Here is a 115343-nt window from a genome sequence, read left to right on the forward strand (position 1 = left end):
CATAAAGGATCCTTTTGAACCTATGGTGAAACGGGACTTTTTAACAAAGACAGCACTAAATTCTCCAACCTCTGTGGAAACGGTTCGATTGACTGCGTATACTTCATAGGACTCTTTGAATCTGTCTTTTAGCCATTCTAGCATGGGAATGGTTGCTTCCTGCGTGCCGATAACATCAGGCGTGTAAGCATTAATTGTTTCTGCAATCCAGTGTTTACGGTCATCCCAGTTAAATGGATCAGAAGGTACGATAACACGCAAATTAAAGGACATGACGGTATATGTAGGACCCATATCTAACTCCTCCTCAAAAGTATTCGGTAACAACTATTTCGATAAAACAATTAGAGTTCCTGCCATAGGATGGTTCTTTTACATATAGCAGACAAAACAAAAAAGCGCCAATTTCCATTGGCGCTTTTAATAGTATCTATTAACGGGAAGCCTTTGGTGGCTGGCACACGTCACATTTGCGTTGGTTATTATTCTTAAATTTTGTAAAAGTCTTTTCGAAGTTGCTGCCACACTCACATTTAAACAGTAACTTCTGAGAGAATCCGTGGTATTCAGTCGATAGCAATTTACTATCTGAATTCTTCTCAACAAATTCATTTATCTTTCCAATAGTCCATCGTTTATTCATTTCTTAACACCTCACATCCGTTCCTATTATAACATGGTCGAGGGTAGAAGGGACAGGCACTTCAACCCGATAAGTGTCAAGATACTTGTCCTTGAAATAAGCTAAAACTTCTGTGCATATAGTTAAGATGGAATAGTTTAAACTGAAAAGGTGGGACAACGATGGCTAAAGAATCGCGGACAATTAAGAGACCCAATTTTCTCATCCTGATGGTGGATCAGCAACGTTACCCAAGCATATATGAAAACGAAGAACTTAGAAAATGGCAAAGGGAAAACTTGCAAACTCAAGAGCTTTTAAAAAAGAACGGATTCGAATTTACTAACCACTATGTTGGGAGCACTGCCTGCTCTCCAAGCAGAACCACTCTATACACCGGACAATACCCATCCCTTCATGGGGTGACTCAAACAAGTGGCGCAGCGAAAACCTCTTTTGACCCAGACATGTTTTGGCTTGATCCTAACACCGTGCCGACTATGGGTGAATATTTTCGGGCAGCAGGCTACAAAACTTTCTGGAAAGGCAAATGGCATGCGTCAGAAGAGGATATTCTCATTCCTGGAACCAAAAATTCTCTGCCAAGCTATACCTCTACAGGCAGGCCGGACAAGAGAAATGTAGATAAATACCTCGCATCCAACCGCCTTAATAGTTACGGATTTGATGGCTGGGTTGGACCGGAACCGCACGGCTCATCCCCACGGAATTCAGCTAGCTCAGCAGCCATTGGATTAAGCGGAAGGGATGTCATCTATGCCCAAGAAACAGTAGAGCTCCTTCAGTTATTGGAAAATGAATGTCATAGGGATTCTTCCCCGTGGTTTGTGATGTGCTCACTTGTCAACCCGCATGACATTGCAATTTATGGCATTTACACAGAGCTAAGTCCATTGTTTAACTTTGAAGTTGATCCATCTGTACCTTTCATCCCGCCACCGCCGACTGCCAATGAATCACTAAGTACCAAGCCTTCCGCCCAAGAAAGCTATCGCGAAATTTACCCCAAGGCACTTCAACCAATCCGAGACAACGTATCATACAGACAGCTCTATTATTCCTTGCAAAAGAAAGCAGACCAAGAAATGGGGAAGGTTTTTAGGACCTTACAAGATTCCACCTTTTATGAAAATACAATTGTCATTTTTCTGTCTGACCACGGAGAGCTTCTTGGTGCACATGGCGGCCTTTATCAAAAATGGTATAACACCTACGAGGAATCCATCCATGTGCCATTGATTATCCATAGCCCAAAATTATTTTCCGGAAAAGAAACTACAGATATGTTAACAAGCCATGTCGATGTGCTACCGACCATGTTAGGACTCGCAGACATCGACGCAGAAGAGATTCAACAGCAACTTAAACGCGATCACACAGAAGTTCATCCACTAGTAGGGCGAGACCTGACGCCGCTACTCATGGGGCAAGACAAATTCTACCGTGCCAACGAACCGCTTTATTTTATGAGTGATGACGATGTTACCCAAGGTCTCAATCAAGTATCTGCAACCGGCGAACCCTATCATTCTGTCATTCAACCAAACCACACTGAAGCTATTATCACTAAGCTCTCTACAGGCGAAAATGGCACAAAGGAAATCTGGAAACTTACACGTTGTTACGATAACCCACAATTTTGGAGTAATCCGGGAGTTGAGAACGTCACAACCACTCAAGTTTCTCAAACATCTACAGGTGAGCATGTGGACTGTTCATTGTGCATCACGACCACTAAAACGAGACCAGTTCCGGATCAATATGAACTTTACAATTTGACTAAAGATCCGTTAGAGGAAATCAATCTTGCCTATCCAGCCAATCGAACTCCAGAAACAATAGCTATCCAAAAGCTCCTGATGGTGGGCCTAGAGGAACAGTGTAAGCAAAAGAGGTTAGAGCCATCGAGTGGGGAAGTACCGGGGATGCCTTCTTGTAAAAATTAAAAAAAGCCAAACGACCTGGTAGCAATAGGTTGTTTGGCTTTTCATTAATTTGACTATTATTACTGCGAGCCCTTTTCCATAGCTAATTTTACTCCAAACCCAATCAACACAATCCCTGTAATAGATTCAATAACTGTAGTGGTTCGCGGTTTTTTCATAAATGCGCTAATCTGATCTACTAGATAGATGTAAAGGACAAACCAAATGGCTGTCAGGACAGCGTAGGTAATTCCCATTAGAAGGAACGGTCCTATTGTGCTTGTTCCAGAATCAACGAATTGTGGCAGGAAGGTCAGGAAAAAGACGGCAACTTTTGGATTCAGCATATTAGTCAAGAAACCTTGTTTAAAGTGGGATTGATTTTTAAATTTATTAGCAACATTGCTGTCCATTGGAATTTCGTCTTTCTTGTTGCGAAGTACCCAAATTGTTTTTACCCCTAGATAGACAAGGTAGATCGCACCAACGTATTTAAAAACAGAGAACAGAAATGCAGATTTAACAATGATTGCGGATAGACCAACCACGGCTGCAAAGGTATGGATGAGGATCGCGCAAAAGGTACCTAAAACGGTTTTGAATCCGCCAATTCTCCCGGCAGATAACGTGTTTTTCGTGGCGATGGCAGTGTCAGGACCAGGCAGAAGGATAAGTAAGATACTCATAAAGACAAACAGAAAAAAGTTTTCCATAGTGAAAACCCCAATCTCATTGAAATTTATTAAGATACATTGTAACAGATATCAGAATATTTTAAAAAGTATTTTTATGGGCTTTAGGGACAGGCACTGCGACCCTTAGTGGGTCGCGGTGCCCCAGTTACCCACTAACTTGCTCCAACACTTTTCTACTGAAGTCCTTCATTTTTGATTCCAGGAGAGGCTCAAAGTTATCGACGGCTTTTTGGGCGGCAGTTACGGCTTCTGCCTTTTTTCCGAACTCCATAAGAAGGAGTGCTTGGTAGGATTCTTTTATATATAAAAATGACAAGTCAATAGGATGGTGAAGGTCAGGCATGATGAACAATTCTATTGTTTGATATGCCTCTTCATAGCGTCCCAAATAGTAAAGGGCTTTAGCTTTTTCTAAATTCAACCAAGGTGCATAGAAATCCACTAATTCTAAGGAAGAAAAGCAATCTTCAATTCTGGCAAGTGCCTGTTCGTATTCTTTCTTTTCTGCTATCAAATCCATAATGGCGAATAATTCACAAAAATAAATGGAGGAGTCGTGATCTGCAAATTCTCCGTATTGCTTTAACTTTCTTAAATAATACTCTTTTTTTTGTATATCTCCCTCCATCAATGCATGTGCAGCGGCGAGACGGTAGAGGTCATCTGTCAAATAAAAGATACGTTTTTCTTTTGAATAGGCAAGTGCCTTTTCCATCGTTTCAACTGCTGCTTTGGAATTCCCGACTGCATATAAGTACACGGCTTCCGTATAATCAAGATCAAGTCTTGCCATCGGTTCTATGTAGGCGTGCTTGGCTTCAATTTCTACTCGTTCATTTATAAAAATACGTAATGCTTCTTGGTAGTTATGTTCAGAAAATGCTATAGATGAACGAAAAATCCCAATGGACGTTCGATTGGAGGAAATGTTCATCTCGTCAAACATGTCAGAAGCTGTCTTAAGAAGACTTTCCCAACCAGTACGTTGTTGCCGTTGCAGAGAATAGCTATATATCTCTAAAAGTCTTGCACTCTCATATCCATGGTTAAGCTTATCTAAGTGAGGTTCGATTTGTGCGATAAGTTGCGAATATTTGTCAGTGAGTTCTAGCAATGGTACATTGAAAATCTTTTCAGCACGTTCTAATATTTCTCTCAGTTCTTGAGAATGGCCCTCCCCTAATAATTCTGATCTCTCCACACCAAGCTGATGAGCAATATAAGTAAGACTTTCCATGGATGGATTGGCCTTGTTATTTTCAATCAGGCTGAGCATTCCTTTTGTCAGCTCTGTCCCTGCCAATGCTTCCAACGTCATCTTCTTTTGTTTTCTTAATTTTCGTATCCGATTTCCGAGCATAGAGGTGTGCCTCCTTTTTGAAAAATATATTTGTTTAATTATATTAAACTTTTTCTTGAATTGGAATACCTTGGTATGGTAAGATTTGTTTAATTAAATTAAACTTTTATTAAAACGGGGTGCTTTTAATGGAGGAAAGCTTAAAGCTGAAAAGAGCAACATATCATCTGTACACCTTTATGATTAGTAAATTAATCTCCACCTTTGGATCACAGGTATATGCATTTGCCATTAGTTTTTATATTTTGCAACTTACCGGGTCTGCAACAAGCTTTGCAACTAATCTTCTATGTAATATACTCCCACGAACACTTGCAGGACCATTTGCTGGAGCCATCACGGATCGATATTCTAGAAAAAAGATTGTTATTTTCTCACAAATAGCCACAACTCTTGCCATCACAGGACTTCTCATCTATTCCCTAACATCAGGACTCTCCCTCATAGCAATTTACACAACAACTAGTATACTTTCTTTGACTTCCATGTTTTCTGGAATTGCATTTACTTCATCCATCACAGGATTAATTGATCAGGCTCGTATTCAAAAAGCAATGTCAATGAACCAGATGGCCATTTCTTTTGCAGCTATAGGAAGCCCTGCTGTCGGCGGGCTTTTGTATGGAACAGTACCGATTCCTGTATTCCTTATAATGTTTATTGTTGCCTCTATCTTTGCCGTAATTTTGGAATCAACGATGAATTTCCGTTTATTTTCTGAAGTTAAGGCGAGCGGAGAGGAGGGGGAGAAGAAGGAATCCATGATGCAGAGCATGAAAGCGGGTTTACGCTACTTGCGTGTGCAAAATTCAATTTTGCCCATACTCTGGATACTTTTACTTATTAACTTTCTTTTCGGGGCTTATGAAGTTGGGTATTCCTATATCCTGATTGATAATCTGAAAATGGAGTCTCAGCATTTTGGTTTCACACAAGGAGCATTTTCGCTTGGCATGTTGCTAATGTCGATTTATTTTTCCGGGCGAAAAGAAGTGAAATTTCCGCTGCTTGTTTCCAAAAAGGGAATCCTAGGAATGGGAGCGGTTATGGGGGCGATTTCTCTTCCGCTGTTGTTGTCGATGTCATACTGGATAATGTTCTCTTATTATATGTTTCTCATGTTCAGCTTCGGTTCACTCATAATTATCGTAAATACACCTTTGCAAGTGATGCTTCAAAAGACCGTTGCTGACGAATTCAAGGGGCGTGTATTTTCCATTATTGAAACGATGGCGATGGCGCTAATTCCTCTTGGTATGGTGATTTACGGGGTATTGTATGATGTCTTTCCGGGGGAGTGGATCTTGCTTTTATCCGCTGGAATGCTTATTGTTATCACGCTGATTATGGCGAGACCGTCTGTAATTCGAAAAGTGCATCCAGAGATTGGTGAGAAGCAGGAGGAGGTCCGTTCTGTGGAAGCGGGGAGTGTGGCGCAGTAAACTAAGAGAGTATGAAGACATCAGATGGGGAGAATTAAGGTCGGCGAGGTCTTGATAAGTGGTATGAAGACATCTGATGGCCAGAATGGAGGTCAGTGAGGTCTTGATAGGTGGTATGAAGACATCAGATGGGGAGAATTAAGGTCGGCGAGGTCTTGATAAGTGGTATGAAGACATCTGTTGGCCAGAATGGAGGTCAGTGAGGTCTTGATAGGTGGTATGAAGACATCAGATGGGGAGAATTAAGGTCGGCTAGGTCTTGATAGGTGGTATGAAGACTTCTGTTGGCGAGAATCCAAGTCAGAGAGGTCTTGATAGAGCGTATGAAGACTTCTGTTGGAGAGAATCCAAGTCAGAGAGGTCTTAACCAAGACCTCTCGCCAATAAAAAAACATTTATCACTTCTTCAAACTACTATACACAACCAACCGATCGGAATAATTCCTGCTTTCCCGGTTAAACGTCCCTGTGCAGGTAATCAGGTTTAAATTGCTCTGAAACGAATAATCAAAAATTGCTTCAACAGGAGACTCATTCTCAGGGTAAGTTTCTATTCTATCCACCACATATGTCAGTGATTCCCCATCAGCACTAGAAACAATGATTTCGTCACCGGCCTCTAGATTCTTCAGGTCAAAAAATACAGCAGGGCCGTTACGACTGTCGACATGGCCGGAGATGACGGAGTTTCCACGCTCTCCCGGCATGGGGCCTTCATTGTACCATCCGACCGTTTCAAAAGATTCGGGTACTCCCATTTGACCGTTTTCGATAACGCCTACTTGTTCAACAAGTGCATCGACTCCGATGGAGGGGATTTCAATTCGGTGGGGCTCGATGCTGATGGATTCATCTTTAATGACTTTCCCGTTTTCGTTCGTGGTTTGTGTACGGGGAGGGAGGGGAGTCTTTTGATTGGCAGGGGCTGCTGTCTCCGTTGATGCAGTTGTTTCGCTTGTAGTCTCTACCTGTGAAGCTTGTTCAGAGGCTGTCTCCGAATTGTTCTCAGCACTACATCCGATCAGTAAAAGAAGCATGAATGATAAAGCGGTTAGTAGTCTCATAGTTATACTCCTTCTTGAAAATGATAGTAGGAAAGAGAGGGAAAAGCCCCTCTCTTCTTAGCTAAAACTATTATTCTTGTGTAGCTTTTCTTCTATATGCAATGATTTGTGTTAAGACAATCGCGGAGATCAGTCCAGCAACAGTCCAAGCGATAGCAGCGTTCATTCCACTGTTTGCTGCACCACCCATACCTGCTGCAGGCATGTCAGTCGGCATGTCTTTTTCAAAGTTCTCTGGGAATTGGTCCACAATTGCACCAGACATCATTTCGCCTACACCGAACATATGCGCATAAGATTCACGAATTGTGTTGTAAGTTGTTTCATAGTCTGCTTCATTATAGCTGTTGAAAGCTAGAAGTAGCTCATCAACGTGCATTTGCAATCCTTTTTCAAGGTCTGCGGCTTTTAGACGGCCTTCTGTAGCTGTGTCTAAGAATGCAGCTTGTTCTACTTTATACTCTTCCAACTCAGCGATTGCTGCTTCACGGCCTTCTTCATTTTCCTCACCAGTTGCAACTACATAATCTACGAAATAACCGATATGGCTACTCCAAATTTCTTCAAATGCTGCTCCACCTTCTTCACCGTAAACTGATGCTACGGCAGCAGATAGGTCAGTTGTGTTTTCATTTAAAGCACCTGCAGCATTTTCAAAATCACCAGCTCCATCAATTCCTTTTTGCATCGCAAGTACTGCTAAAGCAGCGTGCTCGGCGAAAAGGTGGTTCAAGTCAGCGCGTAAGTCAGCTGCTGGAGTGTCAACACTAGTATTCTCAAATTTATCAGGGAATTGGTCAGTGATTGCCCAAGATAATCCTTTACCAGGTGCGTACATGTGCTCAATTGCGTGACGCATGTTTTCGTATGCTTTTTCAAAATCACCAGCGACATAGTTGTCAAATGCCCATACTAATTGCTCTACATGCATTTTTAAACCAGCTTCAAGTTCACTTGCCTTTAAGCGACTTTCTGTTGCAGTGTCTAGAAACGCTGCTTGTTCTACTGTATATTCATCTAATTCGGCTAACGCCTGTTGTCTGCCTTCTTCATTGTCTTCTGCTGTTGCTGTTACATAATCGACGAAGTAACCAATATGGCTGCTCCAGATTTCTTTAAATGCTGCACCGCCTTCTTCACCATAGACAGAAGCGACTGCTGCGGACAAGTCATCTGTGTTTGCGTTTAATGCGCCAGCTGCTTGATCGAAGTCTTCCGCTCCGTCAATTCCCTTTTGCATGGCTACGACTGCCAAGAAAGCATGCTCTGATAATAATGCATCCAATGACGCTCTCAAGTCAGATGCCGGGGTGGAAACAGATGCGTGTGGATGATGATGTTCTCCATCGTGTGCACTTGCTACTTGAAAAGTTGGTACTAATAATCCTACGCTAAGTGGTACGGCTACGATTGCTTTTTTCCAGTTCATGTTCTAAGCACTCCTTTTTAGTTGGTTTCATTTACCTAACGGAGCGGATCAGAAACTGGATCACTTTTTTTGAAAAAAATAAAAAAGTCTCTAATTTTGTATGTATAATGGGAATTAGAACTAGTCAAAAAATACATATCGTGGGAGTAATACCATGAAGCTACCTATTTCACAATTAGATGTCAACAAACTGACGGATGAGCAGATGACCGACCTGCTTTTTAGAAATATAAAAGATGACAATAGAAGCGGTGACTGTATTTTTGTTCCGGGGAGCAGCAAGGCAGTCGATTATCGGTTGCCTCCAGCCATTGAGCTTTATAAGAAAGGAAGAGCAGGGAAAATATTATTTTCAGGTGGAGTAGTTTGGGACGGAAACCAGCTTAGCGAGGCGCAGCTCTTGGCGGAGAAGGCAATGGAATTAGGGGTGCCATCCGAGGATATTCTTATCGAGAACCAGTCCCTCCACACGAAAGAAAATGTGCTGGCTTCTTTGCTTGTTTTAGATAGAGCGCTTCATCTACATAAAATAAACCGGTTGCTTGTGGTGACAAGTCATTACCATATGAGGCGAATGAACCTTAAACTCAGAACCTATATGCCCGATTGGATCGACTATTCTCTTTGTCCAGTTAATGATAAAACTACACGAGAAGACAACTGGTTCCTTAACCCCTATGGGAGACAACGGGTAGAGGCGGAGTCTGCTAAACTGATCAGTTATGTGAAACAGGGGATTGTCATAGATCAGGATTTGGAATTTACAAATTACCCATAAAAGCGAACATACATTGAACATCAGGAGGTAAACATTGAAAAAAAATATAACGTTTCAATTTCCAATTGAAAAGCAAGATTACAACGAATTATTCCGGAATATGCCGTATTTTAAATCTATTAATAAAATGGCCACTGTGGGGAACTTGATTGCCCTTTTCTTATTTTGTGGTTACAACATGATTGCCAACCTTCAGATTGCACAAGATGGCACCCAATATCTTATTTTAAATATTGTGACCGTTGTAATTGGAATTGTCATGTACTATGTCATTCTTTTCTTGATCCGCTTATTGTTCAGAAAGATTATTGAAAGTAGAAGCAACAAACTTCATTCGTTATATTTTAAATCCAATAATACATATCAGGTTGGGTTCGATCCCCGATTTGATGCATTTGTACTTGGTAAGGAAAAGGTGAAAATCCCTGTCGACCAATCTTTAAAGGTCATTGAAACCAAACGTAATTTATTGTTTTATGTGGGCAAAGGAAAAGGAAAAGATGATAAGTTTTTAATTTCAAAAGCGGGTTCATCTGATCAAGGGCTAAAACTTGAACGCATCACGAATATGTTACAAGAGAAGGGAATCGTCATTAAAACTGCAAAACCAATCTAATACTACCGGTTTTTGAAAATATCATAAACCAATCTAGGCGTTTTTTCATACTATGGTGTTGAGGTGAAATTATGGCTAGAGTTAAGTTTACGGAATCAGATGTAGCGTTAGTGGCAAGGATGATGAGAGCGGAAGCAGAAGGTGAAGGCAAGCAAGGAATGCTTTATGTCGGCAATGTTATAACCAATCGTGCGGTAGCAGATTGTTTGGACTTCAAAGAAGTAAGAACTATTCGTCAAGTCATTTATCAAGTACAGGGAGGAAATTATTCATTTGAAGCGGTTCAAAAGGGTAATTTATTTTATAACAGAGCAAGATCGGTTGAAAAAAACTTAGCGAGAAAGACGTTGACTTCTTGGAGAGAGCATCCAGCAAAATACGCTTTATGGTATTTCAATCCATACGCACCATGTCCTCCAACATGGTATGACCAACCTTTTGCCGGTCAATTCAAGCAGCATTGTTATTACGAACCGATTGCAGGAACATGTGCTAGTGTTTATACGTAAACAACATATCATTACTTATTAGGGGACTCTTTGGCAAATACGAGGAGTTCCTTTTTTAATTAGGATTGAACTTTTTCCTGTTATTGGGTTTGTTACGTGAGAATGGTAGAATTATAGAGGTGGTTAATATATGGAATGGGGTGTGGAATCTGACTATTAATTTCGGGTATGCGGATAACATTGTTGAGTTGCTTTGTATCTTGCTTGCATGGGGATTGATTGCTATGCTTGTTGCCCGTATTTATCGTGGGCAAGATGCAGAAGAACGTCCAAAATTATGGAAGATAATTATTGTTGTTTTATTGGGGTTATTTTCATTTACCTTCACTTTACCACTTTTTAATGAACCATTTTCCATTGCGATTCTGCCGCTTGGAGTATGGATATTATATGGGGTTTTGAATAGAAAAGGACGTTGGGAAGCCTACCGTAAATATGCATGGATGGGATTTGGAGGCAACTTCATTTTTTTAAGTACGGCATTACTTTCAATCGGTTTAGCTGCTGTGTTCTATCCGGACGATGAGGTTCGGACGTATCTTACAGATGTTTCAGAAGTGCAGTTGTTGGTGACCCATCCTTCTGGAGAAGATTTGACAATAAATGAAGAAAAGTTTGATGACTCCCTAGCTACTTTTAAACACGAGCGCTCGAACGTCATTCAATGGTATGAAGAAATAACAGAGCAGATGTGGCCAGAAGAAGAGAGTGAAGAGCCAGTCGAAATTCAAGAGAAATTTCCTTATCTGTTAACAGGAGTAAAAACGAAAACCGGTGAAAAGATTCAAGTTTATGTGGAACATGACGGAAAGGGATTGCTTGTTACCACGAAGAAAAAGCAGCATTACTATAGATCAAAGACGGCTTCCTTTTTAGAAGAAAGGGGGAATGCTGAATGACGAAAAAAGCAATCTTAGTGTTATCTATTATAATGGCACTGGTAACAGTCGCGATTATTATGTACATAATGATGACACCCAAAGCTTTCTATTCAGAAAACGAAATTATTGAAAACATGGATTTTCGTATGCAGGAAATGGAAATCCAAGACGTTATGCAATTAGATGAAAAAACTTATTTCGTTCCCCTCTTATCAAATGATGGTGAATCCTATGGTTCGAGCATATGGGTTTGGAATGGTTGGAAATGGGAATGTGTTGGTGCAGCGACTGCTTCGGAACCTCAAATAGTAGTAAACGAGGGGAAATCTTATATTTATTGGAATGTTCATCCCAAGGACGTGGTACGTGAATGGGAGTTCTATTTGACTTCTGAGCGGAATTATTCTGTGACGTCAGTAGGGGATGATAATCAATTGGAGGTTTACAATCCGAAAGTCCAAATGAAACATTCAGTTGAATCTGGAGAAAAAAGTTACGGGTATATTAAATTGCCAAGTGAATGGAAAGAAGTGATTGGTTCCTTTGATTTGTATCCAGCTGAAACGGGTTTGATCCCTTCCAGCCATTTATATATGTATCGATGGCAAGCTCATAATGGCGAGGGTGCACCGGTTCGTCTTGAGCATACGTTCCGCCACGGTGGAGGAGGCTCTTATGGTGGGGATTATGTTAGACATATGTCACAATTAATTCCAGAGGAAATGGAATAGGGTTGAAAGTATTAATAAAGATTTGAGGTAATAAAAATGTTTCAACAATCAAGCAAGCAATATTATATTTTGGTGTTTCTTTTATTTATTTCCGTCTTTTATGGATTTCAGAAGCATGTGGAAGAAAAAAAGCAACAAGAGTATTTGAATCCGCATCTCAAAGAAATGGTATGGGATCTGCAAGTGGAAACGCATACTACTTCCCATACTTTGAAATCACTTATGAGTGAAAATGAGATTCCATACGCACAATGGTTACAATTAAAAGAGGGCTTCAAAGCTATAGAGAATACTAGTTACGAAATAGAAAAGTTGGCCAAAGCGATTTATCCAAGACATGCTGATGGTTTACAGTTTGCGACTAAGACTAGTGCAAATTTAATTACAGGAGAGCTCGGGTATTTAGAGGACACCTTTCTAGAAGAAGACATGGATAGATTGGATATAGTCTCTTTTCCTAAGGAAGTTGAAGCGACACTCGTCCGCATCCAAGATACTGCCAATGGGTGGAGTGAAGCGACGTCTCCTTTTATTGGATTGCCGAGCAATTTGTTAAGCCAAACAGATTGGGTAGAGATGTTGAAAGAGATGGAAGATGATTCGATTTCGTATCAGGATGGTTATTGAATATGCAACATTGGTGATGTGATGGTGAAGGTTCTATACACCTGAAGCAAGGTATAAATAAGAAGAACGGTCAAATAGAAGAGCTCTATACGCCCAAATCATCTTGTATACAAGTATAGCTGTCTAATAGAAGTGATTAAACAGCATTATAAAATAACAGAATATTAAATCAATGAAACTTTTAAGAAAGGAAATCGTATTATATACATAAGATCCAAAGGAGGAGTCTCACATGATCTGGTTATTTATTATCGTACCAATAGTGCTGCTAATCGGAATCACTATTTATATGGATAAAAAGAATAAAGGAATGGGTCAGGCTCCGGATGTGAACAGAGGCAATCAAAATATTGAATCAGAAACAACTAGATATCAGTTCAACCAACTTAACAATCATGGTGGAGGAAGCGATGGCGGGGGATCAAACTAAGATGGAGTACTCCAAGCAAACAAACCACCAAAACCTGAAAATCTTGAAGGCTTCTAAAGATCCTTTTGGAAGCCATCTTAAGCTTTCTGTCATACTTCCAGATGGAATTATAGTAATTAGGTGGGGGCTTGCTGACGAGGATTATCTAAGAATTAGAGATATCATCAAAGAGAATTATTTTGATAGCTTAGAAGCAGGGTATCAATATGAATTACTCCCCTACGTTGTTGTAAGCCTCGACAAACCAAATGGTAAGCAAAAATTTCTCGCAAACCTCCGTTGTGTACAGGGCAATAAGGCTGCAAGAATTGAATTTGAATGCTCACAAAGGTTTGCTGGCAATATAGAGTGGTTTAAAAAAGAAGTAAGGTGTATACAAGATTTGGAGCATCTGAAATGGGAAAGTTTAATATAAAACAGAAGGGACTCCCCCTTCTGTTTTTACTTTACCGCCAAACCGGTATATTATCTAAACCACCTAATATACTCCTCCATCAACTTAGGCAAAAATCCTTCAAATAACTTCTTTCTCCAAAAGGCATCCGCTGTACGTTGAACTGCTGCACTATGATTTGGATATGGATGAATGACATTGGAAATGCTGCCGATTTTCTTTTTAAACTGCTTAGAAAACACCACCTCTTGCATCCAGTCACCAGCATGGTTTCCAACCGCATGGGCACCAATTATGTGGCCTTTTTTATCCGTGATGATTTTTACAAAACCAGTTGTCTGGTGATCTGTTACGAATCGATCAACTTCCGATAAATCAACCTTGTAGACGTCATAATCCAGTTTTTGTTCTTTTGCTTCTTCCTCTGTTAAACCTAAATGAAATACTTCCGGTGAAGTGTAGGTGACCCATGGAACATTAGAATAATCTATTTTTCTCCTCAATCCTATAAGTGCGTTTTGGACGACTAGCTTACCCTCCATACCGGCTACATGTGTAAAAGGTAATGTTCCATTTACATCACCTACAGCATAGATGTGAGGGAGGTTCGTTTGCAGGCGTGCATTCACTTTTATATGCCCACGATCATCCGTTTCTACATTGGCATTATTTAATTGAAGTTTGTCAGAGTTAGGTGTTCTGCCTGTTGCAACGAGTATTTCATCTGCTTCAATAGAGATTTCCTGTTCTCCTTTTTCCACCGTTAGATGAACAACTTTCCCGTTTGGTCCAGGTTCAATAGATTTGACTGTAGCATTATAGAGTAGCTTCATTTCTTTAGAGAGAACATTTTTCATGAGTTGCTGTACTTCTTCGTCCTCTTTTACTAAAATACCATCAGACCTCTCAACAACCGTCACATCACTTCCTAGTCTCGCCAACGCCTGAGCCATCTCAATTCCTATTGGACCGCCGCCTAATACTAATAGCCTTTTCGGTAATGTGGATAAAGAAAAGATAGTTTCATTGGTAATAAATCCATTCTCTTTTAAACCAGGAATTGGTGGGATAAAGGGCCTTGAACCTGTAGAAATTACTATTCTCTTCCCATGAATGATTTCTCCATTATTGATAATCACTTCATTCTTAGAGTGAAAAGCACCCATTCCAATATAAACATCCACCCCTAGTTTTCGGAATCGATCGGCATCATCATGCACTTGAATATGGTCAATGGCTTCCTTCACTTTTTTCATGACAGCTTCCATCTGGATATTCTCTGAAACTTGAACGCCGAACTCTTCAAGGGAACGGGCACTGTTTATACGGTTTGCAATCTCAATTAAAGCTTTGGATGGAACGCAACCGAAGTGTAAACAGTCACCCCCAGGCTGTTCTTCTTTTTCTATTAAGGCAACCTTTGCTCCTAAAGAAGCTGCGCCGGCCGCTACCGTTAATCCTCCCGCTCCTCCTCCAATAACTATTAGATCATACTTTTTCATGTTGAAAATTCACCTCTCACCCACCATTTTTGGTAAAGCCTAATTTCCCTCGGACTTTTTTACTGAAAATTAAAGGAAGTACACTAATTAAAACAAAAACGATAACTGCTATGATGATGAGAAATTTATTATCGCCGACAAAACTAGATCCAAGAAAATTATAAGCAAAAGTACCTGGAATAATCCCAATTACTGTAGCCAAAATAAAATGCGACAGCTTGACTTTGGATAGCCCTGCTAAGTAACTTATCAGGTCAAAGTTGAAAAGAGGAATTAAACGAAGCAAGAGAACATAGAAAAACCCATTTTCCTCCATTTGCGACTGGATCTTTTGGACTCTCACATTCGAAGTTTGATTTTTAATAATTTGTTTGCCGAATTTTTTTGCAACCAAAAAAGAAACGATAGCCCCTAGTGTTGCACCAATGATTGTATATATAGTCCCCCAAATTGCCCCAAAAGCGAGTCCTGCTGCTAGAGAGAGGATAGAGGCAGGGAACAAGATAAGTGGGCGAATTGTATACAAGATGATGTAAATAAGGGGTGCAAATATACCAAAGGATAGAATCCATTCTCGAATTCCTTCTGGACTGATATTTAGGTAGTTGTGATTGATGAACAGCAAGGAACCTACTAATATCGCAAGAAGTAATCCTTTAATCCAATTTTTTTTCGCCATGGAATCCTTCCTCTCGGAGTAATCTTACTTTCTATTATTAACTCAACAGCCCATTGATGAGCAACAAATAAGGTTTCAGCAGTCAGTACTTTCTATTTCCGGCCACAATGCCGCATAAAATAAGTGCAACCCCTGCCCATTGGTACAAACTGATTTGTTCGGATAATACCCATGCTGACATGATTACTGCAACAGGGAGTTCAGAGGCTGTAAGGATTGTCCCTAGGCTTGGTCCCACATGTGGCATTCCGACCGAAAAGAGTAAGGGGGGCAAAACGACACCAAAAATACCTAGTATGAATCCATAAGGTGCTATTCCAATTACAGTTGGTAGGTCCACTAAAAATAATGGGGGAAACAATAAGAAAGTTACAATTAAGCCCCCAGTCGATAAGAGAGCACTTTTTTGAATAGGATTAACTTCTTTACCTATAATTCCGCTTAAAAATATAAAAATAGAAAAAGTAAAAGCAGCAAGTATTCCCCATAAAGTACCTTGCAAAGAAATGGTTTCAACACTTTCCCCAAATAGACCTGCAGCCAAAACGGATCCAGAAAGTAAAATCACAATAGATAAAATTTTACCTGAGGAAGGGCGATGCTTATAGAAAATCCATTCAATTAATGTCCCAATCCAGATGAATTGAAACAAGCAAATGATGGCCAAAGAAGCTTCAAGCGTTTGCAAGGATTGGTAGTAAAGCAGTCCTGTTAGCCCCATGGGTATCCCTGCTAATACAATCTTCAGTGATTGAAGACTACGTAATTTTTTCTTTTGGATAAATAATGTAACAATCCAAATGATGATAGCCCCAACTAATACTTGACTGCCTGTTACCTCAGCCATGCTATAACCTGCAGCATAAGCAAGCTTCACGAATGTTGATAAGATCCCAAGACTGCAGCCACCTAAAAATACCATGAACGCATAATGCCAAGTCTTCATAATAGTTACCCTCTTTCAATTAAGTCTTCGCTGTGAATACAAAAAAGCCACACGATTGTCCTAAGACAATCGTGTGGCGAAAATAGAGTGATCTCTAGAAAAATCCACAAAAAAACATTTTATTATTTAACTTCTCAAAGAAATTATACTGAAAAAATGGCTTCCGTTCAATGATGAAATTTTGCTTTGAGAACAACACATTAAAAGTTGTTTTCCCAGTAAAATAGGAGCAGAGTAAGGAGTAACAGGAGGGGACGGAAAAGATGAATTATAAAAACTCAATATCAGATACGAAACTAAAAATGGTCCAATTAGAAAGAGAACTAAAAAGGCTGGAAAATTTGAAAAGAGGCGAAGATGTCAACACATTACATGACAGATTAATAAGAATAAACAAAGACATCGACGCGTTGATCCTTGAAGCAAATAAGAAAACAGGAAGAATTAATGAGGGAATGATGATTTGAATTAGGTTTCTTACTAGCCTTCTAAATTGTGTAAACGTACATAAGTTTTAGTATGACGTGAACATAGTGGAGGGATATATGGATACGGTTTATCAAATAAACGAGAAGCTTAAGAATATGATAAGCAGTCTTCTCAGTGCCCAATCGGATAATGGTGCCTGGTATTTTTGCTTTGAAGGAAGCATCATGACAGATGCTTATATGATTATTCTAATTAGAACTCTTGAAATCACAGGTGAGGAAGTAATGGTGAAGAACCTGGTAGAGAGGATAAAGTCCAGGCAATTGCCGAACGGAGCCTGGAAAGTTTACCCTGATGAGGAGAGAGGAAATATGAGTGCCACAATAGAGGGGTACTTTTCTTTATTGTATTCTGGATACGTTGCGAAAGAAGCTAGTAATATGCGAAAAGCGGAGCGCTTCATACGAGAAAATGGAGGACTTGCAAAAAGTGATTGGCTGACCAAAATGATGCTTGCTTTAACAGGGCAAATTAAGTGGCCGAGTATTATAAAAATTCTGCCGATAGAAATAATGTTACTTCCAAAGTGGTCCCCCATCACGATCAATCAGCTTGTAGGGTATGCAAGGGCACACTGGATTCCCATTCTTATCTGCAGTAATCTGAACAAATCGTTTGGTAAAATTAAAACCCCCAACATATCTCATCTTCAAGAAAGTATAAGTGATTCTGAAAATGAACGGATTTTGGAGGAAATGCAAAATCTCCAACTTTATTTTAAAAATGCTCTTAAAAAGCTTTCAGAATCGCCTGAAGTCCTCAAGAAAAAAGCCTTTACCAAAGCGGAAGATTATATTTTGGATAGAGTAGAAGAAAACGGGACTATGTATAGTTATTTTAGTGCAACATTCTTTATGGTTTTTTCGTTACTTGCACTAGGTTACGATAAAAAACACTCCCTCATCCAAAATGCTATTCAAGGGATGAAGTCCTATTTATGCAGGAGTGCCGACCAGGCCTTTATTCAGAATTCCCCCTCTACGGTCTGGGACACTGCCTTGCTAACTGCAACATTGCAACAAGCAGGAGTCCCTCATCAACATCCTTCCATCATAAAAGCAAGCAACTATTTATTATCAAGACAGCATCAGAAATACGGTGATTGGGCCATTAAAAATCCAGACGTTACTCCAGGCGGATGGGGTTTTTCAGATATCAACACCTTTGTCCCTGACATTGATGACACGACAGCTGCTTTGAGGGCTATCACCCCATTAGCAAGAACTGAAAATCTTTTCATAGAACCATGGGACAGAGGAGTAGAGTGGGTCTTGTCCATGCAAAATGATGATGGTGGCTGGTCGGCTTTTGAGAAAAATACGGATAACTATCTTTTGTCTTTTATTCCTTTTAAATATGAAGACAGGGTACTTTTTGATCCTTCGTCTGCTGATTTAACAGGGAGGACATTATACTTCTTAGGAGAGTATACGACCATTCCTAAGGAATCTGAAATTTTTCAGAAAGCCAAAGAGTGGTTCAAACGCAATCAGGAAGAGAATGGGTCGTGGTACGGAAGGTGGGGAATTTGTTATATTTATGGTACATGGGCTGCGATTACAGGCTTGAAAGCTATAGGCGTATCAAATGATGATCCTATAATAAGGCGTGCTGTGAAATGGCTTATTTCCATACAAAATGAGGATGGCGGCTGGGGAGAATCATGTGCAAGTGATATAAAGAAACGCTATATTCCTTTACATGAAAGTACTCCTTCTCAAACTGCCTGGGCATTAGATGCCCTCATTTCCGTAGCAGAAACGCCAACTCCCAAAATAGAACAGGGAATTCAAGCACTATTAAGCTTAATGGAAGCAGATGATTGGAGATGCACATATCCTACAGGTGCAGGAATTCCAGGCGGGTACTATATTCACTATCACAGCTATAAGTATATCTGGCCATTGCAAGCAATTAGTCAATATAAGAATAAATATGATATATAAAGCATGATGTAAGGAAGTAAGGTGATTCTAACAAACAGAATCATCTTTTTCTTTGCTCACACTTTATTCACATTTTTGGAGTAGAATAAGGGTTAGTATTTTTATATAGGAGTGTTATGGATGAAAAATCCTTTTATAATAATTGCCATACTAATAGCGGTGACGTTAACAGGCTGTACAAGCTCTGATATTTCATTGCCGAAAACAGAGAATGATGAGTCTGTCATGTATATAAGCCACTTAAAAGAAAATGCCATTACAGCACTTAACCTTTCAACAGGTAGTGAGGAAAAGGTTAGTCTACCATTCCGTTTTTCGTCGATTGCGGAAATGGAATCAGGTGTTTATTTGGCTTCTGTCAAAGAAAAAGAAAGCCTTTATATAATTGATACAACTGAAAATAAAGTTTCTCCATACATGGAATTAAAAGAGGGAATTATTGATCTAAAGTATAATAGCGAAAACGGAATTCTTTACACAGCAAATGGAAAAACCAACAATATACAAGTGATAGATATTGAGAAGAAAGATATTCTCAAAGAAGTAAGCGTGGGAGAGTATCCGTCTAAGATGGTACACCATGGAGAGCGGCTGTTTGTCCTTGCTTCTAAGAGCGGGAAAGTATATGTAATAGACACTTCTACCAACAACATTACGAACTCGTTTTCGGTGACTGAGAGGCCGGAAGGGTTGCACTTTGATGGGAAGAATATATGGACAGGTGGCCATGGTGATACCGGTGAAATGAATGAAAAAGTATTCGCTTATGATCCGGAGACAGGACAAGAAGTTAAAACTGTAACAACCGGGCTAATGCCAATTCAAATTTCACAGGTAAGTGAGAAGTCTTCTATTTATGTGCTCAGCCATGGGGATCACAGCCTGACAAAGTTCAGCGCTGACACTTATGAAGTGGAAAAGAAAATTAATGTTGGGGATAACCCGAGTTTTATGATTGCAGATGAAACTCACTTATATGTATCAAGCCTTGATGGTGATGAGGTTATTGTACTAGATAATCGTACCTTGGATGTTGTAGACAAGTATGCCATTGAGAACGGTCCTTATCTGTTGTTCAAAGGAGGCGATGGGAAATGAAAAACGCCTTTTGTGTATTAGTGGTGGATGATGAAGCGGATATGAGAGAAATGCTTGGTATGTATCTTAAGAAGGAAAACTATCGAGTGCTCCATGCGGAAAACGGAGAAGAAGCAATCGATATCCTTTATGACCATGAAGTGGACCTGATTATCCTTGATGTGATGATGCCAGTCATGGATGGCTTTACTGCTTGTAAAAAAATCCGTGAAAAATATATGATGCCGATACTGATGCTTACAGCCAAAAGTGATGAATGGGATAAGGTGAGAGGGTTGAAGCTTGGAGCAGATGATTATGTTATGAAACCCTTTAGTCCCAAGGAGCTTTTGGCCAGGGTGGAGGCATTACTGCGCCGATCCAATCAAGCATTCTTTGATGTGGTCTCCCATTCTGAAATAACGGTGCAGAAAAGTGCTCGGCAAGTGCTTGTTGGAGGAGAACGGGTGAACCTTGCTCGAAGGGAGTTTGACCTCTTACTATTCTTAATGGAGCATGAAGGGCAAGTGTTTTCAAGAGAACAGTTGCATGATGTCATCTGGGGGCTGGATATGGAAAAAGGTTCATACCGGACCGTCGACACTCACATTAAGACGTTGAGATTTAAGCTTAAGGATGCAGGAGCAAAAGTAAAAACGGTGTGGGGCATCGGGTATAAATTTGAAGGTGAGGAAGAATGAAGCCATTATCTATACGGAACAAAATTTGGCTTACCATCACTTCTGTTTCTGTCCTAACCATCATACTGGTGGTGGTCGTGTCCTATTACCTGTATCAAACATTGTATATTGAAAAACAAACAGAAACTCTGTTAAAACAAGGACAAGCTTTGGAACAATCCTACTATGAAAATAATCCTGAGAATTTTTCAAAGAGGTTAGACTGGTTGGATAATAGCTCTGATACTTCTGTCATTTTTACAGAAGACCCGATGCTATTGGCGAGTGGTGCACCTTTTGACTCGTTTGCAGAAGAAAATCTAATCACTTTTTCCGAAAGACAGGACTTACTGAAAGGGAAAACACTGACCTTCACGAAATACCATACCGGACTGGACCAAGAAATCAGTGCGGTAGTTATTCCATTAAGCGTGGAAAATAGGTTGAAAGCTGTCATTTTTCTCTATATTCCTTTAACGGCTATTGCTGAGGCCTTTGAGCCAATTAGAAATTTTCTATTGGTTGGAGTGGTCTTAGTGATTTTTCTTCTAATTTTAGTTGGAACGAAAATGACAAATAGAATTGTACAACCAATAAAACAGATGGAGAAAGTGGCAAAAGACATTGCCCAAGGGGATTTTTCCAAAAGGTTATTGATAAAAGGCGAGGATGAAATTGCAAGCCTTGCAAGGTCCATTAATACCATGTCATCCAATCTTGATGAAGTCGACAGGAACAGGCGTGAATTCTTAGGAAACGTTTCCCACGAATTAAGGACGCCAATCAGCTATTTAAAAGGGTACAGTGAAGGATTGGAAGAAGGAATTATTCCAATACAAAAGTTTGCAGAAACCGTCAAAAAAGAAACAGATAGAATGGATCGTCTGGTTCATGATCTTTTGGATCTTGCTCAGCTAGAGGGAGATTCGTATCCGATGAACAAGGAACCGGTCATATTGGCTGAACTGGTAAAAGAAGTGTTAGAACGCTTTCGCTTAACACTGGATGACAAGAGTCTTGTAACAGAGGTCCAACTTGATGATGTGGTCGTTGTAAATGGGGATTATGGGAGACTAGATCAAGTTATGGAAAACCTTTTGAGCAACGCTATCAAATTTTCTTCTGCTAATAGGAAGATTAGAATTCTTGTCAAAGAGAGAAAAGAGACAGGGGTCTTGGAAATAGAGGATGAAGGGATAGGGATTCCGGAAGAGGATATTCCATATATTTTTGAGAGGTTTTATCGAGTAGAAAAAGCCAGGACTAGAAAAAGTGGCGGAACCGGACTTGGACTCTCCATTGTTCAGCAAATCATAAATAAGCATGAAGGCAGAATTCATGTCGATTCAAAGCGAGGAAAAGGCACAGTAGTGATAGTGGAAATTCCATTGTTTGATTTTCAATAATCCTTCATTCTTTCTTCACAATTACCTGCCAGGATGTAAGCATACGAAGAAAAGTTGAAGGAGTATGCTTATGGAAACTACGTCTAATCAAGATAAGGGTAAAAATCAAACCAGAAATGGCCTCTATCAAACCATGTGGAGATGGCATTTTTATGCTGGAATTATTTTTGCTCCTTTTTTAATCATCCTGGCATTTAGTGGTGCCGTTTACTTATTTAAACCTCAGATTGAATCCTATATGTATCAAGATCTTTATTATGTGGAGGAGACAAAGCCGACAACTTTGTCTGTCAATGCACAGGCTGAAAAAGTCCGTGAAGAATATCCCGATGCTTCCATTAGTGGAGTGTCCATTTTGGAGGAAGAAAACCGTACAACTAAGTTTTCTACTATGCAAGATGGCCAACCTGTCAGTGTATTTGTAGATCCATATTCAGGTGAAGTTATGGGGGATCTGCCAGTTGAAGAAGAATTGATGACTATCTTTGTGAAAATACACAGTGAACTACTTGTAGGAGGGACTGTAGCGAACCGTATTGTTGAGCTTGCGGCTTGCTGGGCCATTATTCTTATCCTAACAGGGCTGTATATTTGGTGGCCGCGAAACCGTGCCTCCATTTGGGGGACCTTTCTTCCAAGATTAAGAAGCAAAGGTCGGGTGTTCTGGCGTGACATGCATGCGGTACCAGCATTCTGGTTATCTATTGGACTTTTAGTCTTAATTTTGACAGGGCTGCCATGGTCAGGTGTTATAGGAGAGCAAATCAATCGAGTAGCAACAGCGACGAATACCGGATATCCAGCATTCTCTTTTAGTTTTGGACCGAAGCCAGAATCCGTTACTGTCACAAAGGATGTTGCAGAAGATGTGCCGTGGGCTGCTGAGAATGTTCCAGTTCCTTCATCGGAAAATAATCGATATGTACCATTAACTCTAAATGACGCCGCAGGGATTGCGGAAATGAACAATGTTCAAAAGCCATATTCCATCTCCATGCCACAAGGGGAGACGGGAGTGTTTACCATTTCTACTTCCCACTCCAAACCTTTTGACAATGCCACGTTGCATGTCGATCAATACAGTGGAGCGGTACTGACAGATGTTAGGTATGCGGATTATGGATTAATGGGGAAAGCCATCACGCTCGGTATCGCCCTCCACGAAGGCAAATTATTCGGCTTGGCAAATCAGCTGGTAGGTCTTCTACTATGTATAGGACTTATTGGAATGATGGTAAGTTCTCTTGTTATGTGGCGAAAAAGAAAGCCAGAAAAAGGCTTAGGTGCTCCAGGTCGACATGTAGATATCAAGATAAAAAGGGCCGTTACCATTATCATGTTGCTTCTGGGACTTGTCATGCCGTTGGTAGGAATCTCTATAATCGTGGTGCTTTTATTAGATAAGCTTGTATTTGTTAGAATAAAACGTTTAAAAGCCTGGTTAGGGTAAGAAAGGTGTCTTGATTAAAATGAAGAAACTATTGTTAGTTGTTGTTCCGTTCTTATTATTGTTGGTCGGGTGTTCAAGTGCACCTGAAGAGGAAACCTCGATGGAAATCGTAGAGGTTGAAATGGAACTTCCCGAAAATATGACAGAACAAGAGGAAGTGGCTGTTAAGACGCTCGTGACACAAGGCGAAGAAAAAGTGGAAGATGCCAAAGAAGTGCAATTTGAAATTTGGAATGTGGAAAAAGGCAAAGAAAACAGTGTCCTGCTTGATGCGGAACATGTTGGCGATGGGGTTTACGAAGTGAAGCATTCTTTTGAAGATAAAGGTGTTTACCGAGTGCAATCCCATGTGACAGCTCGTGACATGCATGTGATGCCTACTAAGCAATTAGTGGTAGGGAATCTGAGTCAAGAAGAAATTGACGCTATCTTGGAAAGTGAAGTAGAAGAGGAAGAGCATGAAGATCATGGACATCATCATTAAAAGAATCGAGGGGACAGGCACGCAGACCCACATTTTAAAATGTGGGTCGCGGTACCTGTCCCCTGTATTGATTACCAAGGTACTTGAGAAGAGTGACATTTGAAAATGCCAAGCCATTCAGAAAGTGCACATCCTGCTGTAAATCCAGAATTTCCACTCTTCCAATCGCTACCTGTGGACGTTGAACCAATTGTGCTGCTGACATTTGCCGCCTCTGCAGTATGTAAAGAGTCGGATGCGACAAAACTTCCAAAAGTAAGTGCGAATACCGCCATGATGGCAATTGCAATTCGACCGAATTTCTTCATAGTATCATCTCCCTCTATTATTCATTAATTCCAACTTGTTGGAATGTTACTACTATAACAATCTACCTCTCGAAGTTCAACACTACAGATCCCTAAAAATTTTCCATTCTTATAGGAATAAATGAATTTTTTTCAGCAGAAATACTTTACTATGTTAATAGAACACCGCATTAATATGTAGTGATCTAAGAATCTGGTGGAGGAGGACACTTACATAATTCAATACTCTCTAATTCTAGCAATCAATCGTTGTCGTAGCTGCAGTTTGATTTGAACAAGTCATTCAAAAAAATATTGTGGTTGGGAGAGATGGAAAGATGGTAAAAGCGTATCAGAAGATGTTGGTATTCAGTTTTACTTTGATGCTTGGTATGGTATTGTCCTTAGTTACGGCTGAAGAGGCTTCGGCATATAACTGGACAAGAACATTAAGTGAAGGTTCCAGTGGTTCCGATGTAAGGGAGTTGCAAATACGTGTAGCCGGTTGGGCAGCGGATTCCCCTCAACAAACATTTGTAAGTGTAGATGGACAGTTTGGGGCAGGAACAAAAGCTGCAGTCATACGTTTTCAACGTGCTTATGGGTTGACGGCCGATGGAGTAGTCGGGCCGCAGACGCAAGCCAAGTTAAATGAATTGGAATCCCCAAATGGAACAAAACACTTCAGTTACAGCGAATTTTATTCTAAAGACGGAAGCGGGTTTAACGGAGGGAATGTATCAGCAACAACCGTTCGCGAAAATGTACGTCGTATGATGTACAAGCTGGAGGCAATCCGAGTGAAAATTGGCAACCGTCCAATGAATGTTAACTCCGGCTTTAGAAGCATCTCTCACAACCGCAATGTCGGCGGAGTTTCTAATAGCCAGCATACGTATGGGATTGCGGCAGACATTAGCGTATCTGGTGTGAGCACAACGACTGTTCGAAACGCTGCTAAGAGTTCCGGTTTTAGCGGGATCTACAGCGAAGGCAGCTTTACACATATGGATAGCCGAGTGGAGTACCCTTATGGTACGCAGTCTTGGTGGTGGGAATAAGTAAGAAAAGGGGCTTATCAAAATGATAAGCTCCTTATTTTTATCTCTTTAAAGTTGATTTATATACTTCTGAAACTACCAATTCATCTTCTACCAGAATATATGGGTGTGTTTCTAATAGGATTTTTCTAAGGTATTTAGGCATTTTTGTTCTTTCATAAGCACATACCAACGGAAAATCGAGTTCATTCACAGCTTTGTCCACAATGCGTTCAAGGTCCTCGATAATATGCAGCGGGCCTTCCATCGTTGCCCACTCTACATGTGCCCACGAGCGGAACGGAAGCTTGTCGTCTACTAAATTCTGAACAGTTTTTACAAAGTAATTATATATCGCAGGAGGATGATAGCTTCCACTTGAAAAGTAGAAATCAAAATTATTCACCCATTGGACTAACTTCATTTGTTCTTCTGATAGACGGGTAATCAAAATTTGATGAAGCGTTTTGTAAATTCGTTGATTCTCAATCAAAATAACATAATCTCCAGCAATTACTCCTGATTGGACAAAATCTATTAGCTTCTCCAAGTATTGTTCTTTTCCATTATAGGAATAAAGAATATGAATGTCCCTTTGCTCTTTAAACAAATCGTTCATTCTGCTTTTCAAGTGAATCACCCCTTCATATTTTAATAGTTTTACTACTTACTATCATACTAGAGATCATTTGAAAAACGAATAGTGATAAAAAAGATTATTTTATTGGTGAAAAGCAGGAAAAATAAACCACTATATGGAATTAATATGGGTTGTATTATAAGCATAATGATTGTAATTGGAAGGACTACAATGAAGGAATTGCAAAATTAATTGAAAGGAGTAGATCTCAGTATGCCATTTATAGTAATTACTTTGATTTTATCCATCTGTTTGGGGATTTTCCTCACCCGAAAGTATGAAAATAGAGTGTTGATTATTTGGGGACTTATAACCATGCTTTCCATTGCTCCATTTTTCAGCTGGATTGTTGCCATGCTTGTTGCAGTTAATGCAGGAGATGGATTTGCAGGGGTTGCAATCATGTGGTTGATGGTTCCCATTCTTTTTTTGATTGGAGTGGGGATGTTAGGTGCTGGAGTGTATAAGAAGGTGACGGGGGAGAACCTTTAACTAAAGAATGAGAGAACTGTAAACACTGATAAACATTAAGTAGCAAGTAGGGGATGAATCCAATATTAAATCCTAAAATACGTTGGTTAGTTTCTTTGTCACTGGCAATTCTCACTATTTTTTTAGTATTAAAAGGTCTCCAACTTTGGTCATACGGATCAGATGTTGATGGTAGTGGTATTGGAGTGTTTTTTCTAGGACTGGAGATTAACGACAGAGTATTAGAAGTGAACATCCCAACTTATGCAATCGGGTTCTTTATTGCAGGTCTGTGTACATTGCTATTGAGCATAACTATTTTAACAAGATTATTATTTAAATCAGGTTCACGGACGCCAATTTAATAACCGGGGGCATTTCATTTATGAAGAAGAATATAATCATATTAATCTTTCTTATTGCTGTTGTTCTCTTGCTGCACTCCACGCCCCATACCGCACTAAGAACCTACGTCTTTTTCAGTGGCTACCCAATAGTCGCCCTGACAACGGATATAGTGGATGATGAATATCATAACCGAGTGGATAAAGAAAAATTTGAAAAATTAAACGGGAAAGCATATACCTTGACCAAACCGCCTATTGAAAAAGCGACACAGGGGGAATTGAGGAATTACCTTGTTAGGAAGTTTGGTATCTTTCATTTTGTGGAGTTTATTGGAGAAGTGTGATAGTGAAAAAGGTAGATAAAGATACGGAGCAAGGTTAAAGTTGCGGTTGGAGTTTAACGAAGAGGAGGACCGTATGAAATATACTGTAACCATAATTAGTAAGGTGTCAGTGAGTATTGGTTTTATCTTATTAGCTCTTTTTATTCTTGAATTTATCGGTGAGTTCACATCCAAAATGGAAGGTGTTTATTATAGTCTGGGAATTCCATGGCGGTATCCAATGTTTACCGCTATATTAGCATTTGGATTAGGAATGTTTCTTGACCGGGGAAGCAGGAAATATGCAATGGCCGGATTTATGGGGCTTGCTGTTATATTCCTCAGTTTAATCACCATTTACATAATCGTATTTTTAAATTTTGCTAGTGTAGGTGGTTAATTGAAGTACTAATAAATTTTCTTGTAAAGCGAGAGGCATATGCATCGGGGGATCTCCGATGCTTTTCTTTTGAGTGATTTTTGGATAAGGGTGATAGCATGAATTCTTGGAAATATCCCTTTCTACTGATTGCCGGAATCGGCATATCTTATTTGGGGAGTTGGATTTACTTAATCGCACTAAATATATCAATATTAAATTTGACAGGCTCTGCAGCGGCTGTTGCGGGGTTATACATAATCAGGCCAATAGCCATTTTACTAACCAATACGTGGGCCGGAAGTGTAGTTGACAGGGTAAATAAAAGGAAGCTTATGATCTGGGTGGATGTAGCACGTGGGGGATTGGTGTTCCTTATTCCATTTATAGACTCCCTTTGGACTATCTATTTTATTTTGTTAGTGATCAATATGGTCGGAGCATTCTTCGGACCGAGTTCATCTGTATACATAACGAAACTTATTCCGGTCAGCGAACGTAAAAGATTTAACTCATTATTAAGCATGACAAGTTCAGGCGCGTTCCTTTTGGGGCCGGCAATAGCCGGATTCTTAATCATGTATGTGAGTACAGAGATATGCATTTTTATGAACGCAGTGACTTTCTTAGTATGTGCATTCTTCATTTTTTTGCTGCCGGATGTGGATGAGAAGGTTGAAAACAAACGGGAACCAATCCACCTGCAAACTCTATTGGGGGATTGGAACGTTGTCAAAGAATTTTCAATGAAAGCAAGATTTTTTATCACCGTTTATCTCCTGTTCCAATCAGCGATGTTACTTGGGTTTGCTTTGGATTCGCAAGAGGTGACTTTTACCAAACAGGTCTTGGAGTTGTCCGATCGTGATTATGGATTAATAGTAAGTTTAACGGGACTCGGTGCATTGGGCGGTGCGTTTGTGTCGGCTCTGGTAGCAAAAAAAGTATCATTAAAAGTTTATTTAGGAGTTGGGATGCTTCTAACTTCCGTCGGATATTTGGCCTTTTATGCCTCTTACGACTTTTTTACTGCGACGGCTGCATTTGTATTCCTCGGCTTTTTCATGGCTTTTGCGAATGCAGGGTACGCAACATTTTTCCAGAACAATGTCCCTGTTGATATCATGGGAAGATTCGCTAGTATCGTAGAGATGTTCCAAGGGATGGTGCAAATTGCTCTCACTCTATTACTTGGATTTGCTGCTGAGGTGTTCTCTTTGCAACTGGTTTGTTTAGTATTTTCGGGTGTATCTACCTTGTTTGCACTAGTTTTATTACTTACGATTTTAAGACCATCGAAAGCTAGCTATTTTACGGAAGAGGTTTCCGTTTAAGGGGGGATTAGAGTGACTAATTTGTATTTCATTAGACATGCTCACTCGACTTACACACCTGATGAATTAGAACGCCCCTTGTCTGAAAAAGGTATGCAGGATGCGGAGAAGATTCTTGCTGCTATCAAACCGGACATTATTGAAGTCGCGGTTTCTAGTCCTTATAAGAGGGCAATTCAAACTATAGAAGGTGTTGCGGAGTACTTTAATCTGGATATTGAAATTTTTGAGGACTTGAAAGAACGTACGTTGACAGGTAAGCCCGCCGAAGATTTTACAGCTGCCATCACAAAAGTCTGGGAGGATTCAAACTTCGCATGGGAAGGCGGCGAATCCAATATGGAGGCTCAGGCAAGAGGTATTAAGGTCGTTCATCACCTGTTGGAAAAGTACGAAGGAAAAAACGTGGCGATCGGAACACATGGAAACATTATGGTTTTAATTATGAATCATTTTGACAAGCAGTATGATTTCTCGTTTTGGAATGGGTTGGACATGCCGGATATTTATAAGCTAACTTTTGATAGAGATGTGTTGGTTGGGGTAAGGCGGTTGTGGAATTAAGCTGCAAATTGAGGGAGTGTGGGAGATATATGTTATTACATACATCGGTTTTTGGAGATGGAGAACCAATCGTTTTTTTACATACAGGCTTGCAGACGGGGATGACTGATTTTGAGGAACAAAGGGAGTATTTCCAGTCGGGATTTAAAGTGATATTGCCTGACTTAAGAGGTCATGGGAAATCCACATCACAGGAGCTGTCTAACTATTATGAGGATAGTGCTGCTGATCTAAAGGACACGCTTGAACACTTAGGAGTGGAATCTGCTCATTTAGTTGGCTGTTCCATTGGTGCTTTGGTTGGGCTATTCTTTGCGAAAAGATTTCCTGAAAAGGTGAAGACCTTGACACTTTCTGGGATGATGGCGGAGAAACCAGCTAATTGGTCGGAAATACATCGGAATATGGTGGAACAACAAAATAGCCTTTTGGAAAATGATCAAATCACAGCTTACTTTGACCAACTTCATGGTGGAGGTTGGAGGGAGTTTATTAACTTGTCTGAGGAAATAGATTCCTATCCCTTTGGAGAAACAGCTGATCTGAGTGGACTTGAGATGCCAACGTTGATCATGGTAGGAGAGGAAAACGCTAATGAAACAAAGGGGGCCATCATTGCCCCACTGTTAAATAAGCAAATCCACGTATCAGTCATACCATTTGCTGAACATCTCGTTCATTCCGAGCAACCGGAGGTCTATAACCAAATTTTGAACGGGTTTTTGGGGAAATATAGTGTGTTTGGTGTAGGTAATTAGTAAAATGAGCTTTTAAGCGCATGGTGACTACCTCCACTTGATGCCACAGCAGGGTGCCAGCTTGATATATCAAGAAATCTGGGAATATATCAATAATTTTTAAGATATATCAATAAAACTCAGGATATATGAAGAAATTCTGAGATATATCAAGAAATTCTGAGATATATCAAGAACTCTAGGGATATATCAATAAATCAACCAAGAGGGTGTGAGAGATCATTGAATCGGCCTATTCAACTAAGAGCGCTTAAAATGGAAGATTTTCCTGTGATGGTAAAGTGGAGCAAAGATAATGCATTTTGCCTCGCGAATGGCTGGGAAACTGGTAGAAGCAAGGATGAACTTTTTTCATGGTGGCACAATTGTGTTCATAACCACTCTCGTGACTTTTTAAGATTAGGCATCCAATATAAATCAAGATTAATTGGCTATGTAGACTTGGCACACATTGATGCTAATAGCGCAGAGCTTGGCATCGCCATAGGGGAAAGCAAGGTTTGGGGACATGGAGTCGGGACGGAAGCATTGAAGCAATTAATGATCCATGCAACCGCAAAGTTTGGCATTCAACTTTTTGATGCAGAAACACATGAAGCCAACACGCGCTCTAGAAATATGTTAGAGAAATTAGGATTCACAGAGTTTAGTAGAATTGGATCTAATAAATACATGGGAAAAGAAAGTCAGTTGATTCAGTACAGATATAACAAGGGGGAATAAACAGTGGTTCAAAGAGAAAGAGTGATACCAAAACACATTATTTCAGCAGCGACAGTTGTTTTGAATGATAAGAATGAAGTTCTTTTAATTAAGGGTCCACGCCGTGGATGGGAGATGCCCGGCGGACAAGTGGAAGAGGGGGAGTCACTGAAAGAGGCTGCTATCAGGGAAACGAAGGAAGAGTCGGGAATCGATGTGGAAATCGTGAAATTTTGTGGGGTTTTCCAAAACGTCAGTGGCTCCATATGTAACACGTTGTTCTTAGCTAGGGCGGTTGGCGGGGTCCCTACTACTTCACCGGAGAGTCTGGAAGTTGGTTTTTACTCAGTAGAGCAGGCGTTGGAAATGGTGACTTATAAGAATTTTAAAGAGCGGATTGAATATTGTTTAAGGGAAGAAATGATTCCGTTTTATATAGAGTTTAATTAATTGTGGTTATCAATATGAAACCAATTCCACTTGAAGAAATTCCAATTGTAATAAAAGATTATGTAAGAAACATACATTCTATATCTTTCCCTCGCCAAGGGTGTACATCTGATGTTGGTATCATTCAAAGTGATATCGGTCTATACGCACTAAAGCGAACCAAAAAACCACAATTCAATTCGTGGCTAAATAAAGAGATAATGGTATTAAGAAGTTTAAATCAGGAAACCTCATTGCCTGTTCCAAAGGTTGAGAAATTTGTAGAGATAGACGGACAATCTTGGGCTTTAATAGAGTTCCAAGAAGGGGAAACCATCAGGGCTGCTTTAACCAAAACCCATCATAAAGGGAAGAGGGAAGAGTTGTTAATAAACTTCGGCAAAGTTGTGTCTGATATTCATGCTACCCCGTGTCCAGAAACCTTAAAAGACGAGAAAGTTTGGTTGGATGATATGCTGAATCAAGCAGCATACAATCTTCAAAACTACGAGGTAGATGGTTCGGAAGACTTGCTGGAAAAAATCAAGGAAAACCGACCTGGTAATAGGAAGCAAACCCTTATCCATGGCGACTTGACGGTTGATAATATATTAGTACATAACGGAGAAGTCACAGGAATTATTGACTGGAGCGGCGGAGCATTTGGTGATCCAAGGTACGATGTATCTTTGGCAATTCGGCCAAAACCCCACATTTTTGAGTGGGAGTCGGATAAGTTACATTTTTTTGAAGGGTATGGGAGCAACATTCTGAATAAAGGGGATTATGATTATTTCATCAACCTTTATGAGTACTTTTAAAAGGGGAGTGTGCAATGAACCTAGGGGAGCCAATTGCTTCTGGAAACACTGCAAATATTTATTTTTATGAAAATAAAATCATCAAGATCTTTAAGGAGCACCTACCAGACACCGAACCTGAATATGAGGCTCGTAAACAAAGGGTTGCTTATGAAAATGGCCTTTGTGTTCCCAACATAATCGATGTGAAAAAAGTAAACGGAAAACAGGCAATCATCATGGAATATGTGGAAGGGAAAACACTAGGTGAACTTGTCACAAGAAACATGGATCATGTAGAGTCCTTCCTACAAATGTCCGTGGATATTCAGATGAAGGTTCATACTGTGCTTGCTGAGTCGTTAGAACCTATGAGTTTAAAACTTAAGAGGCAAATAGAATCTGTTAAAGGATTAGATGAGCAGATTAAGAAATCGTTAATCAATAAATTGGCTTCAATTAACGTCGAAAACAAGCTGTGCCATGGAGACTTCCACCTCTATAACTTGATAAAATCAGAAGATGAGGTTTTCGTCATCGATTGGGTCGATGCAAGTTCCGGGGATCCACGGGCAGATGTATGCCGAACCTATATACTTTATTCCCAGGTTTCTTTGGACATAGCTGAGTTGTATTTGAAGCTATATTGCGAGAAAAGTGGTTGTAGTCGTAAAGAAATATTGGAATGGGCACCAATTATTGCGGCAGCGAGACTTTCTGAAAATGTCGCTACGGAAGATTCGAATAGGTTAATGAATTATATATTAATGGAGGAGCATAATCATGAATAAAGCATCTTTAGACTACTGGAATAATTTTTGGGAAGGTCATGAAAAGCCGGAAAGAGTGACAGCTTGGCAGTTCGGTGGCAGTCCGGACTACCTCGCGCAATTAGTGATAGATGGGATAAAGAAAGCGACCTGTTCAGGTTATGTCTTTTATGAAGTGGAGAATGAACCTTTACCAACTACGGAAGATTACAGTGTGGTTATGAACAGTAAAGACGAACCCGTTGCCATCATTAAAACGGTAGACGTGCAAATCATGCCGATGAATGAAGTACCGGAAGAATTTGCGATTTCAGAGGGAGAAGGAGATCGTACATATAAGTACTGGTGGGAGGCACATGAGCGATTCTTTACAAAGGAGTTGCGTGAAATCGGGAGAGAGTTTTCCGAGGATATGCTGTTGGTTTGTGAGCGATTTGAATTGGTGGATGTTAAAAGATAAAAATGGGGTGGTTACATGGATGTCAAATATTATTGTGACGGTGAGCTAATCTATGAAACTCACACATCTGACTTGAGCGGACTGATGATGGCGATTGAAAAATCAAATAGCATTCATTTCGAGAACGATGCCTATTCATTTGACGCCTTTTTCTTGAATCATTATGAACAAGAAGGGATTTGGTTTGAGGAACTGGTGGTGTATTTGGTGAATAGTTAGCTCTAAAACACCCAAAACGTACAAGGTCCTTATACAGAGGGGGTGTGGTGGGTTCAATGGAATGGAGAATTTAAAAATGCAGGGAAAACCTCGATATACGAAGAATTATTAAATAAAATACACGTTCAATTTAGGGGAGATATTTATGAAAAGGGTATACGAAACAGAGCGCTTGATATTAAGGGTACTAGACTCAGGAGATACTGAACAATTAAAACGTATTTGGGGAGATGAAGAGGTAATGGGCCTCTGTGCAGGTGCCACCCCTCATGACATGCTCCCCAGAGTAGTAGAATATTATGCAAAGTGTCAAGAAGAAAAAGGATTATCTGTTTACGCGGTTGTGGAAAAAGTTTCAGGAAAAGTCATTGGAACAGCCGGCTTTAATGTAAAGGATTCCCTAGAAAAAGTGGAATTAATTTATCATTTTGCAAAATCTTACTGGGGAAATGGTTATGCGTCTGAAGCTGCTTCGGCATGTGTAAATGTGGCTAAGTCTAATAATTCTGCTAGGTGCTTATTTGCTTCTGCCGATCCAACAAACAAAAGCTCACTAAAAATATTGGAGAAGATTGGGTTTGAATTCAAAGGACTTAAATGGTTTGACGAAACCAATCAAGAAGAACCATATTACGAAATGGTGATAAAAGATAAAAATCCTCATATAATGAACGAAAATTAGGATAGCAAAAAAACATGTAACAGTGTAAAATTATCTCAAATCAATTCGATTAAATTTATGTTAACAAGGGGAAATGCACACAAATAGAATACAGTTGACTGTCGTTGCAAAGAGTTTATGTTATTTTTTCAGAATATTAATAACACGATAAAAGAGGTTGATGTTAGTTGACGATGGATACAAGAGATTTAACTGTTAAGGAACAGACTATTTTCCCTCATGTTGGCAATAAAATAAAAACAGAAGATAGAGAGATTGCGATAATTGCACGAATGGAAGAGCCGCTTGTCGTTGTGCTTGCAAATGTTCTTAGCGATGAAGAGTGTGATGAGCTGATTCAATTGTCCAAGGATAAGATGAAACGGTCTAAAGTTGCGAATGGCCTTGAAGTGGATGCTATTAGGACGAGCAGCAGTACCTTTTTCCAAGAAGGGGAAAATGAGCTTGTGGCTAGAATTGAAAAAAGAGTTTCGCAGATTATGAATGTGCCTGTGGAACACGGAGAAGGCTTGCAAATCCTGAACTATCAGGTAGGACAGGAATATAAGGCGCACTTTGATTTCTTTAAGTCTTCCAGTAAGCCAGTTAGTAATCCGCGGATTAGCACGCTTGTCATGTACCTAAACGATGTAGAAGAAGGCGGGGAAACGTATTTTCCTAAGCTGAAATTATCTGTTTCTCCGCAAAAGGGAATGGCGGTTTACTTTGAGTATTTCTATGATGATCAGGAACTGAATGAATTGACCTTACATGGTGGCTCGCCTGTTATTGTTGGGGATAAATGGGCGGCAACGCAGTGGATGAGAAGGAAGAAATACTAGATTCGGGACGCTAATCTCTTTGGAGGTTAGCGTTATTTCATAATCATATGTAAGTTTGACCTCAAAACAGGGTTCAGCAACGACTTTAAAATGGCTTTTCACAAAATACTGTCGGTTGTGCCATGAATACTGTCCAAAACCTATCAAATACTGTCGGGAAAATTTAAATACTGTCCAAAACCGCTTAAATACTGTCCAAAACCGCTTAAATACTGTCGGAAATCACTATAATACAAGCCGTTCGACAAATCCTCCAAAAATCCCACACAACCACCCGGAAACTTATCCATCAACCAATACGTCATATAAAATAAACCGAAAAGGACTGATACTAAAGTGGATTACATCACACACCTAAGATCAATGGTAGGAAACGAAAAAGTAATTATGGTGGTTGCTGGAGCATTTGTTTTTGACTCAGATGGAAAGCTCCTTTTACAACAACGTACAGATAATGCACAATGGGGGCTGCCAGGCGGCTTCATGGAGCTTGGTGAGAACATAACTGATGCGGCAAGAAGAGAAGTCCAAGAAGAAACAGGTCTTCATCTAGAACAACTCGAGCTGTTTGGTCTCTACTCCGGACCAGAGTACGATAAGACATTCGCTAACGGAGACCAGGTCTCATTAGTACAAGTGCTTTTTACTTGTAATCGATATAATGGACAACTCGTAAAAAGTAATGATGAGTCACTAAAAAATGAATTCTTCCATCTACATAGTTTACCAGAAAATATTTTTCCCGAGCACCAAGTATTCCTTGATCACCTTCTGACAAAACATAGTCGCCCTATTGTGAAATAAAGGAGAGGTGGAAATCAAATGCCTATATCAGCTTATTACCGTAAGTTGCGTGAAAGAGTGGGGACCGACCTTCTGCTTCTCCCGAGTGTTGCCGCAGTCATCCAAAATGAAAAATCGGAAATATTGTTTCAATACCCTAGGAACAGTGAGTACTGGAGTTTGCCGGCTGGTGCCATTGAGCCTGGAGAGTCACCATATGAAGCAGTAGTGAGGGAAGTATGGGAAGAGACAGGGCTTGAGGTAGAGCCTACCCACGTAATGGGAGTTTTTGGCGGGAAGGATTTTCGCCACACCTATGCAAATGGAGATCAAGTGGAATACCAAGTAACAATATTTGAATGCAAAATAGTCAGAGGTACCTTGGAAGCGGTGGATGGAGAGTCGGAAATACTAAAGTTTTTTAATGAAGACAATATTCCAAAACTCGTGTTGCCTTATCCAGATTGGGTATTTAAAGCAAATTTAGAACGGGGGTGTTAGTCTTGAACAAAAGTGCGTCTTTATTAGGAATTTGCATTGTTTTTACTTTACTGCTAGCTGCGTGTTCTATGGAGGAACGGAAAACGGATGTTGTGAACGAGGATATAGAAGAAGCTGAAGAGGTCATTGACCAAGTTGTGATTTATGAGATGGAGAGCTTCTCGGTAGTCAAAGTCGATTCGGAAAAGACGCTAACAAACCAAGAGAATATAAAAACTATTCAAGATGCATTCTTGAATGCAAACAAAGAACCTGGTGTAGCTGATATGTCAGATCCTCACTATAAATTGAGGTTGGGTGCGAACTCATACTACCTTTGGATTCACAAATCCTCAGGAACAATTATGAACAGGAAGGACACCCATATCATATATTCTCTTTCCGAGGAAGCGGCACAAGGTGTATATAAATTATTGGATAATATGTACGGGAAGGATAACAATGACCAATAAATTCATACTATAAATTTCCATAAATACGACACATCTCCCAGCAACCTTACCAACTATATTTTAGTAAAATAAGGATATAAAGATAAATCCTAACAGGTGAAAAGAGGAGATGTAGTTGGAGTCTAAGCTGAATTCTAAAAAGTTTTTATTCTATTTTTTCGGTGGATATTTATTCTTGATTGTCGCGCTCATCTTTTTTTCTTCTTCGGCAGATCTTACTGGTGGAGGTAGCACGGAAGATATTGTGCAGTCTTTTGAAGAAGGCATGGCGCATACAGAGAAAAAGAACGAGGAGAAAGCGAAAAAAGAGCCGTTATGGGATGTGCCGAACCATATTGCTGCACCAATCCTCATCATGGCTTCCATACTCGATATTGTGATAATTCTCCTTTGGGCGCGTAACGAGAACAGAAAGCGAGAGGCTCAAGAAGCTGGGATTATTCCAGAGAAGAAAAGATGGACTGATAGCAAGTGGTTCTGGCATATTATAGCTTTGGGAATTGTGCAGCCGAAAAATGGTAGAATAGTAGTGAATTGGCGCAATCTAGTGGCAGCTTTTGTGCTGTTGACTGTATTGAAATTTGCTATTCTAGACCAACTGTAAAAGGGGAGGTATCTTCTATGAAAATCGCATGCATTGGTGACAGCTTAACAGAGGGGAGGCCTGGCGTTTCCTTCTTTAACATATTAAAAAAGAAATACCCTGACATAAGGTTCGTCAACCTTGGAAAGGGCGGGGAAACGGTTAAAAGTTTACATACAAGGCTGAGCAAGAACAAATTAGATCAAGATTATGATCTTGCCTTCCTATGGATTGGAGTCAATGATATTTACTCTAAGCTTTTAAAAGTACAAGCTCAACCAATCACGAGAAATTCAGAAGAATTCCAGGAATTCTATGAACAAGTGCTAGAGTTAGTATCTCAATCATCAAAAAAAATTGTGGTTGTGTCACCTGCTGTGATCGGGGAAAACATCAACTCTTCCAACAGAGGATTGCTCAATCTTTCTATGATTATAAAAGAAATTTCGCAAGAGCATAAGAATGTTATATTCATTGATTTGCACCAAGCTTTTACTGAGCATTTAGATACCTTACATACGACAGATTACCTCAGCACTGGGCTAGGCAGATTAGTGAAGGATGTATTCTTTTACAGAAGCCCAAAGCGAGTAGACCGATTGGCAGCAGAAAGAGGACTGCATTTGACTGTTGATGGTGTTCATCTGAATAGTAACGGTGCTCTAATTGTAGTAAATGAATATGGGAAGGTTATTGATCAAGCTCTTACTAAGTGATTCCAAATGGATGTGCTAGCTCCATATTTTCTGCAAACTTTTTGGGTAAACTACTTGCATAGAACTCAAAGGAGGTTATGGCATGAAAAAAAGAAAGCTACTAGGAGCACTAACCATGGCAGCGGCCATCACACTATCCGGCTGTGCAGCAGGTGATAATGAAGAGGCAGCGCCAAATAATAATCAAGCTAACAATGCAGAAGAAGAATCCCACGACGGTGGTCACGGTGATCACTCCGAAATGGATATGTCCGGTTCAGGTGAAGTTCCTGAAGGTTTAAAAGAAAAAGAAAATCCAACTTTTGAAGTAGGAAGCACGGCTACGATTACTGACGCGCACATGCCAGGTATGGAAGGTGCCGAAGCGACGATTGTGGGAGCCTATGAAACAACTGTTTATTCTATTTCTTATGACCCGACTGATGGCGGAGACAGAGTGGAAGACCATAAGTGGATTATCCACGAGGAAGTGAAAGATGCCAAAGAAGAGCCATATCAAGTTGGCGATGAAGTGGGAGTGAATGCCGACCATATGGAAGGCATGCAAGGTGCTACGGCAACTATTGACTCTGCTGAAGAAACAACGGTTTATATGGTGGACTTTACTCTCACTGACAGCGGAGAAGAAGTGACAAACCATAAATGGGTGACAGAGAGTGAGTTGTCCAAAGAAGAATAGGGAGTGAAAAAGCTTGAAATGAGGTTTATTAATCGACCTTTTTCAAGCTTTTTTCTTTAGATATATTAAAGAACGCAGTGACTCGTATAATGAAAATGGAGACTAACAGAATAATAAATGGTCCTTTAAACCAATTAGCATTTTCAGGTTCGTGGAAAAAAAGAAAATAAAGTGTGTGCAACATAACGAGTGTATATAAAGCAGTAATTTTTTGCTGAAGGTATTTCCATGATTTTTTTCCGAGAAGTTTGATACTCCAGTCATTAGAAGTAATTGTGAGTATTAAATAATAGATGAGAGCCAATATGCCAATTGTATTGGCAAGGGCAAAGCCCGGGTGCAGTATCCAAGGCTGTCCCGGTGGGGTGAAAATAAAGAATAAACGCTCCAGATTCCATTCCACCCAGCCATCCAGAATGATGAATGTGTGCAACAAGGCATGGATAGCAGACCAGATCCCAAGGGGTCTTCTCAAGCTGATTTGCTTTTTCAAAGGACTATAGAAATGCGATAGTGGACCCATTATCAAAACGATACCAAGCATAAATAGGGAAACATCTGCAAACGCTCTGTTCCATGAGTGAAGAGGCTCAAAATCATTCCTTGTTTGAACTAATATAAAGCAAACTACAAACGAAGATATCCCCTATAGTAGCATGTTGTTTAATTAATCTAATAGATGCCGTCATTTTTCCACCAACCAATCTTATGCATTCAGCCCCTATCACTCCACCTATACCCAACTCCCCAAATGGTCTCAAGGTACTTATCTACTTCAAACCCAGCGTTACGCAACTTACTTCGAAGGTTTCGGATATGCGAGTCAATGGTTCGGCTCTCCGTCTCAGCGTCAAACTCCCATAGGGACATAATCAGATGTTCTCTTGAAAACACTTTATCTTGGTTTAAAAGGAATGTTTCAAGTAGAGCGAACTCTTTTGGTGTAACAGGAATCTTTTCTCCGTTATTTTCTACATGAAAAGAAGTAGTGTTAAGAAGCAGTCCATTAAAGCGCAGTGAAAAAGCAGGGGCCTCTACCACTTTTGTCCGTCTCATCACAGCTTCCATTCTTGCGATAAGTTCTTCCTCATTAAACGGTTTTGCTACATAGTCATCTGCTCCACCTTTAAGGCCCCTTACAATATCATCTTTATCGTTTCTGGCAGTAAGCATGATGACAGGGACATTGGAAAATTCTCTAATTTTTATTAAGCTGTCCCACCCATCCATGTCTGGCATCATGATATCTAATAAAACAACATCCACTTCTTCCTTTTTTAAAAATGTTAGTGCATCTCTACCTGACTGATAGGGAATGCATTCATAATGATGAGGAGTCAGGTAAAGTGTTAGCAGGTCAAGCATTCTTTTTTCATCATCAATCAGTAGAATTCTTGTCATCTTCGATCTCCTTCCATACAATGGTGACGGCAGTTCCTACATGTTGTTTACTAGTAATAGACAGGGTTGCGCCATGAGCTTCCACGAGTTCATTCACGATACTTAAGCCAAGTCCGACACCACCTGTCAAGCGAGAACGCGATTTCTCCACCCGGTAAAAACGATCAAGAATATAAGGGATATCTTCTTTTGGGATACCTATTCCTTCGTCATCTATAATTAGAAGGCATTCGTTCCCTTTTTTACTTAGTTGAATCGTAGTGGTGGAGCCTGTTGATGAATATTTCAGCGCATTGTCCAACACATTCAAGACAATCTGTTCAAAACGTCTGGGATCTATGAGTGCTTCAAAGTTTTGATTGGTTTCAAACATCAAGTGAATTCCGGCATTTTCAAAGGCAGGCCGTGCTTTTTCGTAAATCGGCAAGATGAATTTTTCCATGTCCATTCTTTGTGGCTGGATCGAGAAAGCGTTTTGATCCATTTTTGCCAGTTCAAATAAATCTTCGAGCATACTTGAAACACGGTTGGATTCTTCATGGATAATATTAAGGTATTCCAGCCTGGCTGATTCCTCAAGATTCGGTTTTCTTCCAAGATCGGCATAACCTTTAATATATGTTAACGGAGTTCGTAGTTCATGAGAAATGCTTGCGAGAAATTCTTTCCTCTCCTTCTGCAAATGATTCAAGTTGTTGGCCAATGATTGAATCGATTCGGCCAATTCTCCAAGCTCATCTTTTGTTTTTACAGGTAATTTCACTGAAAAGTCACCATCGCTAATCTTTTGCGTAGCATCTTTCATTCTGATTAGTGGCTTGGTCAGCAATTTAATGAGGAAAATATTTGTAATGAGTAAAAAGAACATGATAATAACAACCGCTATGGCGAAGTGATGATTCAATTGCTGTATAACCTTCTGTAGAGAGTCGGTACTTTTCAGCATATAGACATAACCTGTAGAACCGTTTTCTGAACGAAAAGGGGATACAGTTGCAATAAATCGTTCTTGTTTCCAGTCGTCTTGGACCACGCCATCTCGAGTCGGTGAAGCCGATTGATTTATGTAATGTGGCAAGTTTCTTTTTTGAACAGATGAGTCAATTAGAGAGGCGTCCCCATCTAATATAACGACTTCTGTATCCGTGTTAGACTCCATCAATACAATATGTTGGAGTGTTTCAGGGGTAAAGGAGGTTTCCAAAACATCCCGGTGGCTGTTTCCCCTAGCCAACAATGAATCCAATTCCTCTTTTACTAGCGAATCTACCACATGACGATGCAAAACCAACATGGATACGGATTCAATAATGAGTAGACATATAAAAAACCATAAACCTAGTTTAGTAGAGAATTTCATTATAGTTCACCTATATCTTAAAATGTATGTACCTTCAGTTTATCAAGAAACTATAGAGAAAGTATGCAGAAAAACTAAAAAACGCGCCATCAACATGACGCGTTTAGAAATTGTATATTAGTGGCTAAGCATTTCCCTGCAAGCAGCAGCACAACGTCTGCACGCTTCGGCACATCTTTGGCAGTGATCATGACTATGCTTGCTGCACTCATCCGCACATGCCTCGCATATTTCTGCACACAGGCTGCAAATCTGTTCCATAAAAGGACTGTTGGATTGAATTGCTCTCGCTGCAAGTGCACAAATATCCGAACATTCTCTATCAAGTCGAATACATGCGGCCATCATGTTCACATCTTTCTCATTCAAACATGCATCAAAGCAGGTGTTACACGCCTCCATACAAGCAAGGCACTCCTCTAAACATTTTTGGTGTTGTTCATTACTTAACATAATTAAAAACTCCTTTCAAAAGTAGGTTCCGTATTTGTTTACCCGTCATAACAGGATAATAACTTAATAGTGGAAACTCCTAAGAATCTGCAAGGTTTTGTAACAAAATGCGAAAATGGATTGTATTTACAGTTAGTATTTGAAATAATCAGAAATATAGAGTGTGTAAGGAGTGGGTTGTAATGAAAGTCAAAAAATCTATAGAACCAGTTGTGAAAAATATGGAAGTACTCAATTTAACAGGTTATCGTGTATTATGTGCAGCGGAAGAGTATGCTGTGGAAATACCTAAAGCTTCAAAGCTACTAGAATCACGCTTGTCTGAAATTAATAACGTGAAAAATAGAGATATTCAGTTTGGAGCTTTCATTGTAGACACCAAGTCAGAAGAGGAAGATGGATACTGGGTGGCAGTCGAAGTGGAGGAATTTGAAGAAACCCCTGAGGGAATGGTCACGCTGACTGTTCCTGCACAAAGATATGCAGCAGCAAAATATGATGGGGCAAACACTGGAATTTTTAATGCATATGAAGAATTACATAGCTGGGCAGCAGAGCAAGGGTACATAAGACGTAAAGACAAATGGCATATTGAGATATTCAAGTCTTGGGACGACCCCAATAACTTAGTAGTGGAATTATTAGATACGGTTGAATAAAGGAGGAAGTCAAATGACCGAGAAATTATGGAGAGTAGGGACGACATATATTCCGGTTGCAGATGTAAAAGCTTCTGCTGATTGGTATGTAAGTAAGTTGGGAGCGGAAATGAACTACCAAGATGAAGACAAAGCAATTATTAACCTCGCAGAGCAAAGTCTGTTTCTGGTAAAAGCAAAAGAAGGTCAAACCTCGAATTTTATAGATGCAAGTGGAAAGGTGCGCTTCTCTTTAACATTTGAAGTAGATGGTCTAAGCGCATTAGAGAATATGCACCATGATTTCGTTAAGCAAGGAATCAAAGTAGGCGAGATAGAAAATAGAGGTCACATGGGAAGAAATTTTGTATTTGAAGATCTCGATGGGAATAAATTTGATGTGTGGAGCGAGCTGAGTCTGAAATTTAAAGAAAAATATTTTAACAAACTCTAACGATTCAAGACAATTTTTTTAAAGGATTTAATAGTATGGAAAAGATTAATTTTGCCAGCAGGGAGGAGAGTCTACTTTCTTCAAATGTGTGAAGTAAAGAAGGGTTATTCCATATGGATTTGAGGGCATCTTTAAGAATGCGTTCCGCTTCTTCGGCTGAAGAGACTTGGCAACGAACCGTTTGATAGAGAAATACCTCATATTGGTCATAAAATACTTCAAAGGCAGATTGATCTTTGGCAGTGATAATTTCGAATAGCTGTTGTTTGTTTATTTTCATAGATATCTCCTATACTATTTAATATAGTACATTTATACCACTTTTAATAACGAGACAAACGATATAATAAACTTGGATGTGCTAAGAGCAAAGGTTCTGCTTAAATAATTGACACAGGAGTGAACTCATATGACAAATACTTCTACTAGTGAAAAGAATCTATCATTCGAACAAACAGAAGAACTGATTTCCTTATTAAAGAAGCGGTTTGACAAAAACATTCAACGCCATGAAGAAATTGAATGGGATAAAGTTCAGGAAAAGTTAGAAAATAGCCCAGAAAAACTTTGGTCACTCTCTGAAATGGAGCGTACCGAAGGGGAACCAGACGTCATTGGTTATGATAAGGAAAAGGATGAGTTTATATTTTGCGATTGCTCTAAGGAGAGTCCTAAAGGACGAAGAAGTGTGTGTTATGATCGTGCGGCACTAGAGGCAAGAAAAAAGTTTAAGCCTGAAAATAGTGCCATAGATATGGCAATTGAAATGGGCATTGAAATGTTGACAGAAGAGCAATATCGCGAGTTACAAAAACTTGGAGAATTCGATCTAAAAACTTCCAGCTGGGTGCAAACACCGGATGAAATTAGAAAGCTTGGCGGTGCACTGTTCTGTGACCGTCGCTTTAATCACGTCTTCTTGTACCATAATGGAGCGGACTCTTATTATGGTGCACGGGGATTCCGTGGGATGTTGAGGGTGTAAGTAAAAAGGTTATTTTAAAAAGACGCAGAAGGTAAAATCTTCTGCGTCTTTTATTTTTTACAAAAAGATTGGAAACTTTTTCATCTGTAAATCGTATATAGACGAAAGTGAATAAACAGTTAATAGTAAGGAGGCATTACATATTAATTGAAAACAATAGTCAGCAAAATATTAATAGTAATAATCGTACCAATACTTTTCGTCCTCTGGTTTCATCACCATAAAGTTATGGATGAGGACTATACTAAACTAACAATTAGAATGCCAAATCAGGGTGTGACTGTCATTGATGACAAGGAACGAATTGAAGAAATTATCAATGCTATTAATGAAGGTCCACGAAACTTCGGTACGGAAAAACCTTGGTACAATTATGAACTTGCCAGCCTTATTTTTGAAAAAAGAAGTGGAGACAGCAAGGCGCTTCATTATATGACAGAGAACCAAAATATAAAGATTAAGTTTGGTGAGATTAATACGGATCTAGTATTTGAAGATTTGTACGTGAGTGAAAATGCAACAGCAGCCGTTGTGAAAGATGTTCAGGAAAAAGTGATACTAGAACATGGAACCTCGGAAACATACACCACTAATGGGCAAACGTTTGAAATTATTCCTTATCATCAACCTTATATAGACTTTATGGAAGAGCTTGAAGCGACGAAAGGTGATCGGGAGGAACTGTTTTCAACACACGTTGTGAAGCCATTTAGTAAAGAAATTTATGGGTATGAATATTCCTCCAGGGATGATCCCTTCTACGCTCCACCAGTCAATACGGATATCCTTAGACAAATGATTGTACAGCTGGATGATCAGTATGAGGAGATTAGTAGATTTATAAAAGAGGGGTTAGAGGACTCCACCGCTTTACTGACAGGAAGCGAAAAGGTCAGAATCTATCTTCAGCCACACAGTCCGGATTTTAATTACTTAGAAATGGGTGGGGTTGTGGCGTTTGCTGCGGATAAAGATGTCATGGTTCTGCAAATCGATCCGCGAAAGTACACGGAAAAAAGCATTAAACAAACTATTGCGCATGAATTCCACCATGTAGTAACCATGGAAGTTTCCGACTGGTCCTATCGTAAACAACATCTCTTAGACCGGGTAATCATGGAGGGGAAGGCGGACACTTTTGGAAAACTGGTGTATCCGGACTATGATGTAGCATGGATTGAACCTCTAAGTCCTGAAGCGACGGAAAAAGTTTGGAGTTTCATTGAAGAAAATAAGGGTTCCTATGAAATGGAAGATGTGACGGTGCTACATATGGGACAGCCATCATCTGGCATTCCTAAATGGTCTAACTACAGAATAGGCTATCGGATTATGGAAGATTTCTTGATGGAGAATCCAGAACTTACTCTAGGGGAATGGACCGAGATGAGAGCGGATGAGATTTTGGAATTGAGTGGATTTGGAGCGGTGGATTAGGGCTGAGCTGAGTTGAATGTGCCGGCTGTGATTTTAGACCGATTTGAGTTGATATAGAAGCGAAGAGTGTTTCTCAACTCCCAAAATGTTGCAAAGAAAGGGAAAACGGTAAGAGAGGGCTTCTCTACACCAGAAAAGCTGCAATGAAGGGAAAACGGTAAGAGAGAGGGCTTCTCTACGCCCGAAAAGCTGCAAAGAAAGGGAAAACGGTAAGAGAGAGGGCTTCTTTACACCAGAAAAGCTGCAAAGAAAGGGAAAACGGTAAGAGAAGGAGGGGAATCTAAATGGGTGATGCTATTTTTCAATTTGTTGTTGTTGGACTGATAATAATAGGGAGTATTTCTTTTACTCTATTTATCAGAAGACTGCTTATTAATGCATCTTATAAGAATCAAAGATTAAATAATATTGAACAAAAACTAGACATTATCATAAAGAAGATGGATAAAGATAAGTAACTTAAAGTAAAGAAGGAGGGTCATTTATGAATTTCAAGACTAATATGAGATTGGTTAATTCGCGGAGATACTTCCTGTCTTTTAGTATCATGTTCGCCACCATCCTCTTCATCTCAGGATGCTCTCAATTCGAAGATCAAAAAGACCCTACCATTGCACTGAATACAGATTCAGACTACCATCAAACCTTCGAGAATCTAAACCTAGGTTACATCTCAGATTTCGATTTTCACCTCCCGGATGCAGATAAAAGATGGGTAAATATATGGGTAGAGAGATACATAGACGGGGTCAAAGATTCTGAGCCAATAACACAGTTATCCTACGGTAATAGCCCCAATAATTTGGAAGAGGGAAGTCTAGGTTTTGGGATGATAAATCCTTATGATGAAGATACACTAGTATTTTTATATGCACCTGGTGTAAGTACGCATCCTTCTATTATTGAAAAAGAAAAGAGTACTAATAGTATGAGTTCTTGGGAAAATGCCATTGGAGAAGACAAAGTTGCATTAAAGATAGGAGAACCCATCATTCTTGCTGCTTATAGACAGACGGAAAAAGACTCGATTTCAAGTATTGATTTTCAAAATGAAGAATCCATTAACAGAATAATAAAAGAGGACGACATGGTAATATTACTAAAAATAGTAATTGAAGAAAGCGATGCAGTGGGGAACTAATACAGTAGAGCCCTTAAAAAGCAAAGGGGAGAACACCTATGATAATAAGACATTTAACTCCAACTGATGCAGAAAGTTATAGAACCATTAGGTTGGAGGCATTGAAAAATAAACCGGAAGCATTCAGCTCCAGTTACGAAGACGAAGTAGATTTTACTGTTGAAAAATACAGAAATAGATTTAGCAATGACCACACCTACACCTTTGGAGCTTTTAAGGGAGAAAATTTGGTCGGTACGGTAACCCTACTTTGTGAAACCAAAAAGAAAATTAAGCATCGAGCTACCATAGTAGCAATGTATGTCATGCCTAATCAACGAAAATTAGGCGTTGGAAAAGCACTCATGAACGTAGCTATAAACAAAGCGAAAGAATTAAAGGAAATTGAACAAGTCTATCTGACAGTGACAGCAAGCAATGAACCTGCAAAACGTCTATATGAATCCCTGGGGTTTGTGACTTATGGAATAGATAGAAATGGATTGAAAATTGATGACACCTATTTTGACGAGGAATTGATGGTCTTGGAGCTCTAATTCTAATAAGGGGAGAACAGGGGGAGTAAATGAGGATTTTTCTTTTAATAAGTTTGTTGATTCTAGCTGGATGTGAGAGTGGAACAAAAGAGGTGACAGTAGAGAAGGAAAAAGAACTAGTTCTGAAAAATAATAGTGTGGATACTTTTTCAGTCAATGGACAGGAATTTGAAATTCATCCGTGGTATGGATATTATGTTGAGTATTTGAACGAGGAATATAGCTCAGCTGAAGCAAGGAGTGACAATTTCCAGAAGGTTGTTGGAAACCCTTTGAGTAATGAAGTATTGGGATATGATTATGGTTACCAGAATAGCATATACTTTAAGCCACCTTATAATAGAAACAAATTAAAAGATTATATTGTAAAATTGGATGAACGTCATAAAGAAATTGTAGAAATTATTAAAGAAGCTTTGACTAATTCAACCTCCCTTCTTTCTGGTGGGAATTATAAGATATATCTGGCCCCGTTTAATTCGGACGTGGATACAAAAGAGTTTCATGGGGTTACAGGATTTGCGGAGAAGAATGCGATGATTCTCATGCTGGATCCATATAATATGACAGAAAAAAGCATCAAAGAGCTTATTGCCCATGAATATCATCACTTAGTGTACATGGAAATCTCTGATTATAACACACGCACGGCTCATCTTTTAGAAAAAGTTGTTATGGAAGGGAAAGCGGAAACATTCACCAAAATTCTCTATCCCGATTACGAAGTTCATTGGATAGAGCCATTAAGTAATGATGAAAGAGATAGAGTCTGGAGCTACATGGATGAGAACAAATACTCCATTAGTGAGGAGGATTACAGTGTGCTCAACAATGGTAGCATTTCCAAAGAGCTTCCTAGTTGGTCCAACTATAGAATGGGCTATCAAATAATGCAGGAGTATTTAAAGAAAAATCCTGATTTACCGATAGAACAATGGACAGTAATAAAAGCGGTAGAGATTATGGATGGATTAGAATTTGAGAGCGAATAAATATTGTGTTAAAGGAACTTGTCTCACACCAAGAGATAAGTTTCTTTTTGTTTTAAAACAAAATAAATTTATTGATAATCAATAAATAATCTGGTAATATACTGTTAATTAATGTAAAGATAACGGGTGCGAAGGGGGATGAGAAATTGAAAAAAGTATCATTGATTACCACAGTTATGTTGTTAATTTTATCTGGATGTAACCAATACTCTAGGGCGGATATTCCAGCAGAAGGAACTTTTCATTTGGCTCTTATCAATAACACCGAAGTTGATGTCTACGGATATGAGGTCAGCTATTCCCAAGATGGAACACACAGAGGGGGAAGTGGTGGTGGTCAATATGCTGATAATTCCAAGATAAAGAAGGGGGATATGTTCACGCTGGACTTTAATCATGTAAATTTTCTCCCGGACAAAGAGGTTACTTTTGTAATAACGGTCTTTACAGGAGAGCATCAAACGGAAAAAGTAACGTTGAGTTCCCCGGTTACCACCATGCTTTCTAATTTGGAAAGTATTTATTATGTAGAGATCACGGGAGACAGTACAAAAAATCTTAGCGTACATTAGGTGATGAACCAGTGATAAGGTATAGAAAAATTTACATAATTTATGTTTTATTCATTATTCTTTTTACATCAGCATGTAATACATCGAAAGAAATCAATGAATACATGAGAGAGGTAGAATCAACCAATCTATCAGGTGAAACTATCGATGGGATTGAATTGGGTATGGATATTTCCAATGAAACATTTCAGCAGAAATATGGCAGAGCAAAACCGGACCCAGATAATCAGCATTATTCTGCACAAGGCAGGAAATATGATCAATATTGGATTAATGGACTTTTGTTGGGGGTAGATAGAGAGACCAATGAAATTTTATCTATAGGTAGAATAAGTAACCATCCTTCCTCAGCTGAGAACAGAGTTGAGTTAGGGGACTCCATGGAGAAAGTTATCTTGGAGTATGGAGACCACTTTTATACATACAATGATTCACAGCAAAGTATCTCTGTCATTGGGTATGTGGATCATTCTAACAATCTCCACCTGTCAATTAATCATTCTGAGAACAGAGTAATTGGTATTAGTTTAAGCTATGCGTTTGATAGGTTGCTTTGGGAAAAATAAATGGAAAAACTGTGGAACTAAATTAGTGTGCATTTCGTATAGGTAATGAATATAATTTTCATAAAAGAAAGTTGAGGAAAAGATGAACACTAAAAAGAGATTCAGTTTTCGCAAAGCATTTAAGTATATATCAATAGGCTTAATTAGTATGGTTGCACTCTGGGTGGTGTTTCATCAAGTAATGGTTTTATTCGAGAAAAACAAATTCGAAGCCACTGGGCAATTGGTGGACGTGGATGGTAACAAAATGCATGTTCATGCTGAAGGTAAGGGTCCGAATACTATCATTCTACTTCCTGGATTGGGTACATCAGCTCCAGTGTTGGATTTTGAACCGCTTATGAATGAATTAAGCAAGAGTAACAGAGTGGTAGTCGTAGAACCATTTGGTTATGGATGGAGCGAGAAGACAGATAAGGATAGAACGGTAGAAAATGTGGTCGAAGAAGTAAGGGCAGCGTTGCAGGAAGCGGAAATTGAAGGCCCTTATATTTTGATGCCGCATTCTATTGGGGGAATCTATAGTACGTACTATGCCCATACATATCCTGAGGAAGTAAAGGCCATTGTTGGAATTGATCCAACACTTCCGGCTGCCGTTGAATATTTTGATGTACCTGTTCCGACTATGCCTGGTTTCCTTAGGGCCGTAGCTCCGAGTGGTATTGCAAGGATTGTGGTTGCGGGGAATGAGGAGGATTTTTTACCATTGGCAGAACAAGGGACATACTCTGCTGAAAATCTTGAACTAACGAAGACTTTAACTGTCTGGAATGGCTACAATAAAAATATCATCATGGAAGCAAATGAGATTAGTAATAATATCGAAAAAACGATTAACATGACGTTACCGACCGATATACCAGTAATGATTTTTACACCGAAGGACGAAAAGGTAAACCCTGCTGGAAGGTCTACAATGACTTTTTATGAAAAACAATTAGAGAATGTAGAAAAAAATAAAATTGTTCCTCTAGATGGCCATCATTATTTACACTGGACAAATGCGGAAGAGATGAGTAAACATGTTGGGGAATTTATTGGAGGAAGTTAAGATACGGGGGTAATAAATATGGCCAAACAGAGAAAGTGGCTTATAGCAGGGGCGATAGCAATTGGCTTAGTGTTTTCCCTTTTTACTTTTACTTTATTTAAAGAAACCCGAGGTTATGCGCAGTATCATTCTGAGTCATTAATGAATGATACTTCCCGGCTGATAGGAAGTTTTCAAAGGAAACAAGAAGTCCTTCAGCAAATAATCCAAACAAGAACACTGACAGAAACGCAGGTAGAACTTATTCGTGAAGACAGTTATATTCTTATAAACTATTATGAAGACTATAATCGCTTGGCTATGAACCTTGATCGCTACGAAAATAATGGATACTCCATCGTAGAGGCGGCTTTTGTAACAGAAGCAGTCTTTAACCGTAAGATAGCAGAAATTCAAGGGACAGATCAAACGAAGATAAAACTGAACAATGAGTTTCTTGAAAAAGTAGAGTTTCTAGTCGCATTCAATGAACGTTGTCTCAAAACCTTAGGAAAACATGTGCGGGGATTTGTGATTACAGATACTTCTATGGAGACGACAGAAGAGAGAGATTCGCTCAGTAGAAATGGAATAAAAGAAGACTTTTGGGTGGAGATTTTGAAGCGTTTGGATAGAGAGGCTTTTGAAAAGCAAAGTGATATGGAGAGTTTAATAAATTAGTGAGGGTAAACGCTTGGATACTTGGTCCATGCGTTTTTTTTTATAAAAAAAGGTTACATAAGTCTATCTGTCTAGTTCTTTCCATCTATAAATTGTCTGAACGTGTAGAAAGAAAGGAGTTTTTCCTCATTTACAGATTATTCAATAAACTCTAGTATGAAATATGTAGGGTCACTAAATATATGAAATGAGGAGGAAATTATGAAAAAGATCAGTAAAACAGTATTAGCGTTATCTTTAACAGGGGTTATGACAATTGGTACGTTAACAACAGGAACGCTTCCAACAAGTGCGGTTGGAAATGGTCCCAACTATAATGGCAATGAATCTATCCAAACCTCCATCCTTACTACATATGATGAGTTAGTAGAATACTTACTAAAACAAGAAGCAAATCAACAGGCGATGGAGCTTGAGGTTATTGGAGAAACAGTAAAAGGTCGTGATATTTACATGGCCAAATATATTAAGAACGAGGACAACCCAACGATTCTTTTTTTGACTCAGCAACATGGAAATGAGCAATTGACAACAGAGGGTGCGATGGAATTTATTAAACATCTTGGAACCGGGAAAAATCAATCGGTATTGGATCATGTCAATATCCTTGTGATACCAATGTTGAATGCAGACGGCGCAATGGGAGATGTGAATTTTTCAACAGATGATTACATTGCAGACGGAGACCGTCATTTGACGAGAGCAAATGCTAATAACTTTGATTTAAATCGTGAGCATGATAAAGCGGTAGAAGCGATGCAACCTGAAGCGGCCGCTCTTCATACAAATGTGTTGGAGAAGTATGACATTGATTACTTGATTGATTTACATCATCAAGGAACTCAGAGTGAACGTGATGGGAAACTTGTTTCCGGGTCTATTTTACATCCGACAAGTCCTAATGTTGATCCTGCTGTAGTGGAGCAGTCCAAGCAATTAGGGGCAGTTGTGTTCCATGAAATTGAGTCAAAAGGCTGGGGGCATCTTGGCAAGTACAATGGTGGGAATACAGACAACATTGGCCGAAATGGAATTGCATCGAGATATGATATCGCGACATTATTGTTTGAAATGCGCGGAATGTCAGACCATACAAATCCATCCGCTATTCTTGGTCAGAAGAGTAATGGATACTTGATCAAGCAGACGGTGAATACGCTTGATTCAACAGTTCAAGCCATTGCTGATGGATCGATTAATACTGTTGATACAAGCTTTTGGGAAACGCTACCTTTCCAGACTACAAGACAAGGTGAGGAAAGCGACGAATAAACAAAAGAAAAGCTCGGGGCGCTCCGAGCTTTTCTTTGTGATCTTGACCAATGAAGACTTGAGTTCCTAAACTTTTTGGGGCCAGGAGTCTTCATAAACGTTATGAGGTCCTGGCCACCTCTGTTTTTCGGTAACAGAATTCTTCATAGTTCTTTTGAAGACCGGAATTCAAAGATTTTTAGGTGATAGATGTCTTCATCAAGGTCATGAAGACGTCAGTGCTAAGATTATCTGGAGACAGAAGTCTTCATCAATCACAACCCCGCCGAAAGATGAATCTCCCCTTCAGGTAATTCATTCCCACTTTGAGGTTCCAATGTTATCGCGATGGTATCCCAATCTTCCGTTGTCGTCTCTCCAATGTTATGGAACACATACCCTTTTCCTTGATCATCTAGGGTGAAGTCTCCTGCAGGTATTGGTGCGCCGTCCTTCAAGAGCCACACCTGATACACTTCGTTCCCGGTGAGTTCAGGTAAATCCTGTGTCTGAATCATGACAGATAGTGCCTGATCCTGTTGGAAAATTGCTGCAAACCCGCTGCCAGCAGCAGCTGATGGCTGCAATGTAACTACGCTATCAGGTTGTTTCAGTTCTTCAGCAGCCAAGTCTCTGCCTTCACCGTTTTGCATCATCAAATAGCCGTTTCCGACCAGTGAAAGCAATAGCGATGCGGCCAGCAATGTAGTAAGCCAAGGTTTCCCCGAAGCTGTATTTTTACTAACCGGTGTTTCAACTTCCTTTTTAGAAGAAATAGGTGTTACAGTAGCTTTTTCTGGTTTCACATCTTCAGCGAATACATTATCTAAAATGCGCTTCTTCATTTCCGGTGGGGGTGAGGCCTGCTCTGACACAAGGGCAACATCTCCTAACAGATCTTGAAGTTCCATTAATTCTTCCTGACATTCGGGACAGGTGGCTAAGTGCTGTTCAAATTCTTCTCTCTCTGTTTGTGTTAGGTGGCCATTGAAATAGTCCAACACTAACTCACATTTCTGACTCATATACTCCCCCTCCTATCTGCAAGTAACGGTTTCAGTTTCTTAAGCGCCAGCCGTATCCTTCCTTTAACAGTACCAAGCGGTATGCCGGTCAACTCGGCTATTTTTTGCTGGGTATACCCCTTGAAATACATATAATGAACCATCTTCCTTTGGTCATCTGATAAAGTGGAGACTGCCTCTCTGATGACTGTTTGCTCTTCTTTCCACTCTGTCTCTTTTTCGGTGGAGTCGGTAGATTGCAAGAATGGTTCCACATCTTCTATCGGGGCGCTTTGTGTCTTCTGTTGCTTGCGAATAATATCCAAGGCTTTATTACGGGCGATGGTGAACAGCCATGATCGGAACTTACCTTTTGACTCATCGTAGATTCCTGTTCCCTGCCAAATCTTGATAAAGACATCCTGCATTGCTTCTTCTGCAATGTCATGATTATTCGTTATTTTCAATAAAAAAGAATACAAAATCTTTTCGTACCTGTCGTACAGTTCTTCCAAAGCGGACTTATCTTTTTGCCTAATCCGCTCATACAGAAGAGAGTCCTTGTTCTGCATAGGTTTTCTCCTTTTTTATGTGATTATCTTTATTATATCTTTAATTATCTATTTAAAAGAAGAAATAAGGCTTTCCTACTTTCCTAACGTTGGAAAACGGGATTTAGATCAGTTTTATCAGGAAAGAATCATTTGGAAATATTGCTCGCTTGACTCTGCCTCCCACGTAGCGTACTTTAGTATATATTGCAGTTTTAGATACACCGGAGGAATGGTCATGCGTGTAAAGAAAGTCTTGAATAATAATGTGTTGATTGCTGCCCACCCGGAGTACAATGAAGTAATCCTGACAGGTAAAGGAATCGGCTTTGGGAAACGTACCGGAGAAGATATTTCCGTAGAAAGCGCAGAAAAATTCTTTGTACTTCGCGATCAGGAAGAACAGCAACAATATAAACAGTTACTTAGTTATGTCGATGAGTCATTCATCGGTTTGATGAATGAATGTATAGAGCGGATTGAAAAACGGTTTGAGGTTCGGTTAAATGAACATATCCATGTTGGATTGACGGACCATCTTTATTTTGCCGTGAAAAGAATTCAGCAAGGGTTGGATATAAAAAATCCCTTCCTGACGGAGACGGAACTCGCCTACCCTAAAGAATATACAGTGGCACTTGAAATTGTGGAATGGTTGAATGAAAAGATTGGGATTTCGGTTCCAGTGGGAGAAGTAGGTTTCATTACCCTACACATCCATAGCGCGTTAACAAATCGCGAATTATCTGAGGTCAACAAACATACCCAGCTGATCAGCAGAATGGTGGATGTGATAGAGGAATCTCTGAAAATTTCCGTTGACCGGACAGATGTAAACTATCTTCGGCTCATTCGTCATTTTCACGCGTCGATTGAAAGGGTGCAAAAAGACGAGAACCGTCCAGAAAATCAGGAAGCGCTCGCAAAAGTGTTGCAAGCTGAATATCCTGTGTGCTACAATCTAGCATGGAAATTGATTAAGATTATGCAGCAGAACTTACACAAGCCAGTCCCAGATGCTGAGGCAGTATACCTGACCCTACATTTGCAAAGGCTTGCAAAACAATAAATATCCAAAACACTTTTTTCACGTGTTACTGGTCATGCAGGCATGAGCGGAAGAAAGCGTAAACGAAGAAACACGGTAGAAGTCTATCTACCTCTCCTTCGTGTACCTTTTCTTTTCACTCATGCCTTTTTGTTTTGCTTCCGTTCAATAACTGTATAAACAAATATTTTAGGAGGAACACATATGTTTAAGAAATCATTCGGTTTACTGCAACGTATCGGGAAAGCCCTCATGCTTCCTGTCGCATTGCTTCCGGCAGCAGGAATCCTGCTTGCATTCGGTAATGCCATGCAAAACCCGAACTTAACTAGCCGCCTCGGCTTTCTAGAGGCAGATTCAATCGTGCTATTGGCACAAATCATGGAACAGGCGGGAAGCATCGTATTCTCCAACCTGCCACTACTCTTTGCAATTGGGGTAGCCATCGGGCTTGCCGGAGGAGACGGGGTTGCCGGTCTTGCAGCAATGATCGGTTACTTAATTATGAACGTTACGATGAGTGTAATCAGTGGAGTTACCGCTGATCAGGTTGGAAGTGACCCTGCACTTGCGAATGTTTTAGGAATTCCAACGCTACAAACCGGGGTATTCGGTGGTATTATAGCCGGGGTGCTCGGTGCCTATATGTATAATAAATTTTACAATATTGAATTGCCATCATACTTAGGATTCTTTGCTGGTAAGCGTTTCGTTCCAATTGTGACGGCAGCTTCCGCACTTGTACTTGGGGTGGTTATGAACTTCATCTGGCCGTTCGCGCAAGAAGGATTAAATACATTCTCTTACTTTATGACAGAGTCAAACCGTACGTTGGCGGCATTTATTTTCGGTGTCATTGAACGTGGATTGATTCCATTTGGCTTGCATCATATTTTCTATTCTCCATTCTGGTTTGAATTTGGTTCTTATACAAATGCGGCAGGAGAATTGGTTCGTGGTGACCAACGTATTTTCATGGAGCAGGTAAAAGACGGTGCTGAGCTTACGGCTGGAACGTTCATGACAGGTAAGTTCCCGTTCATGATGTTTGGTCTTCCAGCAGCAGCTCTAGCAATCTATCACTGTGCACGTCCTGAAAACAAGAAATATGTTGCTGGTATCATGGGTTCAGCGGCATTGACATCTTTCTTAACAGGTATCACAGAACCACTTGAGTTCAGTTTCTTATTCGTAGCACCAGTATTATTCGCAATTCACGCAGTGTTTGCAGGTCTTTCCTTCATGGTCATGCATATTTTAGATGTGAAAATCGGGATGACATTCTCCGGTGGTGTCATTGACTACATTCTATTTGGTATTCTTCCAAATGCGACAGCATGGTGGTTGGTAATTCCTGTTGGTCTAGTATTCTCGGTTATCTATTACTTTGGATTCCGTTTTGCGATCAAGAAGTTTAACTTAATGACTCCAGGTCGTGAGGAAAAAACGGAGGAAGCTGAAGCTGGTTCCGGTTCTGTTGATGAACTGCCATTCGGAGTATTAGAAGCACTTGGTGGAAGAGAAAACCTTACAAATCTAGACGCTTGTATCACTCGTCTTCGAGTAAGTGTAAAAGACGTGGAACAAGTGGATAAAGAGCGCCTGAAAAAATTAGGTGCAGCGGGCGTTATGCAAATCGACCGCAATATTCAAGCGATTTTCGGACCTCGTTCTGAAACAATTAAAGGTCAAATTCAAGATATCTTAAGTGGAAAAACGCCAGTGAAGCAAGAAGTGGCGACAACGACTGAAAAGGAATCTGCGGATGCTGGGGCAGTTGCTACTTCCACTTCAGCTGAGTTTAACGTAGTAATGCCGATGACTGGTAAACTACTACCTATTTCTGAAGTACCAGATAAAATTTTCTCTCAAAAAATGATGGGTGACGGTTTTGCCATTGAACCAACGGACGGTAAAGTAGTATCACCTGTTGCAGGGAAAATTGTGAACCTGTTCCCGACAAAACACGCAATTGGCATTGAAACGGCTGATGGCCGCGAAGTCCTTGTGCATGTGGGAATCGACACAGTTAACCTAAAAGGAAAAGGCTTTGAAAGTTTAGTAGAACAAGGCGACACAGTAGAGCAAGGACAAGCGTTACTAAACGTAAACCTTCGCATTGTGTCAGAAGAAGCGACATCCATCATCACACCAATCATCTTTACAAACTTGCCTGCTGGAGAAGCGGTTGAGATTAAGGATGGTAGTGTAAGAGTTGGGGAAAAGGGTCGAGTAGAGATTCGATAGAAGTTTGATGAGGACCGCTTAGCGTGTGAGTGCGCTGAGCGGTTTTTTCTATGTCTTTATGGAGGTGTGTTAGTGACGATGGGAAAACTCACAATCATCAATGAAAAAGTCATAATAACCTCTGAAAAAGTCATAATAACCTCTGAAAAAGTCATAATAACCTCTGAAAAAGTCACAATAACCTTTAAAATAGTTACAATAACCTAATATGAGTATCTTTCTACTTACTATATACCTATAGAAATTCGCGTAAGCCTCCTGGTTTAATTAGGTAGTTTTACAAAACAAGTATAAATACCCAATTCCTTGTAATGTTTTTGTTGTAAATTGTCAAATTCAGTCCTTTCAGATTATTTCTAAACTAACAATTCTCCTTATAATTAGAAGAGTATGACCACTAAATTTCAAAAAGGAGCTGTTTGGCTTGAAACAAGCTTTCCGACAACTAGGGAAAAAAGTGTTGGCTGCAACGATGGCTGTATCATTGCTTGCAACACCATCTATGTTCAATTCGGTGGAGGCTGCACCTAAAGGACCAAAAACCGGGGAACATGATGTGGAACTAAGAGTGATGGGGACAACAGATATCCACACACATTTATACAATTATGACTATTATAAGGACGCGGAAGTCCAAGACTTTGGACTTGCGAAAACAGCTACATTAATTAAGCAGGCGCGTGCGGAAGCGGCGAACACCATGCTTTTTGATAACGGTGATTTAATTCAAGGGAATCCTTTAGGGGACTATAAAGCTAAGGTGGATGTTCTAGAAAAAGGTGAGGTTCATCCAGTATTTCAAGCTATGGAATTACTAGCTTACGATGCGGCCACTCTTGGAAACCATGAATTTAACTACGGTATGGATTTTCTTGATACGGTATTGGAAGGAGCTCCATTTCCATATGTGAGCGCGAATGTATTCTATGATGATGGGGCGGATAACAGCGAGTATTATGTAAAGCCATATGAAATCATTAAGAAAAAATTCACTGATAATAAAGGAAGAAATAAAGTTCTTCGTGTTGGTGTGACGGGTGTGGTGACTCCACAAATCACGCAATGGGACAAAGCACATCTTGATGGAAAAATTGTAACAAAAGATATCGTTCAGTCTGTAGAAGCAGTCATTCCTAAAATGGAAAAAGCAGGAGCTGACATCATTATCGTTTTGGCACACTCTGGGATTGGTGATACAGAGTATGTAGAAATGGAAGAGAATGCTACCTATGATTTGACGAAGGTGGAGGGTATTGATGCCATAATCACAGGTCACAATCATCTTAAATTCCCTGGAGACTTTAAGGACCTTCCTGGTGTGGACACTGAAAAAGGAACCATTAATGGTGTGCCTGTCGTGATGCCTGGCAACTGGGGCAACAATTTAGGAATCATGGACTTGACGCTTTCTAAAGTGAAAGGTGATTGGAAAGTGACAGATTCTGCTTCAACATTAAGGAATGTAAAAGATGTGGAAGCTGATACAGCCATCCTAGAAGCGGTAAGAGAAGCACATGAAGGAACGGTAAACTATGTTCGTACAGCAGTTGGGACCACAACAGCCGACATTCACAGTTACTTTGCATTAGTGCAAGATGACCCTTCTATCCAAATCGTAACGAATGCACAGAAATGGTATATAGAGAAACAACTGCAAGGGACGGTAGATGAGGGAACACCTATCCTTTCTGCAGGAGCGCCATTCAAAGCAGGCGGAAGAAACGGAGCAGGCTATTATACGTTCATCCCACAAGGAGAAATTGCTATTAAGAATGTAGCTGACCTATACTTGTATCCAAACACTGTAGCAACTGTAAAAGTAACAGGTGCTGACGTAAAAGAGTGGCTGGAAATGTCTGCAGGTCAATTTAAGCAAGTCGATGCAAACAACAACAGTGAGCAATCATTGATTAATACAGACTTCCCAACTTACAATTATGACGTCATTGATGGTGTTACGTATGAGATTGATGTGACAGAACCAGCGAAATACAATAAAGACGGGGTTATTGTGAACGAAGAGGCAAACCGTATTAAAAACCTAGAGTATAACGGGGAACCAATTGATTTAAATCAAGAGTTCATTGTTGTTACAAATAACTATCGTGCGAGTGGAAACTTCCCGGGAGTACGCAATAATACAGGTGTGGAAATGTACCCAGATGAGAACCGTCAGGCAATTATTGACTACATCTTAGAGCAAGGTGAAATTGATCCATCAGCAGACAGAAACTGGACATTTGCTCCAATTATCAATTCCGTTAACGTAACATTCGACTCCTCACCTGATGCAGTCGATGCACTACCCGAAGAAGGCACCATCCAATACGGAGGAGCCTCCCAAAACGGCTTCGCTAAATATAAGCTTACACTACCGACAGCTGAATAATAGTGGAAAAGGGGGGGACTTTATCGCTTTAGAGCGGTGAGGGTCAGACCCCTTTTTTGACTCCTTTTCTTTGCTTTTTCATCCCTTTCATCCAAGTCAGTAGTAGTATTAGCAAAGGGAGGATAAATTGAAATGGAACATGAAGATAGGTTGGGACTAGTTCCAATCCAATATAGATGTGTTGAGGAAGGTCTCTTGCTATGATAAAAGAGCTAACTAAAGCAATACCGCCAAGTAGGAATATTATAAACTTATCTTGGAAAATAGGAAAGATATAAGATATTCCCTTTGCTCCGGAAATGAAGAATATAGACACTTTTACAAATCCCACAATGATAAAGGCAAACGCAGTCAACAACTCCAGATGTTGGATAATACCCAAAACCTCAATCATTTCTAGTGATTTTACTAATGGGTAGGTATAGAGGGAGGAAACCTTTGCCCCAAGGATGGCAATTATCAATTGGGTAATGGAAATCAGAAGGGCCCCGCTGAACACAATTGAGATCCATCCGTATTTAATTAGTTTTTGATGGTCATTCAGAAACGGAAACAAGACTAGAAATACCACAATTTCACCGTAAGGGAATGTAATATATTGAACCCAGTTGCTTAAATCCAAAATCTCCAAGTCAATTAGTGGACTTATATTCTCCCTCATCGTCACCCCTGACATGAATGAAAAGAAAAAAATCAATGCTATTAGAAGCATGGTAAAGACAAACAAAATCTCCGATGTCCTGGCAATTGCCTCAAGACCTAGAATTGCCGCATAGCAGATGAGGTAGACAGAGACAAGCACAATAATCCAATGATCGATATTGTAAAAAAAGGTCTGGGCGATAAAATAGACGAAATCTTTAAGTACCCTTATGGCAATGTAAAGAAAATAGAGGCTGTACAATAGTAAGGCAATTTTCCCAAGTACTTTTCCAAAAGCCATTTCCAGAAGTTTATGAAATTCAGGCCACCCATTCCTTTTTAATAAGTAAGCATAGAAAAAGAAAAGGAGGACGCCTGTGCTGGCTGCTCCAGTGTTTATGATCCAGGCATTTTCCTCAGCTTCCAAGTTGAGTCCCAGAACAATGGAAGACCCGAGCAAAAATAAAGTCATCAAGGTAAAGAACTGATAAATGGATATCTTGGTAACGTTCATAGAAATTTCATCCTAACTTTAATCTAATGATATGGCATCTCCGGACCTCGTTATGGATACATCCACCTTTACTTCAAATAGAGTGTTTGGGAAAATACTTTCCCACTCGCCTTCAATTTTTCTCCATTTGCTCGGGGCGGCAAGGTAGATTTGTTTACCAAATCCTACATAATCCAGTCTTTCTTCCTGACTCTTTCCGATAAGTTCTGTTATGGAGGCTTCTAATTGTTTTTTTATTTGGGATTTAAAGAGATCCATGTTTGGATGCTCGAAATTGGTTTTGCAAGTGGATTCAATAATCCTTCCATTCGATTTAATTTTTATGGATATCTTGGGTATACTTCCATTCCAACTTACATCATATTTAGTTTTTGATTTCTTTAAATGGTAGGAAAAATAACCAGGACCTTCCGGACAATTTGACTCCAACGTACCTTCCCTGACTTTATCCATTAAAAATAGGAAATGTTGGCTTTCTTCAGTACTTAAGAAATCAATCAGTTTATCTTTCTTGAAATAGGACATCCCATTGATCTCTGTTTTGGTCTTAGGTTGGTAGGATGCGGTATTATCTTTGGATATTCCTTCCTCCACATCTCCTGCCAGACTGATATAAGGAATGACATTATTCACAACCGGATAATTCAGCAGAAGGTTCTTAACGCGGTTTGGGTAGACTGGGGTAGCAAAGGACGCGTAATTCTCAATGTTTTCTATCGTATCCACAATGCCTCTTGAAGATACTTTTTCAAAGGGTCTAAACGTTGCAAGGATATCATTGGCACTTACCGCCTTGCTGACAAAAATAAAGATATTAGAAGAAATAGTTTGTTCTAAGAACAGGTAATTAATTACATCATCAATGCCACGTTTTTTAGCGAGCTCCTCGCTTATCAGTATGACTTCTATATCATCCATAAATAAATAGCGTGAAAAGGTTTTGTGGAGTTTTTGCATTGCTTCTGTAATGGTTCTCCCGCTTTCCTGATACAGGATATATCCTAATTTATCCGAAGCACTGTCTTTTACGGCTGGTGCATCAATGGCTTGTACAGTTACGAGAAACTCCTCATCTTTTATATCTACTCCAATAGCTGAAATAATGATTAAGTTTGTAATAAGGGAGTCTTCTGCATTTTTTCCTATTATTAAGCTGGTACCTAATAAAAACATAGAAGTAATGATAGGTAGTAGGTTTTTTTTCCACAAAATATTCATCAACCTTTACTTTTTTCTCATGGGCTCCTCTTTAGACAAGGATTTATCATTATTCACAATGTGTTCAATTGGTAAACGGAAAATAGCATCCTTTTGGTCTTGTGGATGGAAAGGAGCTATAGGTGATAGATACGGCACACCAAAAGACCGAAGGGAACAAAGATGCAATAAAAGTACGATGAGTCCCACTAACACGCCGTACAATCCAAGTATAGTTGCCAGAAAAATAAACCGAAAAGTCAACCGTTTGTAAGCAAGAGCTAAGCTGTAAATAGGTACGACACTAGAACATACATAAGATGCAGCAAGTACTACAAGTGTAGCTGGTTGAACAAGTTGGGCCTCAACAGCTTGCTGACCCAATGTAATAGAAGCGAAAATAGTCACTGTCAGTACCACTCCAGCAGGAAGACGGAGTGAACCCTCAGTGATAATAATGATAAGCCAAAAAAAGATAAACACTTCAACAATGGTTGGAAAAGGAACAATTTCCCTTTGAGAGATAAGGCCAATCAGCAAGCTCGAAGGAATAAGTCCTGGATGATACAAAGTAAAGGCAATATACAGACCCGGGAGAAGTACGGAAAGCATGAAGAAGAATAACCTTCCTAATCTTCTTGTTTGGGTACTTCTATTCAATGTGTAATAGTCGTCTGGTGACTGAAAGAATTGGATAAACACAGAGGGTACGATCATTACGAACTGTGTTCCATCTACGACTATAGCAATTTTCCCTCCAAGCACTTCCCCACATACGACATCCGGGCGATCAGTTGAAAGGGCCAAAGGAAAACTGGAATTTGTATTGTCCATAAAGGATTCAGTCAAAAAGTTAACATCAAGAACTACAGGGATGTTTATCTCATCTAACTTCTTTCTTACTTCGTCTAGAATTTCTTTGTCCACTACCCCTTCAATAAAGACCATGGATATAGAAGTTCGTATATTTGGATTCATCACTCTTTCTACTCGTAGCGATGGGTTTTTGATGGTCTTTCTTATGAGAGAAAGATTGAACGTACTGCTTTCATTAAAGGCTATGTTAGGCCCTGTCTGAGTCCGTTGAGCTTTTGGTTCAGGGGCACTTCTTTCTGGCCATTTAGCTGTATCAGCCAATAGGCATACAGCTTCTTGCTCTACAAAAATAGCTGTATTCCCATCTAAGAGCATATTAACTACCTTATCTCTACTTGTTTCTGTATTAATGTTAATACTTTGAATTACTTGAAGTCGAAGGTAGTCGATAACTGAAGGGACAGGTTGTTCTTCTTTTATAGACATTGTTCCTATTGGTGATAGTATGTATTCCTCCATTTTCGAGGTATCATTAATTCCGTCCAGATAAATTAAATGAACTTTCTTATTAAAATGTGGCAAAACAAGCTCTCTTTCTAGCAAATCAGAACTGTGGCCTAATTGGACTTTAATCATCTCGATATTATTAGAAATAGATTCCGTCAGTAAAACCTTTTTTGAAGTCTCCATTCAATAACCTCTTTACCTCATATTTCCTACTTATACCTTGCCATAGTTCTTTGATAAATATTCGCGAGAGGGGAGGTTTTAATGAAAAGTGCTTTTTAGGGGAAAAAGAATCAAGGCCTGCCTCCACAAAAGGAGTCAGGCCTTAATCGATTCTCGCCCAAGAACAATTATCTCATCATGATCGATGCTCTTTACATCATCTTGGAAAATGAGTCTTGTATGAAAACGATAGCTTATATGTTCTGTCGAAGGTTCCAATGGATTTGGAAGTTGATAACAAAATGGGTATTCTGCCTTTTCATTTGCATTCATGCTTTTGGACATGAGAATGGTGGTAACAGCATCCACTGTTTCAACCGTATCTCCTTGAAATTCTTTTACAAGGTCACATTCTAACCGCTTGATGTGTTGCTTTGCCCAACCGCCTTCCACGTGAAAGGAGCCTATTACTTTTTCACCTGGATTTAACTCACTATTATTTAGAACCAAGTCTACATAGGGAGAACCTATATTTAAGTAGCTCATTACTTTTTTTATCATATAGCATTAACCTCCGGAAAAAGTGGATACTAATTTTTGTATATTAAAAGTACGAACAAGTGGAGCAAAAGGTTTCACCTATATTTTCATATGTAAAGATACATACCCAACTTTAACAGTAAAAAGGCCCCATCCTTGAAAGAATGAAGGCCGCCTATACTTTAAAATAACCACAGTCCAACTAACGTAGCTACAACCAAACCTATTATGACTGGTACAAAACTCCGCCGCACAAGCTCCATGACAGGAACCTTTGCAAAACCAGCAACTGCCACAAGAGAGGACCAGGCAATCAAGGTTCCTCCGCCAACCCAGACAGAACCCATTTGTCCAATGGCAGCGAGTGTGGCAGTTTCCACACCAACACTCTCACCAAGGGCACCAGAAAGCGCTCCAACAAGAGGAAGTCCTGAGAACCCAGAACCATCTAAGCCTGTTATCATTCCAATAAGCAAGATCCCAAATCCTGCAATAAAAGAACTTTCCGGTATATAGGACTGCCCTGCAAGTATGAGGTCAAACAGGAAAGAAGGAGTCTCTTCAGCAGGTGTGCCCAGGATCCTAGAAGCCAGTTCCCCGCTACCAATAAAGAAGAATCCTGCGATGGGAATAACCGGTCCCATCGCCTTAAAGGCAAACAAGAAACCTTTGACGATATTGTCACTGACCGTTTGAAGAGAGGTTCTAGCGTTAAGGAAGAAAGACGCTCCAATTAACAGTATCAGCGAAGCTCCACCAATAAGTGCGGCCCCTGCTCCACCTTCTAGTGATGGTAGCACATCTGAAAACTTCGCCAGAACCATATAAATGATGATGGCTAGAAACGTTCCTGGAACTAAGATAGCAAACAGCGAGCTGTATTTGTTTTTAGTGACAGGGCCGCCTTCTGACAGTCCTTCCGTGTTTCCGCCCTTATTTTCTGAGGCATTCCATTTTACTAAATGTTCATTTGATGGCCGTGCGATAAGTTTTCGGATTGAAAGATAAGCAAGAGTGATAGCTATCACTCCTGTTATAAGCGATAAGATGAATCCACGATCAGCAACCGTACCAATATCAACTGCGGCAGCGGTCGCTGTTAAGGAAGGTGCTATCTGAATAATGTAGTCCGATGATAACGCCATCCCTTGGCCTGCTAATGAAATGGCAATAGCTGCCCCAATCGGCGGAAGTCCTGCTCGAATCGCAACTGGAATTAAAAGTGCACCAACAAGCGGTACGGCTGGAGTCGGCCAGAAGAATAGGGAAATTGCGTAAGTGACAAACACAATGACCCAAAACGAGATGTGCCCGTTTTTCATCACCCGCTGAAAAGGAGTAATCATTTGTTCATCGGTTCCCAAAGATTTAAGGGAATGTAGAAGTGCTGTCATAATGGCAATAATCAGGAAAATATTGAAAAGCTCTCCTGCTGCAATCAAGCTGGCATTAAATATGGTTTGAAGTCCAAAGATGAATGAACCACTGAAGATCCACCCAACTAAAAAAGTTACGAGGATGGCCGGAACCACCACATTCTGCCTGAATAGCATTGTAAAGATAATAACGAGTGTACCAATCAAATACATCCAATGTGCTGCAGTCAACTCCATCTAAACCAAGCTCCTCTCTAAGGCGAACAAGCCTAAGATGTAAAAAATATATCTGTGTCATTTAGCCTATGTTGGAGGGTGGGCTTTGGTGTTGAACGTGAAATCTACATCTGAAAAATAGAAATATTATTGATTATTAGACAGAGGTTTATTCACCTATATTGAGGAATAGAGTATAAAGAGGTGATAAACGTTGAAGAGGGAAGAGTACAAAAAATATGACGGACTTGGACTGGCAGAATTGGTAGAAAAGAAAGAAGTCAAGCCTATTGAACTGTTAGAAATGGCGGTCAGTGAAATTGAGACACAAAATCCCCAACTGAATGCGGTTATCCATACGATGTACGAACAGGCAAGATCTGCAACAGAGATGATTCCAACAGGGCAGTTTGCAGGAGTACCTATACTATTAAAAGATATAGGGCAGGAAATTAAAGGTGAACCGAAAACGCTAGGATCTAAGGCTCTAAGCAAATATAGATCAAAGACGGACTCCGAATATGTTAGTCGGTTAAGAGAGAGCGGCTTTCTGTTTATAGGACAAACAAATGTCCCAGAGTTTGGCTTAATGGCAATAACAGAACCTGTTGTATACGGTCCTGCAAAAAATCCATGGAAACTAACTCATACCCCTGGAGGTTCAAGTGGGGGTTCTGCAGCAGCGGTGGCATCAGGGATGGTACCAATCGCAGGAGCAAATGATGGAGGAGGTTCCATTCGTATTCCTGCTGCATACTGTGGTCTATTTGGGTTAAAACCTACAAGGGGAAGAACACCTGTAGGTCCGCAGCTTGGTCGGTTTTGGCAGGGAGCGGCAGTTGAGCATGTGTTGACAAGGACCGTAAGAGATAGCGCAGCAGTCTTAGATGAGTTAAAGGGAGCTGAGAAAGGAGCAGCATTTTCGATCCCAGACTATAGCGGAAGTTTCTTGGGTATCATTCAACAACCGATAGAGAAAAAGCTCCGTATTGCTTACTCTACAAAATCGCCAATTGGTACAGAAGTTCATCCTGATTGTGTAGAGGCAGTCACAAAAACTTTAAAATATCTAGAGTCCGAAGGTCACAGTCTTGAAGAGAAAGATGCACCAATAGATGGGAAGAGAGTTGCCACAAGTTATCTTTCCCTCTACTTTGGAGAAGTTAGCGCCATGGTTTCTACCCTAGAGGAGATCCTTGGAAGGAAAGCTACTTTAAATGATGTGGAGCCTGCAACCTGGCTGCTTGCCCTCATAGGTAAATCCATGTCTGCGCAAGAATTCGTCCTCAATATGAGGGAATGGGATGTTGCAGCATATGCAATGGAAGAATTTCATGATATCTATGATTTATATTTAACACCTGCCACTGCCTTTCCTCCTGCAAAAATTGGAGATCACAAACTTAAGCCGCTTGAGAGTATTGCTCTGCAAGTGACGGGGAAATTAGGGTCTGCTGCTATCCTAAAGAAAATGGGTATTGTGGAACAACTTGTACAAGAAAGCTTAAAAAGAGTTCCTTTCACGCAGCTTGCAAACTTGACTGGGCAGCCGGCTATGTCGTTACCAGTACATGTGACAAAGGAGGGTCTCCCAGTAGGTGTCCAGTTTATGGCAGGTCGCGGAAAAGAAGACTTACTTCTTCAAATGGCAGGAATCATAGAAGAAACAGAGCTATGGATAGGGATGAAAGAGTTACTTTCCACAGCTACCAAATAGTAGAAAAGAGTGGGAGAACCCGTATTAAATATACATGGACGGGTTCTCTTTTGACTTGTTCTGTCCTACATATAATCTATTTTTTCACTTGCATCCTTTTCTCAGAAATGATGTCACAAACATTTTCAAACATCATCTCCACGCCTTTGTTGGTAGCTTCAAAGTTAAATGCTTGATCCTCCTGTATCCCTAAGCTTTCTGCTTCCTTTGCTACGTCTATGTTCGCCCCCATGAAGATGAACTGCCAACTGTATTTTTCTTCTTGGTGGCGAATTAACTCTTTTACTCTCGGATAAGTGAACTCTACGCTTGAATTTTCCATACCGTCAGTAGTAATGACGAAGATTACATTCCTTGGCCTTGAGGCTTTCTCAGTACGTGACAAACGGTTTCCAACATCCAGGATAGTTCTTCCGATTGCGTCCAAAAGGGAGGTAGTGCCTCTAACGTAATAGTCTTCTCTTGTTAATGTTACATTCTTCGCATCCACACCGTTCCATAGAGTTTCAACCTCATCGTCAAAAAGTACCGCGGTGACAAGAGTTTCTTCTTCGTGTCTACATTGTCTCTCTAAAAATGAATTAAATCCTCCAATCGTGTCCTTTTCCAGGCCACCCATTGACCCGCTTCTGTCCAATAGAAAAATAATCTCAGTTAAGTTTTTATTCATTTTTATCATCCTCCTTCATGCTATAATAATAGCTAACAATATCCATAAAATGGTCGCCTTCAAAGCGACATTTGGAGGTAGGGGAATGGTAGATAAGAAGTTTTTGGAGGAACTCGAACAATTTATTTGGCAGCATCAAATTCATGATGTGCTTGAGAAAAAAGAATACAGCTGCTACAAAGAATCACCTATTCTACATGAAAATAGTGATGTGTTTGAGATTGAAGAGTTCATTAAAAACAATAAGAAGCCGACTTTGCAACAAGTCCTGTTTCAGTATATGGACCGCAATGGCGGAACAGATGCGGAGATATATAAAAAGGCCGGTTTGGACAGAAAACACTTTTCTAAAATAAGAACCAACGCAGAGTATCGTCCCAAAAAAGCAACGATTCTGGCACTGGCTTTTGCATTGGGACTTGATGAAGAAGAAACAGAAGACCTACTTGGTGCCGCAGGATATTCCTTATCCGGAAATGATATACCAGATCTTGTAGCCAAATTCTTTCTGATGAAGGGAATCTATGACCTTGCAAGAATGAACGAAGCGGTTGATGATATGAAATCGAAGAGTTTAAGAAGTATATAGAAGAGCGGAGACACAGCTTGCCAGACTAAGGGGCTGTGCTTCTTATTGTGTGTTACAATCTACTTTAGAAAGTCGAAAACCACCCGGAAAGGAGAGCACCACATGAACATAAATGTAGATAAAAAACTCATCCAAGAACGATGTGGTTCTGTTTCCCTAAAAAGCGGGGAGGCCTTTCGAAGAGCGGATAAAGTGAAAATAGAGGAATGGACTAACGATAGGTGTGTTGCTGTTGTTACGACCTCTGAGGAATTTCGTGTTGTCGTAACGGCGGATGGATCGGGAGATTTTCATACAAGCTGTACTTGTCCAAAGCTAGCTTCCGTAAAAACAGAATGTCAGCATATTGCAGCTGTGCTCTTAACGATTAATGAAAACACTTCTTCACAACATAACCTGTCAGAAGAAGTGTTCCGTCTATTCCAAGCAGATAAGAAACCTACAAGTGGCAGTCAGCTTCATTTCGAAAAAAGAGAAGTGGTAGACGTAGCTTTCGCCATAAAACCAGTAGTAAAAGAAAAGGATAATTTTCTGAGTATAGAGCTTTCGTTGAACCAGAGCGTTGTTCAAAATCCGCGTAAACTATTACATGCTATAAAGAATCGAAAGAAAAGTGACTTGTTTGACCCAAAGGTTCAATGCTTTAAAAAAGAAGCGGATGCTGTTATTCAACATTTGATAGCCATTCTAGATGATGAAAAAACATTTATGGAGGAAATGGAGATATTGCCCCAAGCACTAATTCTTCCACCTTCCTCCTTTAGAAAAGTTGCACCGCTTTTACAGCATGTAGATGTGTACATACATCTTAATAAGCAAGCATACGAAGGCTTTAAATTAATAAAAGAGCCCCTTTCCCTTCATTTTTCTTTTACAGAAGATAAGGCAAATGGGGTTCTATTAAAGGTTGATGGGCTAAAGACTTTATTAGTCTTCAGAGCATATAATACAGTTTTTAAGGATGGATACTTTATTTCCTTAGATACGGATGACTGCCGTCGACTTGCTGAATTGAAAAGAATGTTGGATGCATCAAGGACAAACTCCATCCCTATTGCTCTAAATCAGGTACAGATGTTTGTTGAGAAGGTAGTGCCGGGCCTACGAAAACTTGGAAAAGTGGAACTTGATGAAAAGGTCGCCCAACGTTTTGCAAAAACCCCGTTAGTAGCAAAACTCTATCTCGATAGAGTGAAAAACCGGCTTTTAGCAAGTTTAGAGTTTCAATATGAACAGGTGATGATTAATCCTTTAGATCCAAGAGAGGATCGCATGAACACCATGATTATCCGCGATTATGATAAGGAGCAAATGATTCTTGATTTAATGGAGGACAGTGAATTCGGAAGTACGGAAGAAGGATACTTTCTGCACAACGAAGAGCTGGAGTATCAATTTCTCTATCATATGCTGCCTAAATTGCAACGTTTTGTACAAGTGTATGCAACGACTGCTATTAGAAACCGGATTTTTAGGGAACCAGCTAAACCACAAATACGAATTAGAGTAAAAAAAGAACGGACCAATTGGCTTGAATTTAAATTTGAAATGGATGGCATACCAGAATCGCAAATCAGGGAGCTTTTAGGTGCATTAGAGGAAAAAAGAAAATATTATCGTTTGAAGAATGGCTCATTGCTATCCTTGGAAACGAGGGAATTTGAAGAGATTCAACGTTTCTTGCAAACCAATCCAGTGCAGAATGAGGATTTAGAACAGGGTTTGAATGTGCCTATTATTAAAGGCTTTAAGATGATAGATTCCGTAACAGATGAAGGTGTATTTTCCTTAGAGGAAAGTTTCCGAGAGTTTCTGGACGAAATCCAAAATCCAAGTGGTGACAATATTCCGGTTCCAAATCAAGTGGATAATATCTTAAGAGATTACCAAGTACATGGATACAGATGGATGAAAACATTGGCTCACTACGGTTTTGGTGGAATCTTGGCAGATGATATGGGGCTTGGGAAAACCTTGCAGAGTATCACGTTTATCCTCTCAGAGATACCTGATGTCCGCCATAAAAAATGTCCGGTATTAATTGTTACACCTTCCTCATTAACCTATAACTGGCTTAGTGAAATCGGAAAATTTGCTCCAGAGATTAAGGCTGTCATTATAGATGGAACACGAAAGGAACGCGAGCAGGCTTTTTCACAGTTAAAGGAAGTGGATGTTGTCATTACTTCATATCCTTTGTTGAGACGTGATATTAATCTTTATGCTACTAGCTTGTTCCATACGGTGTTTTTTGATGAAGCACAGGCCTTTAAGAACCCAGTTACTCAAACGTTTCGAGCAGTGAAAAGAGTGGAAGCCGATTATAAATTTGCTTTAACAGGGACTCCTGTCGAAAATTCTCTTGAAGAGCTATGGTCCATTTACCATGTTGTCTTTCCTGAGTTGTTTATGGGATTGAAGGAATACAGCAATTTAACAAGGAAAACCATTGCGCGTAGGATCCGGCCATTTATGCTGCGACGCGTAAAGGAGGATGTACTTTCGGAGTTACCTGAAAAACTGGAAAGTCTCGAGTCAGTGGAGCTTTTACCTGAGCAAAAGAAGCTTTATGCGGCTTACCTTGCAAAGCTCCGACATGATACATTGAAGCATTTGAATAAAGACACCTTGAGGAAAAATAAAATCCGGATACTGGCTGGGTTAACAAGGCTACGTCAGATTTGCTGTCATCCCACGCTTTTTGTTAACGGATATAAGGGTAGATCGGCTAAGTTCGAAATGCTCTTACAGTTGATTGAAGAGTCCCAGCGCTCAGGAAGAAGGGTGCTTATTTTTTCTCAGTTTACTAAAATGCTGGAGCTGATAGGAAGAGAGCTTGCCTATCAAGGACTGTCCTACTTTTACCTTGACGGCCAAACTCCATCAGAAGAAAGGGTAGAGCGCTGTGAAAAGTTCAACTCTGGGGAAAGAGACTTTTTCTTAATTTCGCTAAAGGCAGGAGGGACTGGTCTTAACCTGACAGGTGCCGATACAGTTATCTTATATGATCTTTGGTGGAATCCTGCAGTGGAAGAGCAGGCGGCTGACCGTGCCCACCGAATGGGCCAAACGCAAACGGTTCAGGTGATAAAGCTTGTAGCAAGGGGAACAATCGAAGAAAAAATGAACGAACTGCAAGATAAAAAGAGACATTTAATAGAAGAAATTATAGACCCTGACGAAAGAGTTCCAAAATCCTTAACGGAGGAGGACATTCGAGAGATTCTTTCCATTTAGGGGAGGTTGGTGTGTAAGCATGACAGAAAAGAAAAAAATGTATGAAGTAGATTTGTATAAGCCTATTCAAAAGCATTTTGTGAAAGAAGGCTATGAGGTTTACGGGGAAGTCAACGACTGCGATATTGCGATGGTGAAAGGTGAAGCGATTGTTGTTGTAGAGCTAAAGCTGACTTTAAATGTTCAGCTGCTCATTCAGGCGACGAAGCGTCAGAAGCTTACGGACCTTGTTTATATAGCAATACCAAAGCCATCTCTTAGCAGGCGTTCAAAACGTTGGACAGATCTGTGTCATTTAATTAAGCGGCTTGAACTGGGCTTGATTGTGGTGTCATTCAGTGGGCGAGGCAAGCGAGTGGAGGTTATATTTGATCCAGTTCCGTTCGACCGAGCCCGAAGCATGCGTCAAAATAAACGGAAGCGTGATGCATTGGTCAAAGAGATGGACGGTCGTTCATCTGATGTCAATCTCGGTGGCAGCAGCCGAGTAAAAATTAGAACTGCTTATAAAGAGAACTGCGTCCAAATTGCCTGTTATCTTGAGAAGTATGGTCCTCTATCGCCAAAGGCTTTGCGTAATTTAGGAACTGGCGAGAAAACCTCTTCCATTTTAACAAAGAACTATTATCGCTGGTTCGAACGGATAAAACGGGGAACATATGTGATCAGTGAGAAAGGGAAGAAGGACCTTGGTGATCATACTGAGCTTGTGGAGCACTTTTTAAAGAAAAATGGAATGAGTTAGAGACCCTTTTGCACTTTTACATGGAGGGTCTTTTTATATTAGAGTTTAGTATTACGGGAGGGGGGGGATGGATACCTGTAAGGGGTATATGAACGGAAAATCAGGCGGAAATTAAAGGTAATCGGGCGAATATAGCGAGGAATCGGGCGAAAATCTCAATATACGGGCGATAATTACGATTATCGGGCGATTTACAGGTACAATAGGGCGATTCGCAATTTCCACTCCCCTAAAAAGATGTAAACAACCGAACATACCCCCAACCTCAGTCCCCAGACCCTAACAATCAGGACTTTTGCACCTGAACAGAACACATGTTTTCTTGTAAAATAGCTAAAATGTGATGTTGCATAACCGAAGATTTCAAAAATCCCAACTCATCACCAATTCAGAACGTCAGACAGAGGTGAAACAAAACATGAATGGAACTGCACATGCAGCCATAGGGGCAGCTACAGGTTTCGCAGTAGCAAACACGTTGCACACAACCTCGACTACCACTCTTATTTTAGTCAGCTTGGGGACCATATCTGGCCTTGTGCCAGACCTAGATATTGACGGGAAACTTCGTGGAAGAATAACGTTATCCCACAAAGTGACGAGGTTAATTGCTCAAATCATAGGAACAATGATGATCCTATACAGTTTATATGAAGGAACCCTAGAAGAAAAGTTGAGGGGAATAGGAATTGGAGTGCTTATGATTCTTATTTCTTCCTTAATAAAACAAAGACATATGCTGACCATCACTGGTGCAGGGGTAATACTCGGAGGGGTTTCCCTGCAACAAATGTGGGTGATACTTTTTGGTGTCTATATCATAATAGCTTCCTTGGTGTCCCACAGAAGTTATACCCACTCCTTACTTGGTGCAGCATTTTTCGCTTACATAGCTTTAAAGTTAGAACAATCTCTTTCTATCGACGGAGTATTCTTAACATGCACCGTTTCCTATATAAGCCACCTCGTAGCCGATTTAAAAGTATTACCCTTTAATAAAAGAGGGATTAAATTATTTCTCCCATTGTCATCAAAGGATATATAAAGAAGAAAGGGCCGATTCCTTATATAGGATTTTGGACCTGGTTCCTAGGGTAGTTTCGTATTCACAGGTATAAGTAATATAGTAGTACTTTTTTTACTTTAGAGCAGGCCTGCTCTTTGCAGAATCAAATTTTATTTCGGTAAGATGGCCGATATAATTCCGTTAGTAAATTGAGAGTAGTAGAAAATATTTGGAAACACACAATGTTAAAATTAACCTATTGACTAGTTCATATGTCACTGTATATTCTAAGAAATGGATTTATACTTCTATATCGAGTATCCAAATTCGACCATCCTTTTCTCTTAATGGTATAATTAATTTATATATATGTGTACGTGTTTAGCATCAAAAACAAATGAAAGTGGGAGTTGCGGTGAGCTTTAAGAAAAAACAATTTGTCGGGTTGGGAATTACAGTAGTTTCGCTTGTTTTGCTATTATCTGTAATTTTATTAATGACCAATTCCATGAAGACAAATATGCTGGAAATAGTAGAGGACAGGTATTACAAAGTAAACAAAGCAACTGATATAAGGCAATTGTTCTATGAAACAGACAGACAGCTGCTGTTTGTTATCAATAGGGATGCCGAGGAGGATATTACTGATAACCTAGAAAGTATGGCAGAAAACAGAGAAGCCGCAAGGACCAACATCCTAGAATTGGAAGCTGTTTTAGATAGGAGCCAAACAAAAGCGTTAATAAATAGTATCCAAGAACGTTACAACTCCTATTGGAATATGGAGGAACAAATTGTTACCGAAATTAATAATGGTGCTTCAAATGAAGACCTGCAAGAAATCTATGTCTCTCAACTAGATACAAGATCAGCACTTCTGCAAGACATATCAGATTTTAAAGATTTGCAGGAGTCGTTTATGCAAGATACGTTATCTACCGCAAATGAAACCTATCAAAACCTTACGATTATAATGATAGCCGCAGTTATTCTATCGTTAATAGTAATAGTCGTAACCACGCTATGGGTAATTCGAAGCACCAACAGTCGCTTGGATGAAGTGAAAAATGGAATAAAGAATATTAACTATAAGGACCTTTCTGCTATGCCACGACTAAGCACAGATATTAAGGATGAAATTGGAGAAATATCGGTCGCTTTTAATACGATGGCTTCTTCGATTGAAACTTATCATAAGAAGGAAAAACAGTTCACAGAAGAAATCGGCAAACAGAATTGGGTGCAAAAAAACTCTGCAGATATTATTAATTTGTACCACCGAAATGTTTCCACAAACTCGCTTGCAGAAAAGTTCATTGCAACCTTGACACCTCTCATGGATGCAAAGCTTGGTGCTTTTTATCTGTTGGATGGAGAAGGAAAAGAAGAATCGTATAGAAAAATTGCGACATATGCCGACGGTGCAGAAGATATTGGTGGAGAAGCATATAAGCTTCGTGAAGGATTGGTAGGGCAGTGTGCTTGGGACAAGAAGGTGATTATCCTTGAAGATGTCCCTGAAGGTTATTCCGTCATAACGACAGGAATAGGCCATATTAAACCAAAGAGCATAATCATTGCTCCTGTCATCATAAAAGATGAAGTTATTGCTGTCATTGAAATGGCGACACTTACGGAATTTACAGAGACACATCGTCAACTTTTAAATAAAGTGCTCGAAACGCTTGGTATTGCTATTACGAACATTTTAGGAAGAATGGAAGTTGAGCGTCTGCTACTTGAATCACAAGCGCAGACAGAAGAGCTCCAATCTCAATCTGAAGAGTTGCAGGCTCAGTCAGAAGAGCTACAAACCCAGTCAGAAGAGCTTCGTATGATTAATGAACAGCTTGAAGAACGCTCTCGTGATGCAGAGCAGAAATCCGCAGATCTTCAAAAAGCGAAAACCGAGCTTGAAGAAAAAGCGAAACAGCTTCAACTTAGTTCCAAATATAAATCAGAGTTCCTAGCAAATATGTCCCATGAGCTTAGAACACCACTAAATAGCATTCTACTTTTATCCGAAATGTTGGCAGAAGATCCGGAAGACCAGCTGACAGATGAACAAAGGGAATTCTCTCGTGTCATCAATTCTTCTGGTCAGGATCTGCTGAATCTAATCAATGATATCCTGGATCTTTCTAAGGTCGAAGTGAAAAAGCTAGAAGTGATGTTTGGAGAAGTGAATGTGGAAGAGTTCATCAACCGATTGGAACTCCAATTCACCCATATTGCAAAGCATAAAAAACTTGATTACGAAATTGTTAGAGGCAATCAGTTACCGGATGTGTTTTTTACTGATGAACAGCGTCTTCAACAAATTGTTAAAAATTTACTTTCTAATGCCTTTAAGTTCACCGAACAAGGGAAAGTATCCGTGAAGATTGAAAAGGCTCCAAAAAGGGATATTCTAAGAGCGAATGTCAATGTAAAGGCAGACACTTGGTTGAAGATTTCCGTGGAAGATACTGGAATAGGTATTTCCAAGGACAAACAGTCCCTCATCTTTGAAGCATTCCATCAAGGCGATGGAGCGACTATGAGAAAGTACGGTGGAACCGGACTTGGCCTTTCCATCTCTAAGGAATTTTCCAACCTATTGGGAGGCAGTGTATTTGTGGAAAGCGAAGAGGGAGTAGGGAGTGTATTCACTCTATTAATTCCTAGCCTGCCAAAAGGTATGCCTCAATTGAAAGAAGTAGAGGCAGCTTGGCAAGAAGTAGCATCCACTACCGAAACAGAGTTGTTAGAAGAGGAAAACATGGTTCTAGATATGGCGAGTAAAGAAGAAGTCATCAGAGAGCCGCAAACAGTAAAAGAGGATGACATTTCCAATATCCTGAAAGGAAAGACGGTTGTGGTGGTAGATGATGACCATCGAAATGTCTATGCCCTTAACAATGCCCTGAATAAAGAGGATATGAACATATTAACAGCAGAAAACGGTTTGCAATGCCTGGATATTCTGCATGAAAATGAGCATGTAGATATTATTTTAATGGATATTATGATGCCGGTCATGGATGGTTATAAAGCTATCAAAACGATTCGTAATCTAGAAAGACATAAAGACGTTCCAATCATTGCCCTCACAGCGAAAGCGATGAAAGGTGATCGAGAAAAATGTCTGGAAGTGGGAGCTTCGGATTATATCAGCAAACCACTTAAACTAGATCAGCTTTTATCTGCGATGCGAGTTTGGGTCGCGAAAAATTAGGTTATAGACAAAAGGGACGGTTACGATATGTTGGATACAAGTAGCCGTCCCTTTTTGCAAGATACGAGATTTTGGAGGCAAGATTACAAGTGGACAAGCAAGACTTGGAGTTAGATTTATTCTTAACCGCAGTTTATCGGCTTTCGGGATTTGATTTTCGAAAATATATGATGTCTTCCATTATGAGAAGAGTGGAAAATAGATTAAGGCTGGAAGGGTTGAAAAACATCACTCAGTTAACAGAAAAAGTGATACACCACGATGTGTTTTTGAAAAAAGTATTAGATGATTTCTCTATCAATGTAACAGAGATGTTCCGGGATCCTTCCTTTTTCTTATCCTTCCGAGAAAAGGTAATTCCTCTTTTAAGAGATTTACCGGAAATTCGGGTCTGGCATGCAGGCTGCTCATCTGGAGAGGAAGCCTATTCCATGGCTATCCTTTTGGAAGAAGAGGGTATTGGGCATAAGTCGAAAATCTATGCAACCGACATGAATGAGAAGATACTGGAGAAAGCACAAAAGGGAGTCATCCCTCTATCCAAAATGAAGACCTATACGAAAAATTATATGCAAGCTGGCGGTAAAACGGCCTTTTCCGAATATTATCATTCTGATCATCAGTTTGCTTACATTAATGAAGACTTGTTGAATAGAATTGTATTTGCACAGCATAATCTTGTGACAGACCGTTCTTTCAATGAGTTTCATATAATTATTTGCCGTAATGTATTGATTTACTTTAACTTGGAGCTGCAGCATAATGTGATTCAATTGTTTCAGGAGAGTCTTGGAGCTGAAGGTTTCCTGGGGCTTGGGAGCAAAGAAGCGTTGCGTCTTGATGCACATCCTGGTTTTGAAGAGTTTGACTTGTATGATAAGATATACCGCAAAAAAACGGAGAGCTAGGATACTAATCCTGCTCTCCGTTTTTTATATTTAGGTTATCTAAATACATTGATTTCCCTTCCAAGCGCTTCGCTTGCCTGCGGGCGGTCCGTGAGCCTCCTCACTGCGTTGCGGGGTCTCACCTGTCCCTTCCTCCCGCGGGCGTCTGCGCGCTTTCCACTTCAATCAATGGATTATATTAACTGTATAATTCTATTCTAAGTTTATTATCTTGCCTGTATCATTACAACGCACATATCGTCTGATGCTCCTTTTCGCATGTCATCAGGTAAGATTAAATTAATAGGTTCTGGAATATTTGGTAGATCCCAGAGTTTTGACGCAGATTTAATGAACTGAGGGTATTGGTTCATACCCACCTTTTCCATCGTCTCTACCACACCATCTGTGTAAAGCATGATTTGAACAGAATCTTTGTAAGTGATCTTTGTCTTTTTAACATCCACGTTCTCGAAGAACCCAAGGGCGCATGTTCGATTAGACAGCTCCACTACTTCATCTTCATCAATGAGAGCAAAACCAGCGGGATGCCCAGCATTTACATATTCCATTGATTTTTCATTTGTATCGATGACAAGGTAAATAGCTGTAAAATAATATGGAATCTGCTGATTGCGTAAATTCAGCGCATGCATCCATCGATTCAATTCACTGATAACGAATTCAGGGTCTGCACATCCTCTGATAGAGTCTCGCAGTACAGAAGAAATGAACATGCATACTAAGGAAGCAGAAATTCCGTGTCCCATCATGTCTAGCAGTATGACCGCATATCTCGAATTGTCTATCTTATACCAATAGTACATGTCTCCTGCCAGTTTATAAGCAGGAATATAGGAGGCTTTCACAACAAATCTGTCTTCGATGATGGGTTCACTTAGAAGACTGTTTTGTACCTGTTGTGAGAGATCCAACTGATTTTTAATCTTTTCTGCATGCTTTTTATTTTTGTCTTTCTCCTGTTTCAGTCGAAGGACCACCCGGATACGCGCCAAAAGTTCTGTCTTGTTGATTGGCTTCATTACATAATCCAAGCCACCTGCATCCAATGCTTCTGCTACTTTATTAGAATCTTCTAGTGCCGTTACAAAAATGACAGGGATGTCTTTCAGGTGTGGAATAGTCTGGAGAGTTCTACACGCTTCAATACCATCAATTTCAGGCATCATGATATCCATTAAAATAATATCAACGGGCATTTTAGGCGACGCGGAATAATCATTATGTAAATATGCAAACATTTCATTTGCTGAAGTGAAGGATAAGTAATCTCTATATCCCGCTCTTTTTAAGATATTTTCTATAACGAATAAATTTACTTGGTTATCATCGACAATCAGTATGCCCATATCCTTTTCTCCTCTATCTTTCTAAAATTGTAAACACCCCACATATTAATACCCTTTTCTTAAAGAGATAAAACCTTTTCCCGAACATATTTTGCGTGAATGCTTGGCCATGTTTTGTCTGGTAGGTTTTAGGGTAGTTTGCTTGTTAGGAAGGTTCTTTAACTACTAACTCTAGAGGTGATGTAATGGAAACCGCAGTTCGTTCCACCAAAGGTAAGTTACTGACTAAGGAAGATATGACAAATGAGAAAATTGTACCCGAATGGGTTGTGCAAGAATATAAAAATTTCCGGGAAGTTGTAACAAATAAAACATTTCCTTGTTATTTTGGAATGAGTGCAGAGAAAAAAGGGGAACTTCGCTATTCCTATATTAGTCATGATAATTGGAACCATTTGCCGGATACTTTAAAAGAATTTAACGCGCTGTTTGATTCAGAGAAACCACTCGTTCGACATGGTCTATTTCTTTTTGTGGAGCCAGAGAAAGAAGAAAAAACTATACCATACTATCGGGAGTATTTCTGGGATATTTTGCAGTTTTTACATATGAAAGACGACCAGCCATGGCCTAAAGATTATCCTACAGACCCAGATCATCACCTGTGGGCCTTTTCTTTTGCAGAGGAGCCGTATTTTGTCTTTGGGAATGCTCCTGCCTACAAGCAGAGAAAGACTAGAGATTTAGGAAACAGTCTTATTCTGGGGTTTCAGCCAAGGAGAATATTTGAAGGACTTGAAGGTACGTCTAAGGGTGGTATCATGTCACGTGAGAAGGTAAGGGAGCGAGTGGAGAAATGGGATCAGCTCCCAACACACCCTAATATCAGTCATTACGGAGATCCAGATCATCGAGAATGGAAACAATATTTTATTGGAGACGATGCAAAGCCTATGGAAGGTAAATGTCCTTTCTCCATGATGAAAAATAAGTAGTATACAACTAACGACATTGACGTTCAGAATATTTTATCTTCTACATTAATTTTCTGTTATGATAGATATAGATTATCCGAAAATAACGTAGAAGGTGGCTGGCAAGTATGGACGCTGCTCAGAAACTCATTTTGTTTTTAGAAGAAAATCACGATCAATTTATCCGGAATTGGCGAAATAATAGTGTTATTTCGGAAGATGACATATACAAGGAAGAAGTAGAGCGAAACGGCAGGCAAATGTATCAGCTTATAAAAAAAGCCATTAAAGATCCTTTGACTGAGGAAGAAATCATCCAGCTCGCAAACAAGACGGCGCATGAACGAGTCCAAGCTAATGTAAACATCAGCGAGTTCGTTTTCAATGTGAACACGGGCAGGAGTGAGGTGGTGAAGTGGGTGTGGAATTCAGGCCTTCCAAGTGAGGAACTACAACCTTTCATTGATCAAATAAATGCCCTTTTTGATAAGTTTTCTTACCTTGCAGTTAGAAAGTACACGCAAATTAAAGAAAAACAGTTGGAAGAAAAAGAGCTATATATTAACCAAACACATAAAGAGAGACTTACTATCCTTGGGCAGATGAGTTCAAGTTTTGTCCATGAATTCAGAAACCCGTTAACATCTGTTATCGGGTTCACGAGGCTTTTGCAAAACGAACTTCCTGATCATCCGTATTTGGAGATTATGCGCCATGAACTGGACCAGCTAAATTATCGTATTTCTCAATTTTTACATGTTTCTAGAAAAGAATTGATTGAGAGTAAGAGAGAAGAAGTGAATCTGTCCTTCCTGTTGCAGGAATTAGTAGAATTTTTATATCCTAGTTTATTAGACGGAGATGTGGTCATTCAACTCGACATTGATCCATCCATAAACATGGTTGCAAATAAAGATGAATTAAGGCAGGTTTTTCTGAACTTGATTATTAATTCTATCGATGCGTTGCAGCAGATAAAGGAAGGACCAAGAACCATTTCAGTGGTATGTGTGGAAAATGGGGCATTTACCGAGTTATCCATTACTAATAACGGACCAAAAATTGAAGAAGAAGCGATCCACGCTATTTTTGAGCCGTTCTTTACTACCAAGGATTTAGGAACAGGCATAGGTCTGTATATTTGCAAAAAATTAATCGAAAAGCATAATGGGGAAATATATTGTCGATCGGATGATGACAAGACCAGCTTTGTTATTCGTTTACCCAACACTTTAAAAAATGAAAAATCCTCCTAAGCTCAGTGCAGGAGGATTTTTTTGTTGACAAGGGTTAAAATATGTATTATCTTAATAACAACACTTTAACACCTAAAAGCGTTTAAGCGTTTAAGTGTGTTAGCGAAATTTAGCCGAGTAGAGCTTAGTAGTTAAATAGATTGATGGCTATGTATAAAAGTAGTTTTCATTATTGCAGCAGAAAGAGACTGGATGGTTGGTGAAAATCCAGGTGTAGTGAAGATGAAGTACAATACATATTATTTTATAGCTATCATTACAGATGAGTGGGCAATCATTATTTTTGCCAATTAGGGTGGTACCGCGGAGCTTCTTCGTCCCTTGTTTTGGGGATGAAGAAGCTTTTTTAGTGCAAATTAATAGGTAGGCAATCTTACTTTTTATTGGAGGGAACATCATGGAGCAGCAAATACAAAAAGGAAAAACACACATTAGCGGACTTGCAGCTCTTAGCTTAATAGTAAGCATAATCGCTATCATTTCTATATCATTATTTATCTTCAAAGCAGAGCCTCAAATACCCATTTTTGTGAGTATAGTGGTCTTAATTTTATTTTCCATAGTCAAAGGCCATTCCTGGAATTTTATTGAAACAGGCTTGAAAAATGGATTAAAGGAAGGACTTACCCCCATCTTATTATTTATTCTAATTGGAATTTTAATTGGGGTGTGGATGTTGTCTGGTACCATCCCGACGTTTATCTACTACGGAGGCCAGGTCATCTCCGCTTCATTCTTCCTTCCGAGCGTGTTTATTATTACCGCAATAATCGGGATCAGCATCGGTAGCTCTTTCACTACTGCCGCGACGGTCGGAGTAGCCTTTATCTCGCTTGGAACAGGCATGGGGTTTAACCCGGCCATTGTAGCAGGAGCAATCATTTCGGGGGCTCTGTTAGGAGACAAGATGTCCCCACTATCAGATACAACGAATATAGCTTCTGCGGTATGCAAGGTCGATTTGTTTGAGCATATCCGTCACATGCTATGGACAACCATACCGGCAACGCTCATTTGTTTGGTGGCATTCGGAATCCTCTCTATAGGTAATGGCAGTGGGCAGATTGGAGATTTTGCAGAGTTGCCTAAGGTTTTAAAAGAGGAAGGTATGGTAAGTATTTGGGCATTAATCCCTGCTGTTGTCATGTTTGGAGTAGCGCTTAAACGTGTCCCTGCCATTTTTGTCATGATAGTCGGCATTATCGTTGGTTCTGTGATGGCATTCGTTCTTCAGCCAGGCGTTCAAGTTAGCCAACTTATGGATGTGATGCAAAATGGATATACCGGGGCAACAGGGGACGAAGCGATAGACAGTATTCTGACCAAGGGTGGCATCCAAAGCATGATGTGGTCGGTATCCCTTGTATTACTTACCCTAAGCATGGGTGGATTAATTCAACAGTTACGTATAATGGAACGCTTACTAATCATGATCCAATCATTTGTATCGTCCACTGGAAAATTGATTTTTGCCACCGTTGCAACAGCAATTGGAGTAAACGTAACAGTTGGAGAGCAGTATATGTCCATCATTTTGACTGGACAAGCCTTTGAAAAGGAATATGAGAAACAAGGAATTGCACCTAAAAACTTAGCTCGAGTACTAGAGGACGCAGGAACCGTCATTAACCCATTAATTCCATATGGAGTAAGTGGTGTGTTCATGGCAGGGGTGCTTGAAGTGCCTGTGTTGGATTACTTGCCATTTGCCCTCTTTTGCTTGGTTAGTCCGCTATTAAGCCTGTTTTATGGTTTTACTGGGATTAGTATTAGGAAGAGAGAACAAGCGAAAGCTTAAACAAAAGAGCGAGCAGTCATCAATGGCTGCTCGCTCTTTCTTTTATAGTCAGTATTGCAAACGATCGATTTCTGCAAATAATGGTTTGTTTTTATTATATAACTCACGGTAGAGGTGGTAGTATTCTTCGTACATGGCCACATTTCGGACTGTCGGCAATACCTCATGCTTAATTGGAATGGAGGATTTAATGGCTTCAAGGGATTCCACTTCTCCTAGTGCAAACATGCCAAGCCAGGCAGCGCCCCACGCCGTAGCATGTGTACTTTTTGGTAAAATGACAGTTTTGCGAAAAATATCTGCTGTCATCTGTACCCATAAAGGCGAACGAGCATAGCTACCGCTGACCATCAGCTTTTTAGTAGGATTTTCTTTTTCGTGAAGAGTCTCATGAATCTCATACATATTAAAGATTACACTTTCCATCACGCTTCGAATCATGTCAGCACTTGTATGCGAGAGGGTGAGGCCCATCCAGCCACCCTTTGCTTTAGCGTTCCACTTTGGAGCACGTTCTCCATTCATATGTGGCAGAAAAAATAGCCCGTTAGCCCCTGCGCTTGAAGTTGCCGCAAGAGCCTCGAGATCTGATACTTCCACTGTTTCTTTTTTGGTTAAGGAAGAGAATTGTCTTGCAAGCCAATGCATCAAAATTGTACCATTATTCGTTGCACCGCCAACAATACGACTTTCTTTCGTGAACGCATATTGAAAGGTTCGTTGTTCAGGGTCAATTGTTTTTTTTGTGGTGAATCTTCGAATAGCCCCACTGCTACCAATTGTTAAGGCAGTTTCTCCATCCTCTGTAGCGCCGACACCGATATTGGCAAGCACACCGCCACTGGCTCCGATGATAATGGGGGTAGAAGTATGTAGAAGCAATTCTTTTGAAATATCAGCCTTAAGTGGTCCAACTTGTGTTGTACAGGGAACCACTTTGGAGAGCTGGGACTCATTGATACCTGCTATGGCAAGTGCTTCTTCATCCCAATGGAGTGTATGGATGTTGAAAAGCCCTGTTGCAGATGCAATGGAATAATCCACTTGCCATGTCCCGCACCATTTGTATAAGATATATTCTTTTATAGAAACAAAGCGTGTTGCTTCATAATATGGCGTGTATTGATTCTCTTTCATCCATACAAGCTTCACAAAAGGTGACATGGGATGAATGGGGGTCCCTGTTTGCTCATATAAGTCCTGGCCGTAAGACTCCTTCATGATGGCAGCCTGGGGATAGCTTCTTCCGTCAGCCCAAGTAATCACGGGAGAAATCGGTTCGTTATACTCATTTATACAAATTATACTGTGCATAGGAGCAGAAATGCTTAGACCAATAATATCGTCTTGAGTGATTTTTATTTTACTGATAGAAGTGGAGATGGCATGACGCGCAGCACTCTCGATCTCCAAAGGATTTTGTTCAGAGTAATTAGGCTTCGGGCGATAAGTAGAATAGGCTTGCTCTGATTCAGAGACCACTTCTCCGTTTCTATTAAAAATGACAGATCTGGTCGTGGAGGTGCCAATATCCAATCCAATGACATAGTTGCTCATTATGTGCCACACCTCGCTTTATCGTAGTATCTTTATTTTAATCGTTGTGAGTAGTTAATATCAATCAGTTTGGAAAAGATAAGAGTTATTTCAGTATAGGAATTGATTAATGTGATTCTTGAAGTTTTATGGTTCTAAAGTCACGTTTCTAATCAGTTGTGCACAGTCAATTGCCATGATAGACGGGATATACACATGTTTATCCACATTATCAACAACATTCTGAAAATTTATCCACAAAATACTATTCAGAATTAAATAATTTGTTTATAGTGGTATAACAGGTTGTACTTTTTGTTAACAAAATAAATATTGCGAACAATTTGTGAACTCCATTGTAAATGATAGTAAATGGTTGTATAGTAAAGATAGAAAGTAAGTGAAAAACTTCACAAACTTTCTAAAGCAAAAGTAAGAGCTTGCCGGCTAAATTTTTTTACAGGTTATTGTGAAAAACTTCACAAACTGAATTGTAGGAGGAGTAAATCATGAAATGGTTACGTGGACCGAAAATGGCAATTCTTTGGACAGTTTTAAGAGTTTGGTTGGGGGTACAATGGCTGAAGGCCGGTTTGCCGAAAATAGGAACATTTGATGCAGAAGGATTTTTACATGGCGCAATCGTAAAAGCAGAAGGAGCGCACCCAGCGGTACAAGGTTGGTACGCAGGATTTCTTGAAGATGTAGCGTTGCCTAATGTTGGTTTAATCAACATCCTAATCCCATGGGGTGAAGTGCTGGTGGGGGTAGCACTCATACTTGGCTTAGCAACATTGCCGGCACTGTTGGCAGGGGCCTTCATGAACCTGAATTTCTTGCTTGCCGGAACAGTCAGCACAAACCCCGTATTATATACAATAGCGATTTTACTAATTGCAGCAGGCACAGCAGCTACCTTCTACGGGCTAGATCGCTTTGCGGTTAGATATATCAAAGAGAAAATGGAAGAGCGGAAGATGAAACGTACCGGTGGAAACGAACAAAAGACAAGGGATGGCGGTCATGCAGCGGCTCATTAATGGAATGAAGTTGAATGGAAAAGCAACGTGAGATGTTACTAAGTAGTTCGGTTTTTGTGGAGAAACATCGCAAATAGAACATAAAATATCATACCTTTTAACATGGGAAATAGCAGGACTGTTTTTATTGATATATCAACATTTTATAAGATATTCACAACAAAATATCATAAGAAATAGCACCCATAATAACAACTTGACAATGGCTATTGTCATTGTTCGAATTAGGGTGCTATTTTACTTGTAATTTGTTGTGTATCAGTCTATTGCGAAAAAAATCAAGGATTTATAACATTATATGGTAAAATACACTTAAAGATTGTGAAAATTTATTTATTAGAACTAACGAGGCAGGGATTTTGAAGATGGAGGTATTAATGAAAAGAGAGGAAATTATTAAATTTGTACAAAACACTTACACAGGTACAGTTGTAAATAACAATTGGGGTGAACAAGGAATATTTTATAATCCTGACTTGAAATTAGCCAAGGGAATATACATACTAACAATCAAGGACAAAGATGGACCTAACGACAAAGCCTCTAACTTAAATAGGGAAGATGTATATCGCTTAAATTTAGGGATTAAAAAAACTTCGTTTATTGAATTGTTTGGTTTCGTACCGCAACGTCCTACTGCTGGGAATATTGTTGAAATGGATTATGACTTTTCAATTGTAGATGAGATATTACCTCATCCTGTTTATGGGTGGATGTCTTGGATATCTGTATTAAGTCCATCTGAAGACACTTTTGAAAAAATTAAACCGTTTATTAATGAAGGATATGATTTAGCTGTTAAAAAGTATCAAAAAAAGAAGTTGTAAAGAAATGTCTTATTAAAGTAACGCTCTTATAATTAAATAAGAACAACACATTCATTAACAAAAAGCTTGGGATAACCCAAGCTTTTTGTTGTGTTGTGTTAATTGTATTTTTATTCACTTGCTATTTACGTTGCGTAAACGTATGTATTTTGGGTTGTAATTTTATGTTTTCTCCACATTATCTGAACTACTTAAGATGATATTTCAAAGCATATGGGACCGGAGGGTAAGTGCTTTTTTGTTGATAAAAAGCCGGGCATGATCTGGTTTAATCAAGCCCGGCAATGTGGAACTATCTAAAGGTATCCTTCTTGCTGTTCCGTTTAATTCCAGCTGCTGATGCGCGAGCTTGTGCTTCTAGGATTTCATTATCCGCATGCTGCTCGTTCGCGAATTCTGCATCTTGTGCAGCTTTTTTCATGTTCTTAGGTACTTGTGGAAGTGATGATTTGTTCTTGCCACCAGATTGATGTCCGCGTGAACGTCCCATTCGAAACCCTCCTAAGAAAATGCGATAGACATAAGGTACAAGCGCTTTTAAGTCCTTTATGCCTTCTTGAATAGGTTAACCTGAGAAGAGGAGGGTGATGTGAGGGAGATGTTGGAGAGGAAGAGGCGGACGGGATATTTGTAGCTGTACAGAATGTGGGATTTTTTGCGAATCGCCCGATTTTCTCAAAAATCGCCCGTAATTTTAAATTTTCGCCCGATTCCTCCAAAAAATCGCCCGTAAATCTTAAAAGTCGCCCGTAAAATCTAATTATCGCCCGATTATGGTCAATAATCGTCCGATTCAAAAATCGAGCAAGTCAAGTCCTACGAACGTGCCTCTGCAAATGAAAAACCCTTCCCCTTAGAGCGTAAAAACCCTAAAGGGAGGGTCAACCAAGTCAAGAACTATTCTATCTGCGTCTCTCCGTATATCCGCCTACTCGGTCTGCCATCTTAAACTCACGAGAGTAGGTAACTTCCTGTGTTTTGCTCAATGTAGTTTTCGTTTTTTCACGACGCTTTTTATCATTCACCAAGAATCCCTCCTTACTATCTGCATACCAACAGTTTTGGCTAAAAGGTGGGAAAATATACTAAAAACGCCTGCCCAATAACATAGGGCAGACGCAAAATTATTATGCTTCTTTTAACTGATGCTCTTCATGCAGCACTTCGTGTCCTGTGCGCAATTTGTATAGTGTATATTGGTCGCGAGAGATTTCGTACAGGTTGTATATATCTTCTCCGCCGTTAATTTCATCCAACAGGCTTTTGCGTGTTTCGTTTGCCAAAACGACATAAGGTAGCTTTTCAGCAGCTTTGGTAGAACGAACATTCACCTTGCGGATGCGCATGAAAATGGATTGAATATCGAGTTCGTAAAATAGTTCCTCGAAGAATTGATCTTTGGCAGGCTGATTGTAGCCTTTGCCATGGTATGGTTTGCCTAGCCAAGTGCCTAGGAAGCCAGCTCCGTCTTGCACGTCGAAAAGATTGATTGTTCCAATTGGAGTGCCCCACTCATCAAGAATGGTACGTGAAATCAATTCTCCGCGTTCTTCTGCTTCGATAGTCTGTTTTGTAAGGAAAAGAAACTCATCGTAGCAATACGCTTTATGACGCACAAAAGGGAAGACTTCAGGGTGCACCATTAACTCATAAAGAGTTTGAGATTCTTGGAAATCACGTTTTTTGAGCATGTCTAACCCTCCAATTGAGGGCAGAACTGTCACGTTCACGTGAAGACTGGCCCACCCTCGAAATTTTTTAAATTACAAAAAATTTCGGGGTGGGAATCGAACCCACTAGAACCAGTTTAACTGGTGGCGCACCATTTGCCTTCCCTAACATTTTAAACACAAATTGTTAGTTGATTTAATTTTGTTTACCTACGTATCATACTCGATTTTATTTAAAAAAGAAACAACTTTTTTGTTAATTTTTTTGGTAAATTATTTCACCTTCAACCATTGTCATGACAGGCTTTGCGAGGAATTGGAACGGGTGATGTGACCATAGTACCAAGTCGGCATCTTTTCCTGTTTCGATACTCCCAACCCGGTCAGAAACACTAAGGTTTTTAGCCGCAGTAATGGTGATACCCTCTAGTGCTTTTTGTTCATCTAAACCTTCCCTCACTGCCAATGCCGCACACATGTTTAAGTATTGGACAGGGGTGTAAGGATGGTCTGTTGTAATGGATACCTCAACACCTGCTTCTGCTAATGCCTGATAGGTTCTCCAGTTCTTGTTTTTTAGTTCAATCTTGGATCTCCTTGTCATTGTGGGACCAACACAGACTTTCATGTTTCGTCCTCGCAATTCGTTTGCGATTAGATGTCCTTCTGTACAATGCTCAATCGTAAAGCGTAGATTGAATTCATCGGCAAAACGGACAGCAGACATGATATCATCCGCCCTGTGAGCATGGATGCGAACAGGAATCTTCTGTTCAAGTGCCATTACAATCGGCTTTACCCGAAGGTTTTCGGGATTGTCGTAATATTTTGCTTGATAAAAGGCTTCGCGAAGCATGCCCATTATCCCCATACGTGTAATGGAATCCTTATTGCCCTGACTGTGAATGCGCTTCGGATTTTCTCCAAACGCAACCTTGAGACCTGCAGTTTCCTGAATGATCATTTTGGAAATGTTGACACCATGAGTTTTGATTACCGAGGTGGTTCCACCAATAACATTCGCACTACCTGGCATGATGTGAACGGTTGTGATTCCATACTGGATGGCATCTTGGAAACCAGGATCAAAAGGGTGGACACCGTCGAGCGCACGAATATGCGGAGTCAACGGTTCGACTGTTTCATTGGCGTCATTTCCTGCCCACCCGGTTCCTTCATCATATAAGCCAAGATGGGTGTGCACATCAATAAATCCAGGGAATAAAAATTTTTCCTTACATTCTATCACTTTCCCATTTTCAGGGACTGCTAATCCTTTGCCAATCATCTTTATTTTGCCATTTTCGGTAATCACATCTCCGTTGTAAATTGGGGGTGATGTGACGGGATAGACGGTCGCGTTTCGAAACATAACGATTCCCATAGAAGACTCCTAATTTTCTGTCATTACTTTGATTGTAATATGTCGGACAGAGCGTCATCAAGATGGGAAAATAAAAAAATATAGCCCTTATCCTCTAATTTTGCCGGCAGCACCTTTTGACCTTCCAGTACGAGCACACTCATTTCTCCAAGAGCCACCTTCAGAGCGAAACCAGGCGTTGGGAACCAGTGTGGGCGGCCCATCACTTTTCCGAGCGTTTTACCAAAGTCTTTCATTTGTTTTGGCTGGGGCGCAACTACATTCACAGGCCCTTCTAACTCTGTATTTTCCAAACAAAAAGCAATCGCTCCAACTACATCTCTGATATGAACCCAAGACATCCATTGTTCACCAGAGCCGATTTTACCGCCAACGAACATTTTGTAAGGCAGCATCATCCTTGGCAGGGCACCTTCGTCTTTATCCAAAACAATGCCAAAACGGGTGAAAACAGTGCGGACACCTTCAGTTTTCACATGCTCCGCTTCTTTTTCCCAGGCGTAGACAGTCGAAGCAAGAAAATCTGATCCGGGAGTAGTGTCTTTCTCGGTAAATGTCTGTGTTTGCGAGGTACCGTAATAGCCAATGGCACTTGCATTCACCAAAACTTCCGGTTTCTTTTGCAGTGAGCCGATAATTCGATTAATTTCTTTCGTGGAAGAAATGCGGCTCCCAATAATTTTCTTTTTCTGCTCTTCCGTCCAGCGACCACTGTTGATCGATTCGCCAGCTAGGTTAACAAAAGCATCTATTCCATCCAAACTTGTTTCCGGGGAAGAAGAATCTTTTAGCCACTCTACATAGGTGACCTTTGCTTTTTCCTTTTTATTCGAGGTGTTTCGCGTTAAAATAAAGATAGTATGTCCTTTATCAATTAAATTGTCTGTCAGTGCTTGACCAACAAGCCCCGTACCGCCTGCAATGGCAATCTTCATCTATATCACCCTCCATAGAGAATATCTTACATACTATATTAGTTCTTTTCCCTAATTATCCTTTATTTAATACGAAGCAATGTGCTAAGAAACGGAGTGAGAGCCGAAATGGGTAAAATAACAAAAATATCGGTACAGCAAAAAAATAAAGAAAGATTCAATATTTTCCTGGATGAGGATTATGCGTTTGCTGTGTTTGAAGCGACACTATTGAAGTTCCAGTTAGTAAAAGGCAAGGAACTAGATGATCTGGATATAGAAGAAATCCTCTACAGCGACCAAATCAATAAAGCATATAATGCTGCTGTCCACTATCTTTCGTTTCGAATGAGGACGGAAAAAGAAATTGAAGATTATTTGAAAGAAAAAGAATATGAACCGTTTATTACTAAAGAAATTGTCGTAAGACTGAAGGAGCAGGGCTATTTGAATGACAGGGAATTCACAAAAGCTTATGTAAGGACTCAGGTGAACACGACCTTGAAAGGACGGGGCATCATTGAGAAGGAATTGCTTGAAAAGGGTGTAAACAAAGATATTATTGGGGAAGTGCTTGAAGCAGAATACAGTCAGGAAACAGAGCTTGAACATGCGATAAAGCTTGTCTTGAAGTATGCACCCAAATATAAAAAAGACTCCTTTAAGATCATGATACAAAAAGTGGAGCAAGCATTAGTGAGGAAGGGGTACGCTTTTTCCATTATCCAAATTGCGGTGGATGAGGCGGAACTTGAGGAAGACACATCAGAAGAGTGGGATGCAATCACGAAACAGGCAGAAAAATACCACCGAAAGTACGCGAAGCTTGAGGGGTACGAATATAAAATGAAAATGAAGGGCGCCTTGTATAGAAAAGGGTTTGGAATGGACTTGATTGACCGCTGGCTCGAGGAGAACGAACTTTAATAAAAGGGTGAAAGCAACAAAATGGTAGAACATTCTCTGATAAGTGTACAAGGTCGCTCGGGAAATGTAGAAGCTAATCCGGGAAATGTAGAAGGTCCATTCAATATGGTAGAACAATTAAAATTTGAGGTAGAAGTATGAAAAAACCGTCTGGAACAAACCTCGTCCAAACGGCAGCCATCAAATCATATCTGTATCTCCAACTTGTCATCCTGAGCAACAATCATCTCCGCAACTTCTCTGGGAGATTTCAACCTAGATTTGTCCTTAATATGATTAGTCTCATCCCAAAATGGCGTGTCCATTCCGCCCATATAGGTTGCGATGACATGGACCTTTCCTTCTAATTCCTTTTGAAGGCTTTCTGTAAAGCCGCGGACTGCGAACTTGCTTGCAACATATACACTTTCATTGACTTTCCCTTTTTGCCCGGCTGTGGAGATGATATTCATAATTTTTGCATCACCTCTCTTCAACAAATGAGGAAGCAGTTCCTTCGTCAAAAAGATCGTACCAAGAACGTTTGTTTGAATCGCTGTCTCAATCTCATCAAATCCCAACTCTATTAAAGGGCCGAAGCATCCTGCACCTGCATTGTTCAATAAATAGTCAACAGTATGCTCGGAGGTAATTTTGCCTACAGTATTCTTAACATCTGCTTCATTGCTTATATCCATCTGGTAGGCGAAGGCCTGTGCTCCCAGAGATTGAACCTCTTCTTTTACTGCCTCCAAAGGTTCTAACCTTCTGCCAGTTAATATAATCGTGTGACCCTTTTTAGCGTATGAAAGTGCCAATTCCTTGCCGAGCCCTGTACCAGCCCCAGTAATTAGTATTGATCTCATGTAAATCACCTTTTCATAATAGCTTTTTGTAATGGAAGAATCGTGCTATTCTTAATTTATATAGATTTTTTAGGGGGAAAGCAAGTGGAACAGGAAAAGCGCTACAGTCAAATGACACCACATGAATTGCATCAAGAAATCGCGACACTTAAAGAAAGGGCGCGAAAGGCCGAGCAACTCGGTATTGTCAATGAATTCGCCGTATTAGAACGCAAGATCACAATGGCCAAAGCTTATATGCTAGATCCAGATGACTTTAAATCAGGAGATGTATATGAAATAGAAGGTGATCCAGGCGTTCATTTTAAAATCACATATATGAACGGAGTTTTTGCATGGGGATATAGAGTGCACGGCGGTACCACCAGCAAGGAAGAAGAAGGATTGCCAATATCCATGCTAATGAACGAAAAAAGCAAAGAAGCGTGAGGCCTCTTTGCTTTTTTGCTCTTTTAAGATCTTTTTCTTGTTTGCACTTCTAAGACCTGGATATTCTGAGCTTGTTGCGTTTCACCGTTTACTTGACGGAACGAGTGCTTGGAATGTGCATTTGGCTGCGGAAACGGATGGTCATTTAACGTAAAAGGATTACTGCGTGATGGCTTGTGATTTTGTTTTGCCATGATAACAACCTCCTATTAGTTAGGGTAACTTCGAAGTTCTTAGCGAAGGCTAAAAACACGAAAAAACCTTATTTACAAAGTTTAGAATGTATCTTCTTCTCTGGCACCAGAAGCACGCATTCGCTCCTGTGGATGCGTATTAATCGTTCCATTAGCACGCTTTGAAGCATATTCAGACTTTGCACGACCTTCCCCTTCAAACTTGTTGTCGTTAGGGTTTGGAAAGTTTCTCGCTTTGTTCCTCATGCGACTCGCCTCCTCGGTAAATGGATGCTGGAACCATCAGTGAAATAATCAATGAAAGGTCAACCCAACATCTATCTTTAATATTGGATTTTAGAAGTGATTATATGTAATGATAAGCATAGTGAAATAAAACCAAAATGAACGGAGTGTTAAGATGGAACAATATTTTGAACGATTGGCAGAACGACTGATGGAAAAGAATCCTGCCTTAACATATGATAAGGCGAGAACTTGGGTAGAGCTTTTGTGGGAAGATTTTGAGAGTTCCTATGCAAAGGCAGGATATGAATATAAGGGTAAGGACATGACAGAGAGAATGGTCATACAAATCATTGACCGACATGGAGATAGACTTCACGAATTCTTTTCGAATAATCCCAAATACAAGCATCTCTTGAATGCGGATGATCATTTGACCCATTAAAAAACCGCTCGGCCCATCGTTTGGGCGAGCGGTTTAGTCTATATTTGGGATGATTTCTAGTTTTGTTCGCAACTTTTCCTCGCTGAAAATCCATCCTGTGTAGGAGCTTATAATATTCAAGTCGTGGTCCAGTTGTACGATTGCTACAAATGGATAATAATCTTTGCTTCGGTACCTCAGATCAATGAATCGAACCTCATAATGGTCATCGTATTCTTCCATCTCCCATCGATATACAGGGGAGAAGGAGAGAAAGGCAGAAACATTGTCGTCGAATTTTGCCGCTTCAATAATCGCGTTTTCCGGTAACGGTACTTTTTCAAAAGTATCGTGGATGAAAATCTGATACTTGACCGCTCGAGCCACGTAAAAGTTATCTTTAGTGGTGATGGCAAGATGCCATTGATTCCAATATAGTGTCGGTGAAATCAATGTCTGCTTCACACTTGGGATGATTTCCCGCACTTGTTGCAACACTTTTTGCTGCATTCGATATCGCAACACATAATAGGCAATCAATATTCCATATATCGCTAAAAATGTGTATCCTGGGTGAAATCCAGCTCCCCATAGGACAAGTCCGGCGATATGAAATCCAAATATGACTGGGTCAAACGTATTAATAATCCCGAGTGCCACCCATCTTTTTGTAAAAGGACGGAGCGCCTGTGTCCCATAAGCGTTGAAAATGTCGACAAAAACATGAAGGATTACCGCTATAAATGTCCAAATCCATAAGTAAAGAAAATTAGCTTCTGGAATGAACAAATAAATGGCCGGTGCTATTAATAATGGCCAGAGGCACACTGCCGGAATAGAATGGGTGATTCCACGGTGATTTCTTATATATGTCGCATTATTTCTGAATTTTAGAATGGTATCCGTGTCAGGAGCCTGTGAACCAATTATTGTTCCAAGCATGATAGCTGTTGCTGTTTCAGGGTGACTTGCAATAAATGGATCAATGGTAGCCATCGATCCTAGTGCAATCCCCATTACAACATGTGTTCCAGTATCCAATGGTCGGCCTCCTTCCGGTTTTTTCGGCGAAACGGATGCTTAACTCTTTTCTATTTAGTCTGATGCAAAAGGAGTGTTTTCAAACATGATAACAAAACAGTTGCATATTTTCATTCAATATCCTATAAAGGAAACAGTGACTCTTCAATACGAAGAAACGATGCAGCGGGTTCTGCATGCAATGAATCAAATGGGGGCAAATGATTATCACTGGACAATAGCCAGTTCCGAAAAAGGAGCAACCTATTATCGTGAATCTTTTTTCCTTCCAACTGAATCACATTATTTTGCCATGAAAGCATTGCGAGGTTCCCAAGAGAGCAATGTTTTTCATGAACTGTCCCAATATATTGATACAGAAGCCGGCGCGGTTGAATATATCGGCTTGAAAATATCAAGCTAAAACATGGAGGTTTATTTTGAAAAAAGAAAGTACCCATCACGAACGACTAGATGACTTTGATATATATGGTTTTCAAGATGATTTAATTACTTGGTTTGAACGGGAGCAACGAGATCTGCCATGGCGTAAGGATCAGGATCCCTATAAAGTATGGGTATCAGAAATCATGCTCCAGCAGACGAAAGTGGACACAGTTATCCCCTATTTTAATTCCTTTATTGAACAATTCCCAAACATCCAAAGCTTGGCCGAAGCGGAAGAGGATAGGGTCCTAAAGGCATGGGAAGGTCTTGGCTACTATTCTCGTGCCCGGAATTTGCAAAGTGCGGTAAGAGAGGTTCATGAAAGCTATGGAGGAATTGTGCCGAATACACCTAAGGAGATCTCCACTTTAAAAGGAGTGGGTCCTTATACTACAGGAGCCATCCTTAGTATCGCTTATGGTGTCCCTGAACCTGCCGTCGACGGAAATGTCATGCGCGTATTATCCCGGATCCTTTTGATTCAAGATGATATTGCCAAGCCCAAGACTCGGAAAATTTTTGAAGAGGTCATTCGGGATCTAATTTCAAAAAAGAACCCGTCTTTTTTCAATCAAGGTTTGATGGAACTCGGTGCAATGGTCTGCACACCAACTTCACCTTCCTGTTTGTTATGTCCGGTTCGTGAGCATTGCCGTGCTTTTGCAGAAGGAGTTCAACGAGAACTTCCTGTGAAAACAAAAAAGAAGTCAACGAAGAAGGTAGCACTTGTGGCAGGTATTTTTAAAGATAAAGATGGTCGCTTTTTGATCCATCGGAGACCAAATGAAGGTTTGTTGGCAAACTTGTGGGAGTTCCCTAATTTTGTGAAAGTGGATGAGCTTGGAACGGCGAAGCAGCAGTTACAGCAATTTATGAATACGGAATATGGGTTGAACGTGGCACCTGGGGATTATGTATGCGATATTAAGCATGTTTTCTCCCATTTAGTGTGGGATGTGAATGTGTATGTGGGAAGTTGGGATGGAGAACTTCTTGAAGAAAGTAATCTTGTCGCGGTTACAGCAGAGGAAATGAAAGAGTTTGCCTTTCCTGTCTCTCATCAAAACATGTGGAAGGAATATCTTAAAACTGTAGAGTGAAAAAATGGAGGATCAACCTTTGTCGGTTGATCCTTTTTCGTATTCAGTCGTAACTAATTCTAGTACCGTGTGTCCAATCTGCTTCATGACGCTGAAAACCGCCACGTGCTTCAATTTCCTTTACAATCTCTCTGTGAATGCTCTGACCCTCGGCATTTAAATAAGGGACCATTTGTTGCAAGGAATGGTGAAAATAAGCTAGTTCGCTGTCTTTCCATTCTGTTTTGGAATGCATGGATAATTCGGTCATGTCACGTCCGACGTACATAGCATTCTGCCTCCTTTTTGGCAATGTCTATGCTGTTATTGTTTGATGATTCAATAAGGCTTATACTGAAAGATATTATATATAGTTTCCATACATAAAGGAGTAGAGAAAATGACAAATAAAGTGGCATTAGTAACAGGAAGCAGCCGTGGAATCGGAAAGAAAATAGCGTTGGAGCTGGCTAAGGACGGTTACAACATTGTCATCAACTACAATCGCAGTAAAACAGCTGCGCAGGAAACAGCAGCCGAAATAGAAGCACTCGGTGTGAAGGCACTGACAGTGAAGGCCAATGTCGGCCAACCTGAAAAGATCAAAGAAATGTTTGTGAAAATTGATGAAGAATTTGGCAGACTTGATCTCTTGGTGAGTAACGCAGCTTCAGGTGTGCTGCGACATGTGATGGAATTGGAGGAATCTCATTGGGATTGGACGATGAATATCAACTCCAAGGCGTTGTTGTTTTTAGCGCAGGAAGCTGCAAAAAGAATGGAGAAGGTCGGCGGAGGTAAAATTGTCAGCATCAGTTCCTTAGGCTCTATCCGTTATTTGAAAAATTACACCACTGTTGGAGTATCTAAGGCTGCCATAGAAGCTTTGACTCGTTATCTAGCTGTAGAGCTTGCTGATAAGAATATTGTCGTAAATGCAGTTTCCGGAGGAGCGGTGGATACAGATGCATTAAAGCACTTCCCAAATAGAGAAGAGTTGCTTGAAGATGCAAAGAATAATACACCTGCAGGACGTATGGTAGAGCCTGATGACCTCGTGAATACGGTCCTATTCTTACTATCTGACCAATCAAGCATGATTCGAGGACAGACAATTATCGTGGATGGAGGAAGGTCTTTACTCGTCTAAAATATACAGAAAATATTTTTTAATTTTTTTGTCATAGTTTTCTTCCGAAATGGTTATCTTAAATTTCGTGGAGGTGATAAACAATGGCAAACAACAACCAACAAAACCAAGCTAAAACAGCTTCTGGTACAAGCATTCAACACGTGAAACAACAAAATGCTCAACAAAACCAACAACAACAATACGGTGCTGAGTATGCGAGCGAAACTAGCGCGCAACACGTGAAACAACAAAACGCTCAATCCGCAGCGAAAAAGAACCAACAAAACCAACAACAACAATAATTAAGCAATATCACGAAGCACTCCTTATCAAACCGATAGGGAGTGCTTCTTCGTTGTGGAGGACGAAATTCCTTGTGGGGTCTGACCCCTTTTCGTTCGTCATATTTAGACAAATTCTTCTGGAGGAACTAGCCTTCGACGCTAGGGGTGATTTTCCTGTGGGGGTCTGACCCCTTTTTAAAATTTTTTTCACTCGACAAAACTTCCCTCTGCTCAACATATGTAGTCAAAGGGATTGGGGGGCAGGGGCAGAATGTTATGAGTAGAGGGTATGGTATTTGGTAAGGAGGAGAATTATGTGATGGATAGGTTTGATGTGGCGGTGGCAGAGCAGTTGAAGACGATGGATAGGCTTTTGTTGCTTCAAGGGGAGATTGAACGAAACGAAAAGGTAATAGAGCAGTTGGAACAGTTGAAGGAAGAAAGGGAAAAGATAAAAAAATTAAAAGAAGATATAGCAAAAATGAAAGAGGAATTGGCTGAAATCCAATCAATTTTTGAAATGCAAACAGAAGAAGCAATTAAATCGTTTCACTTGCAGGAGTCAATCTAAACGATTATTTTAAGATAAAAACAGAGTATAATTAGAACGGTGGAGCTATCTTCTTTTCATAAAGATGGCTCTTTTGTTTTAAAATCTCACGGGAACCGTTATAATAGTAGAAAATGGTTTGCTTTTAGCTGAGAAGTGCGGGCATAAAATAGAAAGAAGGGGAAGAGGAATGGGTTGTCCCAAAGAAGGTGAAACAATACAAATACATAGCTATAAGCACAATGGTCACATTCATAGAGTATGGGATGAAACGACTGTGCTTAAGGGGACGCAAAACCTGGTTATTGGTGGAAACGACAAAACCATTGTGACAGAATCGGACGGTAGGACCTGGGTCACAAGAGAACCAGCAATTTGTTATTTTCATGGAAAGCATTGGTTCAATATCATCGGCATGATCAGAGAAGATGGAGTGTACTATTATTGCAACATCAGTTCACCCTTTATAGCGGATGATGAAGCGTTGAAATACATAGATTATGACTTAGACATAAAAGTGTTCCCGGATATGACGTTTATTTTGTTGGATGAAGATGAGTACGAGAAACACCGTAAAGAGATGAACTATCCAGAGGTAATCGATAAAATCTTAAAGAGTAATGTTCAAACGTTGATCTCATGGATCAGACAGCGAAAAGGACCGTTTGCTCCGGACTTTATTGATTTATGGTATGAGCGTTACCTCACCTACCGAGGATAGTCCCATACAAAAGGCAACTGGTAACTTGATATGCCAGGCCTTTTTTGTTTTATGGCGAGTTAAAGCACCATTAATCAATGAATGTTCTCTAGCTGTTGATTGGAGCACAGGGCGAAGACTCCTGAGGGAAATAGCGGTAGCTTGAGACCCCCTAACGAAGTGAGGGAGGCTCAAGCACCGCCCCTAGGAAAGCGAAGCCCAGTTGAAGCCCAGTGCGGAAATCAACAGCGGCGTATTTAAGAAATACATACATGTTTCAAATTGAAAAGCAGAAGCTAAATAGAAAGTTAGCAGTCATCATTTGGGAGGAAGTCAATTGGATAGTATAAAACGGTACATGCAATTTGTGAAACCATATCGGTGGCAAATTGTCGGTACCATACTTATAGGAATGCTGAAGTTCGGATTGCCATTATTAATTCCTTTATTATTAAAATACGTAGTAGATGACATATTGCTTGTAGACGGGCGCTCAGCAGAAGAGAAAACGAACGAGCTTCTCATGATCATGGGCGCAATCTTTGTGACCTTTTTGGTGTTAAGGCCGCCGATCGAATACTACAGACAATATTTTGCACAGTGGACAGGCAGTAAGGTCCTATATGATTTAAGGGACAAATTGTTCGACCATATTCAAAGGCTGAGCCTGCGTTTTTATGCGAACAACCGGGCAGGGGAAGTTATTTCAAGGGTCATTCATGACGTGGAACAGACCAAGAATTTTGTCATAACTGGTTTGATGAACTTCTGGCTCGACCTTGCGACCATCTTAATTGTCATCATCATTATGTTCCAAGTCGATATCACGTTGACGCTTGTATCCATCATGCTGTTCCCGTTCTATGGATTCTCAATTAAGTATTTTTACAGTCGTCTGCGTCACCTCACAAGGGTACGTTCACAGGCACTTGCAGAGGTTCAAGGTCATTTGCATGAGCGAGTTCAAGGAATGCCTGTCATTCAAAGTATGGCGATTGAGGACTACGAGCAGGAGCAGTTTAAAAAACAGAACACGAATTTCCTGCAAAAGGCATTGGATCATACTAGCTGGAATGCAAAAACCTTTGCAGTAGTGAATACCATTACAGATATTGCGCCGCTTCTAGTAATCGGCTACGCGGGCTATCAAGTTATCAATCAGGGGCTGACGGTAGGGGAGATGGTCATGTTTGTAGCCTATATTGACCGCCTTTATAACCCTTTGCGCCGCTTGATCAACTCGTCTACAACATTGACGCAATCCATTGCATCTATGGACCGAGTGTTTGAATTTGTGGATGAGAAATATGATATTACAGATAAGCCAAATGCTGTGGAATGTATGACCGCACGCGGTGAAGTCAGCTTTGAAAATGTTTCTTTTCAATATGAAAAAAATGAAGAGTATGTTTTAAAGAAATTGTCGTTGCATGTCCGGGAGGGTGAAACCATTGCCCTTGTAGGGATGAGCGGTGGCGGAAAGTCGACCTTGGTAAGCTTGCTGCCACGATTCTATGATGTGACAGAAGGTAAAATCAAGCTTGATGGAGTGGACATTCGTGATGTCACCGTTCAATCGTTGCGAAAGCAAATCGGGATTGTACTGCAGGACAGCATTTTGTTCAGTGATACCGTTCGTGAAAATATTGCGCTTGGAAAACCGGATGCAACGATGGATGAGATTATTGAAGCGGCCAAAGCGGCCAATGCCCATGAATTCATCTCGAACTTGCCGGAGGGTTACGAAACGAAAGTGGGAGAGCGAGGTGTGAAACTTTCTGGTGGTCAGAAGCAGCGTGTGGCCATTGCACGAGTATTCTTGAAAAATCCGCCAATCCTTGTAATGGATGAAGCAACATCTGCGCTGGATCTTGAGAGTGAACATCTTATTCAGGAGTCGCTGGAACGTTTGGCGGCCAACCGGACAACCTTTGTCGTCGCTCACCGATTATCAACCATTACCCATGCGAGCCGTATCGTACTGCTTGAGCACGGTGAGATTGTGGAAGTAGGTCCTCATGAGGAATTAATGAGGAAAAAAGGTCACTATTATAATTTGTTTACGATACAAGAGATAAGTTGATTTTGTAAGCCAACCTTTAGCGGAAGGAACTTTCTGTTTCTTCTGCTAGGGTTTTTTATTTTTCGAGGAAGTTTTGGTGTACTTGCGGGATTTGCAGGGGGGTGTCTGCCGCAGTTAGGGGTTCTACCATTTAGTGGCGACCTTATACCACTTTAGTGGTATTGTTCGACCGTTTAGAGCCTACCTTCTACATTTCCCAAGCCACCTTCGACAATTATGCAATTTTTCCATAAAAAAAACCTCCCCGCTTTCAACAAAAGCAGGAAAGTGTCCTATTCTTCTTCATTTGCTCCAATTTCAAACTCATTATCATCCACATGGTATTTTTGGAAGCTGTCAATCAACTTATCTAAATGCTCCAATTGGTCGCTGTAATCAATAATCTTCGAAACAAGCGGGAACAAATGGTACCAGACCTCGACGTCACCTTCGTATTCACACCAATTATCTTTATGGACCATAAATTCGTCTATGAATTGCTGCTTATTAAAGCGTTCCTCTTCATACATTTCTGAAGTGTTATGCTGCTTTATTTTCCCGACGAATTTTAACAAGATCTGTTCGTGCAGGTTAACCAAGTGGTCCAGCTCTGCCTTTATGTAGTGCTGATACTCTACCGGCATATGGTGAAGTTCGTTCTCGAGACGGTGAAGCATTTTTAATGTAAACAATGCCCGGTTACTTGTAACAATCAACTGTCTGAAAATAACAAGCTTACGTGCTTTAGAACTTGAATTTTTCAAGGTAGGAAAGTAAGTTCTCTCTTCTTTATATAGCATGAAAAGTTGTTCAAGTTTTAACACTCGTTGATGCAACATCTCGATGTCCGTTTTTAAAAGATGATGTTCCGTACCGTGACGCATGTTGATGCGGATCCACTTTATAATGTCTTCTGTCGTTAATTTTACCTTGTAATACAGTCTTGTTTCATATTTAGGTGGTAAGAAGATCAAGTTAACTAGAAATGCACAAAGGATACCAATCATGACGGTCGAGAAACGTACGAGCGCAAACTCAAAAAAGTTCTCCCCTGGATTTTCCATGATCGCGATAACGGTCACTAGTGCAAGTGGTATAGTGTTTTCAATTTTCAACTTTAAGTTAATTCCAATGACAAAGATGGCAGTCAAACCAATGATGAACGGGTCATGTCCGAATAGTAAAGAGAAGATGATGGCTAAGATTGCCCCAATCAGGTTTGCCTGAACGTGCTCGATAATGGATTGATATGATTTATAGATGGATGGTTGGATAGCAAAGATCGCTGCGATTCCTGCAAAGAAGGGCGTGGGGACATTGAGCCACTGTGCCACAAACAGTGCTAGGGTTATCGCGATACCGGTCTTGACTATACGGGCACCAAGTTTCATTTTAAAATAAGTCCTTTCTTGTCTTTCCGAATTTTATAGCCTATTCTTTCAAAAGTTAAACACTTAATAGTATATGTCGACAGCGTGGTATTCATGTTATTCGATAATGTACTATACACGGTTTCCTTATGTAGCGCAAGGGGAAATTTGACAGAAAAAAGCCCGCAAATTGAAGTTTGCAGGACATTTTAATTTTAGAATTCGCTCTTACTTTGTTGATTTCCGTTTCAGGCGCTTCGCTTGCCTGCGGGCGGTCCGTGAGCCTCCTCGGCTTCGCCTGTGGGGTCTCACCTGTCCCTTCCTCCCGCGGGCGTCTGCGCGCCTTTCACTGCAATCAACAATGTTACTACAACTTACTAAGCTTTTTTCTAGAAAAAAGCCCGCAAATTGAAGTTTGCGGGCTGGTTGAATTAAGAGATCATTCTGTGGAAACTGCTGGGTCGGCCTGTTCTTTGACAGGGTTGACTTGCAGGAAGTAGTCTGCAGGGTTCTCGAGCATTTGCTTGACTTCTGCTGCTTCTTCTAGTTGGTGCTGATCTAGCAGTGATTGATGATAGATGGAAAGTAGCTCCACAACATCCTTCAGGCCAGCTGCATTAAGTGGTTCGATATTCACTTTTGCACCTTTAGCGATACGGCGTTGAAGTGCTTCTTTTGTCAATCCCATTTCCGGCTGGTGACGAAGGTAGACTGCTCCACCTGTCATCCCTGCGCAGATCCATGGGCCAGGGTCGCCAAGGACAAGGCCACGGCCATTTGTCATGTACTCAAACGCAAAGCCTTTAATGTTGGCGTTAACTCCAAGGTTACCATGTTCAACAGCTGGGATAGGAGTGGTAACTTTCCCGCCGATGATCATATCAGCTCCGGATAGACGGATACCTGCACGGGCGTCAGCGTTCCCTTGGACGACAAGCGCGCCTTTTTGTGCGCCGTAGCCAAAACCTTTTCCGACAGAACCGTTATAGAACTTGCCGTCTTTACCTTTATATTTAAAGACGAAGATGCTGCCGCCAAATGCGGTTTTACCGATACCGTCTTGTGCGCCACCCTCAACCTTGATGTTGATGCCGGTGGAGTTGTAAGCGCCAAGTCCGTTTCCTGGGATGGATCCTTTGTTATAGCGAAGCTCTACTTCAGGTAACTCCAGGTATGATCCATCCAAACGTCCGCGTACACGGTGGCAGGATACACGGCTGCCAAGGACACGTTGCTCTGCAGTTACCGCATCAAATTGACGGGATTCATGCAGGTCGCTTTCTTGGTAATCTAGATATTCGGCACCAGCTGCAACAAGAAGCTTTTCTTTTTCCATACTTGCCGCCACTTCTTTTTGTGCAAGTTGTGGTACGTCTAACGTATGAAGCAAGTTGGAAAGATCCAGCGATTCCAATCCGCGCGTCTGCTCGAGAAGGTCAGATCGGCCGACGATTTCCTGAAGGTTATCAAAGCCCAGAGACGCTGTTAATGCTTTCAGTTCGTCACCAAAAGCAGTGAACAGGTTCATCAAGCCTTGTACGGCAAGATCTGATTGTCTAGGAACAAAGCGACGAAGACCGTGGTCTTTCGCTTGTGCTTCAGATTCGATTTGTGTTGCAATTCCAACGTGACATGTATCTAGGTGACAACCGCGGCATGTTGTACAACCGATGGCGATCATGGAAAGAGTTCCGAAACCAATACGGTTCGCCCCTAAGAGCATGACCTTCATGCAATCCAATGCACTCTTGATTCCGCCGTCCGCCCAAATTTCCACTTTGTTGCGGAGACCGGATTCAATCAATGCGTTATGTGCAGCTTTTACACCAATTTCAACTGGTAAGCCTACATATTGAAGGGCATGGATTCTCGCTGCCCCTGTCCCGCCGTCAAAACCACTGATTGTAATGATGTCGGCACCAGCTTTGGCTATTCCGACTGCAATTGTTCCGATGTTTGGAACAACCGGTACTTTCACGGCAACTTTCGCCTGATCGTTGGCTGTTTTCAGCTCGGCAATCATTTGCGCCAAGTCTTCAATAGAGTAAATGTCATGGTTGTTGGATGGAGAGATTAAATCCGATCCAATCGTTGCATTACGTGCTTCGGCGATTTTTGCTGTAACTTTAGATCCCGGTAGATGTCCACCTTCACCAGGCTTCGCTCCTTGACCAATCTTAATTTCTAATAGGTTGGAGGAGTTAAGAAGCTCTGCATTTACTCCAAAACGTCCTGATGCAACTTGCTGCCCTCGCGTTTTTGGATATTTTCCAAGCATATCTTTGATTTCGCCGCCCTCACCGTTCAGGCTGACCATGTTCAGTTTATCTGCTGCTTCGGCGTAAGCTCGGAACGCAATCTCATTCTGAGAACCAAAGGACATGGATGCAATGACGAATGGCAAGTCATGTGCCCCAACCCCGATATTCACCTTTTCTTTTGCAGGTTGTTTGCTTGAAACTCTTAAGTCAGTTAAATGACGAATGGTAATAGGGTTTTTCGTTTCTTGCTCATCCAGTTTTTCACGATAGTCATCGTATGTTCCGTTCTTGGCCACGTCTCCGATTGCTTTCCAGATACGAGGGAAGAGGTGGAACGACTTGCCTGGACGTGCTTTCTCATCTTCAAAGTCCACTGCGCGTTCAGCAGCATCTTCTTTAAGTTTTGTAAAATTAAAGCCAAGTTTATCAGAGCCAAGGAAATTGACTATTCCAAGTGCATCTTCAACCTCTTTATGAAGGCCGATTGCCGAGAATAAGCGACCGTAGCCTCTTAATTCATGAATTCCAATAGTTGAAATGACTTTTTCCATTCCTTTAGTCAGTGCTCCAAAAAGGTTCACAACAGGCTTTGTTGTCTCATCACTAACTGTTCCAAATAGTAGGTATGGACTGATGGCATTTGCGCCAAGACCGATTGCTACCATCACATCATGAAGGGAGCGGATGGCACCGGAACGAAGCAATAGTGCGCATTTGCGGCGGTATTGGTGTTGAACCAACTCTTCATTAATGGCTGCTGTCACAAGATGCGGATCCAACCAAAGCTGGCCATCCTTGTGTGCTTGGGCATCATCAATAATCAATAAGGTTTTACCGTCTTTTACGGCTTCCACTGCTTCTGCTTTCAAACGGTCTAATGCAGAGATGATGTCTTCATCAGATCCACAGGTAGCATTCACGTAATATGTCAGTCCTTGTGTGTGGAACTGGTTTACTACTTGGTCGTAAGATGGCTGCCCTAGTTCTGCGGCGCAATCCATGCCAACCTGGCCTTCTACTAATAATGGAGAAAGAAGTTCCATTGTGTAGCCATTCGGCACTTCGTCTTCTTTTTGCAGGGCTGGACGGGCGCCAAGAACCGTTCTTGTGGAAAAATGTTCTGTCTCACGGTCACGGTCGATTGCCGGATTCGTTACAACCGCTACGCTTTCTTTTATAAAATCAGCGATATTGTTGCGGCCTGGATTCATGGCTGCAAGCGGCACGTCATGACCAAGGGAACGGATTGGTTCTGCCCCTTTTTCCGCCATCTGTTCAATCAACTGGATGTGCTCACGGTCCCAACCGAAAGCTGCATAATGACCATTATGAACTTTTGCAAGAGGAGCAGTAGATACATAGGTATCAAGTTTCGGTGCATTCAGACGTTCAGCGAATCCTTTTATAGCAAACTTTGCGTTCATACGCTGATAGATTTCTTCTTGATAGGCATGATAGTCATACACTTTAATTGTATCGCCATCCCATTTCAACCCAACTTTTTCACCAGGAGAGAAAGGCTTTGGCTCTGCTGTGTATTCTGTTGTCGGAATGATCCCTGGTTCTGATGAAAAATAATACGAAGTTTCTGTTTGCAACATCCAAACCGGACGCAAGCCAAGGGCATCTAGACTGAATACTGCTTCATCTTTGTTACGAGAAATGATCCCTGCAGGTCCTTGGGCAAAATGCCCCCAAGTTTCACGTACATATGTGTATAGGTCCTGTAAATGAGCAGGATAGCTCTTAATTTCATTAACAATCGGTGGAAAGACGATATCAAGTGCTTCAAAAAGTGTGAAGCCATCGCGTGAAATCAACGTATCGATTGTTCTGTTCAAGTCCTGAGAATCACTTCCGCCATTTGTCAATGGCACGCCGACCATCGTCGCTTCGTCACGAAGTTTTGCAATTGTATTGATCTCACCGTTATGGCCTAGGACGCTAAATGGTTGCACGCGAAAAAAGTTTGAAAGCGTATTAGTAGAATAACGGTTATGACCAAGTGTCATCGTAGACGCAACAAGCGGGTTAGCCAGGTCATGATAGAATTTTGGCAAAATATCGCCTGCACCCATTACTTTATAGACAGCATGGTAGTTCGATAGGGAGGCAACATGTACGTCATCATTTTTTTCAATCTCAATGGCAGCATGGAACAATTGCGCTTGCGTGCAATCTTCTTTTTCTGAAACTAGAGCAATCTGCCAGAACACGGGATCTTGGATGATAGCAATTGGACCCAATGCTTCAGAAGAAGTAACAGTATCAGAAGCAAAAACTAGTTTAAGAGATTCTTTTTCTAAAATACTCGTAATCTCGCTTTTCACTTGGTCTACATCAACATGGTGATTGATGAAGAAGTGACCGACTACAAAATCTTCACGATCTACAAGGGAAGTTTCCTCGCCGACTTTCTCGAGTTTTTCTTTCCAAAGTGCACGGGGGATATCGATATGAATGCCGACACCGTCGCCTTCACCGTTAATGAAACCGGCACGGTGGTTCATTTTGACTAGAGCATCTATACAGTCGTCGATATTTTTCTTTGTTGGGATTTTTTTCTTTTCAATAGCGGATACAATACCACATGCATCGTGTTCTGCGTTGTGAAAATCTTTAAATGTACTTGGACTCCAATTTTTCATATGGATTGGCTATTAACTAGGGATATAAGTGGGGACCCTAACTAGCCATTCACCTCCTGTGGTTTGATAGTTTGATAAGAATAACCTGTGCAGTTAAATAGTAGTAGCTATACGTTCTGCGTGAGGTAAGCTCAGCGGTTTTCTTATAAATAGGTAAAAAGTGAGGAAAAATAAATAAGGGAATTTTCAGACTTTAAATTATATACTAACATTTCAAACAATAAAAATCAATTTTTTATGCAAAAAGTTGAAGAGGTCATACAATTGGAGGGGGAGAAAAAGTGTTTATTTGTAAGCGTTTTCAAGTGTTGTTATAGAAAAAGACAGCGCATCTGTGTACACGCTGTCTTGTATATTTATGCATTCGCTAATTCTTTGAATGCGTGTTCAACTGCATCTAGTGTCACTCTTACATCTTCTTCGGTATGTTCGGTTGTTACAAACCAAGCTTCGTATTTGGATGGCGCAAGGTTGATGCCTTGATGAAGCATAAGTTTGAAGAATTTTGCAAACTGCTCGCCGTCTGTGTTTTCCGCCTGTTCGTAGTTGACTACCGTTTCGTCTGTAAAGTAGATGGTTAGTGCTCCTTTAAGGCGGTTGATGGTAATGGTGATTCCGTACTTTTCTGCTCTTTCGAGTATACCTTCTTCTAGCAAGCGGCCGATATGATCGAGGTGCTCATACACTCCCTGTTTTTGAAGTACTTCCAAGCATGCAATTCCGGATAGTATGGATGCCGGGTTACCTGCCATCGTTCCTGCTTGATATGCTGGGCCTAGTGGCGCAACCTTCTCCATGATCTCCGCGCGGCCGCCGTATGCACCAATCGGTAGTCCACCGCCGATGATTTTTCCGAGCGCAGTCAGGTCAGGTGTAATTCCAAGCATGTCTTGCGCACCACCATACATAAAGCGGAATGCTGTGATAACTTCATCATAGATAACTAGAGCGCCAGCTTGATGGCTGATGTCGTTAACAGCTTGAAGGAAGCCAGGTTTTGGTTCAACGATTCCAAAGTTACCGACGATTGGCTCCACAAGTACGCCAGCAATCTGGTCTCCCCATTTTTCCATCGCTTCACGGAATGGCTCAATATCGTTAAAAGGAACCGTGATGACTTCATTGGCAATGCTCTTTGGTACTCCTGCGGAATCAGGTGTTCCAAGTGTTGCCGGACCAGATCCTGCTGCAACAAGAACAAGATCCGAATGTCCGTGATAGCAGCCGGCAAACTTGATGATTTTGTCGCGACCTGTGTAAGCGCGTGCCACACGAATGGTTGTCATTACGGCTTCTGTACCGGAATTGACGAAACGAACTTTGTCCATTCCAGGCATCGCTTCTTTAAGCATTTTCGCGAATCTCACTTCATGGGGAGTAGGAGTTCCGTATAGGATCCCGGTTTGTGCCGCTTTTGTTATAGCTTCTGTTATATGTGGATGGGCATGACCGGTGATGATCGGGCCGTATGCTGCCAAGTAGTCGATGTATTTGTTGCCGTCCACATCCCAGAAATAAGCTCCTTCCGCGCGTTCCATTACTACCGGTGCACCGCCGCCAACCGCTTTATAGGAACGTGACGGGCTGTTCACGCCGCCGACGATATGTTGCAGGGCTTCTTCATGTATTTGTTGTGATTTAGAAAAGTTCATATTTAATTGAATCCTCCTGGTTCATTTGTTTGGTAAAAGAAATGATACGTTATTTTATCATGAAAGGTGTGGTGATGTAATGGAGAATGGTTAGTGAAGTCATCGTAGAGACCTAACGATGCCAAAAAAGGAAGGAAGCGAGGAATTCTGTCATCTCTTAATCCCTACCACCTACAGTTACAGCAGCCCATAGTTTTTTAACCCCACATTTCGCCCTCAATAAGCAATCAAGCAATTCCCAAAGCTTCCCGTTTGAGTGTTACCCCTCACTTGTAATACACTAGTCTTTATGAGCTTTTTTCAAAAAAGTAATCTTCAAATGTTCATTTATATAGAAAGGAAGTAACCTAGATGCATAATGTCATAGAAGTAGATGCACTTCGCAAAGAGTTTAAAGCATATTCTAGTCGTTCTGGTTTAAAAGGAGCATTCCGCGACCTTTTTACAAGAAACTATAAAATAGTGCCAGCCGTCAACGATGTTTCTTTTACCATCAAGCAAGGAGAAATGGTTGGGTATATTGGGGAGAACGGTGCAGGAAAGTCGACCACCATTAAAATGCTGACTGGGATTCTTACCCCGACAGCCGGAACTGTCCGTGTTAATGGCATGAACCCTCATAAAGAAAGGGAAGAGTTTGTTCGTTCCATCGGTGTTGTGTTCGGTCAGCGCTCCCAGCTATGGTGGGACATTGCGGTTCAAGAATCTTTCCGTCTGCTGAAAAAAGTATATAAGGTCTCAGATGAGGACTATAACGAGCATATGGACCATGTCATTAAAACGCTAGATATCGGCCATCTCCTAGACAAGCCGGTACGAAAGCTTTCGCTTGGTCAACGTATGCGTTGTGAACTGGCCGCGGCGCTCATTCACAATCCGCCACTGCTTTTCTTGGACGAGCCGACAATCGGCTTGGATGTGTTAGTAAAGCTAAAAATTCGTCAGTTCTTAAAAGAGATTAACGAAAAATATAAAACAACCATCCTACTAACTACACATGACATGGCAGATATTGAAGCGCTTTGTGAACGAGTGGTCATGTTAGATGAAGGAAAAGTCATTTATGATGGTTCTCTTCAAAAACTTCGTAACAACTGGGGAGAAGGCAAGCAAATTCGATTCCAGTTCGCTCAAAACGTGACAGAAGAACAACTAACGCCGCTGACACCAGATCTTGAAGTACTCTGGAAAAATGAAGGGAAAGAGACGATTTGGAGCGCGGTGGTTTCGAAAGAGGAAGAGGAAATTTCTGAACTTATCGGCAGGGTAGTAGGTCAATTTGCCATCACTGACCTGACCATTCAAGAGATTTCTACAGAGGAAATAATCCGCAATATCTATGATAAGGGGATGGTTGCCGGCACGGATCCAACCTCCGAAAAGCAGCCGGTGTTGAATCATGGATAAATATATTGAAATGATACGCATCCGCTTTTTGATGATGCTGGCGTATCGAACGAACTATTACTCTGGTATTTTGATCTATAGCATTAATATAGGTGCCTATTATTTTCTTTGGCAAGCAATTTATAGTGGAAAAGAAGATATCCAAGGCATCTCCACCATCCAAATGACAACCTATGTCGCTGTCGCTTGGATGGCCCGGGCATTTTATTTTAATAATATTGACCGTGAAATCGCACAGGAGATAAAAGAAGGTAAGGTTGCCGTCGAATTGATAAGGCCGTATAACTACCTTGGCATGAAAACAATGCAGGGTCTTGGAGAGGGGATTTTCCGCCTGGCATTTTTCTCAGTACCAGGAATGGTCATTGTGGCACTCGTCTTTCCGTTAGAGTTCTCCGCAAACTTTGCCACATGGGGGCTTTTCGGTATCTCCATCATCTTTAGTTTTATCGTGAACACCCAGATAAATTTACTAACTGGAATCATGACGTTCTTTCTATTTAATAATGATGGGTTGATCCGTGCCAAGCGTGTCGTCATTGATCTGTTTTCCGGGTTGCTGTTGCCAATCAGCTTTTACCCATTATGGGCACAAGATATTATGAGTTTCCTGCCGTTCCAGGCTATCAGTTATATTCCGAGTATGATCTTTACTGAAGGAATAACAGGAAATGCGGTATTTCAAGCCTTGTTCATGCAGGTGATCTGGGTATTTATTCTTATTATACCAATTCAATTGCTATGGAATTTGGCGAAAAAACAACTAGTCGTGCAAGGAGGGTGAGGAATGTTTTATGTTTCGATGTTTTTTCAATACATTGGCCAATATATAAAAACACGGTTCCAATACAGGGCTGACCTAGTGGTAGAAATCCTCTCCGACTTGTTGTTTCAGGCAGTCAATCTGGTGTTTATCGTGGTTGTCTTCGGCCATACGCAATTTTTGAGCGGTTGGAGCAGGGAAGAAATTATCTTCATTTATGGGTTCTTTTTAGTCCCATTTGCACTGTTTTCCGCGTTCTTTAACATTTGGGACTTTAATGAAAGATATATTGTAAAAGGAGAAATGGACCGCATTTTGACAAGGCCGATCCATAGTCTGTTTCAAGTGGTGCTTGAGCGGATGGAGCTTGAGTCATTATTTGGGGTGTTTACAGGAGCAGCTATCATGATTTATGCAGGTAGCCTACTCGATCTAACTTTTGCTTGGTACGATTATTTTCTATTAATAATCTTTGTGCTGGGTGGAGCCCTTGTCTATGCGGGAATCTTCATCTTGCTTGCAAGCATCGGTTTCTGGTCAGATGCAAGAACATCGATCATGCCAATGATGTACAATATCGGAAACTATGGAAGGTACCCTGTTGATATATACAACAATGTTATTCGATTTGTCTTAACATGGATACTTCCATTTGCCTTTGTCGGAGTTTACCCGTCTGCATACTTCCTCGGCAGGTCCGAGTGGTATGGTTACGCATTTATGACTCCGTTTATCGGTGTTGCATTTTTTATTCTGGCAGTATTCGTCTGGAATGTCGGAGTGACGAAATATAGAGGTGCAGGGAATTAGAAATAGTGGATTGAAGCGAGTGCCTGCAGCGAAAAGGAACGATTAAACTTTATACCAACAAAAAAGCATACCTGTTCTTCCGGCGCGTATATTGTACTAATGGCATGTCCGCGCATTGGAGGAATAGGATGCTTTATTTATTTATCGTCATCTTCATATTCATCGCTATTTTCATAAGTTTTTCCCATGTGTTTTCTTCAGAAAGCAGAAGCATTCCTTATGTCTCAAAAGAAACACTATTGCTGTTACTGTTGATATACTCGACACTGTTGCTTTCGTTTGGACTTTTATATACGGTATTGCATATTGAAGGACACCCGGTCTTGTTGGAAAGGGGCGAAATAATTAGCGGAAGCTACTTTTCCATTTTCTTTCGCTCAGTCTATTTCAGTGCCATCACCATCTTGACGGTAGGGTATGGAGATATTACACCAATAGGTATCGGTAGGGCCATTGCGATGACAGAGGCGTTGATTGGCTTTGTCATGCCTGCAGCCTTTGTGGTCCGGGTTGTCCTGCATATGGACGGGCGTGAGAGATAAACTCTACTAATTACCCTCGTTTAGAAAACGGTTGGACAACGCAGATATCGGTTCCGGACAGTTGGCGTCAACGTTTAAAGGAGTCTCTATGGACTTCTGGTTGACGCTGATTTTTTTATGGTGTTCTGTTACTGCACCTTCATGAAGTACCTCTTCTTTCTTCATTTCACTTTCTCCATTCTATAATGATTTTTAATTAGTGTAAGTCATTTTAGAAAGTATATGTATGCTACCTCATTTCTTGATAATTCTTCATTCTTTCGATAGGCTTAAAGAAAGAGTATTAGATTAAGGAGGAGTTTTAAGATGACAATAGAAGTTGGCAATAAGGCACCTGATTTTTCGTTGCTTTCCAATACAGGGGAAGCAGTGACCCTATCAAGTTTTCAAGGCAAAAATGTGGTTCTGTACTTTTACCCAAAAGATATGACCCCGGGATGTACCACGCAGGCGTGCGATTTCCGTGATATGCATGAGGACTTCTCGAATCTTGACACGGTAATACTTGGAGTCAGTCCAGACCCTCAATCTAGGCATGAAAAGTTTATTGAGAAGCATGGTTTGCCGTTTATGCTTTTAGTGGACGAGAATCATGAAGTGGCTGAACTTTATGACGTATGGAAGCTGAAGAAGAATTTCGGCAAAGAGTATATGGGAATTGAACGGTCTACCTTCATCATCAATAAAGAAGGTGAACTAGTAAAAGAGTGGAGAAAAGTAAAAGTGAAGGGCCATGTGGAAGAGGCTTTAAGCTTTATAAAAGAGAACTTATAAGAGGAAAAGCCTTTTTTTAAATAATTAAGGCAAACGTCTAACTACAAAAGGCTCATAAGTGAGTATTTTATAGTGTAGGGCATACCTCCTCAAAAGTTGACGTGATTAGAGTGCGAGCATAAAGCTTGCACTCCTTTTTTATGATATGAATTTATGTATTATGGGTAAAGTAAAGAAAGAACAATATGGACAAGGACGTTAGCTTGATAAAGGATACATAGTATTAGTATTATTTTAAAAATTGGTTATTTTGCGCGTATTCCTTGAACCCTTCCATCTCTCAAGTTTTTTTATTATACTGATAAAGGATTTTTTCCTATTATTTTTTGAAAATTTAATAGATTGAGAAAGGGGATTTTATCATGGAAGCAACTCAAAAGAAACGCGGCTTCGTTATGCGTGCTCTAGACAGTATTGAGCGCATTGGTAATAAGCTACCTCATCCGGTTACGTTATTCGCGATTTTCGCGTTATTGGTAATTGTCGCTTCTGGAATTTTTTCCAGCATGGGTGTACAAGTGGACGATCCTTTAAACGAGGGAGAAGTTCTTACTGTCAAGAATCTAATGAGCTCAGAAGGAATTGCTTATATCTTTGAAAGTGCCGTTACAAACTTTACAGGATTTGCTCCACTTGGGACAGTTCTTGTAACGATGATTGGTATCGGTATTGCAGAAAGATCAGGACTTATCAGTGCAGGTCTTCGCGGCTTGGTAACATCTGTTCCCAAACAACTGATGACAGCTGCTCTAGTATTCGGAGGCATAATGTCTTCTATGGCGGCAGATGCTGGATATGTTGTATTGACACCGCTTGGTGCAGTACTTTTCGCAGGACTTGGAAGGCATCCACTTGCTGGACTTGCAGCAGCGTTTGCCGGTGTATCTGCAGGTTTCAGTGCAAACTTGCTGTTAACATCTCTTGATCCGTTATTAGGGTCTTTAACACAAGAAGCCGCAGCAACGGTTGACCCAGAATATGCTGCAGGCATGAACTACATGATGAACTTCTACTTCATGTTCGCTTCTGTATTCGTTCTAACTATTATTGGTACGTTCGTTACCGATAAAATTGTTGAACCTCGTCTTGGTGAGTATAAGGGTGCTTATAAAGGTGACGTTGACTTCTTAAAACCTGAAGAGAAAAAAGGATTATGGGCTGCATTGTTTGCTTTCATCGCAACTATTGCAGTAATGGCTTTACTAGTTGTACCTTCTTGGGGACCACTACGTGGAGACGGCTCATTCTTAGAAGCGCCATTCTTCCATACATTAGTACCAGTAATTCTAATTATGTTCTTCATTCCGGGACTTGTTTATGGAATGATCACCAAATCAATTAAGAATGATAAAGATGTAGCTAACCAAATGTCTGACACAATGGCAACCATGGGTGCATACATTGTACTGGCATTTGTAGCTGGTCAGTTTGTTGCTTACTTTAATGAAACAAACCTTGGCCTTGTTCTGGCGGTAAATGGTGCAGAACTCATCCAAGGTATCGGTTTTGATAGCGAAAATCGATTCATGAGTATCTTATTAATTCTTGTGTTTATGATAGTAGCTGGATTCATCAACCTGTTTATCGGAAGTGCTTCTGCTAAATGGGCAATCATGGCGCCGGTATTCGTTCCAATGATGATGGGTCTGGGGTATTCACCTGAGCTTACTCAATTGGCATATCGTTTAGCTGATTCGACTACAAACGTCATCTCACCATTAATGCCATACTTCGCAATCGTTATCGCGTTTGCGCAAAAGTATGATAAAAAGGTGGGGATTGGTACCCTAATCTCTACGATGATTCCGTACTCTGTGTTCTTCTCCATTGTATGGGTTATCATGCTAATCGTTTGGATCCTTACAGGCTTACCGATTGGACCGAACGCACCAATTGATTATGTAGGGTAATGAAAATGAAAACACCTGCTTGTCCATAATGGACTTGCAGGTGTTTTTTTGCTATAAGGAAAGTAGAAGCTTAAAAATGAAGAATAGGGGATGGGAGCAAATGAAAATCTATACAAAAACAGGCGATAAAGGACAAACTTCATTAGTCTATGGTCAAAGAGTGGATAAAAATCATGTGCGAGTAGAAGCATATGGAACATGTGATGAAGCAAACTCGATGATTGGAGTGGCGATTGCCTATCTTAACGACGAAGATTTCAGTCGTAAAGAAGCATTGTTGAAATCCTTTTCCAATATCCAGACGATCCTATTTCATGTAGGAGCAGAACTCGCTACACCGGCAGGGAAAGAAGTGAAATGGAAGCTGACAGAAAAGCATGTTAAAAATTTGGAGGACGAAATGGACGAGCTCGATGCAACACTTGCTCCTTTAAAAAATTTCGTATTACCAGGTGGTTCAAAAGCAGGAGCGGCATTGC

125 protein-coding genes and 1 other annotated feature (2 of these 126 cut by a window edge) are annotated in these 115343 nt (G+C 40.4%); of the genes, 85 read left to right on the forward strand and 40 right to left on the reverse strand.

From position 1 onward, the window contains the following. Positions 1-294, reverse strand: the beginning of a protein-coding gene (locus tag LC091_RS16840; RefSeq protein ID WP_226683190.1) for an endonuclease/exonuclease/phosphatase family protein. 495 nt of this gene lie to the left of the window's left edge; the window shows 294 of its 789 coding nt (coding positions 1-294); it begins with the start codon at positions 292-294; its stop codon lies beyond the left edge, outside the window. Positions 295-433: 139 nt separating this feature from the next. Beyond that, positions 434-643, reverse strand: coding sequence for a hypothetical protein (locus LC091_RS16845; RefSeq protein WP_226683191.1), 210 nt, complete (start codon positions 641-643; stop codon positions 434-436). Between the two features lie 161 nt (positions 644-804). Here LC091_RS16845 and LC091_RS16850 point away from each other — a divergent pair, with 161 nt between their 5' ends. Then, positions 805-2589: a sulfatase-like hydrolase/transferase gene (locus tag LC091_RS16850; protein WP_226683192.1), complete on the forward strand. Its 1785-nt coding sequence runs from the start codon at positions 805-807 to the stop codon at positions 2587-2589. Between the two features lie 59 nt (positions 2590-2648). Here the strand turns inward: LC091_RS16850 and LC091_RS16855 are convergent, their stop codons facing one another. Further along, the gene (locus LC091_RS16855; protein WP_226683193.1) at positions 2649-3281 is read right to left on the reverse strand and encodes a LysE family translocator; all 633 of its coding nucleotides are present in this window, start codon (positions 3279-3281) and stop codon (positions 2649-2651) included. A gap of 127 nt (positions 3282-3408) precedes the next feature. Next, positions 3409-4623 carry a helix-turn-helix domain-containing protein gene (locus LC091_RS16860; protein ID WP_226683194.1) on the reverse strand — a complete coding sequence of 405 codons (1215 nt, stop codon included), beginning with the start codon at positions 4621-4623 and terminating at the stop codon, positions 3409-3411. Between the two features lie 128 nt (positions 4624-4751). Here LC091_RS16860 and LC091_RS16865 point away from each other — a divergent pair, with 128 nt between their 5' ends. Further along, entirely contained in the window at positions 4752-6065 is a 1314-nt protein-coding gene (locus LC091_RS16865) for an MFS transporter (RefSeq protein WP_226683195.1), read from the forward strand. 398 nt (positions 6066-6463) lie between these two features. Here the strand turns inward: LC091_RS16865 and LC091_RS16870 are convergent, their stop codons facing one another. Next, positions 6464-7129: a class F sortase gene (locus tag LC091_RS16870; protein WP_226683196.1), complete on the reverse strand. Its 666-nt coding sequence runs from the start codon at positions 7127-7129 to the stop codon at positions 6464-6466. Positions 7130-7199: 70 nt separating this feature from the next. Beyond that, positions 7200-8558: a copper amine oxidase gene (locus LC091_RS16875; protein WP_226683197.1), complete on the reverse strand. Its 1359-nt coding sequence runs from the start codon at positions 8556-8558 to the stop codon at positions 7200-7202. Between the two features lie 154 nt (positions 8559-8712). On the opposite strand from LC091_RS16875, the gene LC091_RS16880 reads away from it, so the two are divergent. The 8 genes from LC091_RS16880 (at position 8713) to LC091_RS16915 (ending at position 13545) form a co-directional block, all read left to right on the forward strand. Continuing rightward, positions 8713-9336, forward strand: coding sequence for a YdcF family protein (locus LC091_RS16880; RefSeq protein WP_226683198.1), 624 nt, complete (start codon positions 8713-8715; stop codon positions 9334-9336). Positions 9337-9370: 34 nt separating this feature from the next. After that, entirely contained in the window at positions 9371-9952 is a 582-nt protein-coding gene (locus LC091_RS16885) for a hypothetical protein (RefSeq protein ID WP_226683199.1), read from the forward strand. Positions 9953-10023: 71 nt separating this feature from the next. Then, complete coding sequence (locus tag LC091_RS16890) at positions 10024-10461, forward strand: cell wall hydrolase (RefSeq protein WP_226683200.1); 438 nt, start codon at positions 10024-10026, stop codon at positions 10459-10461. Between the two features lie 140 nt (positions 10462-10601). Then, a complete protein-coding gene (locus LC091_RS16895; RefSeq protein ID WP_226683201.1) occupies positions 10602-11360 on the forward strand; it encodes a DUF1129 domain-containing protein in 759 nt (252 codons plus the stop codon). Next, positions 11357-12073 (forward strand): hypothetical protein, encoded by a 717-nt coding sequence (locus LC091_RS16900; protein ID WP_226683202.1) that lies wholly within the window; start codon positions 11357-11359, stop codon positions 12071-12073. Before LC091_RS16895 ends, LC091_RS16900 begins: the two co-directional genes overlap by 4 nt. A gap of 36 nt (positions 12074-12109) precedes the next feature. Further along, positions 12110-12700 (forward strand): hypothetical protein, encoded by a 591-nt coding sequence (locus tag LC091_RS16905; protein ID WP_226683203.1) that lies wholly within the window; start codon positions 12110-12112, stop codon positions 12698-12700. Between the two features lie 232 nt (positions 12701-12932). Beyond that, positions 12933-13130: a hypothetical protein gene (locus LC091_RS16910; RefSeq protein ID WP_226683204.1), complete on the forward strand. Its 198-nt coding sequence runs from the start codon at positions 12933-12935 to the stop codon at positions 13128-13130. Then, positions 13111-13545: a hypothetical protein gene (locus LC091_RS16915; protein ID WP_226683205.1), complete on the forward strand. Its 435-nt coding sequence runs from the start codon at positions 13111-13113 to the stop codon at positions 13543-13545. Before LC091_RS16910 ends, LC091_RS16915 begins: the two co-directional genes overlap by 20 nt. 50 nt (positions 13546-13595) lie before the next feature. Here the strand turns inward: LC091_RS16915 and LC091_RS16920 are convergent, their stop codons facing one another. From LC091_RS16920 to LC091_RS16930, 3 genes are all read right to left on the reverse strand, one after another. Then, on the reverse strand, positions 13596-15026 hold the full coding sequence (locus LC091_RS16920; protein WP_226683206.1) for a dihydrolipoyl dehydrogenase family protein: 1431 nt from the start codon (positions 15024-15026) through the stop codon (positions 13596-13598). Between the two features lie 16 nt (positions 15027-15042). Beyond that, positions 15043-15705, reverse strand: coding sequence for a TVP38/TMEM64 family protein (locus tag LC091_RS16925; RefSeq protein WP_226683207.1), 663 nt, complete (start codon positions 15703-15705; stop codon positions 15043-15045). A gap of 82 nt (positions 15706-15787) precedes the next feature. Further along, the gene (locus LC091_RS16930; protein WP_226683208.1) at positions 15788-16651 is read right to left on the reverse strand and encodes an EamA family transporter; all 864 of its coding nucleotides are present in this window, start codon (positions 16649-16651) and stop codon (positions 15788-15790) included. A gap of 263 nt (positions 16652-16914) precedes the next feature. Here LC091_RS16930 and LC091_RS16935 point away from each other — a divergent pair, with 263 nt between their 5' ends. From LC091_RS16935 to LC091_RS16965, 7 genes are all read left to right on the forward strand, one after another. Beyond that, entirely contained in the window at positions 16915-17118 is a 204-nt protein-coding gene (locus tag LC091_RS16935) for a hypothetical protein (protein ID WP_226683209.1), read from the forward strand. Between the two features lie 78 nt (positions 17119-17196). Continuing rightward, complete coding sequence (gene shc / locus LC091_RS16940) at positions 17197-19086, forward strand: squalene--hopene cyclase (RefSeq protein ID WP_226683210.1); 1890 nt, start codon at positions 17197-17199, stop codon at positions 19084-19086. Positions 19087-19206: 120 nt separating this feature from the next. Next, entirely contained in the window at positions 19207-20184 is a 978-nt protein-coding gene (locus LC091_RS16945) for a YncE family protein (protein ID WP_226683211.1), read from the forward strand. Then, positions 20181-20864: a response regulator transcription factor gene (locus tag LC091_RS16950; protein ID WP_226683212.1), complete on the forward strand. Its 684-nt coding sequence runs from the start codon at positions 20181-20183 to the stop codon at positions 20862-20864. Before LC091_RS16945 ends, LC091_RS16950 begins: the two co-directional genes overlap by 4 nt. Further along, complete coding sequence (locus LC091_RS16955) at positions 20861-22249, forward strand: sensor histidine kinase (protein ID WP_226683213.1); 1389 nt, start codon at positions 20861-20863, stop codon at positions 22247-22249. The genes LC091_RS16950 and LC091_RS16955 overlap by 4 nt, the downstream gene beginning before the upstream one ends. Positions 22250-22319: 70 nt before the next feature. Further along, complete coding sequence (locus LC091_RS16960) at positions 22320-23699, forward strand: PepSY-associated TM helix domain-containing protein (protein ID WP_226683214.1); 1380 nt, start codon at positions 22320-22322, stop codon at positions 23697-23699. A 19-nt stretch (positions 23700-23718) separates the two neighbouring features. Beyond that, on the forward strand, positions 23719-24183 hold the full coding sequence (locus LC091_RS16965) for a FixH family protein (RefSeq protein WP_226683215.1): 465 nt from the start codon (positions 23719-23721) through the stop codon (positions 24181-24183). 71 nt (positions 24184-24254) lie between these two features. On the opposite strand, the gene LC091_RS16970 is transcribed toward LC091_RS16965, so the two are convergent. Next, positions 24255-24491 (reverse strand): hypothetical protein, encoded by a 237-nt coding sequence (locus LC091_RS16970; protein WP_226683216.1) that lies wholly within the window; start codon positions 24489-24491, stop codon positions 24255-24257. Between the two features lie 317 nt (positions 24492-24808). Between LC091_RS16970 and LC091_RS16975 the strand changes: the two genes are divergently transcribed. After that, positions 24809-25531: a D-Ala-D-Ala carboxypeptidase family metallohydrolase gene (locus tag LC091_RS16975; protein WP_226683217.1), complete on the forward strand. Its 723-nt coding sequence runs from the start codon at positions 24809-24811 to the stop codon at positions 25529-25531. A 40-nt stretch (positions 25532-25571) separates the two neighbouring features. Here LC091_RS16975 and LC091_RS16980 read toward each other — a convergent pair whose 3' ends face one another. Next, entirely contained in the window at positions 25572-26141 is a 570-nt protein-coding gene (locus LC091_RS16980; protein ID WP_226683218.1) for an MEDS domain-containing protein, read from the reverse strand. A gap of 222 nt (positions 26142-26363) precedes the next feature. On the opposite strand from LC091_RS16980, the gene LC091_RS16985 reads away from it, so the two are divergent. From LC091_RS16985 to LC091_RS17085, 21 genes are all read left to right on the forward strand, one after another. After that, entirely contained in the window at positions 26364-26642 is a 279-nt protein-coding gene (locus LC091_RS16985) for a hypothetical protein (RefSeq protein WP_226683219.1), read from the forward strand. Positions 26643-26737: 95 nt separating this feature from the next. Beyond that, entirely contained in the window at positions 26738-26986 is a 249-nt protein-coding gene (locus LC091_RS16990; RefSeq protein ID WP_226683220.1) for a hypothetical protein, read from the forward strand. Positions 26987-27006: 20 nt separating this feature from the next. Next, positions 27007-27312 (forward strand): hypothetical protein, encoded by a 306-nt coding sequence (locus LC091_RS16995; RefSeq protein WP_226683221.1) that lies wholly within the window; start codon positions 27007-27009, stop codon positions 27310-27312. Positions 27313-27385: 73 nt separating this feature from the next. Next, positions 27386-27691 (forward strand): hypothetical protein, encoded by a 306-nt coding sequence (locus LC091_RS17000; RefSeq protein ID WP_226683222.1) that lies wholly within the window; start codon positions 27386-27388, stop codon positions 27689-27691. Between the two features lie 98 nt (positions 27692-27789). After that, positions 27790-29004: an MFS transporter gene (locus tag LC091_RS17005; RefSeq protein WP_226683223.1), complete on the forward strand. Its 1215-nt coding sequence runs from the start codon at positions 27790-27792 to the stop codon at positions 29002-29004. A gap of 12 nt (positions 29005-29016) precedes the next feature. Beyond that, positions 29017-29568: a histidine phosphatase family protein gene (locus tag LC091_RS17010; protein ID WP_226683224.1), complete on the forward strand. Its 552-nt coding sequence runs from the start codon at positions 29017-29019 to the stop codon at positions 29566-29568. Between the two features lie 29 nt (positions 29569-29597). After that, positions 29598-30326, forward strand: coding sequence for an alpha/beta fold hydrolase (locus LC091_RS17015; protein WP_226683225.1), 729 nt, complete (start codon positions 29598-29600; stop codon positions 30324-30326). A 222-nt stretch (positions 30327-30548) separates the two neighbouring features. After that, on the forward strand, positions 30549-31049 hold the full coding sequence (locus LC091_RS17020; protein WP_226683226.1) for a GNAT family N-acetyltransferase: 501 nt from the start codon (positions 30549-30551) through the stop codon (positions 31047-31049). Positions 31050-31052: 3 nt separating this feature from the next. Further along, positions 31053-31478, forward strand: coding sequence for an NUDIX hydrolase (locus tag LC091_RS17025; RefSeq protein WP_226683227.1), 426 nt, complete (start codon positions 31053-31055; stop codon positions 31476-31478). A gap of 14 nt (positions 31479-31492) precedes the next feature. Then, positions 31493-32278 (forward strand): phosphotransferase family protein, encoded by a 786-nt coding sequence (locus LC091_RS17030; RefSeq protein WP_226683228.1) that lies wholly within the window; start codon positions 31493-31495, stop codon positions 32276-32278. Between the two features lie 14 nt (positions 32279-32292). Then, on the forward strand, positions 32293-33048 hold the full coding sequence (locus LC091_RS17035; RefSeq protein ID WP_226683229.1) for a phosphotransferase family protein: 756 nt from the start codon (positions 32293-32295) through the stop codon (positions 33046-33048). Next, positions 33041-33487, forward strand: a complete 447-nt coding sequence (locus LC091_RS17040) for an ASCH domain-containing protein (protein ID WP_226683230.1) — start codon at positions 33041-33043, stop codon at positions 33485-33487. Before LC091_RS17035 ends, LC091_RS17040 begins: the two co-directional genes overlap by 8 nt. A 15-nt stretch (positions 33488-33502) precedes the next feature. Then, entirely contained in the window at positions 33503-33706 is a 204-nt protein-coding gene (locus LC091_RS17045; RefSeq protein WP_226683231.1) for a hypothetical protein, read from the forward strand. 145 nt (positions 33707-33851) lie between these two features. Then, a complete protein-coding gene (locus LC091_RS17050) occupies positions 33852-34388 on the forward strand; it encodes a GNAT family N-acetyltransferase (protein WP_226683232.1) in 537 nt (178 codons plus the stop codon). Between the two features lie 173 nt (positions 34389-34561). Then, positions 34562-35209: a 2OG-Fe(II) oxygenase gene (locus LC091_RS17055; RefSeq protein WP_226683310.1), complete on the forward strand. Its 648-nt coding sequence runs from the start codon at positions 34562-34564 to the stop codon at positions 35207-35209. 336 nt (positions 35210-35545) lie between these two features. After that, positions 35546-36013, forward strand: a complete 468-nt coding sequence (locus LC091_RS17060) for an NUDIX hydrolase (protein WP_226683233.1) — start codon at positions 35546-35548, stop codon at positions 36011-36013. Between the two features lie 18 nt (positions 36014-36031). After that, the gene (locus LC091_RS17065; RefSeq protein WP_226683234.1) at positions 36032-36493 is read left to right on the forward strand and encodes an NUDIX domain-containing protein; all 462 of its coding nucleotides are present in this window, start codon (positions 36032-36034) and stop codon (positions 36491-36493) included. 2 nt (positions 36494-36495) lie between these two features. Beyond that, the gene (locus tag LC091_RS17070) at positions 36496-36945 is read left to right on the forward strand and encodes a hypothetical protein (protein ID WP_226683235.1); all 450 of its coding nucleotides are present in this window, start codon (positions 36496-36498) and stop codon (positions 36943-36945) included. A gap of 115 nt (positions 36946-37060) precedes the next feature. After that, entirely contained in the window at positions 37061-37549 is a 489-nt protein-coding gene (locus tag LC091_RS17075; protein WP_226683236.1) for a hypothetical protein, read from the forward strand. 17 nt (positions 37550-37566) lie between these two features. Then, on the forward strand, positions 37567-38244 hold the full coding sequence (locus LC091_RS17080; RefSeq protein WP_226683237.1) for a GDSL-type esterase/lipase family protein: 678 nt from the start codon (positions 37567-37569) through the stop codon (positions 38242-38244). 82 nt (positions 38245-38326) lie between these two features. Next, positions 38327-38923, forward strand: coding sequence for a YdhK family protein (locus LC091_RS17085; RefSeq protein ID WP_226683238.1), 597 nt, complete (start codon positions 38327-38329; stop codon positions 38921-38923). Between the two features lie 28 nt (positions 38924-38951). Here LC091_RS17085 and LC091_RS17090 read toward each other — a convergent pair whose 3' ends face one another. The 4 genes from LC091_RS17090 to LC091_RS17105 form a co-directional block, all read right to left on the reverse strand. Further along, positions 38952-39467, reverse strand: a complete 516-nt coding sequence (locus LC091_RS17090; RefSeq protein WP_226683239.1) for a ferric reductase-like transmembrane domain-containing protein — start codon at positions 39465-39467, stop codon at positions 38952-38954. A gap of 170 nt (positions 39468-39637) precedes the next feature. Then, the gene (locus tag LC091_RS17095; protein WP_226683240.1) at positions 39638-40324 is read right to left on the reverse strand and encodes a response regulator transcription factor; all 687 of its coding nucleotides are present in this window, start codon (positions 40322-40324) and stop codon (positions 39638-39640) included. Further along, positions 40302-41684, reverse strand: coding sequence for a sensor histidine kinase (locus tag LC091_RS17100; protein ID WP_226683241.1), 1383 nt, complete (start codon positions 41682-41684; stop codon positions 40302-40304). The genes LC091_RS17095 and LC091_RS17100 overlap by 23 nt, the downstream gene beginning before the upstream one ends. Before the next feature lie 117 nt (positions 41685-41801). Further along, complete coding sequence (locus LC091_RS17105; RefSeq protein ID WP_226683242.1) at positions 41802-42137, reverse strand: four-helix bundle copper-binding protein; 336 nt, start codon at positions 42135-42137, stop codon at positions 41802-41804. 182 nt (positions 42138-42319) lie between these two features. Here LC091_RS17105 and LC091_RS17110 point away from each other — a divergent pair, with 182 nt between their 5' ends. Both LC091_RS17110 and LC091_RS17115 read left to right on the forward strand, forming a co-directional pair. Then, positions 42320-42796: a GyrI-like domain-containing protein gene (locus LC091_RS17110; protein ID WP_226683243.1), complete on the forward strand. Its 477-nt coding sequence runs from the start codon at positions 42320-42322 to the stop codon at positions 42794-42796. Positions 42797-42809: 13 nt separating this feature from the next. Then, a complete protein-coding gene (locus tag LC091_RS17115; protein WP_226683244.1) occupies positions 42810-43229 on the forward strand; it encodes a VOC family protein in 420 nt (139 codons plus the stop codon). Between the two features lie 4 nt (positions 43230-43233). Here the strand turns inward: LC091_RS17115 and LC091_RS17120 are convergent, their stop codons facing one another. After that, positions 43234-43509 (reverse strand): RNA polymerase sigma factor, encoded by a 276-nt coding sequence (locus LC091_RS17120; protein ID WP_226683245.1) that lies wholly within the window; start codon positions 43507-43509, stop codon positions 43234-43236. 129 nt (positions 43510-43638) lie between these two features. On the opposite strand from LC091_RS17120, the gene LC091_RS17125 reads away from it, so the two are divergent. The 11 genes from LC091_RS17125 (at position 43639) to LC091_RS17175 (ending at position 52444) form a co-directional block, all read left to right on the forward strand. Further along, complete coding sequence (locus LC091_RS17125; RefSeq protein WP_226683246.1) at positions 43639-44214, forward strand: DUF4256 domain-containing protein; 576 nt, start codon at positions 43639-43641, stop codon at positions 44212-44214. Between the two features lie 147 nt (positions 44215-44361). Then, positions 44362-45651, forward strand: a complete 1290-nt coding sequence (locus tag LC091_RS17130) for a DUF2268 domain-containing protein (protein WP_226683247.1) — start codon at positions 44362-44364, stop codon at positions 45649-45651. Positions 45652-45935: 284 nt separating this feature from the next. Then, positions 45936-46109 (forward strand): DUF4083 family protein, encoded by a 174-nt coding sequence (locus LC091_RS17135; protein ID WP_226683248.1) that lies wholly within the window; start codon positions 45936-45938, stop codon positions 46107-46109. A gap of 26 nt (positions 46110-46135) precedes the next feature. Continuing rightward, the gene (locus LC091_RS17140) at positions 46136-46792 is read left to right on the forward strand and encodes a hypothetical protein (RefSeq protein WP_226683249.1); all 657 of its coding nucleotides are present in this window, start codon (positions 46136-46138) and stop codon (positions 46790-46792) included. 38 nt (positions 46793-46830) lie between these two features. Further along, complete coding sequence (locus tag LC091_RS17145) at positions 46831-47328, forward strand: GNAT family N-acetyltransferase (RefSeq protein WP_226683250.1); 498 nt, start codon at positions 46831-46833, stop codon at positions 47326-47328. A 29-nt stretch (positions 47329-47357) separates the two neighbouring features. Next, positions 47358-48320: a DUF2268 domain-containing protein gene (locus LC091_RS17150; RefSeq protein ID WP_226683251.1), complete on the forward strand. Its 963-nt coding sequence runs from the start codon at positions 47358-47360 to the stop codon at positions 48318-48320. 146 nt (positions 48321-48466) lie between these two features. Further along, positions 48467-48892 carry a hypothetical protein gene (locus LC091_RS17155; protein ID WP_226683252.1) on the forward strand — a complete coding sequence of 142 codons (426 nt, stop codon included), beginning with the start codon at positions 48467-48469 and terminating at the stop codon, positions 48890-48892. Between the two features lie 104 nt (positions 48893-48996). After that, the gene (locus LC091_RS17160) at positions 48997-49458 is read left to right on the forward strand and encodes a hypothetical protein (protein WP_226683253.1); all 462 of its coding nucleotides are present in this window, start codon (positions 48997-48999) and stop codon (positions 49456-49458) included. Between the two features lie 82 nt (positions 49459-49540). Further along, on the forward strand, positions 49541-50512 hold the full coding sequence (locus LC091_RS17165) for an alpha/beta fold hydrolase (protein WP_226683254.1): 972 nt from the start codon (positions 49541-49543) through the stop codon (positions 50510-50512). 18 nt (positions 50513-50530) lie between these two features. Then, positions 50531-51172 carry a hypothetical protein gene (locus LC091_RS17170; RefSeq protein WP_226683255.1) on the forward strand — a complete coding sequence of 214 codons (642 nt, stop codon included), beginning with the start codon at positions 50531-50533 and terminating at the stop codon, positions 51170-51172. Positions 51173-51373: 201 nt separating this feature from the next. Beyond that, complete coding sequence (locus tag LC091_RS17175) at positions 51374-52444, forward strand: M14 family zinc carboxypeptidase (RefSeq protein WP_226683256.1); 1071 nt, start codon at positions 51374-51376, stop codon at positions 52442-52444. A 254-nt stretch (positions 52445-52698) separates the two neighbouring features. Here the strand turns inward: LC091_RS17175 and LC091_RS17180 are convergent, their stop codons facing one another. Both LC091_RS17180 and LC091_RS17185 read right to left on the reverse strand, forming a co-directional pair. Continuing rightward, on the reverse strand, positions 52699-53448 hold the full coding sequence (locus LC091_RS17180) for an anti-sigma factor (RefSeq protein ID WP_226683257.1): 750 nt from the start codon (positions 53446-53448) through the stop codon (positions 52699-52701). Continuing rightward, the gene (locus LC091_RS17185; protein ID WP_226683258.1) at positions 53445-53999 is read right to left on the reverse strand and encodes an RNA polymerase sigma factor; all 555 of its coding nucleotides are present in this window, start codon (positions 53997-53999) and stop codon (positions 53445-53447) included. Before LC091_RS17185 ends, LC091_RS17180 begins: the two co-directional genes overlap by 4 nt. A gap of 217 nt (positions 54000-54216) precedes the next feature. On the opposite strand from LC091_RS17185, the gene glcT reads away from it, so the two are divergent. The 4 genes from glcT (at position 54217) to LC091_RS17200 (ending at position 59662) form a co-directional block, all read left to right on the forward strand. Then, positions 54217-55047 (forward strand): glucose PTS transporter transcription antiterminator GlcT, encoded by an 831-nt coding sequence (gene glcT, locus LC091_RS17190; protein WP_226683259.1) that lies wholly within the window; start codon positions 54217-54219, stop codon positions 55045-55047. A gap of 183 nt (positions 55048-55230) precedes the next feature. Further along, positions 55231-57273 carry a glucose-specific PTS transporter subunit IIBC gene (gene ptsG, locus LC091_RS17195; RefSeq protein ID WP_226683260.1) on the forward strand — a complete coding sequence of 681 codons (2043 nt, stop codon included), beginning with the start codon at positions 55231-55233 and terminating at the stop codon, positions 57271-57273. A 72-nt stretch (positions 57274-57345) separates the two neighbouring features. Continuing rightward, the gene (locus tag LC091_RS20450) at positions 57346-57480 is read left to right on the forward strand and encodes a hypothetical protein (RefSeq protein WP_264179369.1); all 135 of its coding nucleotides are present in this window, start codon (positions 57346-57348) and stop codon (positions 57478-57480) included. A 265-nt stretch (positions 57481-57745) separates the two neighbouring features. Beyond that, positions 57746-59662, forward strand: a complete 1917-nt coding sequence (locus LC091_RS17200; protein WP_226683311.1) for a bifunctional 2',3'-cyclic-nucleotide 2'-phosphodiesterase/3'-nucleotidase — start codon at positions 57746-57748, stop codon at positions 59660-59662. A gap of 43 nt (positions 59663-59705) precedes the next feature. Here LC091_RS17200 and LC091_RS17205 read toward each other — a convergent pair whose 3' ends face one another. From LC091_RS17205 to LC091_RS17225, 5 genes are all read right to left on the reverse strand, one after another. After that, a complete protein-coding gene (locus tag LC091_RS17205; protein ID WP_226683261.1) occupies positions 59706-60818 on the reverse strand; it encodes a GerAB/ArcD/ProY family transporter in 1113 nt (370 codons plus the stop codon). 18 nt (positions 60819-60836) lie between these two features. Next, the gene (locus LC091_RS17210) at positions 60837-62036 is read right to left on the reverse strand and encodes a Ger(x)C family spore germination protein (RefSeq protein ID WP_226683312.1); all 1200 of its coding nucleotides are present in this window, start codon (positions 62034-62036) and stop codon (positions 60837-60839) included. Positions 62037-62042: 6 nt separating this feature from the next. After that, complete coding sequence (locus tag LC091_RS17215; RefSeq protein ID WP_226683262.1) at positions 62043-63521, reverse strand: spore germination protein; 1479 nt, start codon at positions 63519-63521, stop codon at positions 62043-62045. Between the two features lie 135 nt (positions 63522-63656). Further along, positions 63657-64061, reverse strand: coding sequence for a sporulation protein (locus LC091_RS17220; RefSeq protein ID WP_226683263.1), 405 nt, complete (start codon positions 64059-64061; stop codon positions 63657-63659). A 161-nt stretch (positions 64062-64222) separates the two neighbouring features. Further along, positions 64223-65653, reverse strand: a complete 1431-nt coding sequence (locus LC091_RS17225) for a hypothetical protein (RefSeq protein WP_226683264.1) — start codon at positions 65651-65653, stop codon at positions 64223-64225. Between the two features lie 193 nt (positions 65654-65846). On the opposite strand from LC091_RS17225, the gene LC091_RS17230 reads away from it, so the two are divergent. Continuing rightward, positions 65847-67349 carry an amidase family protein gene (locus LC091_RS17230; RefSeq protein WP_226683265.1) on the forward strand — a complete coding sequence of 501 codons (1503 nt, stop codon included), beginning with the start codon at positions 65847-65849 and terminating at the stop codon, positions 67347-67349. Positions 67350-67425: 76 nt separating this feature from the next. On the opposite strand, the gene LC091_RS17235 is transcribed toward LC091_RS17230, so the two are convergent. After that, a complete protein-coding gene (locus tag LC091_RS17235; protein ID WP_226683266.1) occupies positions 67426-68019 on the reverse strand; it encodes a vWA domain-containing protein in 594 nt (197 codons plus the stop codon). A gap of 85 nt (positions 68020-68104) precedes the next feature. On the opposite strand from LC091_RS17235, the gene LC091_RS17240 reads away from it, so the two are divergent. The 6 genes from LC091_RS17240 to LC091_RS17265 all read left to right on the forward strand — a co-directional run bounded on the left by LC091_RS17240 (position 68105) and on the right by LC091_RS17265 (position 77721). After that, entirely contained in the window at positions 68105-68608 is a 504-nt protein-coding gene (locus LC091_RS17240) for a helix-turn-helix domain-containing protein (RefSeq protein WP_226683267.1), read from the forward strand. A 102-nt stretch (positions 68609-68710) separates the two neighbouring features. Next, entirely contained in the window at positions 68711-71845 is a 3135-nt protein-coding gene (locus LC091_RS17245) for a DEAD/DEAH box helicase (RefSeq protein ID WP_226683268.1), read from the forward strand. A 19-nt stretch (positions 71846-71864) separates the two neighbouring features. Then, on the forward strand, positions 71865-72590 hold the full coding sequence (locus LC091_RS17250) for a DUF2161 domain-containing phosphodiesterase (RefSeq protein WP_226683269.1): 726 nt from the start codon (positions 71865-71867) through the stop codon (positions 72588-72590). Between the two features lie 418 nt (positions 72591-73008). Next, the gene (locus LC091_RS17255; protein WP_226683270.1) at positions 73009-73635 is read left to right on the forward strand and encodes a metal-dependent hydrolase; all 627 of its coding nucleotides are present in this window, start codon (positions 73009-73011) and stop codon (positions 73633-73635) included. A gap of 376 nt (positions 73636-74011) precedes the next feature. Next, positions 74012-76813: a hybrid sensor histidine kinase/response regulator gene (locus LC091_RS17260; protein ID WP_226683271.1), complete on the forward strand. Its 2802-nt coding sequence runs from the start codon at positions 74012-74014 to the stop codon at positions 76811-76813. 71 nt (positions 76814-76884) lie between these two features. Beyond that, positions 76885-77721 (forward strand): CheR family methyltransferase, encoded by an 837-nt coding sequence (locus tag LC091_RS17265; RefSeq protein ID WP_226683272.1) that lies wholly within the window; start codon positions 76885-76887, stop codon positions 77719-77721. A gap of 206 nt (positions 77722-77927) precedes the next feature. Here LC091_RS17265 and LC091_RS17270 read toward each other — a convergent pair whose 3' ends face one another. After that, the gene (locus tag LC091_RS17270) at positions 77928-79070 is read right to left on the reverse strand and encodes a SpoIIE family protein phosphatase (RefSeq protein WP_226683273.1); all 1143 of its coding nucleotides are present in this window, start codon (positions 79068-79070) and stop codon (positions 77928-77930) included. Positions 79071-79255: 185 nt separating this feature from the next. Between LC091_RS17270 and LC091_RS17275 the strand changes: the two genes are divergently transcribed. From LC091_RS17275 to nhaC, 3 genes are all read left to right on the forward strand, one after another. Next, positions 79256-80005, forward strand: a complete 750-nt coding sequence (locus tag LC091_RS17275; protein ID WP_226683274.1) for a YqcI/YcgG family protein — start codon at positions 79256-79258, stop codon at positions 80003-80005. 107 nt (positions 80006-80112) lie between these two features. After that, positions 80113-81240, forward strand: a complete 1128-nt coding sequence (locus LC091_RS17280) for a sensor histidine kinase (protein WP_226683275.1) — start codon at positions 80113-80115, stop codon at positions 81238-81240. 143 nt (positions 81241-81383) lie between these two features. Next, positions 81384-81565, forward strand: a binding site (T-box leader). Between the two features lie 72 nt (positions 81566-81637). Further along, a complete protein-coding gene (gene nhaC, locus LC091_RS17285; protein ID WP_226683276.1) occupies positions 81638-83038 on the forward strand; it encodes a Na+/H+ antiporter NhaC in 1401 nt (466 codons plus the stop codon). Positions 83039-83086: 48 nt separating this feature from the next. On the opposite strand, the gene LC091_RS17290 is transcribed toward nhaC, so the two are convergent. Next, a complete protein-coding gene (locus LC091_RS17290; RefSeq protein ID WP_226683277.1) occupies positions 83087-84595 on the reverse strand; it encodes a gluconokinase in 1509 nt (502 codons plus the stop codon). Positions 84596-85083: 488 nt separating this feature from the next. Here LC091_RS17290 and LC091_RS17295 point away from each other — a divergent pair, with 488 nt between their 5' ends. Beyond that, complete coding sequence (locus tag LC091_RS17295; protein WP_226683278.1) at positions 85084-85614, forward strand: DoxX family protein; 531 nt, start codon at positions 85084-85086, stop codon at positions 85612-85614. Between the two features lie 377 nt (positions 85615-85991). Next, the gene (locus LC091_RS17300) at positions 85992-86441 is read left to right on the forward strand and encodes a DUF6194 family protein (RefSeq protein WP_226683279.1); all 450 of its coding nucleotides are present in this window, start codon (positions 85992-85994) and stop codon (positions 86439-86441) included. A gap of 292 nt (positions 86442-86733) precedes the next feature. Here the strand turns inward: LC091_RS17300 and LC091_RS17305 are convergent, their stop codons facing one another. The 5 genes from LC091_RS17305 to LC091_RS17325 form a co-directional block, all read right to left on the reverse strand. Next, on the reverse strand, positions 86734-86931 hold the full coding sequence (locus tag LC091_RS17305; protein ID WP_088017384.1) for a YfhD family protein: 198 nt from the start codon (positions 86929-86931) through the stop codon (positions 86734-86736). Between the two features lie 412 nt (positions 86932-87343). Next, positions 87344-87466: a YfhE family protein gene (locus tag LC091_RS17310; RefSeq protein ID WP_226683280.1), complete on the reverse strand. Its 123-nt coding sequence runs from the start codon at positions 87464-87466 to the stop codon at positions 87344-87346. A 102-nt stretch (positions 87467-87568) separates the two neighbouring features. After that, a complete protein-coding gene (locus LC091_RS17315; protein WP_226683281.1) occupies positions 87569-88132 on the reverse strand; it encodes a GNAT family N-acetyltransferase in 564 nt (187 codons plus the stop codon). A 235-nt stretch (positions 88133-88367) separates the two neighbouring features. After that, the gene (locus tag LC091_RS17320) at positions 88368-89495 is read right to left on the reverse strand and encodes an amidohydrolase (RefSeq protein WP_226683282.1); all 1128 of its coding nucleotides are present in this window, start codon (positions 89493-89495) and stop codon (positions 88368-88370) included. Positions 89496-89518: 23 nt separating this feature from the next. After that, positions 89519-90430, reverse strand: coding sequence for a TIGR01777 family oxidoreductase (locus LC091_RS17325; RefSeq protein WP_226683283.1), 912 nt, complete (start codon positions 90428-90430; stop codon positions 89519-89521). A gap of 108 nt (positions 90431-90538) precedes the next feature. Here LC091_RS17325 and recX point away from each other — a divergent pair, with 108 nt between their 5' ends. Beyond that, a complete protein-coding gene (gene recX / locus LC091_RS17330; protein ID WP_226683284.1) occupies positions 90539-91336 on the forward strand; it encodes a recombination regulator RecX in 798 nt (265 codons plus the stop codon). 185 nt (positions 91337-91521) lie between these two features. Here recX and LC091_RS17335 read toward each other — a convergent pair whose 3' ends face one another. Further along, positions 91522-92181: an SDR family NAD(P)-dependent oxidoreductase gene (locus LC091_RS17335; protein ID WP_226683285.1), complete on the reverse strand. Its 660-nt coding sequence runs from the start codon at positions 92179-92181 to the stop codon at positions 91522-91524. An 84-nt stretch (positions 92182-92265) separates the two neighbouring features. On the opposite strand from LC091_RS17335, the gene LC091_RS17340 reads away from it, so the two are divergent. Next, positions 92266-92610 (forward strand): YfhH family protein, encoded by a 345-nt coding sequence (locus tag LC091_RS17340; RefSeq protein WP_319003683.1) that lies wholly within the window; start codon positions 92266-92268, stop codon positions 92608-92610. A gap of 23 nt (positions 92611-92633) precedes the next feature. On the opposite strand, the gene LC091_RS17345 is transcribed toward LC091_RS17340, so the two are convergent. Together LC091_RS17345 and LC091_RS17350 are read right to left on the reverse strand one after the other, a co-directional pair. Beyond that, positions 92634-92804 (reverse strand): YpzG family protein, encoded by a 171-nt coding sequence (locus LC091_RS17345; protein WP_226683286.1) that lies wholly within the window; start codon positions 92802-92804, stop codon positions 92634-92636. An 81-nt stretch (positions 92805-92885) separates the two neighbouring features. Beyond that, entirely contained in the window at positions 92886-93050 is a 165-nt protein-coding gene (locus LC091_RS17350; RefSeq protein ID WP_010198995.1) for a small, acid-soluble spore protein K, read from the reverse strand. A 154-nt stretch (positions 93051-93204) separates the two neighbouring features. Between LC091_RS17350 and LC091_RS17355 the strand changes: the two genes are divergently transcribed. After that, a complete protein-coding gene (locus LC091_RS17355; protein WP_226683287.1) occupies positions 93205-93474 on the forward strand; it encodes a YfhJ family protein in 270 nt (89 codons plus the stop codon). Between the two features lie 33 nt (positions 93475-93507). On the opposite strand, the gene LC091_RS17360 is transcribed toward LC091_RS17355, so the two are convergent. Further along, positions 93508-94494, reverse strand: a complete 987-nt coding sequence (locus LC091_RS17360) for a metal-dependent hydrolase (protein WP_226683288.1) — start codon at positions 94492-94494, stop codon at positions 93508-93510. A gap of 85 nt (positions 94495-94579) precedes the next feature. Here LC091_RS17360 and LC091_RS17365 point away from each other — a divergent pair, with 85 nt between their 5' ends. Next, a complete protein-coding gene (locus LC091_RS17365; RefSeq protein ID WP_226683289.1) occupies positions 94580-94897 on the forward strand; it encodes a hypothetical protein in 318 nt (105 codons plus the stop codon). A 16-nt stretch (positions 94898-94913) separates the two neighbouring features. Further along, on the forward strand, positions 94914-96020 hold the full coding sequence (mutY, locus tag LC091_RS17370; RefSeq protein WP_226683290.1) for an A/G-specific adenine glycosylase: 1107 nt from the start codon (positions 94914-94916) through the stop codon (positions 96018-96020). Between the two features lie 43 nt (positions 96021-96063). Here mutY and LC091_RS17375 read toward each other — a convergent pair whose 3' ends face one another. Next, positions 96064-96288: a hypothetical protein gene (locus tag LC091_RS17375; RefSeq protein WP_226683291.1), complete on the reverse strand. Its 225-nt coding sequence runs from the start codon at positions 96286-96288 to the stop codon at positions 96064-96066. 111 nt (positions 96289-96399) lie between these two features. Here LC091_RS17375 and fabL point away from each other — a divergent pair, with 111 nt between their 5' ends. From fabL to LC091_RS17400, 5 genes are all read left to right on the forward strand, one after another. Next, entirely contained in the window at positions 96400-97149 is a 750-nt protein-coding gene (gene fabL, locus LC091_RS17380) for an enoyl-[acyl-carrier-protein] reductase FabL (protein WP_226683292.1), read from the forward strand. Between the two features lie 83 nt (positions 97150-97232). Beyond that, complete coding sequence (locus tag LC091_RS17385) at positions 97233-97433, forward strand: gamma-type small acid-soluble spore protein (RefSeq protein ID WP_226683293.1); 201 nt, start codon at positions 97233-97235, stop codon at positions 97431-97433. A gap of 301 nt (positions 97434-97734) precedes the next feature. Continuing rightward, positions 97735-97986 carry a YgaB family protein gene (locus LC091_RS17390; RefSeq protein ID WP_226683314.1) on the forward strand — a complete coding sequence of 84 codons (252 nt, stop codon included), beginning with the start codon at positions 97735-97737 and terminating at the stop codon, positions 97984-97986. Between the two features lie 169 nt (positions 97987-98155). Next, complete coding sequence (ntdP, locus tag LC091_RS17395; protein WP_010199009.1) at positions 98156-98686, forward strand: nucleoside tri-diphosphate phosphatase; 531 nt, start codon at positions 98156-98158, stop codon at positions 98684-98686. A gap of 316 nt (positions 98687-99002) precedes the next feature. Beyond that, positions 99003-100748, forward strand: a complete 1746-nt coding sequence (locus LC091_RS17400) for an ABC transporter ATP-binding protein (RefSeq protein WP_319003684.1) — start codon at positions 99003-99005, stop codon at positions 100746-100748. 272 nt (positions 100749-101020) lie between these two features. Here LC091_RS17400 and LC091_RS17405 read toward each other — a convergent pair whose 3' ends face one another. The 3 genes from LC091_RS17405 to LC091_RS17415 all read right to left on the reverse strand — a co-directional run bounded on the left by LC091_RS17405 (position 101021) and on the right by LC091_RS17415 (position 108658). Further along, entirely contained in the window at positions 101021-102118 is a 1098-nt protein-coding gene (locus LC091_RS17405; protein ID WP_226683294.1) for an FUSC family protein, read from the reverse strand. A 418-nt stretch (positions 102119-102536) separates the two neighbouring features. Further along, positions 102537-107006 carry a glutamate synthase-related protein gene (locus LC091_RS17410; protein ID WP_226683295.1) on the reverse strand — a complete coding sequence of 1490 codons (4470 nt, stop codon included), beginning with the start codon at positions 107004-107006 and terminating at the stop codon, positions 102537-102539. 356 nt (positions 107007-107362) lie between these two features. Next, positions 107363-108658 (reverse strand): glutamate-1-semialdehyde 2,1-aminomutase, encoded by a 1296-nt coding sequence (locus tag LC091_RS17415; RefSeq protein ID WP_226683296.1) that lies wholly within the window; start codon positions 108656-108658, stop codon positions 107363-107365. Between the two features lie 351 nt (positions 108659-109009). On the opposite strand from LC091_RS17415, the gene LC091_RS17420 reads away from it, so the two are divergent. From LC091_RS17420 to LC091_RS17435, 4 genes are all read left to right on the forward strand, one after another. Continuing rightward, complete coding sequence (locus LC091_RS17420) at positions 109010-110065, forward strand: ABC transporter ATP-binding protein (RefSeq protein ID WP_226683297.1); 1056 nt, start codon at positions 109010-109012, stop codon at positions 110063-110065. Continuing rightward, a complete protein-coding gene (locus tag LC091_RS17425; RefSeq protein ID WP_226683298.1) occupies positions 110058-110849 on the forward strand; it encodes an ABC transporter permease in 792 nt (263 codons plus the stop codon). The genes LC091_RS17420 and LC091_RS17425 overlap by 8 nt, the downstream gene beginning before the upstream one ends. A gap of 3 nt (positions 110850-110852) precedes the next feature. Beyond that, on the forward strand, positions 110853-111638 hold the full coding sequence (locus tag LC091_RS17430; RefSeq protein ID WP_226683299.1) for an ABC transporter permease: 786 nt from the start codon (positions 110853-110855) through the stop codon (positions 111636-111638). Between the two features lie 128 nt (positions 111639-111766). Next, on the forward strand, positions 111767-112180 hold the full coding sequence (locus tag LC091_RS17435; RefSeq protein WP_226683300.1) for a potassium channel family protein: 414 nt from the start codon (positions 111767-111769) through the stop codon (positions 112178-112180). 6 nt (positions 112181-112186) lie between these two features. On the opposite strand, the gene LC091_RS17440 is transcribed toward LC091_RS17435, so the two are convergent. After that, positions 112187-112345, reverse strand: a complete 159-nt coding sequence (locus LC091_RS17440; RefSeq protein WP_226683301.1) for a hypothetical protein — start codon at positions 112343-112345, stop codon at positions 112187-112189. Positions 112346-112486: 141 nt separating this feature from the next. Between LC091_RS17440 and bcp the strand changes: the two genes are divergently transcribed. The 3 genes from bcp to LC091_RS17455 all read left to right on the forward strand — a co-directional run. Beyond that, entirely contained in the window at positions 112487-112954 is a 468-nt protein-coding gene (gene bcp / locus LC091_RS17445) for a thioredoxin-dependent thiol peroxidase (RefSeq protein ID WP_226683302.1), read from the forward strand. Between the two features lie 362 nt (positions 112955-113316). Continuing rightward, positions 113317-114864, forward strand: a complete 1548-nt coding sequence (locus tag LC091_RS17450) for an AbgT family transporter (protein ID WP_226683303.1) — start codon at positions 113317-113319, stop codon at positions 114862-114864. Positions 114865-114964: 100 nt separating this feature from the next. Beyond that, positions 114965-115343, forward strand: the 5' portion of a protein-coding gene (locus tag LC091_RS17455; protein ID WP_226683304.1) for a cob(I)yrinic acid a,c-diamide adenosyltransferase. The gene runs 176 nt beyond the window's last position; 379 of the gene's 555 nt are visible here — the first part of the coding sequence; the start codon lies at positions 114965-114967; its stop codon lies off the right edge, out of view.

The sequence above is a fragment of the Sutcliffiella horikoshii genome (assembly GCF_020524325.1).
Taxonomy (GTDB): domain Bacteria; phylum Bacillota; class Bacilli; order Bacillales; family Bacillaceae_I; genus Sutcliffiella_A; species Sutcliffiella_A horikoshii_D.

What these genes read in the sequence shown, in the direction of transcription:
- LC091_RS16845 (WP_226683191.1), bottom strand. Translation starts at nt 643, where the DNA reads ATGAATAAACGATGGACTATTGGAAAGATAAATGAATTTGTTGAGAAG.
- LC091_RS16850 (WP_226683192.1), top strand. Translation starts at nt 805, where the DNA reads ATGGCTAAAGAATCGCGGACAATTAAGAGACCCAATTTTCTCATCCTG.
- LC091_RS16855 (WP_226683193.1), bottom strand. Translation starts at nt 3,281, where the DNA reads ATGGAAAACTTTTTTCTGTTTGTCTTTATGAGTATCTTACTTATCCTT.
- LC091_RS16860 (WP_226683194.1), bottom strand. Translation starts at nt 4,623, where the DNA reads ATGCTCGGAAATCGGATACGAAAATTAAGAAAACAAAAGAAGATGACG.
- LC091_RS16865 (WP_226683195.1), top strand. Translation starts at nt 4,752, where the DNA reads ATGGAGGAAAGCTTAAAGCTGAAAAGAGCAACATATCATCTGTACACC.
- LC091_RS16870 (WP_226683196.1), bottom strand. Translation starts at nt 7,129, where the DNA reads ATGAGACTACTAACCGCTTTATCATTCATGCTTCTTTTACTGATCGGA.
- LC091_RS16875 (WP_226683197.1), bottom strand. Translation starts at nt 8,558, where the DNA reads ATGAACTGGAAAAAAGCAATCGTAGCCGTACCACTTAGCGTAGGATTA.
- LC091_RS16880 (WP_226683198.1), top strand. Translation starts at nt 8,713, where the DNA reads ATGAAGCTACCTATTTCACAATTAGATGTCAACAAACTGACGGATGAG.
- LC091_RS16890 (WP_226683200.1), top strand. Translation starts at nt 10,024, where the DNA reads ATGGCTAGAGTTAAGTTTACGGAATCAGATGTAGCGTTAGTGGCAAGG.
- LC091_RS16900 (WP_226683202.1), top strand. Translation starts at nt 11,357, where the DNA reads ATGACGAAAAAAGCAATCTTAGTGTTATCTATTATAATGGCACTGGTA.
- LC091_RS16905 (WP_226683203.1), top strand. Translation starts at nt 12,110, where the DNA reads ATGTTTCAACAATCAAGCAAGCAATATTATATTTTGGTGTTTCTTTTA.
- LC091_RS16910 (WP_226683204.1), top strand. Translation starts at nt 12,933, where the DNA reads ATGATCTGGTTATTTATTATCGTACCAATAGTGCTGCTAATCGGAATC.
- LC091_RS16915 (WP_226683205.1), top strand. Translation starts at nt 13,111, where the DNA reads ATGGCGGGGGATCAAACTAAGATGGAGTACTCCAAGCAAACAAACCAC.
- LC091_RS16920 (WP_226683206.1), bottom strand. Translation starts at nt 15,026, where the DNA reads ATGAAAAAGTATGATCTAATAGTTATTGGAGGAGGAGCGGGAGGATTA.
- LC091_RS16925 (WP_226683207.1), bottom strand. Translation starts at nt 15,705, where the DNA reads ATGGCGAAAAAAAATTGGATTAAAGGATTACTTCTTGCGATATTAGTA.
- LC091_RS16930 (WP_226683208.1), bottom strand. Translation starts at nt 16,651, where the DNA reads ATGAAGACTTGGCATTATGCGTTCATGGTATTTTTAGGTGGCTGCAGT.
- LC091_RS16935 (WP_226683209.1), top strand. Translation starts at nt 16,915, where the DNA reads ATGAATTATAAAAACTCAATATCAGATACGAAACTAAAAATGGTCCAA.
- shc (WP_226683210.1), top strand. Translation starts at nt 17,197, where the DNA reads ATGGATACGGTTTATCAAATAAACGAGAAGCTTAAGAATATGATAAGC.
- LC091_RS16945 (WP_226683211.1), top strand. Translation starts at nt 19,207, where the DNA reads ATGAAAAATCCTTTTATAATAATTGCCATACTAATAGCGGTGACGTTA.
- LC091_RS16950 (WP_226683212.1), top strand. Translation starts at nt 20,181, where the DNA reads ATGAAAAACGCCTTTTGTGTATTAGTGGTGGATGATGAAGCGGATATG.
- LC091_RS16955 (WP_226683213.1), top strand. Translation starts at nt 20,861, where the DNA reads ATGAAGCCATTATCTATACGGAACAAAATTTGGCTTACCATCACTTCT.
- LC091_RS16960 (WP_226683214.1), top strand. Translation starts at nt 22,320, where the DNA reads ATGGAAACTACGTCTAATCAAGATAAGGGTAAAAATCAAACCAGAAAT.
- LC091_RS16965 (WP_226683215.1), top strand. Translation starts at nt 23,719, where the DNA reads ATGAAGAAACTATTGTTAGTTGTTGTTCCGTTCTTATTATTGTTGGTC.
- LC091_RS16970 (WP_226683216.1), bottom strand. Translation starts at nt 24,491, where the DNA reads ATGAAGAAATTCGGTCGAATTGCAATTGCCATCATGGCGGTATTCGCA.
- LC091_RS16975 (WP_226683217.1), top strand. Translation starts at nt 24,809, where the DNA reads ATGGTAAAAGCGTATCAGAAGATGTTGGTATTCAGTTTTACTTTGATG.
- LC091_RS16985 (WP_226683219.1), top strand. Translation starts at nt 26,364, where the DNA reads ATGCCATTTATAGTAATTACTTTGATTTTATCCATCTGTTTGGGGATT.
- LC091_RS16995 (WP_226683221.1), top strand. Translation starts at nt 27,007, where the DNA reads ATGAAGAAGAATATAATCATATTAATCTTTCTTATTGCTGTTGTTCTC.
- LC091_RS17000 (WP_226683222.1), top strand. Translation starts at nt 27,386, where the DNA reads ATGAAATATACTGTAACCATAATTAGTAAGGTGTCAGTGAGTATTGGT.
- LC091_RS17005 (WP_226683223.1), top strand. Translation starts at nt 27,790, where the DNA reads ATGAATTCTTGGAAATATCCCTTTCTACTGATTGCCGGAATCGGCATA.
- LC091_RS17015 (WP_226683225.1), top strand. Translation starts at nt 29,598, where the DNA reads ATGTTATTACATACATCGGTTTTTGGAGATGGAGAACCAATCGTTTTT.
- LC091_RS17030 (WP_226683228.1), top strand. Translation starts at nt 31,493, where the DNA reads ATGAAACCAATTCCACTTGAAGAAATTCCAATTGTAATAAAAGATTAT.
- LC091_RS17035 (WP_226683229.1), top strand. Translation starts at nt 32,293, where the DNA reads ATGAACCTAGGGGAGCCAATTGCTTCTGGAAACACTGCAAATATTTAT.
- LC091_RS17040 (WP_226683230.1), top strand. Translation starts at nt 33,041, where the DNA reads ATGAATAAAGCATCTTTAGACTACTGGAATAATTTTTGGGAAGGTCAT.
- LC091_RS17045 (WP_226683231.1), top strand. Translation starts at nt 33,503, where the DNA reads ATGGATGTCAAATATTATTGTGACGGTGAGCTAATCTATGAAACTCAC.
- LC091_RS17050 (WP_226683232.1), top strand. Translation starts at nt 33,852, where the DNA reads ATGAAAAGGGTATACGAAACAGAGCGCTTGATATTAAGGGTACTAGAC.
- LC091_RS17055 (WP_226683310.1), top strand. Translation starts at nt 34,562, where the DNA reads ATGGATACAAGAGATTTAACTGTTAAGGAACAGACTATTTTCCCTCAT.
- LC091_RS17065 (WP_226683234.1), top strand. Translation starts at nt 36,032, where the DNA reads ATGCCTATATCAGCTTATTACCGTAAGTTGCGTGAAAGAGTGGGGACC.
- LC091_RS17080 (WP_226683237.1), top strand. Translation starts at nt 37,567, where the DNA reads ATGAAAATCGCATGCATTGGTGACAGCTTAACAGAGGGGAGGCCTGGC.
- LC091_RS17085 (WP_226683238.1), top strand. Translation starts at nt 38,327, where the DNA reads ATGAAAAAAAGAAAGCTACTAGGAGCACTAACCATGGCAGCGGCCATC.
- LC091_RS17090 (WP_226683239.1), bottom strand. Translation starts at nt 39,467, where the DNA reads ATGCTTGGTATCGTTTTGATAATGGGTCCACTATCGCATTTCTATAGT.
- LC091_RS17095 (WP_226683240.1), bottom strand. Translation starts at nt 40,324, where the DNA reads ATGACAAGAATTCTACTGATTGATGATGAAAAAAGAATGCTTGACCTG.
- LC091_RS17100 (WP_226683241.1), bottom strand. Translation starts at nt 41,684, where the DNA reads ATGAAATTCTCTACTAAACTAGGTTTATGGTTTTTTATATGTCTACTC.
- LC091_RS17105 (WP_226683242.1), bottom strand. Translation starts at nt 42,137, where the DNA reads ATGTTAAGTAATGAACAACACCAAAAATGTTTAGAGGAGTGCCTTGCT.
- LC091_RS17110 (WP_226683243.1), top strand. Translation starts at nt 42,320, where the DNA reads ATGAAAGTCAAAAAATCTATAGAACCAGTTGTGAAAAATATGGAAGTA.
- LC091_RS17115 (WP_226683244.1), top strand. Translation starts at nt 42,810, where the DNA reads ATGACCGAGAAATTATGGAGAGTAGGGACGACATATATTCCGGTTGCA.
- LC091_RS17120 (WP_226683245.1), bottom strand. Translation starts at nt 43,509, where the DNA reads ATGAAAATAAACAAACAACAGCTATTCGAAATTATCACTGCCAAAGAT.
- LC091_RS17125 (WP_226683246.1), top strand. Translation starts at nt 43,639, where the DNA reads ATGACAAATACTTCTACTAGTGAAAAGAATCTATCATTCGAACAAACA.
- LC091_RS17135 (WP_226683248.1), top strand. Translation starts at nt 45,936, where the DNA reads ATGGGTGATGCTATTTTTCAATTTGTTGTTGTTGGACTGATAATAATA.
- LC091_RS17140 (WP_226683249.1), top strand. Translation starts at nt 46,136, where the DNA reads ATGAATTTCAAGACTAATATGAGATTGGTTAATTCGCGGAGATACTTC.
- LC091_RS17145 (WP_226683250.1), top strand. Translation starts at nt 46,831, where the DNA reads ATGATAATAAGACATTTAACTCCAACTGATGCAGAAAGTTATAGAACC.
- LC091_RS17150 (WP_226683251.1), top strand. Translation starts at nt 47,358, where the DNA reads ATGAGGATTTTTCTTTTAATAAGTTTGTTGATTCTAGCTGGATGTGAG.
- LC091_RS17160 (WP_226683253.1), top strand. Translation starts at nt 48,997, where the DNA reads ATGAGAGAGGTAGAATCAACCAATCTATCAGGTGAAACTATCGATGGG.
- LC091_RS17165 (WP_226683254.1), top strand. Translation starts at nt 49,541, where the DNA reads ATGAACACTAAAAAGAGATTCAGTTTTCGCAAAGCATTTAAGTATATA.
- LC091_RS17170 (WP_226683255.1), top strand. Translation starts at nt 50,531, where the DNA reads ATGGCCAAACAGAGAAAGTGGCTTATAGCAGGGGCGATAGCAATTGGC.
- LC091_RS17175 (WP_226683256.1), top strand. Translation starts at nt 51,374, where the DNA reads ATGAAAAAGATCAGTAAAACAGTATTAGCGTTATCTTTAACAGGGGTT.
- LC091_RS17180 (WP_226683257.1), bottom strand. Translation starts at nt 53,448, where the DNA reads ATGAGTCAGAAATGTGAGTTAGTGTTGGACTATTTCAATGGCCACCTA.
- LC091_RS17185 (WP_226683258.1), bottom strand. Translation starts at nt 53,999, where the DNA reads ATGCAGAACAAGGACTCTCTTCTGTATGAGCGGATTAGGCAAAAAGAT.
- glcT (WP_226683259.1), top strand. Translation starts at nt 54,217, where the DNA reads ATGCGTGTAAAGAAAGTCTTGAATAATAATGTGTTGATTGCTGCCCAC.
- ptsG (WP_226683260.1), top strand. Translation starts at nt 55,231, where the DNA reads ATGTTTAAGAAATCATTCGGTTTACTGCAACGTATCGGGAAAGCCCTC.
- LC091_RS17200 (WP_226683311.1), top strand. Translation starts at nt 57,746, where the DNA reads ATGGCTGTATCATTGCTTGCAACACCATCTATGTTCAATTCGGTGGAG.
- LC091_RS17205 (WP_226683261.1), bottom strand. Translation starts at nt 60,818, where the DNA reads ATGAACGTTACCAAGATATCCATTTATCAGTTCTTTACCTTGATGACT.
- LC091_RS17210 (WP_226683312.1), bottom strand. Translation starts at nt 62,036, where the DNA reads ATGAATATTTTGTGGAAAAAAAACCTACTACCTATCATTACTTCTATG.
- LC091_RS17215 (WP_226683262.1), bottom strand. Translation starts at nt 63,521, where the DNA reads ATGGAGACTTCAAAAAAGGTTTTACTGACGGAATCTATTTCTAATAAT.
- LC091_RS17220 (WP_226683263.1), bottom strand. Translation starts at nt 64,061, where the DNA reads ATGATAAAAAAAGTAATGAGCTACTTAAATATAGGTTCTCCCTATGTA.
- LC091_RS17225 (WP_226683264.1), bottom strand. Translation starts at nt 65,653, where the DNA reads ATGGAGTTGACTGCAGCACATTGGATGTATTTGATTGGTACACTCGTT.
- LC091_RS17235 (WP_226683266.1), bottom strand. Translation starts at nt 68,019, where the DNA reads ATGAATAAAAACTTAACTGAGATTATTTTTCTATTGGACAGAAGCGGG.
- LC091_RS17240 (WP_226683267.1), top strand. Translation starts at nt 68,105, where the DNA reads ATGGTAGATAAGAAGTTTTTGGAGGAACTCGAACAATTTATTTGGCAG.
- LC091_RS17245 (WP_226683268.1), top strand. Translation starts at nt 68,711, where the DNA reads ATGAACATAAATGTAGATAAAAAACTCATCCAAGAACGATGTGGTTCT.
- LC091_RS17250 (WP_226683269.1), top strand. Translation starts at nt 71,865, where the DNA reads ATGACAGAAAAGAAAAAAATGTATGAAGTAGATTTGTATAAGCCTATT.
- LC091_RS17255 (WP_226683270.1), top strand. Translation starts at nt 73,009, where the DNA reads ATGAATGGAACTGCACATGCAGCCATAGGGGCAGCTACAGGTTTCGCA.
- LC091_RS17270 (WP_226683273.1), bottom strand. Translation starts at nt 79,070, where the DNA reads ATGGGCATACTGATTGTCGATGATAACCAAGTAAATTTATTCGTTATA.
- LC091_RS17275 (WP_226683274.1), top strand. Translation starts at nt 79,256, where the DNA reads ATGGAAACCGCAGTTCGTTCCACCAAAGGTAAGTTACTGACTAAGGAA.
- LC091_RS17280 (WP_226683275.1), top strand. Translation starts at nt 80,113, where the DNA reads ATGGACGCTGCTCAGAAACTCATTTTGTTTTTAGAAGAAAATCACGAT.
- nhaC (WP_226683276.1), top strand. Translation starts at nt 81,638, where the DNA reads ATGGAGCAGCAAATACAAAAAGGAAAAACACACATTAGCGGACTTGCA.
- LC091_RS17290 (WP_226683277.1), bottom strand. Translation starts at nt 84,595, where the DNA reads ATGAGCAACTATGTCATTGGATTGGATATTGGCACCTCCACGACCAGA.
- LC091_RS17295 (WP_226683278.1), top strand. Translation starts at nt 85,084, where the DNA reads ATGAAATGGTTACGTGGACCGAAAATGGCAATTCTTTGGACAGTTTTA.
- LC091_RS17300 (WP_226683279.1), top strand. Translation starts at nt 85,992, where the DNA reads ATGAAAAGAGAGGAAATTATTAAATTTGTACAAAACACTTACACAGGT.
- LC091_RS17305 (WP_088017384.1), bottom strand. Translation starts at nt 86,931, where the DNA reads ATGGGACGTTCACGCGGACATCAATCTGGTGGCAAGAACAAATCATCA.
- LC091_RS17315 (WP_226683281.1), bottom strand. Translation starts at nt 88,132, where the DNA reads ATGCTCAAAAAACGTGATTTCCAAGAATCTCAAACTCTTTATGAGTTA.
- LC091_RS17320 (WP_226683282.1), bottom strand. Translation starts at nt 89,495, where the DNA reads ATGGGAATCGTTATGTTTCGAAACGCGACCGTCTATCCCGTCACATCA.
- LC091_RS17325 (WP_226683283.1), bottom strand. Translation starts at nt 90,430, where the DNA reads ATGAAGATTGCCATTGCAGGCGGTACGGGGCTTGTTGGTCAAGCACTG.
- recX (WP_226683284.1), top strand. Translation starts at nt 90,539, where the DNA reads ATGGGTAAAATAACAAAAATATCGGTACAGCAAAAAAATAAAGAAAGA.
- LC091_RS17335 (WP_226683285.1), bottom strand. Translation starts at nt 92,181, where the DNA reads ATGAGATCAATACTAATTACTGGGGCTGGTACAGGGCTCGGCAAGGAA.
- LC091_RS17345 (WP_226683286.1), bottom strand. Translation starts at nt 92,804, where the DNA reads ATGGCAAAACAAAATCACAAGCCATCACGCAGTAATCCTTTTACGTTA.
- LC091_RS17350 (WP_010198995.1), bottom strand. Translation starts at nt 93,050, where the DNA reads ATGAGGAACAAAGCGAGAAACTTTCCAAACCCTAACGACAACAAGTTT.
- LC091_RS17355 (WP_226683287.1), top strand. Translation starts at nt 93,205, where the DNA reads ATGGAACAATATTTTGAACGATTGGCAGAACGACTGATGGAAAAGAAT.
- LC091_RS17365 (WP_226683289.1), top strand. Translation starts at nt 94,580, where the DNA reads ATGATAACAAAACAGTTGCATATTTTCATTCAATATCCTATAAAGGAA.
- LC091_RS17375 (WP_226683291.1), bottom strand. Translation starts at nt 96,288, where the DNA reads ATGTACGTCGGACGTGACATGACCGAATTATCCATGCATTCCAAAACA.
- fabL (WP_226683292.1), top strand. Translation starts at nt 96,400, where the DNA reads ATGACAAATAAAGTGGCATTAGTAACAGGAAGCAGCCGTGGAATCGGA.
- LC091_RS17385 (WP_226683293.1), top strand. Translation starts at nt 97,233, where the DNA reads ATGGCAAACAACAACCAACAAAACCAAGCTAAAACAGCTTCTGGTACA.
- LC091_RS17390 (WP_226683314.1), top strand. Translation starts at nt 97,735, where the DNA reads ATGGATAGGTTTGATGTGGCGGTGGCAGAGCAGTTGAAGACGATGGAT.
- ntdP (WP_010199009.1), top strand. Translation starts at nt 98,156, where the DNA reads ATGGGTTGTCCCAAAGAAGGTGAAACAATACAAATACATAGCTATAAG.
- LC091_RS17405 (WP_226683294.1), bottom strand. Translation starts at nt 102,118, where the DNA reads ATGAAACTTGGTGCCCGTATAGTCAAGACCGGTATCGCGATAACCCTA.
- LC091_RS17410 (WP_226683295.1), bottom strand. Translation starts at nt 107,006, where the DNA reads ATGAAAAATTGGAGTCCAAGTACATTTAAAGATTTTCACAACGCAGAA.
- LC091_RS17415 (WP_226683296.1), bottom strand. Translation starts at nt 108,658, where the DNA reads ATGAACTTTTCTAAATCACAACAAATACATGAAGAAGCCCTGCAACAT.
- LC091_RS17420 (WP_226683297.1), top strand. Translation starts at nt 109,010, where the DNA reads ATGCATAATGTCATAGAAGTAGATGCACTTCGCAAAGAGTTTAAAGCA.
- LC091_RS17425 (WP_226683298.1), top strand. Translation starts at nt 110,058, where the DNA reads ATGGATAAATATATTGAAATGATACGCATCCGCTTTTTGATGATGCTG.
- LC091_RS17430 (WP_226683299.1), top strand. Translation starts at nt 110,853, where the DNA reads ATGTTTTATGTTTCGATGTTTTTTCAATACATTGGCCAATATATAAAA.
- LC091_RS17435 (WP_226683300.1), top strand. Translation starts at nt 111,767, where the DNA reads ATGCTTTATTTATTTATCGTCATCTTCATATTCATCGCTATTTTCATA.
- LC091_RS17440 (WP_226683301.1), bottom strand. Translation starts at nt 112,345, where the DNA reads ATGAAGAAAGAAGAGGTACTTCATGAAGGTGCAGTAACAGAACACCAT.
- bcp (WP_226683302.1), top strand. Translation starts at nt 112,487, where the DNA reads ATGACAATAGAAGTTGGCAATAAGGCACCTGATTTTTCGTTGCTTTCC.
- LC091_RS17450 (WP_226683303.1), top strand. Translation starts at nt 113,317, where the DNA reads ATGGAAGCAACTCAAAAGAAACGCGGCTTCGTTATGCGTGCTCTAGAC.